This window comes from Chitinophaga fulva (assembly GCF_012927205.1).
GTDB lineage: Bacteria > Bacteroidota > Bacteroidia > Chitinophagales > Chitinophagaceae > Chitinophaga > Chitinophaga fulva.
The window spans coordinates 2,813,852-2,929,194 of the sequence record NZ_JABBGC010000001.1; the positions used below are offsets into that span (position 1 = coordinate 2,813,852).

General features: G+C 49.6%; 54 protein-coding genes and 1 tRNA gene (2 of these 55 running past the window's edge). 43 read left to right on the plus strand and 12 right to left on the minus strand.

Translation table 11 applies throughout. The annotated features are described in order from the left end of the window. The 22 genes in view from HHL17_RS11655 to HHL17_RS11760 are tightly spaced (at most 57 nt apart) and all read left to right on the plus strand, a layout consistent with a single transcriptional unit that may run on beyond the window. On the plus strand, positions 1-1,689 hold the 3' portion of the coding sequence (locus HHL17_RS11655; protein ID WP_169224890.1) for a non-ribosomal peptide synthetase. 7,875 nt of this gene lie to the left of the window's left edge; only the last 1,689 of its 9,564 coding nucleotides appear in the window; its start codon lies beyond the left edge, outside the window; it ends in the stop codon at positions 1,687-1,689. 3 nt (positions 1,690-1,692) lie between these two features. Next, the gene (locus tag HHL17_RS11660; RefSeq protein ID WP_169224891.1) at positions 1,693-2,577 is read left to right on the plus strand and encodes a DUF6734 family protein; all 885 of its coding nucleotides are present in this window, start codon (positions 1,693-1,695) and stop codon (positions 2,575-2,577) included. Continuing rightward, a complete protein-coding gene (locus tag HHL17_RS11665) occupies positions 2,574-4,523 on the plus strand; it encodes a lanthionine synthetase LanC family protein (protein WP_169224892.1) in 1,950 nt (649 codons plus the stop codon). Before HHL17_RS11660 ends, HHL17_RS11665 begins: the two co-directional genes overlap by 4 nt. Positions 4,524-4,547: 24 nt before the next feature. Beyond that, on the plus strand, positions 4,548-20,378 hold the full coding sequence (locus HHL17_RS11670; RefSeq protein ID WP_169224893.1) for a non-ribosomal peptide synthetase: 15,831 nt from the start codon (positions 4,548-4,550) through the stop codon (positions 20,376-20,378). Beyond that, positions 20,365-24,780: a type I polyketide synthase gene (locus HHL17_RS11675; RefSeq protein ID WP_169224894.1), complete on the plus strand. Its 4,416-nt coding sequence runs from the start codon at positions 20,365-20,367 to the stop codon at positions 24,778-24,780. Before HHL17_RS11670 ends, HHL17_RS11675 begins: the two co-directional genes overlap by 14 nt. 25 nt (positions 24,781-24,805) lie before the next feature. Next, the gene (locus tag HHL17_RS11680) at positions 24,806-28,132 is read left to right on the plus strand and encodes a non-ribosomal peptide synthetase (RefSeq protein ID WP_169224895.1); all 3,327 of its coding nucleotides are present in this window, start codon (positions 24,806-24,808) and stop codon (positions 28,130-28,132) included. A gap of 39 nt (positions 28,133-28,171) precedes the next feature. Continuing rightward, positions 28,172-29,434 carry a diaminobutyrate--2-oxoglutarate transaminase gene (gene ectB / locus HHL17_RS11685; protein WP_169224896.1) on the plus strand — a complete coding sequence of 421 codons (1,263 nt, stop codon included), beginning with the start codon at positions 28,172-28,174 and terminating at the stop codon, positions 29,432-29,434. Between the two features lie 20 nt (positions 29,435-29,454). Next, on the plus strand, positions 29,455-35,538 hold the full coding sequence (locus HHL17_RS11690) for a non-ribosomal peptide synthetase (RefSeq protein WP_169224897.1): 6,084 nt from the start codon (positions 29,455-29,457) through the stop codon (positions 35,536-35,538). A 28-nt stretch (positions 35,539-35,566) separates the two neighbouring features. Then, positions 35,567-37,525: a MupA/Atu3671 family FMN-dependent luciferase-like monooxygenase gene (locus HHL17_RS11695; RefSeq protein WP_169224898.1), complete on the plus strand. Its 1,959-nt coding sequence runs from the start codon at positions 35,567-35,569 to the stop codon at positions 37,523-37,525. Positions 37,526-37,544: 19 nt separating this feature from the next. After that, positions 37,545-39,413 (plus strand): asparagine synthase (glutamine-hydrolyzing), encoded by a 1,869-nt coding sequence (asnB, locus tag HHL17_RS11700; protein ID WP_169224899.1) that lies wholly within the window; start codon positions 37,545-37,547, stop codon positions 39,411-39,413. A gap of 11 nt (positions 39,414-39,424) precedes the next feature. After that, positions 39,425-40,159 (plus strand): aspartate/glutamate racemase family protein, encoded by a 735-nt coding sequence (locus tag HHL17_RS11705; RefSeq protein ID WP_169224900.1) that lies wholly within the window; start codon positions 39,425-39,427, stop codon positions 40,157-40,159. A 6-nt stretch (positions 40,160-40,165) separates the two neighbouring features. Next, positions 40,166-54,175 carry a non-ribosomal peptide synthetase gene (locus tag HHL17_RS11710; protein ID WP_169224901.1) on the plus strand — a complete coding sequence of 4,670 codons (14,010 nt, stop codon included), beginning with the start codon at positions 40,166-40,168 and terminating at the stop codon, positions 54,173-54,175. A 4-nt stretch (positions 54,176-54,179) separates the two neighbouring features. Then, positions 54,180-64,655, plus strand: coding sequence for a non-ribosomal peptide synthetase (locus HHL17_RS11715; protein WP_169224902.1), 10,476 nt, complete (start codon positions 54,180-54,182; stop codon positions 64,653-64,655). Positions 64,656-64,686: 31 nt separating this feature from the next. Next, the gene (locus tag HHL17_RS11720) at positions 64,687-66,318 is read left to right on the plus strand and encodes an MBL fold metallo-hydrolase (protein ID WP_169224903.1); all 1,632 of its coding nucleotides are present in this window, start codon (positions 64,687-64,689) and stop codon (positions 66,316-66,318) included. 35 nt (positions 66,319-66,353) lie between these two features. Then, a complete protein-coding gene (locus HHL17_RS11725; RefSeq protein WP_169224904.1) occupies positions 66,354-68,003 on the plus strand; it encodes a cyclic peptide export ABC transporter in 1,650 nt (549 codons plus the stop codon). A 36-nt stretch (positions 68,004-68,039) separates the two neighbouring features. Further along, positions 68,040-68,810: an SDR family NAD(P)-dependent oxidoreductase gene (locus HHL17_RS11730; RefSeq protein ID WP_169224905.1), complete on the plus strand. Its 771-nt coding sequence runs from the start codon at positions 68,040-68,042 to the stop codon at positions 68,808-68,810. A gap of 57 nt (positions 68,811-68,867) precedes the next feature. Next, positions 68,868-73,184 (plus strand): thioester reductase domain-containing protein, encoded by a 4,317-nt coding sequence (locus HHL17_RS11735; RefSeq protein ID WP_169224906.1) that lies wholly within the window; start codon positions 68,868-68,870, stop codon positions 73,182-73,184. A gap of 36 nt (positions 73,185-73,220) precedes the next feature. Continuing rightward, on the plus strand, positions 73,221-73,415 hold the full coding sequence (locus HHL17_RS11740) for a hypothetical protein (RefSeq protein WP_169224907.1): 195 nt from the start codon (positions 73,221-73,223) through the stop codon (positions 73,413-73,415). A gap of 34 nt (positions 73,416-73,449) precedes the next feature. Further along, positions 73,450-74,364: a glycosyltransferase family 9 protein gene (locus HHL17_RS11745; RefSeq protein WP_169224908.1), complete on the plus strand. Its 915-nt coding sequence runs from the start codon at positions 73,450-73,452 to the stop codon at positions 74,362-74,364. Positions 74,365-74,420: 56 nt separating this feature from the next. Further along, positions 74,421-76,844: an ABC transporter permease gene (locus HHL17_RS11750; RefSeq protein WP_169224909.1), complete on the plus strand. Its 2,424-nt coding sequence runs from the start codon at positions 74,421-74,423 to the stop codon at positions 76,842-76,844. 33 nt (positions 76,845-76,877) lie between these two features. Continuing rightward, positions 76,878-77,939, plus strand: coding sequence for a TauD/TfdA family dioxygenase (locus HHL17_RS11755; RefSeq protein WP_169224910.1), 1,062 nt, complete (start codon positions 76,878-76,880; stop codon positions 77,937-77,939). A 40-nt stretch (positions 77,940-77,979) separates the two neighbouring features. Then, positions 77,980-78,810: a class I SAM-dependent methyltransferase gene (locus tag HHL17_RS11760; protein ID WP_169224911.1), complete on the plus strand. Its 831-nt coding sequence runs from the start codon at positions 77,980-77,982 to the stop codon at positions 78,808-78,810. A 149-nt stretch (positions 78,811-78,959) separates the two neighbouring features. Here HHL17_RS11760 and HHL17_RS11765 read toward each other — a convergent pair whose 3' ends face one another. Beyond that, the gene (locus tag HHL17_RS11765) at positions 78,960-80,078 is read right to left on the minus strand and encodes a type I restriction endonuclease (RefSeq protein ID WP_169224912.1); all 1,119 of its coding nucleotides are present in this window, start codon (positions 80,076-80,078) and stop codon (positions 78,960-78,962) included. A 458-nt stretch (positions 80,079-80,536) separates the two neighbouring features. Between HHL17_RS11765 and HHL17_RS11770 the strand changes: the two genes are divergently transcribed. The 3 genes from HHL17_RS11770 to HHL17_RS11780 all read left to right on the plus strand — a co-directional run bounded on the left by HHL17_RS11770 (position 80,537) and on the right by HHL17_RS11780 (position 84,418). After that, entirely contained in the window at positions 80,537-81,280 is a 744-nt protein-coding gene (locus HHL17_RS11770; RefSeq protein WP_169224913.1) for a helix-turn-helix domain-containing protein, read from the plus strand. A 10-nt stretch (positions 81,281-81,290) separates the two neighbouring features. Then, the gene (locus tag HHL17_RS11775; RefSeq protein ID WP_169224914.1) at positions 81,291-82,556 is read left to right on the plus strand and encodes an FAD-dependent oxidoreductase; all 1,266 of its coding nucleotides are present in this window, start codon (positions 81,291-81,293) and stop codon (positions 82,554-82,556) included. Between the two features lie 344 nt (positions 82,557-82,900). Further along, positions 82,901-84,418: a hypothetical protein gene (locus HHL17_RS11780; RefSeq protein ID WP_169224915.1), complete on the plus strand. Its 1,518-nt coding sequence runs from the start codon at positions 82,901-82,903 to the stop codon at positions 84,416-84,418. Between the two features lie 78 nt (positions 84,419-84,496). Here HHL17_RS11780 and HHL17_RS11785 read toward each other — a convergent pair whose 3' ends face one another. Further along, complete coding sequence (locus tag HHL17_RS11785; protein WP_206155965.1) at positions 84,497-85,000, minus strand: cupin domain-containing protein; 504 nt, start codon at positions 84,998-85,000, stop codon at positions 84,497-84,499. Between the two features lie 238 nt (positions 85,001-85,238). Next, a complete protein-coding gene (locus tag HHL17_RS11790) occupies positions 85,239-85,940 on the minus strand; it encodes a TIGR02117 family protein (protein WP_206155966.1) in 702 nt (233 codons plus the stop codon). Positions 85,941-86,047: 107 nt separating this feature from the next. On the opposite strand from HHL17_RS11790, the gene HHL17_RS11795 reads away from it, so the two are divergent. The 7 genes from HHL17_RS11795 (at position 86,048) to HHL17_RS11825 (ending at position 95,907) form a co-directional block, all read left to right on the plus strand. Then, positions 86,048-86,806, plus strand: a complete 759-nt coding sequence (locus HHL17_RS11795; protein WP_169224917.1) for an RNA polymerase sigma factor — start codon at positions 86,048-86,050, stop codon at positions 86,804-86,806. Positions 86,807-86,870: 64 nt separating this feature from the next. Then, positions 86,871-88,064 carry a FecR family protein gene (locus tag HHL17_RS11800; protein ID WP_169224918.1) on the plus strand — a complete coding sequence of 398 codons (1,194 nt, stop codon included), beginning with the start codon at positions 86,871-86,873 and terminating at the stop codon, positions 88,062-88,064. Positions 88,065-88,338: 274 nt separating this feature from the next. After that, positions 88,339-91,908 carry a SusC/RagA family TonB-linked outer membrane protein gene (locus tag HHL17_RS11805; RefSeq protein ID WP_169224919.1) on the plus strand — a complete coding sequence of 1,190 codons (3,570 nt, stop codon included), beginning with the start codon at positions 88,339-88,341 and terminating at the stop codon, positions 91,906-91,908. A 20-nt stretch (positions 91,909-91,928) separates the two neighbouring features. After that, positions 91,929-93,386 carry a RagB/SusD family nutrient uptake outer membrane protein gene (locus HHL17_RS11810; protein ID WP_169224920.1) on the plus strand — a complete coding sequence of 486 codons (1,458 nt, stop codon included), beginning with the start codon at positions 91,929-91,931 and terminating at the stop codon, positions 93,384-93,386. 11 nt (positions 93,387-93,397) lie between these two features. Continuing rightward, positions 93,398-94,636 (plus strand): TlpA disulfide reductase family protein, encoded by a 1,239-nt coding sequence (locus HHL17_RS11815; RefSeq protein WP_169224921.1) that lies wholly within the window; start codon positions 93,398-93,400, stop codon positions 94,634-94,636. Between the two features lie 338 nt (positions 94,637-94,974). Further along, positions 94,975-95,460 (plus strand): BON domain-containing protein, encoded by a 486-nt coding sequence (locus HHL17_RS11820; protein WP_169224922.1) that lies wholly within the window; start codon positions 94,975-94,977, stop codon positions 95,458-95,460. Positions 95,461-95,487: 27 nt separating this feature from the next. Continuing rightward, positions 95,488-95,907 (plus strand): SH3 domain-containing protein, encoded by a 420-nt coding sequence (locus tag HHL17_RS11825; protein ID WP_113613791.1) that lies wholly within the window; start codon positions 95,488-95,490, stop codon positions 95,905-95,907. Between the two features lie 119 nt (positions 95,908-96,026). Here the strand turns inward: HHL17_RS11825 and HHL17_RS11830 are convergent. Beyond that, a tRNA-Leu gene (locus HHL17_RS11830) sits at positions 96,027-96,110 on the minus strand. 134 nt (positions 96,111-96,244) lie between these two features. Between HHL17_RS11830 and HHL17_RS11835 the strand changes: the two genes are divergently transcribed. The 3 genes from HHL17_RS11835 to HHL17_RS11845 all read left to right on the plus strand — a co-directional run bounded on the left by HHL17_RS11835 (position 96,245) and on the right by HHL17_RS11845 (position 99,721). Beyond that, positions 96,245-96,790: a TetR/AcrR family transcriptional regulator gene (locus HHL17_RS11835; protein WP_169224923.1), complete on the plus strand. Its 546-nt coding sequence runs from the start codon at positions 96,245-96,247 to the stop codon at positions 96,788-96,790. Between the two features lie 11 nt (positions 96,791-96,801). Next, positions 96,802-98,043, plus strand: a complete 1,242-nt coding sequence (gene fabF / locus HHL17_RS11840) for a beta-ketoacyl-ACP synthase II (protein WP_169224924.1) — start codon at positions 96,802-96,804, stop codon at positions 98,041-98,043. 64 nt (positions 98,044-98,107) lie between these two features. Further along, entirely contained in the window at positions 98,108-99,721 is a 1,614-nt protein-coding gene (locus tag HHL17_RS11845) for a beta-N-acetylhexosaminidase (protein WP_169224925.1), read from the plus strand. A gap of 2 nt (positions 99,722-99,723) precedes the next feature. Here the strand turns inward: HHL17_RS11845 and HHL17_RS11850 are convergent, their stop codons facing one another. The 3 genes from HHL17_RS11850 to HHL17_RS11860 all read right to left on the minus strand — a co-directional run bounded on the left by HHL17_RS11850 (position 99,724) and on the right by HHL17_RS11860 (position 101,879). Then, entirely contained in the window at positions 99,724-100,344 is a 621-nt protein-coding gene (locus HHL17_RS11850) for a LysE family translocator (RefSeq protein ID WP_169224926.1), read from the minus strand. 124 nt (positions 100,345-100,468) lie between these two features. Next, a complete protein-coding gene (locus HHL17_RS11855) occupies positions 100,469-100,942 on the minus strand; it encodes an SgcJ/EcaC family oxidoreductase (protein WP_169224927.1) in 474 nt (157 codons plus the stop codon). A 115-nt stretch (positions 100,943-101,057) separates the two neighbouring features. Beyond that, complete coding sequence (locus tag HHL17_RS11860) at positions 101,058-101,879, minus strand: DUF3108 domain-containing protein (protein ID WP_169224928.1); 822 nt, start codon at positions 101,877-101,879, stop codon at positions 101,058-101,060. 257 nt (positions 101,880-102,136) lie between these two features. Here HHL17_RS11860 and HHL17_RS11865 point away from each other — a divergent pair, with 257 nt between their 5' ends. Beyond that, positions 102,137-103,141, plus strand: a complete 1,005-nt coding sequence (locus HHL17_RS11865) for a sensor histidine kinase (RefSeq protein ID WP_206155967.1) — start codon at positions 102,137-102,139, stop codon at positions 103,139-103,141. Next, positions 103,138-103,848 (plus strand): LytR/AlgR family response regulator transcription factor, encoded by a 711-nt coding sequence (locus HHL17_RS11870; protein ID WP_169224930.1) that lies wholly within the window; start codon positions 103,138-103,140, stop codon positions 103,846-103,848. Before HHL17_RS11865 ends, HHL17_RS11870 begins: the two co-directional genes overlap by 4 nt. On the opposite strand, the gene HHL17_RS11875 is transcribed toward HHL17_RS11870, so the two are convergent. The 3 genes from HHL17_RS11875 to HHL17_RS11885 form a co-directional block, all read right to left on the minus strand. Continuing rightward, positions 103,843-104,793 (minus strand): bifunctional helix-turn-helix transcriptional regulator/GNAT family N-acetyltransferase, encoded by a 951-nt coding sequence (locus tag HHL17_RS11875; RefSeq protein WP_169224931.1) that lies wholly within the window; start codon positions 104,791-104,793, stop codon positions 103,843-103,845. The two genes, HHL17_RS11870 and HHL17_RS11875, sit on opposite strands and share 6 nt — an antisense overlap. A gap of 107 nt (positions 104,794-104,900) precedes the next feature. Beyond that, positions 104,901-106,490, minus strand: coding sequence for a serine hydrolase domain-containing protein (locus HHL17_RS11880; RefSeq protein WP_169224932.1), 1,590 nt, complete (start codon positions 106,488-106,490; stop codon positions 104,901-104,903). 105 nt (positions 106,491-106,595) lie between these two features. Further along, positions 106,596-108,158 carry an MFS transporter gene (locus tag HHL17_RS11885; protein ID WP_169224933.1) on the minus strand — a complete coding sequence of 521 codons (1,563 nt, stop codon included), beginning with the start codon at positions 108,156-108,158 and terminating at the stop codon, positions 106,596-106,598. Between the two features lie 139 nt (positions 108,159-108,297). Between HHL17_RS11885 and HHL17_RS11890 the strand changes: the two genes are divergently transcribed. From HHL17_RS11890 to HHL17_RS11910, 5 genes are all read left to right on the plus strand, one after another. Then, positions 108,298-108,759: a hypothetical protein gene (locus HHL17_RS11890; RefSeq protein ID WP_169222781.1), complete on the plus strand. Its 462-nt coding sequence runs from the start codon at positions 108,298-108,300 to the stop codon at positions 108,757-108,759. Between the two features lie 30 nt (positions 108,760-108,789). Continuing rightward, complete coding sequence (locus tag HHL17_RS11895; RefSeq protein WP_240975146.1) at positions 108,790-109,386, plus strand: penicillin-binding protein activator LpoB; 597 nt, start codon at positions 108,790-108,792, stop codon at positions 109,384-109,386. A gap of 81 nt (positions 109,387-109,467) precedes the next feature. Next, on the plus strand, positions 109,468-110,883 hold the full coding sequence (locus tag HHL17_RS11900) for a COG3014 family protein (protein WP_169224934.1): 1,416 nt from the start codon (positions 109,468-109,470) through the stop codon (positions 110,881-110,883). A gap of 40 nt (positions 110,884-110,923) precedes the next feature. Then, complete coding sequence (locus tag HHL17_RS11905) at positions 110,924-111,907, plus strand: SUMF1/EgtB/PvdO family nonheme iron enzyme (RefSeq protein ID WP_169224935.1); 984 nt, start codon at positions 110,924-110,926, stop codon at positions 111,905-111,907. A 3-nt stretch (positions 111,908-111,910) separates the two neighbouring features. Next, entirely contained in the window at positions 111,911-112,534 is a 624-nt protein-coding gene (locus tag HHL17_RS11910; protein ID WP_169224936.1) for a hypothetical protein, read from the plus strand. Here the strand turns inward: HHL17_RS11910 and HHL17_RS11915 are convergent. Then, positions 112,461-113,201 (minus strand): hypothetical protein, encoded by a 741-nt coding sequence (locus tag HHL17_RS11915; RefSeq protein ID WP_169224937.1) that lies wholly within the window; start codon positions 113,199-113,201, stop codon positions 112,461-112,463. The two genes, HHL17_RS11910 and HHL17_RS11915, sit on opposite strands and share 74 nt — an antisense overlap. Before the next feature lie 96 nt (positions 113,202-113,297). After that, positions 113,298-114,701 (minus strand): tyrosine phenol-lyase, encoded by a 1,404-nt coding sequence (locus HHL17_RS11920; protein ID WP_169224938.1) that lies wholly within the window; start codon positions 114,699-114,701, stop codon positions 113,298-113,300. A 132-nt stretch (positions 114,702-114,833) separates the two neighbouring features. Here HHL17_RS11920 and HHL17_RS11925 point away from each other — a divergent pair, with 132 nt between their 5' ends. Continuing rightward, on the plus strand, positions 114,834-115,343 hold the 5' portion of the coding sequence (locus tag HHL17_RS11925) for a methyltransferase (RefSeq protein ID WP_169224939.1). 528 nt of this gene lie beyond the right edge of the window; 510 of the gene's 1,038 nt are visible here — the first part of the coding sequence; it begins with the start codon at positions 114,834-114,836; its stop codon lies off the right edge, out of view.

A 115,343-nucleotide genomic window follows, 5' to 3' on the forward strand; every position in this document is an offset into this window, starting at 1 on the left:
GGGACATCTCCGGAGCAGGCCGCCGTTCTCTGTGGTGAGCAACAGCTTAGCTATGGAGCATTGAATACAGCATCCGACCGCCTGGCTGTTTACCTGGACAAGGTTTATGGCATAAAACCTGGTGACAGGGTAGGCCTGAAGCTTGCGAGGAATAAAGAAATGGTTGTAGCATTGCTGGGAATCCTCAAGTCAGGGGCAACTTATGTGCCACTTGATCCGGCCTATCCTCAGCAACGTATTGACTACATCGAGGCAGACAGCAGTTGTGCCCTCGTGCTGGACGAAGCGGTGTTACGCCAATTCAATGCATGGCCGGAACACGTGATGGACGTGCCATTGCACAATCCACAACCGGAAGACGCTGCCTATATCATTTACACCTCAGGATCTACCGGCGCGCCCAAAGGGGTGGTCGTCGGCCATCATAGCCTTAACGCTTTTATTAACTGGTGCCATCTTGAATTTGACCAGGAAGATGCCGCTATCGTATATGCCGCCACATCGATTTGTTTTGACCTTTCTGTTTTTGAAATATTCTACACGCTGACAGCCGGGAAAACGATTCGTTTACTCGGTAGCCCGTTATCAATTCCGGATTTTTTGAAGCAGGACCGGAAGGTATTGCTCAATACCGTCCCAGGTGTGATGGGGTCGCTGTTGCAGGAGAATGTGGACCTGTCAGCCGTGAACGTTGTCAATATGGCGGGCGAGGCGCTGCCCTATTCCTACGCCGCCGCGCTGCTTTCAAAGGGCATCGTTGTCAGAAATCTTTACGGGCCTTCAGAAGACACCACGTACAGTACCTGTTTCCGGATGAAGCCGGGAGACGATGTACGGATTGGGGCGCCCATTGCCAACACACAGGCATATATCCTGGATGAGGCGCTGAAAATAAGGCCCATCGGTACCATCGGTGAAATATGCCTTGCCGGTGATGGACTGGCCCAGGGATATCTCAATCAACCGGTGCTCACCGCGGAGAAATTTGTTGCGCATCCTTTCCGCCAGGGCGAACGGCTTTACAGGACCGGTGATCTGGGCAGATGGACAGCGGATGGCCAGATCATTTTCGCAGGGAGGAAAGATGCACAGGTAAAACTACATGGGTACCGTATTGAACCAGGAGAGATTGAGCAGGTATTGGAACAGCATGCCGGTATCCGGCAGGCGGTGGTGCTGCTGATAACAGGCAACGGAGACGATCCATATCTCGCTGCTTATATACAAAGCGAAGAAGAAATTCCCGGCAGAGAACTGAAGTCATGGATAGGCGCACGTATTCCGGAATACATGGTACCTGCCCGGTTTATCCATATGAAAACTTTTCCCGTAGGCACTACCGGTAAAACAGACAGAAGCCGGTTACCTGTCCCCGCGTCGGATAAACATGCTGGCGGCGATTATGTGGCGCCTGCGACGGAAACTGAAAAACAATTGCAGCTGTTGTGGCAGGACCTGTTGCGGAAAGACAACATCAGTATCCGCGATAATTTCTTTGAAATAGGAGGACATAGCCTGAAGGCCGCACAGCTGATCATGCGGATCAACAATATCTACCAGGTAAACATCGACCTCCGGTATTTCCTGCTGGAAGCGACCATAGAAGAGCTGGCGGGGAAAATAACGTTTATCCTCGAGCAAAGGAAACAATTGACCAAAGGAGGAAATCTTGTTCAAATTGATATCTGATTTATGAAGATTGTACAGAGTTTATGGTCCAAGCCAGGACACAAGCGGATGGAATGGAACAAGTGTGGATGGCCGGACAGAAAATACAACTACTACAGCTGGACCTTAAGCGCATTGCAATTCAGGAAATTTTATGATGACGTAGAGCTGGTGACAGACCAGGCAGGTTATGAACTGCTGATAGATAAACTGAAGCTGCCTTATACCAGTGTAAAAGTAGAACTGGACCAGCTCAATGATTATCATGAGGACCTGTATGCCCTGGGAAAAGTATATGCCTATGGCCTGCAGGACGGTCCTTTTATTCACGCCGATGGCGACGTGTTCATTTGGAGACCGTTTGATGCTTCGCTGGAACAGGCAGCGCTGGTGTGTCAATGCAAAGAAGATGGAGAGGACTATAACCGGTGGTATGCGGGCGTGTTTATGGAGATCGCCCAGGCATTCAGCACCTACCCGCAGGTGCTGGACAGGACCGTTTCCCGGAACAACCGCTTAATAGCTGCGAATGCGGGTATTATTGGTGGCCGCGAAATGGGGTTCTTCCGCGAGTTCGTCCGGGAAGCTTTCGCTTTTATTGACAAAAACCTGGACTCGCTGCATAAAATAAATATTGACCTGTTCAATTCCATTTTTGAACAGCTGCTCTTTCATGCCATGTCTGAAGATGCAGGGCTTACAATCAACTATCTGCATCCGGATTTTGTACGTTTTGGCAATGATATCATCGATTTTACCGGTGTACCTGACCGGACAGGGTTCATACATACTATCGGCGCCCATAAGAAATCATGGTTCACGCTGGATGCGCTGGAATTCAGGCTGAAAAAGGACTACCCGGATTATTACAGGAATATTCACCATCTAATTAAAACGCACCAGGTATGATTAAAGTTCAATACTCCGAGATAGCCAGACCACAGGTGTTTGAAATAGCAAATTCTTTCGCTGATTATCTGCTGGACAACCGCACGGCTGCGGTGTGGAAGACAAAGGGAAAGAACCTGCACCAGCATATCGCCGGTATGAATCCGGAGAATATTGATACTGGTGTAAGCGGACAGCTTTTGTTGCTGATAGCGCTATATAAAAAAAAGAGGGAGGAACAGTACCTGTTGTTGATCAATGCGCTGGTAAGCGAGCTGGTACAATATTGCAGAGAGCACACTACAGACAATTATTCGTTATATACAGGAAGGGCCGGAGCGATATACGTGCTGATGGAAGCCTCCCAGCTGGCGGGACAGGAATCGCTGCTGGAAACATGCCTGGAGCTTATCCGGCCGGCGAATGGTCTGTACCTGCATGACGTACATACTACAGATTATCTGTATGAAGGAAGGGCTGGCACCCTGCTGGTATTGTATCACCTGTACCGGTTGACGGAAGCCGCCTTCCTGAAGGAATACGTTGACGCCTATACGCTGAAAATTGTTTCCAATGCGCACGAAGAGAAAGGTATGGTCTGGTGGCAGCAACCCGGAGAGATAAGGCCATACCCTTCCTGCAGCTTTGCCTACGGAAGTGCGGGAATCCGCTATGTACTGGAGCATCTTCAGGCGGCTGCGGCCAACGATGGTCTCGCCTACATCATAAAAGGCTGTACCGCGTTTGAACGGCTGTGTCATACGACAGGCATCAGGAACTGGTGGCATGCCCGCGATACGGCATCAGCATTGGTGCTGGACGGGAAGATGCTGGAGCGTTACGCGCAGAGTGGTATGAACACCTTCATCGCAAAGGATGATCATAGCTGGGCCAGCGGCGCTGTCGGCGTTATGCTGTCCGTTACCGGTGACAGCGTACCTCTTAAGCCACAGCTGAATGACCATCTCTTTAAAAGAGATGATCTGTTTGAAGGCGCCAGTGGATGGGGCATGTATTGTCTGCTGCATGAACGGGCATCACTCTCCGTTATTACCACCACACTGGCAGACCGGCTGAATGCCAGTAGCGTAAGTGACTGGCTGAACGATGGCTTGATGCATGGTAACATGGGCGTGCTGTATTTCCTGGTGCATGCCAGCGGAGGACCGGCTATTGCCGAAAATATCCTGTTGCCGTTTGCCGCCGCAGCTCCGATGCAGAAACCGTTGAAATTGTCTTTTGGATTATTGCAGGTAAGACGCTGGTTGCTGGACCACGAGTATCCACGCACGCTCGCTTTCATGGACCATATAGCACCGTCACTGTTCGCGGAATGCCTGTCTGTGGCCGACCTGCAGCTTTTTATCATCAATACTGCGCGGGCAGCACTTCAGCCAGCTCCCTATGAAAGGCTGCTGGATGTTTTTTCCCTGGAAGAACAAAAAATACAATGGCGCAGAAAAGAGAAAAGATCTTCACTGGAGCTTTCTCTCAACAGATGGTCGTACCAGGAGTCTTCCGCCTTGCAGCTGAATATGCCGGATGAATGGCTGCAAAAGCAGCAGGTGGTAGTATCGGACAGCGTCGGCCTTCTGCGGACGAAATGGGACTGGAGTTTTGCCAATGACCTGAATGGCATATCTGCCAGCCAGCAGAACAACCTGGCGCAACCCGCCTCCGGTTTTGAATACATCGTCCAATACCTGGGCGAATGGGGTGTACAGGAAATGCCTTTGAAAGAGGATACCTCCCTGTTGTTTTACCTGTTTCGACGCCCCAAACCAGTACACCTGGCACTCACTGAAATTAAAGGATATATCCAGGCCCAGCCAGCGGCCGTTTTACAGGCGCTTTTGTTCTCCCTTACCGGGTCCAGGAATGTGGAAAATTTTATGTCCAGGCTGGACCGCATCATCCTGGAGAGAATAAGGCAGTGGGTCTATCGGGGGATATTTGTTATCTGCTAGTGATAAAAATGAGGACAGCTAACTATGAAAGAGCTTTTACAGGATATCAGCAAACATAATATCGTACTGGAGGTAGTGGCCGGCGAGTTGAAGGTGTATGCCGGTCAGACTGATATTGATCCTGCCCTGATCGCTGAAATAAGAAAATATAAACCTCAGCTCATACAGCTGCTGCAGGGGGGGAACCCCTCTGAGGCGGAGCCATTGGTGCCGAAGTCGGCGTCAGCGGAATCATATCCCTTGTCCGCCGCCCAACAGGGCGTGTGGATGCTGAGCAGAACAGGAGAAGGCAGCGTAGCATATAACATGCCCGGCGTATTCCGTATTGAAGGCCCACTGGAAACATCCAGGCTGGAAGAAGCCTTTAACCGCGTGGTACAACAGTATGAGATTTTACGCACCGTTTTCCGGGAAGATAATAAAGGAGCGGTAAAGCAGTATGTGGCTGCTCCGGAGACATTGCTTTCCCTTATCCCCATCACAGACCTGCGGGAAGAACAGGATGCTGCAAGTGCCCTCACTGCCGGCGTGCAGCTGCTGGTAGATCATGAGTTTGATCTGGCTAAAGGGCCGCTTTTCCGTACCGGTCTTTTTCACCTGGCAACGGATAGCTGGGTGCTGGTCGTTGTGATGCATCACATCATCTGTGATGGCTGGTCGGTGGGCATACTGATGAAACAACTGATGTTGTTTTATGATGCATCTGTTGGGAATGTCAATGGCCCGGAACTGCAATACAGGGATTTTGCCATGCACCAGCGCCAACAGCTTTCTTCCGGCGCGATGGAAGAGCAACGGTTGTATTGGAGGCAACAGCTGGAGGGTATAACAGTAGCTGATCTCAGGGGAGATAAATTAAGGCCTCTATACAGAACTTACCATGGAGGCAGCATTAAAAGCCACATCAACAAAGAGACTTTCCGGGCGGTGAAGGACATCTGCCTGGAAAAGAAAACGACCGCCTTTATGGGGCTGGTAACGATCGTGAACATATTATTGTCCCGCTATACCGGAGAACAGGACCTGGTGCTTGGTGTCCCCGTTTCCGGTAGAAAGCAGGTGCAGCTGGAATCCCAGATAGGGCTGTTTGCACACGTATTGCCACTCAGGACGGTCATGGCGGACGACCAGGTTTTTGCTGACGTATTACAGGCCGTGGCCGGTGGTGTAATAGAAATGTACGCTCACCAGGATTATCCGCTGGAGTACATCATCGATGATTTGAATATTTCCTGGGAACGTAACCGGAATCCTTTATTTGATATCGTGGTAACGTTCCGGGATGAGGAGCTGTCGCAGCAACAGGATAGTGGCGCCTTACAGGTAAGTGCCTGCGATATCGCCATCGGTCAGCACCAGGTGAAGTTTGATCTGGTGTTTAACTTTCTTGAGAAAGATGGTGGGGTAGTACTTACCCTGGAATATAACAGTGACGTATATACTGCCACATTTGCGGAACAACTCTCAGGTCACTTTCAGCAGTTGCTGGGGAGCATCGCGCAAACACCGGCAGCGCCGGTAGCCCGGCTGGACATGATAGGAAAAGCGGAACAGCAGGAACTGCTGGAGGTATTCAACCAAACGGCCGCCCCATATGATATTGACAATACCGTTATAGCGCTTTTTGAAACACAGGTGGCACAATCGCCGGAAAATATACTGCTGGTAAACGATGGCCGGTCATTCACCTATGGAGAAGTGAACCGGCTTGCCAATCAGCTGGCATCTTACCTGAAAATACATCATCAACTACAGGAGGGCGATATTGCCGGCATTATGCTGGACAGAACGGAGTGGATGACCACAGCCGTCCTGAGCATACTAAAGACGGGCGCAGCTTATTTGCCCATAGATCCTGAATACCCCGAAGACCGGATACGGTATATGATAACAGACAGCCGGTGTAAAGTGGTCATAGACCATCATTTTATCCGGCAGTTTGAGGCAGGCATAACAAAATGCAGCGATACAAACCCCGTCAGGTCGTTGTCTTCCAATACCCCGGCTTATGTTATTTATACATCCGGTTCTACCGGAAAACCAAAAGGTGTGGTTGTAGGGCACAGAAGCCTGATGAACCTTTGTGCCTGGCATATCGGCACTTTTGCAGTGACAGCGCAGGACAAAGCCACCTTATATGCCAGTTTTTCTTTTGACGCCGCAGTCTGGGAGTTTTTTCCCTATATCATCAGTGGAGCTGCACTTCACCTGCTTGCCGGCGATATCCGGGTGAAAACAGCTGAACTATCGGAATACCTGTCTGCCCATCAGATCACTATCTGTTTCCTGCCAACAGGGGTAGGAGAGCAACTCATACAGCATCACAACCAACCGGCAGGCTTACGTTGTCTTTTACTGGGAGGTGATAAACTGAATCTTTTTGAGGCAAGGCCCTATCGTATCTTCAATAATTATGGTCCCACAGAATGTACGGTGGTGGCTACTTATACGGAAGTGCGGCAATATGAGCCCAATATTCCGATTGGCAAACCTGTGTTCAACACACGGATACTGATCCTGGACAAACATCATCAGTTATGCCCGGTAGGTGTAACGGGAGAAATTTGTATCACAGGAGATGCCCTCGCCATCGGGTATCTGTACCAGGAGGAACTGACATCGCAGAAATTTGTGCCGCACCCCTTTCATGCCGGAGAGCGGATGTACAAAACCGGCGACCTGGGCTGCTGGCGTCGCGACGGAAACATATTATTCCTCGGAAGGACAGGGCAACAGGTTAAAGTCCGCGGTTTCAGAATAGAGAAAGGGGAGATCGAACATGCATTGTTAAGCCACCCGTCTGTAACGGGGGGACATGTTTCGGTAAGGGAACAGGAACTGGTGGTCTATTTCACGGCTACGGAAATATTATCACCTGTCTCGTTGAAGGACTACCTGGAAAAGCTGTTGCCATTGTATATGTTACCGGCATACTATGTACAGCTGGATACATTCCCGCTCACCACGAACGGGAAAATTGACGAGCGCAGATTGCCGGAGCCTTCGCAGGTGGCTGCCGGCCATCAAAGAGAGATGATAGCGCCCCGGACGGAAAGTGAACAAACGCTGTTGGAGATATGGCAAAAAGTATTGAAACATGAAAATATAAGCGTTACAGACAACTTCTTCCTCACAGGAGGCCAGAGCCTCAAGGCTGCCCGGCTGATCAGCGAGGTACAGGAAAAGCTGGGCCTGCGGCTCAGTTTACAGGAAGTGTTTTCATATCCGGTATTGGAGCAACAGGCTGCTTTGCTAAATGGTAAACAACATGTGACAGCGGAGGAAAAAATTATACCTGTTACTGACCAGGAAAACTATCCGTTATCTTCTTCCCAGGAACGCATCTGGATGGCGAGCCGCACAGCAGCTGGCAGCGCGGCTTACCATGTGCCGGGCGTTTATCTGCTGGAAGGCATACCGGACCTGGCAGCGCTGCAAAGTGCTTTTGATACACTGGCGGCACGGCACGAAATACTACGTACTGTTTTTCGTAGTGATGAAACCGGCGATATAAGGCAGTGGGTAACGAGCGCGGATAATATATCCGTTCCCGTGGTATACCATGCTCAGTATGAAGGTGACGAGGCACAGTTAAAAGCGGCAATAGCGCTTGAACTGGCCCGCCCTTTTGATCTGGAAACAGGGCCCTTGCTGCGCGTAAATGTATTCCGGAAAAATGAAGCCGCACACATAGTTGTTTGTGTGATGCATCATATTATAGCCGATGGCTGGTCTGTAGCAGTCATGAACAGTGAAACGGGCATGTTGTACGAAGCCATGTTGAAAGGCAGGAGCGATTTCCGGCTGCCTCCCTTGCCGCTGCAGTACCGCGATTTCGCGGCCTGGCAGCAACGTAGCCTGGCTTCCGGTGCTATGGACGGGCACCGGCAATACTGGATGCAGCAGCTCGGCGGCGGCCAGGTTGTACTGGAACTTCCGGCAGACAGGCCCCGGCCACCCGAAAGGACTTATAACGGTGATGAACATACTTTTTATTTAGACGCTGTTGTGTACCGGCAGCTGTCGGAATTGTTACGCCAGCAGGAATGTACTTTGTTCATGGGTGTCCTGTCGGCCGTAGCGGTGCTGTTGTATCGTTACACCGGGCAGCCAGACATGGTGCTCGGCACGGTGACCTCCGGGAGGGAACTGGCCGGACTACAGGAACAACTAGGCTGTTATATCAACACGCTGGCCCTGAAAATCAGTTGTGGTGATGATATGGATTTCAATCAACTGCTGCAGCAGGTCAGGAATACCACCGTTGGGGCATATGAGCATCAGCAGTATCCGTTTGACCGGCTGGCAGATGACCTTCAGGTCCGTGTGGACAGAGGAAGGAATCCCTTGTTCGACGTGATGGTGATTCTTCAGGATACGGTGGCAGGTCCCCGCCTGCATGGCATGGGGGGAGATGTTGCCATCAGTCCGTATATGGAAGTGGCCAATGATGCCAGCAAAGTGGACCTGTCTTTTATCTGCATAGAAAAAGACCAGGCACTTGAAATAGCGCTGAAGTACAATACAGATATTTTTGACATTAGCACGATAAACGGTTTTGCCCGGCATCTTACGCATTTGTTACAGCAGATGGTCAGTCATCCGGCCACGCTGTTACATCAGTACGACCTTTTGCCTCCGGCAGAAAAAGACCGGCTGATGACTGCCTTTAACAAACCCGTAAAGCGTGACCAGCCGGAAGATAGCGTTATCCGGATGTTTGAACGGCAGGCAGATTTGACCCCCGGCGCTTCGGCACTTGTTTTTGAAGACAAGCATTATACCTATAAAGAACTAAACGAACTGGCCAACCGGTTAGCGCATTTTCTGATCAGGGAACACCGCGTGGAACCAGGAGATAAAGTAGCCATCATAGCAGAACGGAACGACTGGTCGATCATCAGCATTCTTGGCATCCTGAAAGCAGGAGCTGCCTATGTGCCGGTAGATACGGCTTTTCCGGCGCAACGGGTGGCGTTTATCGTGGAAGACAGCAGCAGTAGGGTATTGCTGGATGAAACCATACTGAATGATTTCAAAGAGCAGACGGCTTTCTATCCTGTCTCCAATCCTGACGTATCTGTTACGGCAGACAACCTGGTGTATGTGATTTATACGTCCGGTACTACCGGCAGGCCCAAAGGGGTGATGATCAGTAATGCGGCGTTGACGGACTATGCCCTGGGCATCAGGGATAAGACCAATGTTGCTGCTTGCAGGACTTTTGGTTTGGTGTCCACGATCGCAGCTGACCTTGGCAACACCGTTATCTATACTTCCCTGTTGCTGGGAGGAGCTTTGCATGTGTACACAGTGACCGCCGCTACAGACGCCGAGTTTATGCAACGGCAACAGCTGGATTGTCTGAAGATCACCCCCTCGCACTGGAAAGCATTGCAGGAAGGAGGCGTATTTGCGCCGGCCCGGTGCCTTATTTTTGGCGGAGAACCGCTGACAGTCGATATGTTGCAGTACCTGCAACAACATCATGCAGCCTGCGACGTATACAATCACTACGGCCCAACGGAAACGACTATAGGAAAACTGGTGCGTCGCTTCGATCTCAGCCAACCCATAGAAACGATCTCCCTGGGATGGCCAATTGGCGATAACCAGGTATATATACTGGACCGTTACCAGCAGCTGTTGCCGGAAGGGGCCATGGGCGAGATCTGCATTGCAGGCCGTGGACTGGCAGAAGGGTATATTCATCAACCGGCACTGACCGCCGGGAAATTTATAGACGTGGCCTGGTGCCCCCGAAAGCTGTACCGCACGGGAGACCAGGGCAGGCGCCTGCCTGATGGCAGCATCTCTTTCTCCGGAAGAAAAGACGAAATGTTGAAGATCAGGGGCTATAGTGTTGAACCGGAAGAAATCGCCAATACCTTACAGCAATGCCCCGGTATTACAAAAGCAGTCATCATCCCGGTAGATAATAGCCGACAGGAGAAAGAACTGATAGCGTATGTGATGGCCAGTGCACCTGTGACTGTAGGAGATATGCACGCTTTCCTCAAAGAAAGGCTTCCTGGCTACATGGTCCCTGCTGGTTTTGTCAGGATCGGCCATATCCCGTTAACACCCAACGGTAAAACAGATAAGGCCGCACTGCCGGCGCCCACTCATATTGAGCGCCTGTCAGAGGCTGCGTACATCGCACCCCGCAATGAAGCGGAAATACGCCTTGCAGGGATATGGGAGAAAATATTGTCTGCCGGCAATATTGGTGCTACCGACGATTTTTTCGCGCTCGGAGGCCACAGCCTGAGCATTAACAGGTTGTCTGCCGGCATTCATGAAGCCTTCCATGTAAAAGTGCCGCTAAAGGTGCTCTTTGAAAAAACAATACTGGAAGAACAAGCTGCATTTATTCAGCAATCAGCCCGTGGCAAGTTTGCACATATTCCTGTTCAGCAGAATAGCAGCAGGTATGAACTGTCTTCTCCGCAGCAACGTTTATGGCTGTTGACACAAACGGAAAATAGCGGCGCGGTGTACAATATGTCCAGAACGTGGAGACTGACGGGCAGGCTGGACACGGAGCTGCTTTCAAAAGCATTCTTACTGCTGCTGGAGCGGCATGAAATACTCAGGACTGTTTTTGTACATGATGCAGCAGAAGGCCGGGTACAACAGGAAGTGCGAAGCCCGGAAGCAACCGGCTTTAGTTTGCAGGTAACAGACCTGAGAACGGCTGCCATGCCGGCAGGAAACCTGCAACAGCTGATCAGTGATCAACAGCTGAAACCATTCGACCCCGCAACAGGGCCATTGCTCCGTGCCGCCGTATACCGGCTGGAAGAACAGCAATGGCTGTTTATATACACCATGCATCACATCATCAGTGATGGATGGTCCATGAATGTCCTGTTCAGTGAACTGCTCCTTTGCTACAATGCATTGTTGCAACAGCAAACGCCATCGCTGGTTCCTTTGCGCATACAATACAAAGACTACGCCATCTGGCAACAGCAGTTACTGCACAGTGGCGCTTTGCAGCAACAGCAAGATTACTGGCTGTCGCAATTGTCCGGCGGCTGGTTGCCGCTGGATATTCCGGCCGACAAGCCCCGGCCCCCTGTTAAAAGCTACAATGGCGGTACTATCAGTAAAACTATAACCCCCGGCGCCAGTCAGGCTTTCTCACAGTTATGCCAGGAAAAAGGCACTACGCTGTTTGCAGGATTGGTAACGGCATTGAATATATTATTATACAAATATTCGGGACAGGAAGATATCGTGATTGGCTCCCCGGTTGCCGGCAGGGAACACGTGGACCTCTCGGAACAGATTGGTTTTTATGTGAACACCCTGGCATTGCGTACCCGGCTTAATAAAGAAGATAGTTTTCTGTCTTTGCTGGAGAAGGTAAGCAGGGATACGGTGGCGGCAAATGAGCACCAGGCGTATCCTTTCGATGAACTGGTGAGAAAATTGAACCTGAAAAGAGAGCCTGGCAGAAGCCCGCTGTTTGATGTGATGATCACATTGCAACATCAGCAGGAGAAGTTGTTCAACGGCGTAACGGGATTGCAGATGTCGCCCTGGAACGATGATACCGCGATGGGCAGCAAATTTGACCTGACTTTTTATTTCACTGCAAGTCCGCATGGTATTGAACTGACGTTGGAGTATAACAGCGACCTGTTTTTGAAAAGCACTGCGGTGCGTATGGCAGGGCACCTGTCGCAATTACTGGAGACTGTCTGTGCCCGGCCTGAACTGGCTATTGCCGGGTTGGATTATTTGTCTGCCGGAGAAAAAGAGCAGCTGCTGACAGAATTTAATAAGCCCGCCGTGGATAATGCCGCCAATACTACGCTGGTAGCGCTGTTTGAAGAGCAGGTGCGGCAATGTCCCAACAGGGTGGCAGTTAAGTTTGAAGCGGAAGTTTTTTCTTTTGATGCGCTTAATACTGCCGCCAACCGCCTGGCACGCTGGCTGCGCGAAAATTATGATATCCGGCCCGACGACCTGGTTGCTGTGCAGTTAAAGAAAGGCCCGCAAATGATCATATCATTGTTGGGCGTGTTGAAATCGGGTGCAGCGTATATCCCTGTAGGTTATGATTATCCACAAGAGAGAGTGGACTATATACTGGAAAACAGTCAATGTAAAATACTGATAGATGAATCGCTCCTGGCCGGCATTGCAGAGGTACTAGCCACGATGGATGCCAACGATCTCCCACAGGTTAATTCACCCGAAGACCTGGCGTATGTCATTTATACATCCGGTTCTACCGGGCGCCCCAAAGGTTGTATGCTCGAACACCGGGGTGTGGTGAACCGGCTGGAGTGGATGTGGAAAGCATATCACTATCATCCGGATGACGTTATCTTACAAAAAACAACTTACACGTTTGACGTTTCTGTTTGGGAGATATTTATGCCACTTTGCTGGGGAGCCACCATGGTGCTTTGTGGAGAAGAGGATAACAGGGACCCTTATCGTATCCTGGAAATAGTGAAACAGCAGCAGGTTACCTGTATGCATTTTGTGCCGAGTATGCTCAGCAGTTTTATGGGCGTATTGGAAGCAGACCCCGAACAGCTCACCGCTTTGCGTTCCCTGCGTTTGCTGGTCACCAGCGGGGAGGCGTTGTTGCCGGAAACTGTCCGGAAATGGTATCGTTTGGCAGGTAGACCGCTGTATAACCTGTACGGCCCTACGGAAGCGTCTATAGACGTTACTGCCTATGCCACCACAGCAGCAGATACCCGTATCCCTATCGGGAAACCGGTGGATAATATACAGATTCATATACTGGATGAAGCAGGGCAGCTTGTGCCGGTGGGTATTGCCGGAGAAATATGTATTGCCGGCATTGGTGTGGCAAGAGGTTACTTAAATAACGAAACGCTTACAAGACGTAGCTTTTCAGATGATCCCTTTATACCAGGGAACCGTATGTACCACACCGGAGATATCGGCCGCTGGCTCGAAGATGGTAACATTGAATATATTGGAAGGAGGGACCACCAGGTGAAAATCCGCGGTTACCGTATAGAAACCGGAGAGATTGAAACCGCGTTACTGTCTTGCGAAGGCGTGGAATCCGTTTGTGTGACAGACCGTGTCAACTCGTCGGGAGAGAAAGAACTTTTGGCCTATGTAGTAGCCTCCCTGTCTGAGGCGGCCCTGAAACAATATCTTCACAAACTGTTGCCGGCATATATGATACCGGCACGTTTTATCCGGCTGGAACGGCTGCCGCTGACAGACAGCGGAAAAGTAAACAGACGTGCGCTTCCCCTGCCGGAGGACATCGCTGCTCCGGAAAATAACGCTGACTATGTTGCACCGGCTACTCAGACAGCTATTTTACTGGCGGCTATCTGGGAGAAATTGTTACAACGGGAACGGATAAGCGCAACAGCTAATTTCTTTGATATAGGCGGCAGTAGTTTGTCTGTTATCAGCCTCGGAGGACTTATACACAAAAATTTCCAGGTGAAAATATCACTCCGGGAATTGTTTGACACCCCGGTGCTGGAGGAACAAGCCCGGCTGATACAAACATCGGCCAGGGACAGCTTTGCTGGCCTGAGCCCTGTGGCTATACAGCCCGGTTATCCATTGTCTTCTGCACAAAGACGCTTATGGGTTTTAAGCCAGTTTGATGAAAGCAGCACTGCTTATCACATACCCGCCTGCTTTTATATCACCGGAGAGATAGATGTGCGTGCGCTGCAAGCCGCTTTTGAATACGTCATTGGCCGTCATGAAATTTTACGCACCGTTTTCCGGGAAGATGAAAATACCTCCGTACATCAGGTGGTGCTGCCATCACAGGATATTTCCTTCCAGGTGGCGCTGCCGGAGATGTGTGTCAGCGCTGATGAATTGGGACCACTTATTCACAACGGGATAAAACAACCTTTTGACTTACAAAGCGGGCCGTTGCTGAGAGCCAGCTTGTATCGCTTTACGGCGGGTGATGGCATACTTGTTTTTGTGATGCATCATATTATCAGTGATGGCTGGTCGGTGGATATCCTGCTGAACGAGTTGCTGGAAGCTTATCGTGGTATCCGGGAAGGTAAGGTGCTGCAAATGACAGCGCTCCCGGTCCAATATAAGGACTATGCCAGCTGGCAGCAGGAACAGCTTCACAACGGATTATTGGAGGTGTCCAAAAACTACTGGCTGGAGCGTTTCTCCGGGGAGTTGCCGGTATTGGAGCTGCCTGCGGCGAAAGAACGCCCGGTAGTAAAAACCTACCACGGATCGGTGGTGCGTCACGAGGTGCCGGGGCATGTGCTGGAAGCGTTGCGGGATAGTAACGGAAAAGGGTACACGCTATTTATGAAATTACTGGCGACGTTGTATGCGTTGTTGTATCGTTATACCGGACAGGAAGATATGGTGATAGGATGTCCGGTGGCCGGCAGGGGCCATGCCGACCTGGAAGATCAGATTGGCTTTTATGTGAATACCCTGGCGTTGCGTGCGCAGTTCAGCGGATCAAACGGATACCGGCAGCTACTGGAGCAGGTGAGGGAGATAACAATGGGAGCCTATGAACACAGCATTTATCCTTTTGATGAACTGGTAGATAGCCTGGACCTGCAACGGGACATGAGCCGCAGCCCGCTCTTCGATGTACTCATTATCCTGAACAAAGGTAACGCAGGAGGTTCGCTGCAGGTGCCCGGTGCGACTTTGACACCTTACAATAGTACTACACACGCCGCCAGCAAGTTTGACATGAGCTTTGTCTTCTCTGAAAAGGAAGATCAGCTGGAACTGTTGCTGGAATATAATACTGACATCTACAGCCATTCGCAGGCTGTGCAGATGTGCCATCACTGGGGATACCTGATGGAAGCGGTGGTAGCCCAACCGGATACGCCACTTGGGGTACTCGATTATCTTCCGGAAAAAGAAAAACAACAAATACTGGAAATGTGCGAAGGGCCTGTGGTGCCTTACCCGGCAGAAACGAACCTTGTCACGCTGTTCGAGCAACAGGTAGCGGCATCGCCGGACGAGACTGCGCTGATATTTGAAGAGACTGTTCTTACTTACCGTGCGCTGAATGATGCAGCAGAGGATATGTCGCGGTACCTGCATAGCCGGTTCCATATCCAGACAGGAGACAACATCGGCATTAAACTGGAACGCAGTGAGCAGGCAGTGATTGCGATGCTGGCCGTGCTCAAGGCAGGTGCAGGTTGTGTGCCGGTTGATCCCCGTTATCCTGAACAACGGGTGCGTTATATCCTGGAAGACAGCCGCTGCAAAGCGCTGATCGATGAAGATATATTGTCTGATTTCAGGCCCGGCATGCAGTATGTTGCCGGCCCGTCTTCACAAGGCAGTCAGTCATCAGACATCGCATATGTGGTATATACGTCGGGGTCTACCGGTAACCCTAAAGGTTGTATGCTCCAACACAAAGGCATTGTAAACCATCTTTGGCATAAGCTGGCTTTGCTGCAACCCCAGGCGGGGGAAGCACTCTGCCATTGTTCCGAACTGTATTTTGTAGGCGGCATCTGGCAGTTATGGGCGCCGCTGGTGACAGGCGGAAAAGTGGTGTTGTGTAATTATGAAGAGCTGCGGGATATGGAAAAGCTGTTGGAGATGACGAGGTTGCACCATTGCCGCATATTGGAATTAATTCCCTCGCAGGTGAGCGACTACCTGTCTTATGAGCCGGATATTGATTTACAGCACCTGCGTGTGTTGATACTCACTGGTGAAAAACTCAGCGTTCCGCTGGTGGAGAGGTGTTATGCCGGCCATCCCGACCTTCACATTTTTAATACATACGGACAGACAGAGTGTTCTGACGTGACTTCCTTTTACGAGGTGCCGCGGGGAGGACGGCGTATGTTGGTAGGGAAGCCGGTACAGCATACCAGGAACTACGTATTGTCCGCAGCAGGGCAGTTATGTCCGGTAGGAGTGAGCGGGGAAGTATGCACCAGCGGAGATGGCGTATGCCCCGGATATGCTGGTAATGCTGCATTGACAGCCAGCCGGTTTGTCCCTGATCCTTTCCGTCCCGGAAGAATGATGTATAAAACCGGCGACCTGGGAAGGTGGCTGCCCGATGGTAACCTGGAGGTACTCGGACGCCTGGACAATCAGGTTAAAATCCGCGGATATCGCATAGAGACCGGTGATATAGAACATGCTTTATGTGAATATGAAGGCATTAGTGAAGCCAAAGTGCTGCTGCTGGAAGGCGTCACAGGGGAAAAGTCCCTGGTGGCTTGCCTGGTCAGCAGAACGGCCGCAGATATTACTGATATACGCGCTTACCTTGAAAGACGGTTGCCTCTGTACATGGTGCCGGAACGTTATGTTCGCCTGGAGAGGATACCGCTGCTGTCCAATGGTAAAATAGATAAACGTGCATTGGCCGTTAGCGAAGGGTTGACAACAACCGGCACCGGTCCCGTTCGCCCGATGACTCCTGTGGAAACAGTATTGGCGAGGCTTTGGAAACAACTGTTAGGAGAATTGGCGTTACATCCGAAAAGTCATTTCTTCGGGTCTGGTGGCCATAGCCTGAGCGCGGTGCGGCTCATGCGCCTGATACATAAAACTTTCAGCGTAAAGCTGTCACTGAAAGAAATCTTTGAACATCCGCTATTGGAACAACAGGCTATCCTGGTACAGCGTGCAGGAAAAACAGTATATGCCGCATTGCGTCAGGCGCCTTTAGCAGAAAATTATCCTTTGTCTTCTGCCCAGCGGAGGATATGGGTACTCAGTCAGTTTGACAACGCCGGCGCTGCCTATAACATGCCGGGCGCCTATCATATTTCCGGTATGCTGGACACTTCCGCGCTGGAAGCAGCTTTCGGCGCACTCATAGAACGGCATGAGATACTGCATACCGTATTCAGGGAAACGCCGCAGGGGGAAGTAAGGCAGTATATTTTACCGGAGCCCCGTTTTGTATTATATCAGGAAGACCTGCGGGGCGCTACCGAAGCAGCTGTTGAGCAATTGGTGACAGCAGAGGCCCTTGCTCCGTTTGACCTGGCAACTGGCCCGCTGTTACGCGTGAAGTTGTACCGGTTGTCGGAACAGGAGTGGCTGCTCACCTGTACCTTACATCATATCATTACAGACGGATGGTCGATGGGCCTGCTGGTGAATGAACTTTGGGCTTTCTACAAAGCTTTCGTCACAGGCACGGATAATCCACTGACCACCCTGGAGCTCCAATACAAAGATTATGCTGTCTGGCAACAGGAGCAACTGGCGGAAGGTACACTGGCGGCTTCCCGTGCATACTGGATGCAGCGTTTGGGTGGTGAACTGCCTGTATTGACGTTGAAAGATAAACCGCGGCCGGTTGTGAAAACTTACCATGGCGCCGCGTTGGAAAAAGAAATACCGGCAGAGACATTGCAGGCGATGCTGCAGCTGGATAACGGTGAACAGTATACGCTTTTTATGAAATTGCTGGCCGCCTTCCATGCGCTGTTGTACCGTTATACCGGACAAACGGATATCATAACCGGAACACCTGTCGCAGGACGTGATCATAATGACCTGGAAGGGCAGATCGGTTTTTACGTCAATACCGTCGCTTTGCGCGCTGGAATCAGTGGTGCCTCCTGCTACCGCGAAATGCTGGAACATACCAGGCATATCACGACAGAAGCATTTGAGCACGCTGCCTATCCTTTCGATGAACTGGTGGACAACCTGCATGTTAGGAGAGATATGAGCCGCAGCCCGGTTTTTGATGTGATGATAGTCCTGCAAAACACAGATACCCGGCATGCTCCGCTACCTGATGATTTGCAGATAACATCCTTCGCACATACACCCTATCTGGTCAGCAAGTTTGATCTCACCCTGTTTTTTACAACGGTGGATGATAAATTGAAAATGTTGATAGAATATAACATAGACCTTTTCGGGGAAGATACGATCAACAGCCTGGGCAATCATTATATCAGCCTCTTGAATGGTATGCTGAGACTGCCTGACAGCCCGGTGCAGGATATTAACTACCTCAGTGAAGCAGAGGTGGTGCAACTGACACAGACATTCAATGATACAGCGAGTGACCATTTGGAGTACCGGTCAGTAACAGCACTGTTTGAAGAAAAGGCCCGCACTGTTCCGCAGCAAACCGCACTGCACTATGCCGGTAGGGAAATTACCTACGAAGTGCTGAACAATGAAGCCAATCTGCTGGCTGCCTGGATCACCCGTAAGTACCCGCTGAAAGGCAACGACCTGGTTGCCGTGTTGCTGGAACGCAGCGATCGCCTGGTAATAGCGATGCTGGCGATCCTTAAAACGGGCGCCGCTTATGTGCCCATGGATACGGCTTATCCTGCGGAGCGGATCAATTATATCCTCGAAGACAGCCAATGCAGCCTGTGTCTGGATGCCGCGTTGTTTGACCAGTTTGAGCAGGAGCGCAGCAACCTGCCCGTCGCTTCAGTGAGCATAGACCGCCAACCGGAGGAACTGGCCTATGTGATGTACACCTCCGGCTCCACAGGCCTGCCTAAAGGCTGCATGGTCACCAATGACAATTTGCAGCATTACGTGCGGTGGGCATCCGGCTATTATTTTAATGGCCAGGCGCCTCATTTCGGACTGTTTACTTCTCTCTCTTTTGATTTGACGGTTACCAGTATTTATTGCTCGCTGACAAGCGGTGGTAGCTTGTATATATACCCGGCAGAGGCGGACCTGACAACAATATTCCAGCATACTTTCAGTAAAGCGGGAGGAATCAATGCCATTAAACTTACACCAGCGCATATCGGCCTGCTGAAATATCTGACATTACCCGCTGAAGGTCCTCTTTGCGCTATTGTTGGCGGGGAAGAAGTGATCCCTGAACATATCGCCATTCTGAAGAACATCCGGCCGGAGATAAAAATCTATAATGAATATGGTCCTACAGAAACAACGGTAGGCTGTGTGGTAGAGGAGCTACGGGAAGGAGAACCGGTAAGGATCGGCAAACCGATCGACAATATGCGGATGTATGTGTTGGATGATAACCGGCAGCTTTGCGCGGTCAATGTCACCGGCGAACTGTATATCGGTGGCAAAGGTGTTGCCAGCGGTTACCTGCGTCGTCCGGAGCTAACAGCGGAGCGCTTTATGGCAGATCCCTTCCACGAAGGAGGGCGGATCTACAAGACGGGTGACCTGGGGCGGTGGTTGCAGGATGGCACACTGGATTTTGCCGGCCGGAAAGATGAACAAATGAAAGTACAGGGCTACAGGATAGAGCCCGGCGAAGTGGAAAATGCATTGCGGCGCTGTGAAGGTGTACTGGATGCCGCTGTATTGGCCAGCCCTGACAGCCAGGGAACGAAGGAACTGGCGGCATGGATCGTAACAACAGCGGTACCGGATATAGCTATGCTCCGGAGCAGCCTGGGAGAACACCTTCCGGCTTATATGATACCAACGGCCTATTACAGGATAGATCAGATACCACTCACGCCTAATGGCAAAGTAGACAGAAAACGGTTGCTGGCCGAAAGAAGCTGGCAAATAACACCGCCGCTGTCAACGGAATTGCCGGCCGATAAAATAGAAGAAATGTTGCTGGAAATCAGCCGTGAGATTTTTGCGAATACACAGATGAGCGTGAAAGATAACTTTTTTGACGCGGGCGCTAATTCTATTAAACTAATCAGGTTACTGAAGCAGATCAATACCCAATTCAATACTGCATTGACAGCAGTGGATATTTTCACCAGGCCCACAGTAAGCGGTCTGGCAACCCTCCTCAGGCGCGAAGAGGTGGATACAGCCGAAACTGTTCTGCAGGAAGCCAGGGAAGCCAGTGATATCCTGGAGGAAACCATGAGGCATTTAAATCTTTTCAACGATGATGAAAACTGATACCAGCACAGGATTGGAAATTGCCATTATCGGTATAGGGTGCCGTTTCCCAGATGCAGACAACTGGCGGGAGTATTGGCGTAACCTCTGCGAAGGGCACGAGTCGGTGCGCTTCGCAGAGGAGGTGCAGCCATCGGAGAATACTGCTGATGGAAAGCAGGTAAATGCGATGGTGACATTGCAGGGGAAAGACTTGTTCGATTACGCTTTTTTCGATTATAGCATTACGGAAGCAGCGCTTATCAACCCGTTGCACCGGGTTTTTCATCAATGCATATGGGAAGCACTGGAAGACGCGGGTTGCAACCCTGATAATACCAAAATGCCTGTTGGCTTATACGCGGGCGCCTGCGACGATACTAACTGGAAAGTATATACGTTGTTGGAACGAGATGCCCGGCGCGTGGATGACTTCACCTTATCTGTTATTAACAACAGGGATTATCTCAGCACGCTGTTAGCCTACAAACTGAATCTCAAAGGACCTGCTATCAACATTAATACAGCCTGTTCTACTTCATTGGTGGCAGTTAACATGGCCTGTAAAGCCCTCCTGACGGGGGAAACGAGGATCGCGATAGCAGGTGGCGTGTCTATGTCTTCCAGGATAAGGGATGGCTATGTTTACCAGCAGGGCATGATTTATTCGGAAGACGGTCATTGCAGGGCATTCGATAAAGATGCCAGCGGCACTATTGTGGGTGAAGGAGCAGGAGCTGTTGTATTAAAACGCTTAAAAGATGCGCAGGCAGATGGTGATCATATTTATGCCGTCATCAAGGGAAGTGCTGTCAATAACGACGGTAACAGGAAAGTGGGGTTCACAGCACCCAGCGTGGAAGGACAGATGGAATGCATCCGGAAAGCACAGGTGATGGCCCGTGTAGAGCCTGATAGCATTGGTTTTGTAGAGGCGCATGGAACAGGTACCCGGCTGGGAGATCCGATAGAAGTCGCTGCGCTGAACAAGGCATTTAATAGCAGTACCAGCTTCCGTTGCGCCCTGGGAGCGGTAAAGCCGAATATTGGCCACCTGGACACTGCAGCAGGAATAGCCGGTCTTATCAAAGCAGCATTGACTTTAAAATTCAGACAGATACCTCCCACTATCAATTATAAAGAACCCAACCCGGAAATCAACTTCAAGGACGGGCCGTTTTATGTGAATACCCGTCTTGAAAAATGGGAGTCACCGGATAATAAGCCAAGGCGGGCCGCAGTAAGCTCTTTCGGTATTGGCGGCACCAATGCCCATGTGGTATTGGAAGAGGCACCGGTACGCGTGGCAGATAAAGAGGAGACGGAAAATTGTCACCTGCTGACACTTTCCGCCCGTTCGGAAAAAACGCTGCAACAGTACATGAAACAGTTGAGCGATTTTCTGCGGATACAATCGGACATCAACCCGGCGGACCTGGCCTATACTTTTCAAACGGGACGCCGCCATTTCGCTTTCAGAAAAACCATGACTTTCCCGGATATATCCGGACTGTCGGACAACCTGCGGGGATCAACCGGCAATACGGTTCCGCTGACAGCAAAACCGAAAGCCATCGTTTTCATGTTCCCCGGTCAGGGTGCGCAATACCTGCAAATGGGCAAAACGTTATATGACAGCCTGCCCGTGTTCAGAGAGTGGATGGACAAAGGTTTTGAGATCATCTCAACGGCAACAGGCAGAGAGCTGCGGGCTGTACTGTGGTCATCCGGAACAGATACCAACGCGTTACATGAAACATCCAACACACAGCCTTTGCTTTTCCTGGTGGAATATGCATTGGCTAAATACCTCATGTCTATCGGTATCCGGCCGGATTATATGATAGGGCATAGCCTGGGAGAATGGGTGGCAGCATCTCTCAGCGGGGTATTCTCTTTTGAGGATGCATTGAAACTCATCGTGGAAAGAGGACGCCTGATGGGATCAACGGCGCCCGGCACTATGCTGGGGACGGCGCTCAGCCGGGAGGAGGCAGTACCGTATTTGTCCGATGTTGTTTCACTGGCAGCAGTGAATGCCCCGGCACAAACTGTATTTTCCGGTGCAACAGATGCGCTTTCCGCATTGGAGGCCATCCTGAAAGAGAAAGGAGTTCCCTGTGTAAGGTTACGTACTTCACATGCCTTTCATTCATACCTGCAGGAACCAGTCCTCCCCGTGTTCAGACAACACCTGGAACAGGTGACCATGAACAAACCAGTCATACCTTTTATTGCCAATACAACAGGAGATTTTATTACAGATGATATGGCCGTTTCCCCGGATTACTGGGCGGGCCAGCTGGTGCGTCCGGTGTTGTTTGCGTCCGGTGTTGAACAAATACTGGCACGGCAGCCGGACACGCAGTTTATCGAAACCGGCCCCGGGCAATCGCTTTGCGGAATGCTGAAAACCATGGGCGTAACGGCGCACCGTATGGTAAACATGATGAAGCAGACGAGAGATACTACCGGTGACCTGGAAGTAATGATGCAGGGGATAGGCCGCCTGTGGGAACAGGGCGTGGAAGCTGATTGGGAACACTTCTATCTGAAAAAGAGAAATAAAGTATGCCTGCCTACTTATCCTTTTGATGCCATCAGTTTCCCTGCTGAGGTAGACACCTATGGCATGTTGTCTGATAACCGCGACCTGCAACCGGATGCCAGAAGCAATGCTACAGCAGACTGGTGTTACCAAATACAGTGGAGGCAATCACAGGGAAGCGCGGCAGCCCGTATCTCCATGGAAGAAGACACGGTTGTTTTATGCAGTAACAACGATGAACTGGATGAAAGGATACTACAGTCATTCCGCAGTAAGGGCGCTACTTGTATACCGGTCATGCAGACTGCTGCTGAAGACACACATAAGGCGGTTTTTGTGGTAGACCCGCTTAGGGAAGATACTTACCGTCAGTTGTTTGGCAGCCTCGACTACTCCGGCGAAGCGTGTACGCGGGTGATATATCGCTGGGATAAAATACCCGTCGATACCCCATACCAGGCCAGGGCGGTATATGCCGCTTTGTTAAACCTCGTAAGAGGATTTGTAGCGGTATATCCTGCCGCAGAGATGAAGCTGGACGTGGTGGTGAATGGAATGTTCAATGTTTCAGGATACGAGGCAGTATGCCCTGACAAGGCTACCATAGCGGGGGCGCTGCGTGTCATATCACTGGAGTTTTCGAATATCACCTGCAGGTTGATTGATATGGCGGAAAGTAGTACTGATACAATGGATGGCGTGCTGAAAGAGCTGTTGCGTCCTGTTACCGAAAGGGAAGTCGCCATCCGGGGAATACGGAGGTATGTAAAGTCATTTGAAAAAATAGTGCCGGAGCAGCAGTTGGCTGCCTTCAAAAAAGGGGGTACTTACCTGGTTACCGGCGCCGCCGGTGGCATGGGACAGTTGCTGTCTGTTTTCCTGGCGGAAAAATATAGTGCCAACCTGGTATTGGTGAGCAGAAAAGCGTTGCCCGATACAAACATCCGGCAGCTTGAACTGGCTGGCGCGCAGGTATACAACCTGGTGGCCGATGTTACAGCGGAAATAACAATGCAGCAGGGATGGCAGGCGGCAGTCAGCCGGTTTGGCGGCATACATGGAATATTGCATACGGCAGGTATACCAGATAAAGGAGGGGTCATACTTCGCAGAAATGACATGGATGACCAGCAGGTCTTTGCCGCAAAAATTACCGGTACGCAGGTGTTGTTGCGGATAAGCCAGGGGCACCCAATGAATTTCCTGGTTTGTTTCTCTTCGATATCAGCCATTACAGGATCTTTTGGAGAAGCGGGCTATGTGGCGGCTAACGCCTGGATGGACGCATTGGCGGAAACTAACGGACATGGATATCCTGTAATCAGTTTACAGTGGACTGCCCTGAAAGAGACAGGTATGGCCGTAAACAGCCTGGAACATTTGCTGCCCGAAGAAAAACAGGCCCGGTTGGCAAATGCCATTACCAACCAGGAGTTTATTACCGTATTGCAGCAGGCGATATCTACCGGATTATCCGCTGTGGTCATCTCTCCCTATAACGTCAACCGCATTGTGGAAAAACGCGCGCTGCCACCTGTGCGGGAAGCGGTGGCTGCGGCCCGCCTGGTGCGCGACCGGCCATTGCTGTCTACTCCCTATACTGCACCGGAAACAGCCACAGAGAAAAAAATGACAATAGTGCTGAGTGCCTTTACCGGTATTGAAAACATCGGGTCGGAGGATAGTTTCCTGGACCTGGGCATCGATTCACTTAAAAGCATGATGCTCATGAAGGAGCTGAAAAGCACCTTCAACGTTGACTTTACACTGAAACAACTTTTGGAATATCATACTGTCAGCAAACTCAGTTCGCTGATAGATGAGATCACCTTTATCACTAACAAAACTGAAAGAACTTCCAAACTGACAATTTAAAATGGAGATAATAGGTTTTTTAAAAATGTTGAAAGAACGTGGGATAGACATTGCCCTGCAGGGCAACGAGCTGGAGATATCCTATGACGGTGACCAGCTTCCGGCAGATGTACTGGAAGCTATCCGCACCCGGAAATCCCTGATCACGGACTTTCTAAAACAATGGCAGGAAAAAGAACGGATTCCTGTTGCCACAGGAGACGACTATCCCCTCACGTTGGCCCAAAAAGGGTTGTGGCTGTTGTGCCAGGACCCCGAAGGCAATGCGGCTTACAACATGACCAACCTGCTGCAGCTGGAAGGTCCGGTCGTACCGGAAGAATTGGAACAGGCTTTCAGGACACTGATCGACAGGCATGAGGCCCTGCGGACATTTTTCAGGGGAGATGACCCTGACTTCGTCCGGCAGTGCATATTGCCTGCGGAGCGTACCGGTTTCATGATGCAATACGAGGACTGGTCTGACAAACCCGCACTGAACGAAGCCGTGCAACGGGAACTCGATAAACCCTTCGATCTTGAGCAGGCCCCGCTCTTACGGGTATGCCTGTACCGTACAGGAACAGAAAAATGGTTGCTGCTGTATATCATACATCATATCATCGGTGACCGGTGGTCGATGGACGTGCTGACCAAAGAACTGTTGCAATTATACCAGGCCCGTATAAGCGGGAGCGCTGTAACACTGGCGCCGCTACGGATACAGTATAAAGACTATGCCACCTGGCAGGAGGAAAAACTGAAATCAGGACATGGCGATAAATGCAGGCAATACTGGCAGGAGCAGTTCTCCGGCGAATTGCCGGTGTTGCAACTGTGGGGTGGTAAAAGCAGGCCGCCTGTAAAGACTTACAACGGCGCATTGCTCAATCATACCATTAAGGGCACTATCACCGGAAAGTTCAGGACTCTCCTGAACGGTGGCGGCTATACGTTATTTATGGGATTGCTGGCTGCCGTAAAAACGCTGCTGTATAAATATACCGGACAGGAAGACCTGGTGATAGGGACCTCGCTGGCCAACAGGGAGGATGCAGACCTGGAGCACCAGGTAGGCCTGTACCTGAATACGCTGGCGTTGCGTACCCGTTTCTCCGGAAATGACAGCTTCCTGCAACTGTTGGAGAAGGTCAGGCAAACCACATTGAATGCCTATGAATACAGCGATTACCCGTTTAACGAGCTGATACTGGATATCAATCCTCCCAGAGACATTAGCAGAAGTCCTTTGTTTGATGTAATGGTAAGCGTATACAATACGGGGTTGAATAATACAGCGCAGCAACGGGGGGGTAGCGTCGGGGTGTCTGTTCCTGAAATAGCGCTTGAAGCGGTCAGTAAATTTGATATCACTTTTGATTTTTTTGATACAACGCAGGATATACGACTGTGTATCGAATATAACAGAGACGTATATACGAAAGAAATGATCAGCCAGCTGTGCATCCATTTGGAGCAACTGCTGGATGCATTGACTCTGGCCCCGGAAATACGGGTGTCGCGGTTGCAGTATTTGCCGGAAGCAGCGCAACAACAGCTGGTGTCAGGCTTTGGCGCATGTTGGACAACAGAAGACAATGGGCAGACATTTGTAGAAGCCTTTGAGCACAATGTCAGGCAATACCCCGACAAAGTAGCCGTGGTTTATGAAACACAGCGGTTGACTTACAGGCAACTCAATGAACAAGCCAACAGGCTGGCGCACTACCTGCGGCAGCAATACCAGGTAGGGGCAGATAGTATTGTTGGTGTGAGGCTGGACAGAAGCGAACGGATGGTGATTGCCGTGTTGGGCATTTTGAAAGCCGGTGCGGCCTACATGCCGCTTGATCCGGACTATCCGGAAGAAAGGGTGCGCTATATGCTGGAAGATGCCGGCGCCCGTACACTGGTAGACGAAGCATGGTTGCGTCATTTCAGTACGGTGGCAGCGGAATATGACGACCGAAACCCGGTGATTATTCATAACGGGCAACATCTGGCCTATATCATCTATACCTCCGGTTCTACCGGTAAGCCCAAAGGCGCGATGGTAGAACACCTGGGCACGATGAACCATTTTGTGGCCATGGCGGAAGGTCTCGGCATGGATGCCAACAGTAACCTGGCCCAAACAGCCGTGTTTACATTCGATATATCCGTATGGCAGTTGCTGACCGCCCTCATAACGGGAGGTACTACCACCATCTATCCCCAGGACGTTATCCTCGACCCGGCGTTGTTTGCCGCGCAGATCACCCGCGATGGCATCACGGTGCTGCAACTGGTACCCAGCTATCTGAAAGTATTACTGGACAGTATCGATGCTACGCCTGGAACATACCTGCAGTCACTCCGCACGCTCATTGTGACAGCCGAGTCATCCACCCACCAACTGATCGGAAGATGGTTCAGCATGTACCCGGCAACGCGCGTGTTGAATGCATACGGCCCGGCGGAAGCAGCTGATGATGTTACCCTGCACGTGATGCATGGCCCTCCTCCGGAAGGCAATGTGGCCATTGGAAAACCCATCAGGAATATCCGCATTTATATACTGGACCCTTCCGGTAACATATGCCCGCCGGGCGTGACCGGCGAAATATATGTAGCAGGTATCGGTGTCGGAAGAGGGTATATCAATGATCCGGAAAAAACTGCGGCTGCTTTTTCTATAGACCCCTTCTACGGTGATGGCCGGGAGAAGATGTACAAAACGGGGGATATGGGCAGATGGTCATTCCGGCAAGAGCTGGAATTCCTGGGCAGAAGAGACAACCAGATAAAATTATATGGCTACCGCATTGAGCTGGGAGAGATAGAAAACTGCCTGCAGGCTTGCCCCGGTGTAGACGCCGCGGCTGTACTGGTAAAGGAAAATAATAACGGGGACAAAATACTGGTAGCCTATGCCACCGGTAAAGAACTGCCGGAAAACAGCCTGCTGGAATCCTTCCTGGCAGATCGCTTGCCAGCTTATATGATCCCTCACCTTTTCATCAGGCTGGACCGCATGCCGCAGCACAACAATAAAATTGACCGGAAGCAGCTGCCCTCACCGGCAGCATACGGCCTGGGAGAAAACAGTACCTATACAGCCCCTGTCAGCGCCATGGAAAAAGAACTGGTCAGCATCTGGGAGGAAATATTGCAACGCAGCCCCATCGGCACCAGGGACAACTTTTTCCGGATAGGCGGACACAGCTTGTTGTGTATCCGCGTTATCTCCAGGATACATGCCACGTTTAACGTGAAAATAAAAATGAGCTACTTCTTTCAATACCCCAGAATTGAATCGCTGGCATTATACATTGATGCTATGCAGCAACAGGAAAATATAAATTCCGGCATGGAGGAATCGCTTATCATCTGACAACCTAACATCTTTTAACCCGAATCAACTTTTTGTTTTATGCTGAACGAATCCAACGTGAACAGCTATGGGAAGGCTTTTCCTACTGTCTTCGAAACTGCTGAAGGCGAAATACTGACAGACCATCGCGGCCAGCAATATATCGATTTCTTTAGTGGCGCAGGAGCGCTCAATTATGGACATAACCATCCCAAACTGAAACAGGATATACTTTCTTTCCTCCAGAAGAACCATGTGGTGCATTGCCTCGATATGGACAGCGCCATTAAAAAGCAGTTCCTCGAAATGTTTGATGCCGTGATATTGAAACCGAGGTCGTTGCCTTATAAAGTACAGTTTTGCGGCCCCACAGGGACTAACGCGGTGGAAGCTGCTGTCAGGCTTTCCAGGAAGGTGACGGGCCGTAAAAAGGTAGTGGCCTTTACCCGTTCATTCCATGGTATGACGGCCACTTCACTGGCACTGTCGGCCTGTTGCCTGGAAAGCCAAAAAGTAAATCCTCCCCAGGAGGTGCTCTTTTTCCCGTATGACGGATTCCTGGGAGAGGACGTCAATACCTGCGCATTCCTGGAAAAGATGCTTACCGCCAGCGGGTCTGGCTTTGAACTGCCTGCTGCCGTTATCGTGGAAACAGTACAGGGAGAAGGTGGTGTCAACGTTGCCGGCATTCAGTGGTTACAACAGCTGCGCGACTTCACTGCACGGGCCGGCATCATGCTGATAGTAGATGAAATTCAAACAGGATGCGGCCGTACGGGTACATTCTTCAGCTTTGAAAGGGCTGGTATTGTACCGGACCTGGTACTGCTGTCAAAATCGATCAGCGGATTCGGGCTGCCTTTGTCCCTGGTACTGATAAGGCCGGAGCTGGACATCTGGAAATCAGGCGAACATAATGGCACCTTCAGGGCCAATAATCTCTCCCTGTGCACCGCCATCGGCGCGCTGGATTTCTGGAAAACAGGCGCGCTGGAAGCCGCTACCGTGGCTAATGGCGCATTTATCCAGGAAAAAATGCTGGCCCTCGCGGCCAAAGTGCCGGCTATTAAATCCGTGAGGGGCATCGGCATGATATGGGGCATTGAAATGGAAACAACTACGGCAGCTAAACAGCTGTCTGCCGAATGTTTCAAAAAAGGACTGATCGTGGAAGTATGCGGGCCTGATGATACCGTGTTGAAGATCCTGCCGGCACTGACGATCTCCCGTCAATCCCTTGAACAGGGACTGCGGCTTATCGCTGAAACAGCATTGCAGTATGCTCCCCACAACGTGGAGAAAAGAGAAGCATTGGCTATATGATTTAAAGTGATGAGAAACTTATGCACAGGTCAGTATTGAATATTATTGCCACACTGGGAAAAAAGAATATCTCGGTGAAGGCACAGGCCGGCCAGCTGAAGGTTACAGGTAATCTCGCCGCATTGGAAGACGGCGAGAAGGAGCAATTGCGCCTGTTCAAACAACAAATACTGGAATTACTGGATGATGACAGCACGGCGGGAGATGGTCATTTCAGACATATCCCGCCTGCGCCGGAGAGCTATGCTTATCCGTTGTCATCTTCCCAGAAAAGATTGTGGGTGCTGGGACAGTCCCCGGAAACAAACGTAGCTTATAATATCCCTGCTGTATTGTCTTTTAGCGGTCATCTTGATGTCGCGCTGTTATCTGCTTGTTTTGAGACCATTATCCGGCGCCATGAAATATTGCGGACCACATTCCGGGAAGATGATACCGGAACAGTGAAACAATTTATTCTTTCCCCGGAGGCAGCACAGCTTCATGTCGGCTATGAGGACTGCAGAGAGGCCTTGCGCCCGGCTGACAAGGTTGATGAGGTGATCATGCAGCAGTTTGCTGCGCCATTTGATTTTTCGGCGTGGCCGCTTATCCGTACCGGTGTTTGTCACCAGGAAGATGACCGGTGGATATTCTACTGTGTGCTGCCGCATATCATCGGTGATGCCTGGTCTATGCGTGTGCTGATCGCGGAGATGGCACAACTTTATCAGTGCCTTGCTGCCGGTGAAACACCGCAATGGCCACCCTTGCCGGTTCAGTATAAAGACTATGCATGGTGGCAACAGCAACAACTAAACGAAGGAGCGCTCCTCGTGAGTAAAAAATACTGGCAATCCAGAATGGAGGGCGTATTGCCTTTGCTGGAACTGCCTGCCAACCGCCCGCGGCCGGCGGTCCGTTCCTATCAGGGACATGCCGTACACCTGCTGTTAGGCAATACGCTGACTGGTCAGTTGAAATCCTTCGCCGATGACGGGGGAAGCACGCTCTTTATGGGCTTACTGTCGGGCGTTGCAGCATTGCTGGCGCGGTACACTGCGCAACAGGATATGATCATCGGTACGCCCGCTGCCGGCAGGAATCATGTTGACCTCGAAAAACAGATCGGCTGTTACATCAATACACTACCGCTCCGCGTCCGGATTGACGGGCATGACAGCTTCCGGTCGTTACTGGAAAAAGTAAGGGATATAACGCTGGGCGCTTTTGAACATCAGCAGTATCCGCTGGATGCACTGCTGGAAGATCTGCAAGTAGCGCGCGAAGCAGGCCGGAACCCGCTCTTCGATGTGATGATGGTGCTGCAGAACAATGAAACATTGCAATCGCAAAATACTTCACTGGCCAACGGGCTGGAGGTAGGCAGCTATGAAGGCGAAACGTTCGCTGTGAGTAAACTGGACCTCACATTTTACTTTCATGAATCACCAGACGGTATTGCACTGAAGCTGGAATATAATACGGACATATTTGACCGGGAATTTATTCAGCAACTGGCAACGCATTTCACCACCCTGCTGGCCAATCTGCTGGTTCGCCCGGATACACCCCTGGCAGAGGTGCCCTATTTGCCGGAAGAAGAAAAACAACGTCTGGCGTCATTCAATAATACTGAGGCATGGTTTCCCTCAGAAAAGACCATCACGTCACTGTTTGAAGAACAGGCGCGCCTGTTGCCGGATGCTACTGCACTCGTGGCCACAGATACCACCCTCTCTTTTGGTGTACTGAACGAAAAGGCCAACCGGTTAAGCCATTACCTGCAAAGCAGGTATGCTGTTGGACCTGGAGATATTGTGGCCGTGAGGCTGCAAAGCAGCGAATGGATGATCATCAGCCTGCTGGCGGTGCTAAAAGCCCGTGCTGCGTACCTGCCTGTTGATCCGGCATTTCCGGCGGAAAGAGTTGACTACCTGGTGGCAGACAGTAATTGCCGGTTGGTGATTACAGACGATGTACTGGCAGCCTTCAGTAGGGAGGAGAAGGACCATAGCCCGGAAAACACCACCAGCGGGAACCCTGACGACCTGGTGTATGTGATCTATACCTCCGGTTCTACCGGACATCCCAAAGGATGTATGTTGCAACATCGCGCGGTGGTCAACAGGATATACTGGATGTGGAAACATTATGCCTTCTCTTCGGAAGATATCATTTTACAGAAAACCACTTTCACTTTTGATGTGTCAGTATGGGAGATATTTATGCCGCTGTGTTTTGGGGCACGGCTGGTATTATGTCCCCGGGAAGATGCCGGTTCTCCGGAAAAAATAGTAGCGCTGATTGAAAAAAACAGGGTCACCTGCCTGCATTTTGTGCCTCCCATGATGAATGCCTTTATCGGACAATTACATCACCAGGAGCAGGTACCCGGCCGGCTCAGCAGCCTCCGTATGGTAGTGACCAGTGGAGAGGCATTGCAGCCGGCAACGGCGCATAACTGGTACGCCCTGTTGAATGTGCCGGTACACAATTTATACGGTCCCACGGAAGCAGCCGTGGATGTCACCTTTTATCCTGTATCCTCAAACGATCAGGTCATTCCCATCGGAAGGCCCATCTGGAATACGGAGATGTATGTACTGGACAATCACCAGGCACTGCTGCCCGTGGGCGTCTATGGAGAACTGTATATAGGTGGCACGGGGCTGGCAAAAGGATACTTGAACAAGGAACAACTGACCGCTGAAAAATTTATAGTCCATCCTTTCAAAAAAGGAGAACGATTATACCGCACTGGTGATATAGGCCGCTGGTTGCCGACAGGAGATATTGAATTCAGTGGACGGGCAGACGACCAGGTAAAAATCAGGGGATACCGGATTGAAACAGGAGAAATATCACACGCGGTGCAATCATACCCCGGGGTAACAGCCGCGCTGGTAAAGGCATGGAAAAGAACGCCGGGTGATGAAAATGAGCTGGTCGCATACCTGAGTGGCAACAACATTCAGATCGGCGCGCTCAGGGCCTTCCTGGAAACAAAATTGCCGGCATATATGGTGCCTCATCATTTTGTAGTGCTGCCGGCATTGCCACTGACCAGCAACGGTAAAGTGGACAGGAAAGCATTACCTGCGCCGGACACATTGAAGTCGCCTGACAACGGTTGTTTCCAGGCTGCACGAAATGATGTGGAAGTCCACCTGGTAGCCGTTTATGGCGATGTGCTTAAAAAACATCCTATCAGCATCAACGATGATTTCTTTTTGCTGGGAGGCGACTCTATCAAATCCATACAGATCGTTTCCCGGATGAAACAGCGGGGATATGTCCTAACGATACAGGATGTGATGAGATATCCGTCAATCGCGGAACTATCCACGCATGTAAGCATACAGGAAAGGGAAGCTGAACAGGGCCTGGTGACCGGCATTGTCCGTTTAGGCGCTGTACAGCAATGGTTACTGCAAAGTGGCGGAGAGCATCCCCATCACTTTAATCAATCCGTTCTGCTGGAAAGCAGGGAAAGGCTGATAACCGGGGTGTTGGAAACGGTGCTGACAAAAATCTTCCTGCATCATGATGCATTACGCCTGGTCTTTCATCATACAGAAACGGGGTGGATACAGGAAAGTAAAGGAGAAGAGCTAAAAGCGCACGTTGAAGAAATAACATGGGATAGCGAAGCAGCGTTTGCGTTGCATTGTGAACGGTTGCAGGCTGCGGCAGACCTTGACCGCGGGCCGCTGTTCCGGGCAGCCTTGTTCCACGGGCCTACCGGCGACCGGCTGCTGCTGATCGCACATCATCTGGTGATAGATGCGGTGTCCTGGCGTATCCTGCTGGAAGATCTGTCAGACTTATATGCACAATGCCTGGCAGGAGAGCCGTTGACGTTACCACAAAAAACGGATTCCTTCGCCTACTGGCAACAACAACTGCAACAGCATCTCCGCGACGGAAAGCTGAAAGCACAGGAAGCATACTGGCAGGACATCGATAATGCTTCGCCGGAAAGACTGCCGATGGACAGCCCTGAGGGGCAAAATCTTATCGGTACAACGGCTGCTCATGCTTTTACCCTGAATGAAGAAAATACAACATGGCTGTTGACCCGCACGCATCAGGTTTACCGGACAAATATGAATGACGTGCTGTTAGCTGCCCTCAGTCTTGCCATGCATGAAGTGATGGGTGTTGCTACCGTTGCGGTGGAACTGGAAGGGCATGGCAGGGAAGACAGCTGGGGCGATATGGACGTCAGCCGTACAGTAGGATGGTTTACTACTATGTATCCGGTCATACTCCGGACGGACCATGCAGCAGATCCGCTTTATCACCTGGTGACAGTGAAGGAGAACCTGCATCGGGTACCGGACAAAGGCATCGGATATGGATTGCTTCGGTATGCGGGTCATCATGACTTTCAGATGAAGCCGTTGATACGTTTTAACTACCTGGGTGATTTTGGAGACGGAAGAAACAACAGTGAGGACAGGTTCTCCATGTCCGGTGTTGCCCATGGTGCAGATGTATACAATGGCAGAACACGCGACATTATACTGGAGATTACCGGGATGACCGCCAATGGCAGGTTACAGCTGTCTGTAGAATACAGTGCGCAACAATACCACCAGGAAACCATCACCAGGCTGATGGATGCATACCGCAAACAACTGGAAGTACTTGTCGGCCTGTTGTCAGCAACAACGGAGAATAGGCTTACGCCGGTAGACCTTACCTGCCGGGACCTTGGCATTGACCAAGTCATGCAGTTGGGAAAGAAAATACCCCTGGAAGATGTATATCCGCTTAGTCCATTGCAGGAAGGGCTGTACTTTCACTGGGTCTCCAATCCATCGTCCCCGATGTATTTTGAACAGGTCAGCTACCGCCTCAAAGGTAAACTGGAACCCGCTTTGCTGGAGCAAAGCTATTACATGCTGGTAGCGCGGCATGCGGTATTGAGAACTCATTTTTCCCAACGTTTCGGTCAGCGGATGTTACAGGTGGTGGCACGTACTGTCAGTGAAGGGTTTACCTGTGAAAAAGTGGACAGCAATGTGCAGCATTATGTTGAACAGCGCAAACGCAACGACAGGGCGCAGGGGTTTGATCTGAACAGCGGTTCCCAGATGCGGCTGACAGTGCTGGAAGTAGACAATGACGTTTGGGAATTTATCTGGAGCCACCATCATATCATCATGGATGGATGGTGTATTGGTATACTGGTAAAGGAGTTTTTCCACCTGTACGACAGCTTGCTGGAAGGCACAGCACCGATGCTGGGACCAGTGCAGCCCTACTCGGCATATATACAATGGTTGGAGACCATCGACCGGGGCGATATGCTACACTACTGGCGGAATTATCTTGCCGGCTATGATGCAGCGGGCACGTTGCCGCGTAAACCGGTTGTGTCCAGGAAACAAACCATTATCAAACGGTACACATTTACGGTCGAAGAAACATTACGGCAACAGATCACCACCTTCTGCGCGACACTCCGCATCACGGAAAATATTTTCGTCCAGGCTGTCTGGGGCATATTGCTCTCTTGTTATACGGCCAGCCAAGATGCCGTCTTCGGCGCTGTTGTTTCCGGCAGGGCCGGACATCTGGATGGTATTGAAGACATGGTGGGCTTTTTTATCAATACCATTCCCGTCCGTATCCGGTATGATACACTGCTGACATCGCAGTCACTGCTACTGAAGATAAAAGAAGACCTGGTGAACGGGGAGAACTATCACTATGCCCAACTGGTGGATATACAGGAAGGAAGAGGAGGACAATTGTTTGATACCATTCTCGTATTTGAAAATTACCCCGTACAGAAAATAATGAAGCAGGACCCCAAACGGAAAGCTGTCTGGGAAAGCCTGTCTTTCGCCTCGAGTGGAGGCTATGAACAAACCAGTTTCGATATGGTAGTGGTGGTAAGCCCGGGCGCGGCATTAACCGTTGACTTCTGTTATAATGCCGGGACGTATGACGAATCTTTGATAGAAAGGCTCCGGCAACAATGGATGCATATTACCCGGTCTATCCTGGAATCCCCTGACAAACCAGTGGGATCTATCAATTTCCTGAAAGATGTTCCCGGCGATGCAAAGCTGGAAACCGATTTTAGCGCTTCCATCAGCAACGATTTCTAACCCGTTTCACACACCCGCTTTTATAGATATGATCAGCAATAAAGAAGATGATGCAGTCATCATCTACCATAATGCCACTTTTACAATGAATGGCCTGCAGGTGAAAGCTGGCAGCATACATCACCAGTTGCAGCAATTGGACCTGCAGAAGAATGACACTGTTGTGCTGTACCTCGCTGCTGCGGAAGACCTGCTTCCGGCGGTTTGGGCGCTGGAGGCCAGGCAGCTCGCCTGGGTCCTGGCAGACCCTTTGACTGACAGGAGCGGAGCCGATGCTGTGGCAGTACGCTACGGCGCGCAGGCAGTTATTACTACACATCTCCATCAGCAGCAGCTGCCGGTTGTTCCGGTAGTTTTTGCAGATGGTCCCGAAACAGAGGCGCCGTTCGCAGAGGGGGAACCTGTTTGTCATCCCTGTTTGTGGAAGGACGCAACTGCTTTTGCTGACGAAATGGGTAAGCTCGTGGGAAAAGGGCAAGGGGTGGCGTTGCCTGCGAATATGCCGGCAGACCAGCTGCTGCCTTTGGTACTGTGGGCTTCAGCCAATGGAGTTCCGGTTATCATTAACAATCAGGAAGACAAATCGTTTCTGAAAAAATACCTGGGTGAAAAGCCTCCTTTCACGATGGAGTTTAGCCTGTTTCATTTTGGAAGCTACGTGGAAGATTCGGCTGATGGCAAATATGAACTGTTGATGGACGCTGCCGCTTTCGGTGATGCAAATGGTTTTACAGCGATATGGACACCAGAACGGCATTTCAACGAATTTGGCGGACTGTATCCCAATCCTTCTGTATTGAGCGCCGCCATCGCTGCAAAAACCAAACATATCGGGATACGCAGCGGCAGTCTCGTATCGCCGCTCCATCATGCTGTAAGGATCGCAGAAGACTGGGCATTGATTGACAACCTATCCAACGGTCGTGCCGGGATATCCTTTGCCTCCGGATGGCAATGCGACGACTTCATCTTCTTCCCCGAAAATTATGCTGACCGGCATCAGCACATGATGAAACAGATTGCGGCAGTAAGGGAGCTATGGGGAGGCGGTACTGTACCGGCAGTCAACGGTCTTGGGAAAGAAATTCAGGTGAGGATATTTCCCCGGCCGGTGCAACAGGAACTGCCGATGTGGATTACTGTTTCAGGAAAAATTGAAACATTTATCGATGCGGGCAGAATTGGCGCCAATATCCTGACGCACTTATTATGGCAGAATACAGAAGAACTGATAGACAAGATAGCCGCTTACCGTGCCGCATTACAGGAGAGCGGTTTTGATCCACGTTCCCGTAAGGTGACAGTCATGGTGCACACTTATCTCGGAGAAAGCGATGAGGAAGTCCGCCAGCTGGTGCGGGAGCCGCTTAAAAGCTACATCCGCTCCTCCACACAGCTGATACAGGCCATGGCCGGCAGCAACTCCGGTGCTGGCAATGCAAAAGAAGTGGCGGGACGTTATGGCGGCGTCAATGATCAACTGCCGGAATCACTCCTGCAGGAATTGACGGAGCTGGCTTTTGAGCGCTTCTTTGAACAGGCAGGGCTGCTGGGTTCTGTCACAAAAGCAGAAAAATTATTACACCGGCTCAAATCCTATGATGTGAATGAAGTTGCCTGCCTGATTGATTTCGGGCTGGGCCGGGATGATATACGCAAAGGGTTTGCCTATTTAAACCAACTGCGTACGCTGTATGCCGGCGGTAGCAATACTGCTGTTCCGGTACAGACGTTGTATTGCCCCATCGCCGCATTGCGGATGTTGGAAGATGACCCCGAACTGATGCGGTATTTATCAACTGCAAAATATATCCTCACGGAAGATGGCGACCTGTCAGACCTGCCGGCAGTGGTGGCGGCCAAAGTGAAAGTAATGCGAACAGCTATCACCATCAACGGAACAATGCAATGTACGCTGGAAGATTACTCCGGCGGGTTTGCCAATAAAGAGACAGCTTTTACCGGTCAGGTAAGCGATGAATTTTAGGGATTAACTCACAATAACTATGTGCGGAATTACGGGCATTTATGGTGTACATGGACCAGTACGGATTACCGAAGCAGTGCTGGAGAAGATGACCGGCATGCTTCATCACAGAGGGCCGGATGACGTGTCTTACTACTATGGCAACGGCGTCGGATTGGGCTTCAAAAGACTGAGTATTATTGACGTGCATCACGGGCGTCAGCCTTTCATCAGCGAAGACAAACAGGTGGCGCTTATCTGTAACGGTGAAATATACAATCACCGGGAACTGCGCCGGGAACTGGAACAAAAGGGATACCGGTTTACCACGCATTGCGACGTAGAGGTGATACTATACCTATACCTGCAATACGGACATGATTTTATTGACAGGTTGAACGGCCAGTTCGCTTTCTGCATCTTCGATGGCAGGAACAGAAGTGTCTTTCTCGCAAGAGACCAGTTTGGTATCTGCCCCCTGTTCTACACACAAGTGAAAGACACCTTCGTCTTCGGGTCAGAAATAAAAGCGATACTGCAACACCCGGAAGTAAAAAGAGATGTGAACCTGGAAGGGCTGGACCAGGTATTCAGTTTCCCCGGCCTGGTAAGCCCGGCCACTATGTTTAAAGATATTTGCAGTCTCCCGCCGGGCCACTATCTGCTGATAGAAGACGGGAAGACAAGCATTACACAATACTGGGACCTCATATACCCGGAACAGCAAGCTACGACGCATGCCAGTGAATCCTATTACCGGGAAAAGCTGGAAGAGCTGCTTATCCGTGCTGTCAAATACAGAATGAACGCAGATGTGCCGATTGGTTTTTATCTCAGTGGCGGCCTGGATTCTTCGCTGGTAGGAGGCATCATGAAAGCGGTTGCCCCCGACGGCGGATATCCTGCGTTCTCTATCGGATTCCCGGGGAATAATGACATGAATGAAAGCACCTATCAGCAGCAGGTGGCAAAACACCTGGGCGTGACGATGCATGAGATCCTGTTTGACCCGTCGGAAGTAGAATCAAGACTTAAATCGGCTGTCTGGTCGTCAGAATGTGCGCTAAAGGAATCCTACAATACCTGTTCCCTCGCATTGTCCCAGGCGGTAAATCAAAAAGGGATCAGGGTGGTGCTCTCCGGAGAAGGCGCCGATGAACTCTTTGGCGGCTATGTGGGGTATAAATTTGATAAACAACGGGTCATCAACACAGGAAACAAAGAGCTGGAAGAACAGCTGGAAGATGAATACCGTTTTAAGTTGTGGGGCGACAAGGATTTTTTCTATGAGAAAAACTATTATGAATTTAGTGATACAAAACGTAACATCTACTCCCGTACATTAAGAGAGCGCTTCAGGAGCTTTGATGCTGTCAGTACCCTGCAGTTCAATAAAGAACGGGTCCGCAACCGGCATGTACTGCATAAACGTTCCTACATAGATCTCAAGCTCCGTTTGTCTGACCACCTCATTGCGGATCATTGTGATCGTATGACCTATGCGAACTCCGTTGAAGGCCGGTTCCCATTCCTCGATATCGATCTCGTGGAATTTGCCCGGACAATTCCGCCAGACCTGAAACTGAACGGACTAAATGAAAAATATATACTGAAGGAGATCGCACGGAAATACATACCCGGACAGATCATCGACCGCCAGAAATTCGGGTTTATCGCGCCCGGCAGTCCGGACCTGATCAGGCAACGGATTGAATGGATTGATGACATGCTCTCTTATGAGCGTATTAAAAAACAAGGATACTTTGATCCTGATACCGTAGAAGCGCTTCGCAAAATTTACAGCGCAAGTGATTTCCGGCTAAACCTGCCTTATGAGAGTGACTTACTGATAGTAGTGCTCACCTTTAATATTCTGCTCGAACTTTTTGACTTACCTAACATACATTAATTGTTCTTCCGATGAATCAACCAAAAAAGATGGGAATAGTAGGAGGAATGGGGGCCAGAGCCGGCGCGCTCTTTCTGCAAAAGATCATTGATTACTCTCCCGCCATATCGGACCAGGATTTTCCGGAGATTATCTTCCATAACAACGCAGGGGTACCTGACAGAACGAAGGCCATTCTTCATAATGGCCCCTCTTCCCTGAATGCGCTCCTGAAATCCATTGATCTGTTTAACCAACAGGATGTGGAGCTGATCGCCCTAGCCTGTGTTACCTCTTATTATTACTATGAACAGCTCCGAAGACATACCAATGCCTGTATCATGAATCCCCTGCACCTGGTGGCGGAGGCTGTTCGTGAAAAATCGCCGGGCAATGCTCCGCGAGTGGGACTGCTGGCTACCAGCGGCACCATCAGTGCCGGTTTGTTTCATGAGGCACTGGGCAGGGAAGGTATTGAAGTTGTTACCCTTAACAGAACTGATCAGGAAGAGGTGTTCATGCGTGCAGTGTATATGGAAAACGGGTTTAAGTCCAATCATATATCCACAGAGGCCCGCAGGCTAATGGCCCTGGCGTTTGAAAAGATACAGAACAATGGTGTGGACGTGGTGATCGGAGGATGTACAGAAATATCCCTGGACGCATCGCCCGCCTCTGCTGACTACCGGTTTATTGATGTGCTGGACCTGCTCGCGAAAAAGACTGCAGCATATTGTTATTACTCCAATTATATAACCATCGAATAGTTTCATATGGACAAGAAAGTGATCCACAGCGTTTTTGAAGAAGTAGTAAAAAATAATCCTTCACGCATCGCTATAGAAACCGTTACCGGGAAAATATCCTATGCAGGACTCAATATATATGCCAACAGGATAGCTGCTTTGCTGAAACATATCGGTTGTAAAAAAGGAACTATTGTGAACGTGTTGGGCCAGTCGTCTATACAGCTGGTAGCGGCCATGTTGGGCGTTTTTAAAAGTGGGGGTATCTATCTGCCGGTAGATGCACAGTTTTCCACAAAACGGCTGGCTCAGATATTCGAAGAGACTTTTGATGGGATTATTATTGTGGATGCAGTTCTGCAGGAGGTGGTCCCGGTAGTGATGGAATCACTGTCCATCCCCTTCGCATGCTATATTGTGGCAGATCAGGAAGGCAACATGAGCTTGTATGAGTGGAAAGATGGCCACTCCACGCCGGTTGATTTCAAAGAAGAAGCAGGCTGGCAGGAGAACCCGCCGCTCCTGGCTGATGGCCGGAGCAGTAACTATATTTTTTATACTTCCGGCTCTACAGGAAAAGCAAAAGCGATAGAAGGGGCACATGCCGGGTTGAGCCATTTTATACACTGGGAACTCAAAGAATTTAATATAGCCGACAACGTTAGGGTGAGCCAGATTACCCAATTTACTTTTGATGCTTCGCTGCGTGATGTTTTTGTAGGATTGATCGCCGGTGGCACTGTCTGTATCCCCGACGCAGATACGAAGGCCAATCCGGCTGCTTTGTTGCAATGGCTGGCAGACAACCGGATTACACTGATACATTGTGTGCCGTCCTTGTTCCGGGTGCTGGTAAAGGAAATGGAATGGTCTGACCGGCAATACGACCTGAGTGCCTTACAATACCTGATGATGGCCGGGGAGATGCTGTATACCAGGGATATCAGCGAATGGAGGAAACTGGCCGGCGACCACGTGCAAATAGTAAACTTGTACGGCCCTACGGAAACAACCATGGTGAAATCTTTCTTCCGGATAGGAACGCTGTCAGACAGCCCTTCACAATCCATCCCGGTGGGCATTCCCATCAGCAATACCAATATTGCCGTTATTAAAGACGGATATATCTGTAGTGCTGGTGAGATAGGCGAAATCTATATTAAGACTCCCTTTGCCACCAAAGGATATTATAAAAATGAAACGCTTACCAAAGAATTTTTTGTGCAAAATCCGCTTAGTAATGATGCGGAAGATATAGTTTATAAAACCGGCGATCTGGGCAGGTATTTGTCTGATGGCAATATTGAAGTGCTCGGGCGCCTCGACAGCCAGGTAAAGGTAAACGGTGTCCGGGTGGAACTGATAGAGGTAGAGAGGGCACTGCTGGCGTTGGACGGTATTCATCAAACAGTTGTGAAAGCCCACCGCACTGATGATAACCTGACATCCCTGATAGCCTACTATACAGGGATGGAAAGGGATGTGGAAACTTTCCGCAGCCAGTTGGAACAAAGCCTGAATACGCAGTTGATACCTTCTTATTTTATTCACCTGGAAGCATTTCCACTGAATGTAAATGGAAAAATTGACAGGAGGGCACTGCCCGTTCCGGAAGAAGTGGTCATGGGAGGCGCCAGCTTTGAAGCTCCATCAGGGACCGTGGAAGAAAAATTGGAAACGTTCTGGAAGGAAATATTAGGATATAACAGGATCAGCAGGAACATCTCTTTTTTCAGTATAGGCGGACATTCGCTGCGGGCTATACAACTGGTGTCCAGGATACAGCATGAATTTAATGTCGTTATCCGTATCGCGGATGTCTTCACGGAAAATACTATCCGTAAGCAGGCGGCGTTTATTGCTGCCGGGCTGTCCGCCGGTGCTGTAGCCATTCAGCCAACAGCGCCCCAGCCCCACTATGCCCTGTCTTCCGCGCAAAGGCGCCTCTGGGTATTGTGCCAGTTTGAAGATGGCAGCATGGCGTACAATATGCCGGGCGCTTATGTCATAGAAGGTTCACTGAACGTGGCCCTGCTGAAGGCCGCCTTTGACGGCATGATTGCCCGTCATGAAATATTGAGAACAGTTTTTGGAGAATCGCAGGCAGGGGAGATAAGGCAATTTATTCTCTCCCCGGAAGAAATAGCCTTCGATATTCCCTATGAGGATATAAGAAATCTGGCAGATCAGGAACAGCGGATCAGCAGTTTCCTCGATGCTGAAAGCCGGTACCGTTTCCAGCTCGCTAAAGGCCCGTTGCTGCGGGCTACATTGTTCCGGGTAGAGGATGAACGCTGGGTGCTTTCCTATATGATGCATCACATTATCAGTGATGACTGGTCCATGCAGGTATTGCTGCGGGAACTGTTTGCCATTTATCATGCCGCTATCACCGGTAATGAAGCCGGTTTACCGCCCTTGCCTGTCCAATATAAAGACTATGCTGCATGGCAGCAGGAACAGCTGCGGGAAGATGCATTGACCACCCACCGTACCTATTGGATGGAGCAATTCTCTGGTGAATTGCCGGTGTTACAGTTACCGGCGGACCATCCCAGGCCGGCGGTGAAAACCTATCATGGAGATATTATTTACAGCGTAATCGATAAGGACCTGTCAGAGCGCTTAAAAACTTTTCTGCAGGAAAGGGGGGATACCCTGTTTATGGGCCTGATGACGGTTATCAACGTATTGCTGCACCGCTACACAGGACAACGTGATATCGTTATTGGCAGCCCGGTGGCTGCCAGGGCTCACCTGGCATTGGAGGACCAGATAGGTTTTTATACCAATATCCTCCCGCTCAGAACGCGTTTCAGTAGTGATATCACTTTTGTGGAACTGCTGGAAGAAGTAAGACAACTGACATTGGCTGCCTTCCGGCATGAAGTATTCCCGTTTGATCAACTGATCGATGAGCTGAAACTAAAGCGGGATATGAGCCGTGCGCCCTTGTTCGATGTATTTGTGGACCTTCACGACAGGATGGCCACCGCAGATATTGCTGCCGGCATTGAAAATGCAGGGCTGCGCATCAAACCCCTCGAAGATGGCCAGCACCATGTCAGCAAATTTGATCTGACCTGGATGTTCACCAATACGGACAAGGAAATATACATGTCCCTTGAATACAATACAGACATATATACCGGGGAAACTGCCCGGCGTTATTGCAGCCATTTCCTGCAGCTGCTGGAAGCACTGATCACGGAGCCATTTGTGCCGGTGGCGCAGGCGGATTACCTCCATGCGGATGAAAAACAACTGCTCCTCGAAACATTCAATAGAGACCGTGCGGCAGTACCTGCTTTTCGTGCTATCCCGGCACTGCTGGCGGCGCAAGTGACCGTTGCTCCGGAAGCCGCTGCCATTGTTTTCGATAACCAGCCATTCAGCTACCAGCAGGTGAACGAAGCTGCTAACAGGTTGGCAGCATACCTTGCAGGCGAATGTGCGGTGCGCCGGGGCGACCGTGTGGGAATTATGCTGGACAGGTCGGAGAAAATGATTGTGGCGATGTTGGGCATATTAAAAGCCGGAGCCGTGTATGTGCCGGTAGACCCGGCCTATCCGGAGATACGCAAGGCGGCTATTGTTGAAGATGCCGCTTTGAAAGTATTGATTACACAGACGAATTATCTTTTTGATATCACCTATTTCAATGGGCCACTCTTCGCCATAGACGTACAGCTGGATACCCTCGCCGGAGTTGCCTGGGAAGACGTGCCTGTGATGCCGGAAGAACCGGCTTATGTACTATACACCTCCGGCTCTACAGGCAATCCCAAAGGCTGCGAGATCACACACGGTAGTCTGTCACACTATGTGCAATGGGCCTGTGAATATTATGTGTCCGGCAAGGCGGTACGTGGCAATTTCCCACTGTTTACTTCCTTGTCCTTCGACCTGACAGTGACAAGTATCTTTTGCCCGCTGATAAGTGGTGCTACGGTATATGTTTACGGCCAGGAAAAAGAACTGCCGGATATACTGCAACATTGCCTTGGCATTGATAGTGGGGTGGACTGCATCAAATTAACGCCCTCGCATGTACGGTTGCTGGAAGCGCTGGAAATCGGCGCCAGTGGCATAGGTTGCGCTATTTTGGGTGGAGAAGCGGTGATGGTGGAACATGTGGCGGCATTAAAACAGCTGAATAACCACATGCGGGTGTATAACGAATACGGCCCTACGGAAACAACAGTGGGCTGCGTGGTAAAAGAGCTGGAGGCCTCAGGGCCTGTATTGATCGGCAAACCGGTCAGTGGTGCGGAAATCTGTATCCTGGATGCTTTCGGGCAACTGGTGCCGGTAGGTGTCTATGGAGAAATATGCATAGGAGGGGCAGGGCTGGCACGTGGTTACCTGAACCGGGCGGACCTTACGGAGGAGAAATTTATTGCCCACCCTTACCGTGAAGGCAAACGTTTATACCGCAGCGGTGACAGTGGCCGTTGGCAGGCGAATGGAGAACTGGCTTGTCAGGGCCGTATAGACGACCAGGTAAAAGTACGGGGCTACAGGATAGAACCAGGGGAGATAGAACATGCGCTGAGCGCTTGTCCCGGCATTACAGCCTGTGCGGTGAAAGCGTGGCCGCAGGCAGACGGGGAAGTACTGTTGGCAGGCTACCTGGAAGGAGACAGCCATGACACGGAGCGGGTACGGGCCTTCCTGAGTACGCGCCTGCCTGCTTATATGCTGCCGCAGCAGCTGATCTCCGTACCGGTTTTCCCACTGACTGTAAATGGTAAAACAGACCGTCATGCACTGCCTGCGCCCCAAGCGGACGACCGGTCATCCGGTAAGACATATGTTGCCGCCCGTAATGAAACGGAAACTGTTTTGATAGCCGTATTTGAAGAGGTGTTGAAGAAACAGGGCATTGGCGTATTGGATGACTTCTTCATGCTGGGCGGTGATTCCATCAAATCGATACAGATAGTGGCCCGCCTGAAACAACGCGGTTATACGCTTACTATCCAGGAAGTATTGCAGTATACTACTATTTCGGTGCTGGCTGATTATGTGAAAGTGCTGGTCCGTGAAGCGGACCAGTCGCCGGTGAGCGGCATGATTCCTCTGAGCCCTATTCAGCACTGGTTTTTTGAGGTGGACCCGGAGCATGTTTCGCATTTCAATCAATCCGTGTTGCTGGAAAGCCAGGAACCACTGTCTGAACTGGCGCTGAAAGCTACGCTGGACAGGCTGGTGCAGCATCACGACGCGCTGCGGATGGTATTCCGTGAAACCGCGTCCGGCTGGGAACAGGAAAATAAAAACGAACATCAGGGCTGTAGCCTGGAAATATTGACATGGGGAGATGAAGCCGCTTTCACTGCTGATTGTGAGCGTATACAATCTTCTGTAGATCTTTCCACAGGGCCATTGTTGCGCGCGGGCCTGTTCCGCGGAGCAGGCAAAGACCGTTTGCTGCTGGTAGTCCATCACCTGGTGATGGACGCTGTGTCCTGGCGTATCCTGCTGGAAGACTTGTCTTCTGTTTATCAGGCATTGTCGATGGGCATCTCTGCCCACTTGCCGGCGAAGACGGATTCTTTCCTTTACTGGCAGCAACAACAGCTGGCCTATGCGGTGAGTGATGCCCTGCAACAGGAAACACTTTATTGGGATGCCATTGAAAACCGCGCAGTGGCCGGCCTTGTGCCGGACCATGCGGGAGGCAGTAACCTGATGCAGGATATTGAAACGGTGGGCGTACAGTTATCAGCCGCCACAACGGAATGTTTGCTGACGCGCTGCTACCAGGCTTACGGAACAGAGATCAATGATATTTTACTGGCGGCCCTGGGGCTGGCAGTACAGGAAGTGTTTGGCAGTACAGAAATATTGGTGCGACTGGAAGGTCACGGGCGCGAATATATTGGCAGTGATGTGGACGTCACGCGGACCGTCGGTTGGTTCACTACGATGTACCCTGTATTGCTGGACCTTACCTATGCCCGTGATCCGGTACGGCAGCTGATAGCGGTGAAGGAAAGCCTTCACCGGGTACCGGGCAAAGGTATCGGTTACGGTATCCTTCGTTATTTGTGTGGCCGTCCTTATCAGCTACAGCCACAGATAGGTTTCAATTATCTGGGCGACTTCGGAACGGTCTTACAATCAGAAGCATCGCCTTCAGCCTTTACCTTCTCCGGTGCCCACCGTGGCAGGGAGATGCCCGGCACCCGGCAGCGGGACCTGCTGCTGGAAGTCAGCGGTATGGTGGCAGACGACGTATTGCGTTTAAGCATCGATTATAGCCGTGAACAATTTGAGGCGGCTACGATAAACCGTCTGTCGGCAGCGCTGCAACGTCACCTGGAATGGTTGGCGGACCGGTTGTCGGGTACCACGCGCCGGCAACTGACACCGGTAGACCTGAGTTATACATCGCTGACAGTAGATCAGGTGATGGGGCTGCAGCAGGAGAAAGCAGTGGAAGATATATACCCGTTGAGCCCTTTCCAGGAAGGATTGTACTACCACTGGTTGTCTTCTCCCGGTTCTCCGCTGTACTTCGAACAGATGAGTTACCGTCTGAAAGGGCTGCTGGACCTGTCTTTGCTGGAGCAAAGCTATTATACGCTGGTGTCCCGACATGCAGTGCTGCGGACGCATTTTACGCAACATTACGGAGAGCGCCTGTTACAGGTAGTGTGTACTGATATCCGGGAAGGTTTTTCCGTGTACCGTCCATCAGGTGAAAGTGAAGCCGCTGTAAGCTTGTACCGTGAACAGGACCGGCTGCGGGGCTTCGACCTGCATAAAGGTTCCCAGATGAGACTGGCGGTGATCGCATTGGAAGAGGATGTTTATGAGTTTGTGTGGAGTCATCATCATATCATCATGGATGGTTGGTGTGTGAGCCTCCTGGTGAAAGAATTTTTCCAGATCTACGAGAGCCTGAAGGTTGGCCGTCCTGCCGGGTTGGGGCGTGTATATCCTTACTCAGGCTATATACAATGGCTGGAAGGGCTGGACCGTAACCATACGCGGGAATACTGGCGGCATTACCTGGAAGGATATGATACCGTAAGTACAATACCCCGAATGAAAGCACCCGGAAGGACGTTCCGTGGCAACCAGCAAACGCTGTTACTGGACGGAGCACTTAGGACTTCCATCCGCAGTGTATGCACAACAGCCGGCGTAACGGAGAGTACCTTCATCCAGGCTGTCTGGGGTATATTGTTGGGTAAGTACAATGACAGGGAAGATGTTGTTTTCGGTACAGTAGTATCAGGACGCCCGGCGCAGCTGGAGGGAATGGAAGAAATGATCGGCCTGTTCAGTAATGCGATACCGGTACGTATCCGGCCGGAGAAAAACTTGACAGTCCGCAGCTTACTGAAAACAGTACAGCGGATGTGGATCGGCAGTGCAGACCATCACTATATGCAGTTGGCGGAAATACAGGCGGCCAGTACACTTGGGCGTAACCTGATGGACCATATGCTGGTCTTTGAAAATTATCCCGTGGTAGAAGCGGTGGAAGAAACCATGGAAAATGTCAGGAACATCGCCGTATTAGGAAATAGTGTTTTTGGTCAGGCCAACTATGACCTCATGATCACCGTCATTGCGAGGGACAGCATTGTAATTAAGTTCGACTATAACGAAAGCATATACGAAAACGATCAGGTTGAACGCATGATATCCCATTTGAAAGGAATTATCCATGCAATGATTGAAAACATAGATGAAAACATAGGTACTATCAATTATATCAGCCAGGAAGAACACCGGTTGTTGCTGGAAACATTTAATGACACCACTGTTGCTTATCCTTCTGAAGGTACGCTGGTAAGCCTTTTCCGCGAACAGGTACAGTCCTGTCCGGATGCGCCGGCGCTGGTATTCATGGAAGAGACGCTCAGTTACGCCGTATTGGACGAACGGTCCGACAGGCTGGCGGATTATCTGTTGCAGGCGCACCAGTTGAAACACGGAGAGCGGGTAGGGATTTTAATGGGCCGCTCCGACCGGCTGATAGTGGCCATCCTGGGTATTTTGAAAGCAGGTGGCTGCTTTGTGCCGATAGATCCTGAATACCCGGAACAGCGCCGTTCCTTTATTATCCGCGATGCGGGCATACAGGTGCTGATCACGGAGGCAGACCACATCTTTAACCTGGAACACTACAGCGGTGCGCTGATCGCGCTGGACCTGCAACTGGATACGATGCCGGCAGCAGGACAGCTGCCGGAAGTAAGCGCCACCACGGCAGCTTATGTGATCTACACTTCCGGTTCTACCGGTACGCCTAAAGGTGTGGTGATTGAACATCATGCAATCGTCAATACTATCCGTGCGCAACGTGCGGCCTTTGAGCTTGATGGTCACGAAAGAGGATTGCAGTTTGCATCTCCCTCTTTTGACGCTTCCGTCTGGGAGATATTCATGATGTTAGCAACAGGAGGCACCCTGTATGTAGTGGATGAAGAAAGCCGGAAGACCCCTGAACTACTGGAAGCATACATCCATCAGCATGAAATAGATATAGCGACCCTTCCTCCGGCTTACCTGAAACTGCTGGATGCCTCCCGGCTTGGCCTCAGGAAGCTGATCACAGCGGGAGAAGCGGCTATCATGGGAGATGCGATGGCGTTTTCGTCCCATGGCACTTACTATAATGCCTATGGCCCTGCTGAGTCCAGTATCTGCGCCACCATTTTCCGGGTGGAACAGGGTAGTGGTATTCCTTATAGCAGTGTGCCTGTTGGTAAACCGATTGCCAATACGCAGGTCTACATTTTGAACAAAGACCAGCAGCTGATGCCGGTGGGGGTTTATGGTGAGATATGCCTTGGAGGAGCAGGGCTGGCACAGGGTTACCTGGACCGTCCCGATCTTACATCGGAGCGTTTCATTGCCCATCCCTACCAGGCAGGGGAACGTTTGTACCGTACAGGAGACGTTGGGCGCTGGCTGTCCGACGGGAACGTGGAATTCGGCGGACGTATGGACGCGCAGGTGAAACTACACGGTTACCGTATAGAAACCGGTGAGATAGAACATGTGCTGGAATCGTATGAAGGTATCAGCGGCGCAGTGGTGAAACTGTGGACCAGCGCAGGCGGCGACGCAGCGCTGGTGGCTTACCTGGAAGGCGCGGACCACGATGTACGCGCTGTCCGCGACTACCTGTCTTCCCGTTTGCCGACCTATATGGTGCCGCATCATTTTATATCGCTGGCTTCCTTCCCGGTAACGGTGAATGGAAAAACAGACCGTCAGGCGCTGCCTTCGCCGGAATCGGTACTGCACACGTCGGACGTGGCTTATGTATCCGGCCGTAATGATAAAGAGATACAGCTGATCGCTGTGTTTGAAGAGGTGTTGAAGAAAAGCCCGCTGGGTATTTATGATGACTTCTTCCTGTTGGGAGGAGACTCCATTAAGTCGATACAGATCGTGTCCCGATTGAAACAGCGGGGATATATGCTGGGCATCCAGGATGTGATGCGCAGCCCTGTGATCGCGGAGCTGGCCGGCAGTATGCAGCCGCTTACGCGGGAGGCAGACCAGTCCACCGTTACAGGGCAGACAGGACTAGGTCCTGTACAACAGTGGTTTTTGCAGACCTCCTCCGAATGGGGCCACTACAACCAGTCTGTGTTGCTGGAAAGCCGGGAGCGTTTGTCAGAACCCAGCTTGCGTGCATCGCTGGACCATTTGTTGTTGCATCATGATGCGCTGCGGATGGTATACCATCACAAGGCCGGAGTATGGGAACAGGAGAACCTGGGCAGTGAGCAGGGCTGTTTACTGGAAGTACATGACTGGACAGACGACACTTCATTTGGCGTCATCTGTGACCGCATACAGTCCACTATCGACCTGGAGAATGGCCCGTTGTTCCGGGCGGCCCTGTTCCGCGGAACAGACAAGGACCGTTTGCTGCTGGTGGCGCATCACCTGGTGATAGATGGCGTTTCCTGGCGCATCCTGTTCGATGACCTTGCGGCGTTGTATGAGCAATACCGCAGCGGTGTAACAACGGCGCTGCCCTTAAAGACAGACTCCTTCCGTGACTGGCAACAGCAGCTGTACCGCTATGCAGACAGCACTGCCCTGGCGGAGGAAGCAGCTTACTGGTCGGCAGTGGAAGCAACCGCAGTGACACCGCTTCCGGTAGATCATCCTGACGGTTCCAATAAAGTACAGGACATGACGGAATGTGCTTTTACCCTGGACACAAAGCTTACTAATGATTTACTGACACGCTGTTATAAAGCCTACAATACGGAAATCAATGATATCCTGCTGACAGCATTAGGATTGGCGATGCAGGAAGTGTTTAATACATCAACCGTCTTGCTGCAACTGGAAGGCCATGGCCGTGAGTATATAGGAGAAGAGATGGACGTTACCCGGACAGTAGGCTGGTTTACCAGCATTTATCCGGTAGTGCTGGACATGCGTTATACCACCGATGTGGTACAGCAGTTGATAGCGGTGAAAGAAATGCTGCAGGGTATACCAGGAAAAGGAATAGGCTATGGTATCCTTCGTTATGTTACGGGACATCCTTACAAACTGGCGCCGGAAATCAGTTTCAACTACCTGGGAGACTTTGGCTCGGGTGCAGGCACGGCACAGGACGGAGCGTCACTGTTCAGCTTCAGCGGCGCCTATCATGGACAGGAGACGCCGGCGGACCGGCAGCGGGATACTTTGCTGGACGTCACCGGAATCGTGGTGGCAGGAAATATGGAACTTTCTGTGCGTTACAGCCAACAACAATATGATGCCGCTACAATAGCATCACTGGTAGAGAGCTACCGCCGTCATCTCGAAATGCTTATTCATACTTTGTCAGTACATACAGATACGCTGCTTACACCATCGGACCTCACCTGGAAGGAATTGTCTGTTCAGGAAGTAATGACACTGCAAAAAGAAGTGGCGCTGGAAGATGTATATCCGCTAAGTCCGTTACAGGAAGGCTTGTATTATCATTGGGCGGCTTCACCTGCTTCACCGGTGTATTTTGAACAGATGAGCTACCGCATGAAGGCGGATCTTGATATACAGGTGCTGGAGAAAAGCTACTACGCGCTGATATCACGGCATGCCGTATTACGCACGCATTTTTCACAACATTTTGGAGAGCGCACATTACAGATTGTAGTGCGTGAAATCAAGGAAGGCTTTTCAGCTATCCGGGCTACCGGAGATACAGAAGACTTTATACGTTGTTTTAAGGAAGATGACCGGATGAGTGGCTTCAATCTCAGTAAAGGATCACAAATGCGGTTGACGGTTATCGATTTGGGTGCGGAAATGTATGAATTTGTCTGGAGCCATCATCACATCATCATGGATGGGTGGTGTGTCAGTGTATTGGTGAAGGATTTCTTTACCATATATGACAGCCTGTTGGCAGGAGGCCGTCCGTTGTTACCGGAAGTGCATCCATATGCTACCTATATACAGCTGTTGAGTAATGTGAACAGGGAAGAAGCGTTGTCTTACTGGAGCAACTATCTGAATGTATATGATACGCCTGCTACATTGCCCCGTATGAAAGCGAGGGAGGAGGACCATCGTGGATGCCGGGAGGTACTGCAACTGGACGCCACATTGATGGCTTCCGTGAGAAATATATGCCAGACAACAGGAATTACTGAAAGTACTTTTATCCAGGCCGCATGGGGAATATTGCTGAATAGGTATAATAACACCGATGACGCGGTGTTCGGTGCTGTAGTATCAGGAAGACCGGCAGAGCTGAAAGGTATAGAAGAAATGATCGGTCTCTTCAGCAATACGGTACCGGTGAGGGTCCGTCTTTCTGAAGATGAAACGGTACTGGCGCTGCTGAAGAAAATGCAACAGGCGGCGACCATGGGCAGCCACTATCACTACGTACAACTGGCCGAGGTACAGGCGGCCACTACATTAGGGAGAAACCTGTTTGACCACATCCTGGTATTTGAAAATTTCCCGGTAACGGCTATCGTAAAAGATAACGTGGAAAGGAAAAGTGCTGCCAGTAACTGGACGTTTATAGCTGCTGACGGATTTGACAGGTCTAACTATGACATGACAATCACTATCCATCCGGGTACGGCCACGGAACTGTTGTTCAGTTATAACGGTGCCGTATATACGGAACAGTTGATGTTACAGGTGAAACAGCACCTGCTGCAGATTGTCCGGCAGATGGCAGCTGATGTTGATATCAGGACCGGGGATATTGACATCCTTTCTTCCGGCGAAAAAATACTGTTGACTGCCGGGTTTAATGATACCGCAACAACGTTTCCTTATCTGACAGTCATGGAGATGTTTGAAGCCTGTGTGGCAGCAACACCGGACCAGACAGCACTGACATTTGAGGGCGGCCTGCTGTCCTACCACGAGCTGAATGAGCAGGCTATCGCACTGGCTGCTTACCTGACAGCAAAACACAGCGTAAAAGCGGGCGACCTGGTAGGAATAAAACTGCCACGTAATGAATGGCTGATCGTTTCTATACTGGGGATACTGAAAGCCGGCGCTGCTTACCTGCCCATCGATATCACCTACCCGGAACAACGGATACAATACCTCACCAGGGATGGAAACTGCCGGCTGGTAATCGATGAGGAAGAGATACAACATTTCCGGGGCGACAATATACCGGTGCTGCGGACATCCCATACTGCAACGCCTGACAGTACAGCTTATATTATTTATACTTCCGGTTCCACCGGCCAGCCAAAGGGATGTATGATTTCACATGCCAGTCTGGCGAATTATATCCAGTGGGCCAATAGCTACTATTTTAAAGATGGGTGTAGTGCGGATTTTGGCCTGTTTACATCTGTTTCTTTCGACCTGACGGTTACCAGTATTTTTTGCTCCCTTACCACCGGGCGTACTTTACATATCTACGGACAGGAAGAGGACCTGCTACAGGTACTGGCACACAGCTTCAGTAGTGAAAGCGGTATACAGAGCATTAAGCTGACACCTGCCCATATTAATATCCTGAAAGACCTGCCGGTATCTTCTTCTGCCATGAAATGTGCCATTGTAGGAGGTGAAGAGGTAAAGAGTGAACACGTAAGGATACTGAAAAATATCAGTCCCGGAATAAAGGTATATAACGAGTACGGGCCTACGGAAACGACCGTGGGCTGCGTGGTGAAAGAGCTGAATGGAGAAGGACCGGTGCTGATAGGAAAACCTGTGGCGAATACCCGCATTTTGATCTGCGATCATGCGTTGCGGTTATGTCCTCCGGGAGTCCGTGGGGAAATCTACATTGGCGGTGCAGGAGTGGCGAAGGGATATCGTAATCAACCCGCCATTACTGCGGCGAAGTTTGTGCCTGATCCCCGGGTACCGGGAGAGCGCCTGTATAAAACCGGAGATGCCGGCTGCTGGCAGGCGGATGGGGAAATCGTTTTCCTCGGCCGCATGGATGACCAGATCAAGATCAGGGGATACCGTGTGGAACCGGGTGAAATAGAAACCCTGTTGCAGGACAGGCCTGAAATAGATGCGGCGGTGGTAATAGCTGCCGGAGACGCCGGTAGCAAATACCTGGTAGCATATGTGACCGGCAAAAAAACAATCGACCCCGAGGCACTGAAATTATACCTGGCTGCTCTCGTGCCTGAATTTATGGTCCCGTCCCATGTGCTGCAGTTGCCTGCCATACCTATGACTGTTAATGGAAAAACAGATAAAGAGCGTTTACTGGCCTACTATCTGGCGGACCAGTCACCGGAAAAAACCTATGTGCCACCTGGAACACCTTTGGAAGAAAGAGTATTGCAGATCTGGCGGGAATTATTGGGTATCGAAAAAATCAGCGTGGAAGATAACTTCTTTACACTGGGCGGTCATAGCCTCAATGCCATGAAGTTACTGGCCCAACTGCATAAAGAATTCAACGTGATCATTAAAGTGAAAGAGTTCTTCGGGAAAGCTACCATCCGGGAAATCGGAAAAGAGATACAACGGACGGAATGGTTGCGGAACAAACAGGGAGAACCAGAGGATAATCTTATTTCAGAGAAAAATTTCACACTCTAGCACTATGATAACTGAATTAATTGACAGGCTGATACAAAGCAATATTGTTATTGAACTTGCGGAAGAAGATAAACTGAAAGTTCATGCAGATCTCAACAGCATCCCTCAACAATTGTTGCAGGAGATAAGAGGACGGAAGCAGGAGCTGATTGCTTATCTGAAGGAACGTTCGGCGGATGCGGATTATGAAATGATCCCGCACCTGCCGCAGCAGGAGAGTTACGTGGTGTCTTCTTCGCAGCGGCGCCTTTGGGTGCTGGGGCAACTGGAAGGTGGAGACAGCGCCTATAATATCACCAATGGATTTGTGATCAATGGTCAACTGGACATTGAGGTGATGACGCAAACATTGAACCGTGTTATCGAAAGACACGAGGTGCTGAGAACCGTTTTCCGGATGGATGATAGTGGGGAACTGCGGCAATTTGTGCTGACACAGGAAGAACTTGGCTTTGAAGTAATTTATAGAGATCTGACCGGTATCGCGGACCTGCAGGAGGAGATCAGAAGAATTGCAGAATGGGAAACTACTTTCCGGTTCGACTTTTCCAGGGGACCGCTGGTACGGGCCGTACTGTTGAAAACAGACGGCGACAAATGGGTGCTCGTTTATACAATGGCCCATATTATCAGCGATGCCTGGTCTATGGATGTCCTGATGAAGGAAGTGTTGTCATTGTACAATGGAGCAGTGCAGGGACAACCGGTGGAATTACCGCCACTACGAATACAGTACAGGGATTATGCGGCGTGGCAACAGGAATGCCTGGATACCCACGGGATGAAAGAACACAGGGACTATTGGATGCAACAGTTCCGCAGCGGGATACCAGTGATATTGTTACCTGGCGACAATGCACGTCCTGCTGTGAAAACCTATAGAGGAAGTCTTGTAAGAAGAGAGATATCGCCTGTTGTGATGGACGGTATGAAACGGCTGATGCAGAAAGAAGGAACAACCTTGTTCATGGGGCTCCTGGCAACGGTGAATCTATTGCTGTACAAATATACCGCGCAACAGGATATTGTTATTGGTACGCCTGTTGCCGGAAGGGAGCATGCTGATCTTAAAGACCAGATCGGTTTTTATGTCAATACCCTGCCGCTGCGGTTACAGTTCGATCCTGCCGGCAGTTTCCACGAGCTGTTGCAATTGGTAAAGACAACCACTTTGGAGGCGTACAGTCATCAGGCTTTTCCGTTTGATAAGCTGGTAGAGGAGCTGGAGCTCCATCGCGATATGAGCCGCAATTCATTGTTTGATGTGATGCTTTCCTTGCAGCAAACGGCCGCCGCACAGCCGGCTGGAAAATTTGACTCGCTGGAGGTGAATGCTTATGATGACACAACACATGTTATCAGCAAATTTGATCTCACCTTCAATATGGAGGCGATGGGTAACGGAATGTTGTTAAGCCTGGAGTATAGCCTGGACATTTTCAACCGGGATACAATAGAGCGGATGGCTGATCATTTCGTCCGGCTGTTGGAAGGGGTTGTTGCGGCGCCACAGCTTCCTGTTGCCCGGCAGGCGATGTTAGACAAACAGGAAGAAAAACAGTTGCTGGATATCTTTAACACGTTAGATCATCATTGGTCATCCACTGATACGGTAGTATCCTTGTTTGAAAAAACAGTAAAGGCATCCCCGGACGCTATCGCTGTTATATTCGGTGAAAAACAATTGACCTACCAGGAACTGGACCAGCAGGCCAGCCGTTTCGCTGCCTGGCTGCAAGTGCATTATGCACTGCAGAATGGCGACCTGGCCGGAATTATGTTGCCCCGCAGTGAATGGCAGATTATTACCATACTGGGTATTCTGAAATCTGGCGCTGCCTATTTACCTATAGACCCGGAATATCCGGCAGAGAGGATTAACTACATCCGGCAGGGCAGCAACTGCAAGGTACTGGTAGATGAACAGATAATCGAAGCATTCAGGCATCAGTCGAATGATGTGGGCGCTGTTAAACCATTGGAAACAGTTACTGCCACGCAGCTGGCTTATGTATTATATACTTCAGGATCCACGGGCAACCCCAAAGGCTGTGAGATCACACACGGCAGCCTGTCGCATTATGTGCAATGGGCTTGCGATTATTACGTGTCCGGGCAGGCTGTCCGTGGCAATTTTCCGCTGTTTACTTCCTTGTCCTTCGACCTGACAGTGACAAGTATCTTTTGCCCGCTGATCAGCGGGGCTACGGTATATGTTTACGGCCAGGAAAAAGAGCTGCCGGATATACTGCAACATTGCCTTGGCATTGACAGCGGGGTGGACTGCATCAAACTAACGCCCTCGCATGTACGGCTGTTGGAATCGCTGGATGTAGGCCCCAGCGGTATAGGTTGTGCGATACTGGGAGGAGAATCGGTGATGGTGGAACATGTGGCGGCATTAAAACGGCTGAACAACCACATGCGGGTATATAACGAGTACGGCCCTACGGAGACAACAGTGGGCTGCGTGGTAAAAGAGCTGGAGGCCTCAGGGCCTGTATTGATCGGCAAACCGGTCAGTGGTGCGGAAATCTGTATCCTGGATGCTTTCGGGCAACTGGTGCCGGTAGGTGTCTATGGAGAAATATGCATAGGAGGGGCTGGGCTGGCACGTGGTTACTTGAACCGGGTGGACCTTACGGAGGAGAAATTTATTGCCCATCCTTACCGTGAAGGCAAACGTTTATACCGCAGCGGTGACAGTGGCCGTTGGCAGGCGAATGGAGAACTGGCTTGTCAGGGCCGTATAGACGATCAGGTAAAAGTACGGGGCTACAGGATAGAACCAGGGGAGATAGAACATGCGCTGAGCGCTTGTCCCGGCGTTACAGCCTGTGCGGTGAAAGCGTGGCCGCAGGCAGACGGGGAAGTGTTGCTGGTAGGCTACCTGGAAGGAGACAGTCATGACACAGAGCAGGTACGGGCCTTCCTGAGTACACGCCTGCCTGCTTATATGCTGCCGCAGCAGCTGATCTCCGTACCGGTCTTCCCACTGACCGTAAATGGTAAAACAGACCGTCATGCGCTGCCTGCGCCCCAAACGGACGACCGGTCATCCGGTAAGACATATGTTGCCGCCCGTAATGAAACGGAAACTGTTTTGATAGCTGTATTTGAAGAAGTGCTGAAGAAACAGGGCATTGGCATATTGGACAACTTCTTTATGTTGGGTGGTGACTCCATCAAATCTATTCAAATCATACTTCGGTTAAAACAACGGGGTATGGGACTGACGGTAAAGGATATCATGAAACGCCCTGTCATCGCTGAGTTGGCAGGTTGTGTGAAAGTGCTGGACCATCAGGTGGACCAGTCGCCGGTGAGTGGCATGATTCCTCTGAGCCCTGTTCAACACTGGTTTTTTGCAGTAGACCCGGAACAGGTGGCCCATTATAATCAATCCGTATTGCTGGAATGCCGGGAACCGCTGTCTGAACTGGTACTGAAAGCTACGCTGGACAGGCTGGTGCAGCATCATGACGCGCTGCGGATGGTATTCCGTGAAACCGCGTCCGGCTGGGAACAGGAAAACAAAAACGAACATCAGGGCTGTAGCCTGGAAATATTGACATGGGAGGATGAAGCAGCTTTCTCTGCCGATTGTGAGCGTATACAATCTTCTGTAGATCTTTCCACAGGGCCATTGTTGCGTGCAGGGCTGTTCCGTGGAGCAGGCAAAGACCGTTTGCTGCTGGTGGTCCATCACCTGGTGATGGACGCTGTGTCCTGGCGTATCCTGTTGGAAGACCTGTCTTCCGTTTATCAGTCATTGTCAATGGGCGCTTCCGCCAACTTGCCGGCGAAGACAGATTCTTTCCTTTACTGGCAGCAGCAACAGCAGGCCTATGCGGCGAGCGATGCCCTGCAACAGGAAACGCTTTATTGGGATGCCATTGAAAACCGTGCAGTGGCCGGCCTTGTACCGGACCATGCAGGAGGCAGTAACCTGATGCAGGATATTGAAACGGTGGGCGTGCGGTTATCAGCTGCCACAACGGAATGTTTGCTGACGCGCTGCTACCAGGCTTACGGAACAGAGATCAATGATATTTTACTGGCGGCCCTGGGGCTGGCAGTACAGGAAGTGTTTGGCAGTACAGAAATACTGGTGCGGCTGGAAGGTCACGGACGTGAATATATTGGCAGTGACGTGGACGTCACGCGGACCGTGGGTTGGTTCACTACGATGTACCCTGTATTGCTGGACCTTGCCTATGCCGGTGATCCGGTACGGCAGCTGATAGCGGTGAAGGAAAGCCTTCACCGGGTACCGGGCAAAGGTATCGGTTACGGTATCCTTCGTTACTTGTGTGGCCGTCCTTATCAGCTACAGCCGCAGATAGGTTTCAATTATCTGGGCGACTTCGGAACAGTCTCACAATCGGAAGCATCGCCTTCTGCCTTTACCTTCTCCGGTGCCCACCGTGGCAGGGAGATGCCTGGCACCCGGCAGCGGGACCTGCTGCTGGAAGTCAGCGGTATGGTGGCAGACGACGTATTGCGTTTAAGCATCGATTATAGCCGTGAACAATTTGAGGCGGCTACGATAAGCCGTCTGTCGGCAGCGCTGCAACGTCACCTGGAATGGCTGGCGGACCGGTTGTCGGGTACCACGCGCCGGCAACTGACACCGGTAGACCTGAGTTATACATCGCTGACAGTAGATCAGGTGATGGGGCTGCAGCAGGAGAAAGCAGTGGAAGACATATACCCGTTGAGCCCTTTCCAGGAAGGATTGTACTACCATTGGTTGTCATCTCCCGGTTCTCCGCTGTACTTCGAACAGATGAGCTACCGTCTGAAAGGGCTGCTGGACCTGTCTTTGCTGGAGCAAAGCTATTATACGCTGGTGTCCCGGCATGCCGTGCTGCGGACACATTTTACGCAACATTACGGAGAGCGCCTGTTACAGGTAGTGTGTACTGATATCCGGGAAGGTTTTTCCGTGTATCATCCATCGGGAGAAAGTGAGGCGGCTGTAAGCTTGTACCGTGAACAGGACCGGCTGCGGGGCTTCGACCTGCATAAAGGTTCCCAGATGAGACTGACGGTGATCGCATTGGAAGAGGATGTTTATGAGTTTGTGTGGAGTCATCATCATATCATCATGGATGGTTGGTGTGTGAGCATCCTGGTGAAAGAGTTTTTCCAGATCTACGAGAGCCTGAAGGTTGGCCGTCCTGCTGGGTTGGGGCGTGTATATCCTTACTCAGGCTATATACAATGGCTGGAAGGGTTGGACCGTAACCATACGCGGGAATACTGGCGGCATTACCTGGAAGGATATGATACCGTGAGTACATTGCCTAAAGCGGCATTGCGTGGGGAAGGGTACCGTAACCTGCATAAGATGCTGGTATTGGAGGGCAACAGAAGAGAGGCTATCCGGCAGCTGTGTATCGCAGAGGGTATTACAGAGAGTACCTTCATCCAGGCTGCCTGGGGTATATTACTGGGTAAGTACAATGACAGGGAGGATGTTGTCTTCGGTACAGTGGTATCAGGACGTCCGGCGCAATTGGAAGGGGTAGAGGAAATGATCGGCCTGTTCAGTAACGGGATACCGGTACGTATCCAGCCGGGAAAAACCCTGACAGTGCGTAACCTACTGAAAACGGTGCAACAGATGTGGATCGATAGCGCAGACCATCACTACATGCAGTTGGCGGAAATACAGGCAGCCAGTACACTTGGGCGTAACCTGATGGACCATATGCTGGTCTTCGAAAACTTCCCCGTAGTAGAAGCTATAGAAGAACGCATCGATAGTTTTAAGGGTTTGTCGGTGATGTCCGGAGGTGCTTTTGGACGGGCGAATTATGACCTCATGCTAACGATTTCCCATCACCGGAATATTGAAATAAAGTTTGATTACAACACCGCTGTTTATGAGAGCGCGCAGATAGATCGCCTGATGATGCATCTGACCACACTCATTGATGGCATACTGGAAGATATAGATACTGCCGTGATTTCCCTTGAATATATAGGGAAAGAAGAACGCCGGCTATTGCTGGAAACATTTAATGCCACCACTGTTGCTTATCCCCGGGGAGATACGCTGGTAAGCCTTTTTCGCGAACAGGTACAGTCCCGTCCGGATGCGCCGGCGCTGGTATTCATGGAAGAGACGCTCAGTTACGCCGTATTGGATGAACGGTCCGACCGGCTGGCGGATTATCTGTTGCAAGCGCACCAGTTGAAACGCGGAGAGCGGGTAGGGATTTTAATGGGCCGCTCCGACCGGCTGATAGTGGCCATCCTGGGTATTTTGAAAGCAGGTGGTTGCTTTGTGCCGATAGATCCTGAATACCCGGAACAGCGCCGTTCCTTTATTATCCGCGATGCGGGCATACAAGTGCTGATCACGGAGGCAGACCACATCTTTAACCTGGAACACTACAGCGGTGCGCTGATCGCGCTGGACCTGCAACTGGATACGATGCCGGCAGCAGGACGGCTGCCGGAAGTAAGCGCCACCACGGCTGCTTATGTGATCTATACTTCTGGTTCTACCGGTACGCCTAAAGGTGTGGTGATAGAACATCATGCGATCGTCAACACTATCCACGCGCAACGTGCGGCCTTTGGTATCAGTCATTATGAAAAAGGATTACAGTTTGCATCTCCCTCATTTGATGCTGCTGTTTCTGAGATATTTATCATCATCCTGGCAGGTGGTACCTTACACTTGATAGATGAAGAAAGACGGAAGACCCCTGAATTACTGGAAGCATACATCCATCAGCATGAAATAGATATAGCGACCCTTCCTCCGGCTTACCTGAAACTGCTGGATGCCTCCCGGCTTGGCCTCAGGAAGCTGATCACAGCGGGAGAAGCGGCCATCATGGGAGATGCGATGGCGTTTTCGTCCCATGGCACTTACTATAATGCCTATGGCCCTGCTGAGTCCAGTATCTGCGCCACCATTTTCCGGGTGGAACAGGGTAGTGGTATTCCTTATAGCAGTGTGCCTGTTGGTAAACCGATTGCCAATACGCAGGTCTACATTTTGAACAAAGACCAGCAGCTGATGCCGGTAGGGGTTTATGGTGAGATATGCCTTGGAGGAGCAGGGCTGGCACAGGGTTACCTGAACCGCCCCGATCTTACGTCGGAGCGTTTCATTGCCCATCCCTACCAGGCAGGGGAACGTTTGTACCGTACAGGAGACGTTGGGCGCTGGCTGTCCGACGGGAACGTGGAATTCGGCGGACGTATGGACGCGCAGGTGAAACTACACGGTTACCGTATAGAAACCGGTGAGATAGAACATGTGCTGGAATCGTATGAAGGTATCAGCGGCGCAGTGGTGAAACTGTGGACCAGCGCAGGCGGCGACGCAGCGCTGGTGGCTTACCTGGAAGGCACTGGCCACGATGTACGCGCTGTCCGCGACTATCTGTCTTCCCGTTTGCCGTCCTATATGGTGCCGCATCATTTTATATCGCTGGCTTCCTTCCCGGTAACGGTGAATGGAAAAACAGACCGTCAGGCGCTGCCTTCGCCGGAATCGGTACTGCACACGTCGGACGTGGCTTATGTATCCGGCCGTAATGATAAAGAGATACAGCTGATCGCTGTGTTTGAAGAGGTGTTGAAGAAAAGCCCGCTGGGTATTTATGATGACTTCTTCCTGTTGGGAGGAGACTCCATCAAGTCGATACAGATCGTGTCCCGATTGAAACAGCGGGGATACATGCTGGGCATCCAGGATGTGATGCGCAGCCCTGTGATCGCGGAGCTGGCCTGCAGTATGCAGCCGCTTACGCGGGAGGCAGACCAGTCCACCGTTACAGGGCAGACAGGACTAGGTCCTGTACAACAGTGGTTTTTGCAGACCTCCTCCGAATGGGGCCACTACAACCAGTCTGTGTTGCTGGAAAGCCGGGAGCGTTTGTCAGAACCCAGCTTGCGTGCATCGCTGGACCGTTTGTTGCTGCATCATGATACGCTGCGGATGGTATACCGTCACAAGGCCGGGGTATGGGAACAGGAGAACCTGGGCGGTGAGCAGGGCTGTTTACTGGAAGTACATGACTGGACAGACGACACTTCATTTGGCGCCATCTGTGACCGCATGCAGTCCACTATCGACCTGGAGAATGGCCCGTTGTTCCGGGCGGCCCTGTTCCGCGGAACAGACAAGGACCGTTTGCTGCTGGTGGCGCATCACCTGGTGATAGATGGCGTTTCCTGGCGCATCCTGTTCGATGACCTTGCGGCGTTGTATGAGCAATACCGCAGCGGTGTAACAACGGCGCTGCCCTTAAAGACAGACTCCTTCCGTGACTGGCAACAGCAGCTGTACCGCTATGCAGACAGCACTGCCCTGGCGGAGGAAGCAGCTTACTGGTCGGCAGTGGAAGCAACCGCAGTGACACCGCTTCCGGTAGATCATCCTGACGGTTCCAATAAAGTACAGGACATGACAGCCTGCTCCTTCGTGCTGGACACAAAGCTTACAAATGACTTACTGACACGCTGTTATAAAGCCTACCATACAGCAACCAATGATATCCTGCTGACGGCATTGGGATTGGCGATGCAGGAAGTGTTTAATACATCAACCGTCTTGCTGCAACTGGAAGGCCATGGCCGTGAATATATAGGAGAAGAGATGGACGTTACCCGGACAGTAGGCTGGTTTACCAGCATTTATCCGGTAGTGCTGGACATGCGTTATGCCACCGATATGGTGCAGCAGCTGATAGCGGTGAAAGAAATGCTGCAGGGCATACCAGGAAAAGGAATAGGCTATGGTATCCTTCGTTATGTTACGGGACATCCTTACAAACTGGCGCCGGAAATCAGTTTCAACTACCTGGGAGACTTTGGCTCGGGTGCAGGCACGGCACAGGACGGAGCGTCACTGTTCAGCTTCAGCGGCGCCTATCATGGACAGGAGACGCCGGCGGACCGGCAGCGGGATACTTTGCTGGACGTCACCGGAATCGTGGTGGCAGGAAATATGGAACTTTCTGTGCGTTACAGTCAACAACAATATGATGCCGCTACAATAGCATCGCTGGTGGAGAGCTACCGCCGTCATCTCGAAATGCTTATTCATACTTTGTCGGCAGAACAGCGGGAGATTGCGGCTGTGGCGGGATTGCCAGTAGTGACCACAGTAGAAAGAGGCACACTGTTGAACGCTTCCTATAACCAACTGTTTTTCTTTTCTGAGTGGGAGGTAAAGGTAGATGCGGTAGTGTCCTGCTATGAGACGCCGCAACTTGATATACCGGCTTTTCACAAAGCGCTGGAAAAAATTACAGAAAGGCATGAAGTGCTTCGTACCGGTTTTGTCCGGACAGCCGCAGGTGTCCGGCAATGGATATTGCCGGCAGAAGAAGCTTCTCACCCATATCCACAGGTGAAGGTGCTGGAAGATGATGCAGCCAGGGCTGCTGTCATTAGCCAGGCGCATCATAAAAAGTTCGACATGGGTAAACCACCACTCTTTGAGTCGCAGGTGTACCAATTGCCAGGTGGTAGTTTTCTGGTAGTGCTCATATTGCATCATGCCATTACAGATGGTTATTCCGATGGTATCCTGCTGCGGGAATTGTCTTCTCTGTATGAACAGGAACTGCAGCATGGCGGATCAGCATTACCGCCGCTGCCCTGCCAGTACCAGGACTTTACAAAATGGCAAAAACATTTTGTTGACTCAGCGGAAGGCCGCCGGCAAAAAGACTATTGGACCAAAAAACTGGCAGGATTTAACCCATATCTGGATCTTTCTGCTGTAGGCTTCGAAAAAGCGGTAGCAACAGAAACGGATATACGTACAATCTTTACCATCGATGGACAGCTGTACACTGATATGTGCGGATTCAACAGGGAAAATAACCTCACACCGGCCGGTTTGTTGATGGGGGCTCTCTCGCTGCTGTTGTACCGGTTTACAGGAAAGGAAGACGGTACTTTTGCCATGCCCGTTTCATCCAGGAATGCAGGGCAGTTCGGAACGCTGGATATCAGCAGCCTGATAGGTTATTTTGTAAATGTGATATTCATCAGAACGCAGACAGACAACAATTTGCCGCTGCTGGAATATGTACGCAAGATACAACAGGGGTTCATGGAAGACCTGAGCAACAGTTTGTATCCCTTCCGCAAACTGATAGATGAACTACCCGGTATTATTCCTTCAGATGATTTTATGAATGACCATGTTTTCTTTAACTACCACAATTATGACTATATGAAAACATTGGAAGCCAATAGGACGGCAGAGCAGGACGATGACAGGGAAGAAGCAGTGGACATGCGTGCGGTGTTGGGTATCAATGTCAATGAATACAAGGGTTGTACCGAAGTGCAATTTATATTTAACCCGGCTGTTTTTGATAGCAGCATGCGCAGAAAGCTGAAAGCTATGTATATCGCTATGCTTCATAGTATCGTGTATGATCCGCAGCTACCTGTAAAAGCTATCCCGGACAACATGACCGTCAATCATTATTAACATCAAAATCGTCACTATTAATTTGTTTGTTATGAATACAGATCTGTATTATCTCAGGCCCAATGTTGTATTTGAACCACTGATAGGAAGATGGTATGCATGGTCTCATTTGATTTCCCCTGCTACAGCTGCCATGAATGTGCAGGGAAGGCATCTGAAGATTATGAACTCATACATCCAGGCGCCGCAAATACATGCTGCGGCTGTATTGAATCCCAAAATGCTCGGAGGCCCGTTCATGGATTACAAAGAATCCAAAGTAGAAGAAATCAAGGCGTTAAAGGAAAACACCATAAAGGAACAGGCGCCATTGCTCCGGCTGGCGGAAGCTATCCGCGAGCTGAACAGTATGCTGGAAAAAGAGGCGAAAGGTCATTCACTGGAAAGTCTGTATGAAAAAGTACCGGAAATATTGAAAGGATATGTGGAGCTGACCTATGATCTCAATAACAAGCCTTCTTTTCGTTTCTTTGAACCATTATTGTATAAAAGCGAATTTTACGATCAGCGGTCGCAAAGCCTGGCACTTTGGGTGACCGAAAATGACGAGCGGCCTTTTTGCCTGAGTACACCACGGATCGATGCGCCTGGCGTATTACACCTGGATATTCCTTTTGATCATCCGGGTATAGATGCCCTGAGCCGGATGAAAAGAATTCCGGGACCGATTGATGAGGTGGCGGCATTATTGGGTGTGACAGCTGCTGACAGAAAACTGTTTGATACCTTCTTTACAAAGGAAGAACATCCACCCTATCGACCCTATGAAGGGCCGGCGGTAAGGATGCGTTATTTCGGACATGCCTGTATCCTGATAGAAACACAAGGTGTGAGTATACTGGTGGACCCACTCATCAGCTATTATGGATATGAGTCCAGCGTATCCCATTTTTCTGATGTAGATATTCCTGACACAATTGATTATGTACTGATAACTCACAATCACCAGGACCATATTTTGTTTGAAACCCTGCTCTCCCTGCGGCACCGTATTAAAAATATTGTTGTTCCCAGAACGACTACCGGCGCACTGCAGGACCCTAACCTGAAGCTGGTGTTTAATGCCGCCGGCTTTCACCAGGTGATAGAGCTTGATGACATGGAAACGGTCCGTTTAGGCGATTGCGTAATTACCGGTATTCCTTTTACCGGTGAACACAGCGATCTGAACATACAGGCCAAAACCTGCTACCATGTTGAGATAAACGATTACTCATTTCTGTTTGCCGCAGATTCCAGGGTACTGGAATCCAGGTTGTATCAACATGTACACCGCCTTACCGGAGACATTGATGTGATTTTCCTCGGCATGGAGTGCGACGGTGCCCCGCTTTCCTGGCTATATGGCCCGCTGATGCCGGAAGAACTAGCCCGTGATAAAGACCAGTCCAGGCGTTTGGCCGGTTCAGACTTTGGGAAAGGGATACATCTCGTCGACACTTTCCGTCCGAAAGAAGTATATGTCTATGCCATGGGCATGGAGCCGTGGCTGGAATTTATCAGTACCGTGAGGTATACGGCTGCGTCTAATCCTATTGTTCAGTCCAATATGCTGGTGGAGGAATGCCGGAACAGGGGCGTTATTGCGGAACGTTTGTATGGAGAAAAGGAAATATTGTATGCCAAAAGCCCGGCAGCAGTGACGGAAGAGGTGAATGGATAATACGCTCATTAATTCAGGATTTTTTAAGTAGATGCATGAAAAAGTTACTTGAAATAATATTACCGGTTATTGGAAGGTTACGACTTGTTAAATACATCGTCTGGGGAATACTTTCCGGGTTGTTTAATTTTTTATTTATCAACTTTATCACCAAGGTTATTTCCCGTTTGATTGCAGGCGACTTTGAGGAGTCCCGTGCAGGTTATATTGCCATATTTGCGGCCGTCATCTTATTGTACATATGGATCAGGAGAGCGCTTTCGCTGGCGATTATCAACCTGGCGCAGTCAGTGTTCTGGAGCCTGCGCAAAGAGATATTTACGCTGGCGCTGAAGGCTGGCTATCACCAGATCATCCGGCGTAAGCCGGAGATACATACTGCTATCCTGGGAGATGTGCAGGTATTGACAGATGCTTCCCTCAATATTATCGGATTCTTTTCTTCTTCCATATTGGCATTGTCCTGTTTTGTATACCTGTCTTCCATTTCCCTGCTCCTGTTCCTGATCACGCTGGTGGTGGCAGCGGTCGGTGTCACAGTGTATTACCTGAGCGCCAGGAGGAATGTCCGGCACTTCAACCGGTCCCGGGAGCTGGAGAACAGGTTTGAGGAAAGTGTTAATGCAGTACTGTATGGTTTCAAGGAGATTTTTGTGGAACCGGTAAAAGGCAATGAAATATATCACCAGAACGTAATCCCTGTCGCACAGGAGTCTTACGATAGTAATATGAAAGCTTTCTCCGGTTTTATCAACAACCAGATGACCGGTCAGGTACTTTTCTATATTCTGATTGCTGCGGTATTGCTTTTCTTTAGCCTGATACTGCATATCAGTGCGGGTAATACGGTAAGTTTTGTGTTTACCCTGTTTTACCTGTTAGGGTCTCTCGAAACGATCATGGTGCTGCTGCCGGGGATTGCCCGTGCTGGCGTAGCGGCAAAACATCTCACCACACTGAAGCAGGAATTGGAAAGTGTGCAACAGCAGGACCCCGAAGAGGTGGTTGGTTTCAGAAAAGAAGATTTCCAGTCTATTGTTGTCCGCAACCTGGAATTTCAATATGGGGATAAAGATCGCTTTTTCGCACTGGGGCCGGTTGATCTGGAGGTGTCCAGGGGAGAAGTCATTTTTATCTACGGCAGTAATGGTAGCGGAAAGTCTACTTTCCTGAACACATTACTGGGGTTATATCAGCATGTGGCAGGGGAAATAATGCTGAACGGTGTACAGGTGACAGATGGTTATCATACAGCCTACCGCGGCCTTTTTTCGGTGGTATTCAGTGATTTTTATCTGTTCAATGAACTGTATGGCGTAGCGGATTTTGATCAGCAGCAATGGGAGTACTATTTATCACTGTTTGAACTGGAAGGGAAAGTAACGCTGAAGGGAAGGCGGCTTTCCACAACGGACCTTTCTACCGGGCAACGAAAGCGCCTGGCATTGATTGTTGCCCTGATGGAAAATAAGCCTATCCTGGTAATGGATGAATGGGCGGCGGACCAGGACCCGTACTTCAGAAAAAAATTCTATACCGAGATCATCCCCGTATTGAAAGGGATAGGTTATACTATCATTGCTATTACGCACGATGACAAATATTACTACTGTGCAGACAGGTTGTTCAGAATGGATTATGGCAAGCTGTGTCCTGAAACGGTAGAAATGCCTGCTGTCAGGTGAGGTCTTGGATTCCTTAAAGTTTTAAATGAAATGTCAATGAATGATCGCATCGCTATCATAACGGGTGCCAGTTCCGGCGTGGGCCGGGCTGTTGCACAGGACCTGAGCCGAAAGGGCGTGAAATTGCTGCTGAATGCAAGGAACGCTGCTAAATTAGAGGCCTTATGCCAGGATATTAACAACGTTGTTCCCGGTACTGCTGTATGCGTGCCCGGAGATGTGGCGGACAAAACGTTGATGGAACAGTGCAGGGACAAATGTTTGGAGGCATATGGTGCACTGCCTGATATTTTCGTCGCCAGTGCCGGAAGAGGACTGCCTGGCACTGTTCTGAATGCGGACGAAGGGGAGTGGGGCAGCCTGATAGATACCAACTTCAGCGGACTATTGTATCAGCTGAAGGGAGCCGGCCAAATGATGAAAGAACAGCTGTCATCCGGCAGAAACCCTGTCGGGCAACCGCTGGACATTATCGTGCTGGGCTCCAATATAGGCAGGAACGTGTCACCCTTTAACTCTGTATATGGCGCTACCAAATTTGCTGCAAGAGGGCTTACCACCGCTATGCAGCGCGAGCTGGGGCCGCTGGGTATCCGCGTTACGTTGCTGGAACCAGGGATGATCGCCACATCTTTTCAACAGACCGCTGGTTATGATGCGGAATGGTTTGAGCGGTATAGCCAGGAAATAGGCCCTATTCTCCAGCCGCATGATATTGCTGCAATCATCGGCTTCCTGGTCAGCCTGCCGGGAAATGTGAACCTTGATATCGTCTCGGTAAGACCAACACGTCAGGCATATCCCTGACAATGCAGCTGTGTCACGTCGGGATGGTTTTAATTATGTTAACTATTGTGAAAAGAGATGTCAGTACCTCATTTAAATTTAGTTTCCCTCTTCACCAGCACCTGTATCAAATGGCCGGACACGATAGCTGTCCGGGATGCCGCGCGTTCGCTGACCTATCAGCAAACATGGCTGTATGCGCAGGACCTGGCAATCAGGCTCAGGAAGCATGGCATATCTGTTGGGGACAGGGTTGCCTGTGTCAGCAGAAAAGATGTGGAGAGCATTGTTGGCTTCTGGGGGATTTTGCTGTGTGGCGCCATACCGGTGATGTTGGATGAAGAAGACGGAACAGGTGTCAATATTACCAAGATGATGGAGGTACAGGCAGCGGCCGTTCTGCTTGATCTGAGCCGGTATCCTGCCCCGGAGCCCTGGGGCAACATACCGCTGCTGGACCTCGCCGCCTGCTGTAACCATATGCCCTCAGGAACGCAACCGGAAATGTCCGCTGTGCCAACGGTGCCTGATACCTGCTACATCCTGCTTACCAGCGGCACTACGGGTAAACCCAAAGCTGTACAGATACGCCATAGCAATGTCCTGCATTATGCTGAAGCTATCTATGAGCTGCTGGGCCGCCCGGAATATGTAGTGGCTGCACATGTTTCTACCTTCGCGGCAGACCTGGGCCTGACTAATCTGCTGGTTGCCCTGATGGCAGGAGGCACACTACGCCTCATGAACAAGACCGAAGCAACAGATCCTGCTGTGTTCAGACATATTATTGAAACGGAAGGCGTCTCCGTGCTGAAAATAACCCCCTCTCATTTATTGTCGCTGATCAATCATCAGCAGCATTATGAAAAACCAGTCAGCCACCTGGTCCTGGGAGGTGAAAAGCTCAGCTGGGACATGGTAGGCATTATCATGGGAACGGCCATATGTCAGCGGCTATATAACCATTACGGACCTACGGAGACAACCATTGGCGCCCTCGCATTTCCTGTCCCCGCAGATGCCTCCCGCATTGCAGGTACGGGATCGGTACCCCTTGGCATGCCATTGGGCAGCGGAATTTGTTTCCTGGAAAATAAACAGGATGATACCGGCGAACTTTATATCGGAGGCCCTGGCGTCAGCGCCGGATATCTCAATAATGAAGCTGAAAATGAAAAGAGGTTCCACGTCCGGGAAATAGCAGGAGAAAAAATCCGTTGTTACAAAACGGGTGATATCTGCAAACAACTGGATGATGGCAGCTTTGAATTCCTATACAGGAAAGACCGCCAGGTGAAAATTATGGGACATCGGGTGGAACTGGGGGAGATTGAACTGGCCATCTATGCCCGGCCGGAAGTAGCCAATGTTATTGCAGATATCTCCACACACCCCGGACATCCTGTTGTGGAAGCATATGTTCAGCTACATGACCATGCCCGGCTCACATCGGCCACCCTGAAACGATGGCTGCAGGAGCGGTTGCCGAAATACAAAATACCAGCCGTTTTTAACTTCTATACAACGGCGCCTTACAATGCCAACGGAAAGGTCGATTTCCCCAAATTAAAGGCCTCTTTTAAGAAAGAAAATAAAAGCACAATAACAACGCCGGAGCAGGTGGGGGAAATACCCTGGAAGGAGCTGGTGGGTCAGACCTGGTCTAAAATACTGGGACGTAATGCAACATCTCCTGACGAAAACTTCTTCGAAGCAGGCGGCGATTCCCTGCTGGCGATACAGCTGATAGGCCGGCTGCAACGCTCAGGCTTTAAAATAAGTATATCCGATATTATCGGGAATCCGGAATATGGAAAGTTCCTGGAGCTGGAGCCGGTAAAGGAGTTACCAGGCAGTACTCCGGTGATGCCGGTGAAAACAACGTTCCCGCTGACAGTGTCACAGGCCGGCTTATTGGAACAGAAACACCTCGACGTCAAAAGTTATTGCCAGGGAATATTATTGCAGGCTACCGGAAAAGTTGCCGTCCGTGAACTATCCATAGCACTGAAATGCCTGACAGAAGGGCATCCACAGTTGACCAGCTCCTTTTACGGACTCAAAGCGCGTTACGGTGGCCTGGAAAGCCCGCAGGGCCACGTGCACCTGCGCACCACCGTACTGGACCCCGAAAGGCCGGTCGTATTACAGGTACAGGAGGTGGCTGCGCTCTTAACAGAAGAAGTGGCTGCCGGAAACAGGCTGTTTGTTGTTCACTTGTTTATCGATGATAACGGGAAAGACTATATTTATTTTCTTGCCCATCACCTATTGGTAGATGTAGTATCCTGGCATATTATCCTCAATGAATTGCTGGATTGTTATGAACAGCTGCTGACCGGAAGCCGGCCGGTCATGCCGGCGGAAGATGCGCTGGAACGCTTTTTTAGCCAGGCAGCCGATAAGAAGACGGACAAGTTCCCGGTGCCTGGCGCAATTCCTTCGCTGCCTGTCTACAGATTGCCGGTACACCACATCGGGCATACGGACCAGCCTTTGGTGGAAGTGCTGTATGTGTCGTTGCCGGAAGATATATCCGCTGCGCTCATGCACTTCGATCAGCAGGGTGATGCCTCCGGACTTACAGGACTTTTGCTGTATGCATTTACCGGTGCATTGCTCGATACATATGCTGTACCGATATTGACCATCGATACAGAATACCACGGCAGGCCGCGGCATGACGACCTCCCGGACCTGAGCCGGTCTGTAGCATGGTGGGCTACCACCTGGCCCGTTACGGTGAAACGCTCCAGACTGTCTGTCCACTACTGCGCGGAAATGGTCCGGGAAAACGCAGCAATAGCCAATAACTATAATCTTTTCTGGGCGATAGCCGGGAAGAAAGGCAGGGAAAAAGCGCCGGATGTGAGGCTTAACTACCTGGGACATTTCCCGGAATCGTTTAGTAACCAGGCCCTGACCCTGGTGCCGGCCGACTTTAACCCCGGTTCTCCCCGTAGTGTCCTTGCCCAGCAGGAATACCGGATAGCGCTAACGGCCCGGTTTATCGGAACGCGGCTGGTGGCAGATATCCAATATCAACCGCATTACTGCCCTGCCGACATGGCACGGGCGATAGCAGCTAATTTTTTTGACAGGCTTAAAAGCGCGTTGAAGAAACAACAGTATGTATTCCGTGATACAACACTGCCCTTTATGAAGAGTAATATACCTTCCGTAGGACAGCCATTGTACAACCTCTCACCAGCAATATTGCCGCCGGAAAAAAAATGTGTTTTCCTGACAGGTGCTACCGGTTTTTTGGGTGTCTACCTGCTGGAGCAATTGCTGGAACAAGGCACGGGCCGTATCTATTGCCTGGTAAGGGATTCAGAACAGTTGCCGGCAGCAGGGCGATTGAAAAATGCCTATGAGTATTACTTTGGGCACGTGCCCCGCAACTGGGACCAGCGGGTGGGTGTATTGCCCGGAGATCTGTCAGAACATCATTTCGGCCTTTCAGAACAAGACTATCGCATGTTGTCCGAAGAGGCGGACGTAATTCTGCATGCCGGCGCCGACGTGAACCTGTTGCGGGAATATAACCGCCTTACTAAAACAAATATATGCGGTACCCGTCAGGTGATTACACTGGCTGCTACCGGCAAACAGAAAAAGATTCACTTTGTGTCCACACTGGCGGTCAGTGGTATGCCTGCGACAGGTGGAAAAAAGCGCTTCGGGGAAGATGACTTCGACTACGGACAGACTTTTATTTCCAACTACGAAAGGACCAAGTTCGAGGCGGAAAAATTAATCCGTGAATACATGGCAGGAGGCGGGCAGGTTTGTATATACAGGGTAAGCCATATTGCAGCCGACTCCCGCTCTGGCAGGTTCCAGCAAAACAATAGAGAAAACCGCATCTTTCAGGTATTGAAAGGAATCCTGCTGCTTCAGCAGGCACCCGATAATTACCGGGAAGAGGTCTCTTTTTCCCATGTGGATATCATTGCACAGGCTATTGTTGCTTTTAGCCTTGATAAGATTGCTCCCGATGGCCCCTGTATGCACCTTGAAAATCCGCAGTGTTTTTCCATGACAGCTATCGTACAGCTGCTACGACAGATGGGATACCGGATAGCCATTGTTGATGCCGCCGCTTTCAACAGGAAGCTGGCCAGCTATGAAGGCCCCGCCGGTAACCGAAAAGAAGTGGAGCTGATGAACATCTGGATGCAGCGGTCGCTGCAAACACCCCGGCAAATCATCTACGATAGCAAAAAGTCTATAGACCTGCTGGCAAAGTACGGTATCTACTTCCCTAAAATGGATATGCAATGGTTTACCGCCATGATGCAGGAAAATATCCGCTCCGGCTACTTCGATCTGCCTGCCGGTCACCATATTATCAGCAACATTACAGACGCACTGAGAGAAATCCAGCAATAGCCTGGCATATGATCTCCCTTATCACAAACATCTTTTATGAAAACAAAACAGGAAATTCTGGAAAGGATCAGCGCTATCAAAGAAGATGCACAGCTGATCGAAGAAAAGCTTACACAAGAATTCAGCAAACTGCATCCCGACAGGGATTTTATGCTGCTGAAGTTTCTTCACAAAGAAAAATGCTGCTGGGAAAGCGCTATCCGGGAGCTCGAATGGGCGCTCAATGACTAATCAAACTTTGTTTGCCATCTATTAATGTCTGTTTATGAAAAGGAAAACTATCCGCGTTATTTCATGGGGAGGGCTGGGAGACGTGCTGCTGACCACGCCATCTTTTGAAGCACTCAAAAAACAGGACCCTTCCTGTAAAATCATCATCTATTGCACATCGAAGTCACACATGGAGGTATATCGCCATAATCCGCATATCGACGATGTCAGGTCAAATAAGTTTTGGCCTAATATCAAGGCCTACTTTTTATCCTATTTTAAACTGGCGCCTTTCCTGATCCCCAACTATGGTCAGATTTTTCCCAGCCTCTTCCTGCGTAAACATGCTACGGAGATAATAGCGGAAGAAATATTCCGGGTGAAACTGGATACCAACAAAGTACAGGTGTACCTTACGGCCGAAGAAGATGAATGGGCGAAACAAAAGCTCGCAGCCTACAAAAAACCGGTGGCCATACACATCACCTCTATTACGTCCAAAAACCAAATGTGGCCGCTGGAATACTGGGAAGAGCTGGTAGCCTCCATGCCGGACCATACTTTCCTGCAGCTGGGGCTACCCTCCGAACAACAGGTGAAAGGCGCTGTTGACCTGAGAGGGGCGACTACCTTCCGGCAAGGCATGGGCATCCTGAAACATGCCCATAGCTTTATCGGTGTGGTGTCTTCTTTCCTGCATGCCAGCAGCGCATTCGATACACCAGGTGTCGGACTGTACGGATCTTCGTCTGATATTATATGGGGACATGCCAACAATATTAATTTGAATAAAAAATTGCATTGTGCCCCCTGTATTGATTATATTTGGAGAAGCCCGTGTCCCTACTCAAGCCGTTGCATGACCGGTATTACTGTGGCAGAAGTGAAGGAAGCCCTTGAACAACAACTAAGACACCGGCAGGTCATTCCACAGGACAACAGGAAAATATTACAGATATCCGGGGTGTAACCCAATAACCGTTACCGTTATATAAGCTAACTTATTTGTGTTGTTAATCGATGTTTATGTTTAGGAACTATCTAAAATTTGCCCTCAGGAACCTGGCCAGGAACAAAACTTTCAGCTTTATCAATATTATTGGGCTGTCTGCCGGTACATTATGTTGCCTGTATATCATCCTCTATATACAAAGCATGTTCAGTTACGACAGGTATCACCAGCACGCGGAAAATATCTATCGTGTTACCAGTACGCTGGGCCCGGACGGCGACCAGGTAAAACTGGGCACGACCTCTCCTCCGGTGGCGCCGGCATTGAAGGCTGATTTTGCGGAAGTGCAGCAGTTCACCCGTTTGGTAGGTACCAGGGATGTCAAAGAATACCTGCTCGCTTACCAGGAGAATGCGTACTATGTAAAAGATGTGGTATATGCAGACTCTACGTTTTTTGATATCTTCAACTACCACTTCATCAGTGGTAATGCCATGTCCGCATTGAAAGAGCCTAATACGATCGTATTACTGAAAGATGTTGCCGACAAAATATTCCGTGGCGAGCCGGCAATAGGGAAGGTAATACAAATAGAGAATGCGGAAGGACGGCAGAGCTATCGCGTCAGCGGTGTGGTAGATGAAAGCCTGGGGCAATCCCATATCCGTGGCAACGTCTTTATCACCCTCAACAGCGGGGGGATAGGAGGGGATGTACGGACAGACAACGACTGGGCCGGACATAACTTCGTGCATACATACGTGAGATTGGCTCCGGGGACAAACGTTTCTGCACTGGAAGCGAAAATACCAGACTTCTTAAAAAAATACGGTGGCAACAGGCTGGAACAACTGGGGATGAAAAAACAATTACATCTCCAGTGGCTGGGCAATATTCATACTACCACCGGATATGAAAACGAAATGAAACAGCCGGTCAGCCGTACATTTTTATACCTGCTCCTGCTGGTGGCCATTCTCATTCAGTTGATCGCCTGTATCAATTTTATGAACCTCTCTACTGCCTTCGCTTCCCGGCGGGCCAAAGAGGTAGGTGTGCGAAAGGTAATGGGTGCAGTCAAGCAGGACTTCATCCGGCAGTTCCTCAGTGAATCCACCATTATGACGCTCCTGAGTATATTGCTGGCACTGGCGTTGCTGATGCTGGCGATGCCCTATCTTAACCGGCTTACAGGGGCGGCTATCAGCTGGACAATCATATTGAACTACCGTATCTGGCTGTTGTTATTGTTGATCCTGGTATTTACCGGTTTCCTGGCGGGCAGTTATCCGGCTTTCTACCTGTCTGCTTTTCAGGCTATCAAAGTGATCAGGGGAGATTTCAGTAACCGGATGTCAGCTGCCGGGCTGAGGCGGTTGTTGATCATATTCCAGTTTTCGATGTCTATCATGCTGATCATCGGAATTGTGATCATCTACAGCCAGTTGAATTATATTAAGAACAAAGACCTGGGATACGATAAAAAACAAAAACTGGTCCTCACGTTTCACACCAATAACAATCGTGCCCGGATGTCCGCTATCAAGTCCGACCTGCAACAGCAATCAGAGGTGTTGTCGGTGGCCCGCGCCAATAGCTATCCAAGCCAGCAGGTTACCAATGACTGGCCTTTCTTTACCCGTGGCGGAGACCCTACTGCCGCCAAAGATGCGCAGTTTATTATCACTGATGAAAATTATCTGAAGGCCACAGGTATCAGGCTGTTGGCTGGGAGGGACTTCAGGCAATCTGATTCTCTGACGGTATTACTGAATGAAACAATGGCCCGTAAAATGGGATGGACCGCCACCACAGCTGTAGGCCAGCGTATCTATTCCCAGCAAAGTGATTCGCTGCCGCTGGAATTTGAAGTGGTGGGGGTGATGAAAGACTTCAATTATAATTCCCTGCATGGCGATATATATCCGTTCATATTGATGCACGATCCGGAAAACAGTGATATCGGTCATCTTATCGTTAGCCTGAAAAGCAACAACTATCTGGCCACGCTCCGGAAAATTGAAGAGATCTGGCACAATAACCTGCCGGATACTCCCTTCGATTATGCCTTTCTTGACAGTGAGGTGGCGAGGCAATATGAAGCTGAAGTGACTTTGTCCCGCATTATCCAGACGTTTGCGATCATGGCCATTGTCATTTCGTCGTTGGGGCTTTTCGGCTTGTCCGCCTTCAGTGCAGAACAACGCAGAAAAGAAATCGGTATCCGGAAAATTTTGGGTGCCAGTGTCGCCAGCGTGATGATCCTGCTCTCAAAAGATTTTATAAGGCTGGTATTGATTGCCTTTGTGATTGCCTCTCCCATTGCCTGGTGGGCAATGAACAAATGGCTCAACGACTTCGCCTATCGTATCAGTATCAGTTGGTGGATGTTTGCGGTGGCTGGTATTGTTGCCACCTTTATCACTTTGTTCACGGTCAGCTTCCAGTCTGCCAAAGCCGCCTCTACCCGGCCTCTGGATAGTCTCAGAAACAAATAGCTTTTCCATCACGATTTAAACACAAACTGGTCCATGGAAGACATTCTTTTAAATGATCTGCCTTATCCTGCGGATAGGGCAGGAAACCCTGCTGTGCCTGCCACAAGGCAGGAACCACTGCATAGCGGGCAGCTGATGCCACTGGTGATTACGTCTGCGGAACCTGACGGAGATCTGGTAAAATGGATACAGGCCAACCGGAGGGCCTTTGAGGCAGACCTGGTAATACATGGCGGTGTATTGTTCAGAGGATTTAATCTCAAAACAGCTGCTGATTTTAAAGCATTCATGAGCTGTTTTAACACGGACCCACTGCCTTACCTTTTTCGTTCTTCTCCGCGAAAGGAGCTGTCCGCCGCGATTAAAAATATTTATCTGTCTACCACCTATCCGCAGGACAGATCTATCAATATGCATAACGAATCTTCGTATAGCCGGGTATGGGGACAAAAAATTGTTTTCTGCTGTCTCACTCCGGCTGAAAAAGGAGGCGAAACACCTTTGGCCGATTCCCGTCGTGTGCTAAAAGATATAGACCCCGGATTGTTGCAAAAATTCCGGGAGACTGGCGTGAAATATCGCAGGAATCTTTTTGAGGGCATCGGAATGCCCTGGCAGGAGGTGTTTCAGACCAGTGACAGGCAACAGGTACTGGAAATCTGCAGGAAAAATGAAATCAATTGCATTTTCAGGGATGAAGAGGATGCTGTCATTGAATGGGTTAAACCAGCTATTTACAGCCACCCTGTGTCGGGAGAAGAGATGTGGTTCAATCATGCGTTATTCTTTAACAAATATGCCCGGTATGAAGAACTGGGATTGGGCGAAGGCGATTTTCTGCCGGAAGATTATCTCAGCTCCGATACGTTTTTCGGGGACGGAACAGCGATCAGCTATGAACAATATCAGAACCTGCGGCAGGCATATGAAAAAAACAAGGTGATATTCCCTTATCAGCAGGGCGACGTGGTTTTTCTCGATAACATGCTGACTTCGCATGGCCGGAACCCCTACAGCGGGGAACGGGTGATCGCTACTGCCATCATTGAAGCTACCTACGATAAAGGTTTTTCTGCCACTTCTTTCAATAGTTGACAATTAATATCATGTTCTGAATAAAATTATCTGACAGTATATGAAAAGTCTGCAATTCCTCAAACCATTATCGCTCAAAAACAAAGTGCGCCTCGGGCCCAATAAAGACAGCGGCTATATTGTTTATGGCCCTGCCCTGAAAGAAACAGATGTATTGCTTACCTACGGCGTTGGGTGGGAAGTCTCATTCGAAGTAGATTTTAATGCCCGTACAGGCGCCAAAGTAATTATGTTTGATCCCAGCATGTTTGGAAAATATATGCTGAATTTCAAATACATGGGCTCGATGTTCATCACGTTCCGGTGGAAACGGCTTTTTACCTATCTCTATCTGATTGGGTATGCCTGGATAAAACGGCGAGCAATGGAAAAGAAAAAAATCTTCTTTGTCAATGAAGGGGTGGATGCCGTTCCTGCTGACCGCTACAATACGATGCAGCATCACTATGAACGTTTCGGTCTCTCTGATAAACAGGTACTGCTGAAGATGGATATTGAAGGTACAGAGTACCGCATCTGGGAACAGGATGCCACCTATGGTCTACTCGGTAATGTAAACCAGATTCTCATTGAATTCCATGATGTGAAAAATCTCTTCCGGAGATTTAAAAAAATAGTCGAGAAGTTGAGAGAGAACTATGAACTGGTGCATATACATGGTAATAACTGGGGGCCTACTTTCTGTCTTTATGATTTGCCGGACGGCAAGGAAGACTGGGTGATACCCGATACGCTTGAGTTGACATTTGTCCGCAAAGATAAAATAGCTGCTGAAGATGTAATGGAGCCGGTAGCCTATCCGATTGAAGGACTGGATTTTCCGAATAATCCACGTCAACCTGATTATAGGCTGGATTTTATCGGTTCATAACATATTCTCGTATTAATTGCCAACGGGCTCCGTAAATGGAGCCCGTTTTTTTATGCAACTATTTACCGGATAGTTGCTGTTTGACAGAAAAAAGGCCTGTAAGTCATACTTACAGGCCTTTTTGTCCGGAGGTATTAATTAGAAAGCGATTAATTACTGCTGCTTTGTTCTATTTCTGAATCTGTTGAGATTTTCTTGCTGTCATAAGTTCTTACAGTATCCAGTAAAGCTCTGGAATGGGTGTATAAATCGTCAAGGCTAAGAATTTCTACTTTGGATTCTTTTTTATTACTATCAAATAAGCCGACCTGCTTTTTTGCGCCATTGAAATAAAGCCGGCAGATTGTTTTTCGATTATTGTCATCCAAAAGAATAGAAAAATAAGACTGGGCATCCCTATAAACAATCCGGTTTACTGGGATGATTTGTCTCAAAATGGATTTTACTATTAAGAATCCATCAATTTCTTCCTGAGTTGTAAATATCTTCGGTTCATCTTCTGGCAGGGGGCTCTCATTTTCAACAGCTGTTGTCTCCATCTTTTGGTTTTCAGCCTCTTTGCTCAAAGCTGATTTGAGCCGGTCAGTGATAATGTCATTGATGTACTGGGTGAATGATTTTTTTGTAAGCTCGGTAAACTGGTCCAGAATCTTTTGGGTAACGACACCGGGATAAATTTGCCTTGCAAAATACTTTACAAAATCGGGTGATGGATTATTCAACTCCTGGGCAATGAGTAGTTTTAACTCATTTGTATATTTTAATTCACTGGCAGTATTTACAATTTTGGTGAAATCAAAGTTCGTCTTGTGAAACTTCTTTAACTCCTCAATCTGAGTATCCTTCATTTCAGAGATGTCAAAAACAAAGAAAGGTTTCTCATCCATTCTGTTGGGTTCAACAAGATCGGTGTAAAATCTATATTCTATCCCATTGGTCAAAATTGAGAATTTGGCTTTGGTTGCATGAAAATACCTGAAGAGTTGAGATGCGTTGTGTACATTGAGTGGGCCTGTGTGGCATTTGCATTCTATCAGAATAATTGGGGAGCCATCCTTTATGATAGCATAATCAATTTTTTCTCCCTGCTTTATTCCTATATCCGCCACAAATTCAGGGATGACTTCAAGTGGATTAAAAACATCATAGCCTAGCTCCTTGATAAAGGGCATGATAAAAGCATTTTTAGTGGCTTCTTCAGTAAGCACTTGCGACTTCAGTTTGATCACTCTGTCACCAAGCTGTTTGATTGCATCTTTAAAATCCATAGTTATAGTTTTTGAGATTTGATTTTGGTTTTGTTTAATGGAGTGGAATTATGTACTGGTAGTTATTTTGAAATTGCATTTAATTAACAACGAAAATTCACTTGATGGTAGGTTATGAACTTGATGCAGGGTGTGTCTATAATTACAGTTTATGCTAAAGAAATAGGATTTTTAATGTTTCTATGTGCTTCGTTACCGATTTGGCTAGTTCCACTCGATAAGTTTCATGTAAATCAGCTGTTGACCATGGCCGCTAAAGGCAAAAAATATTGATTTTCTATTGTTTAAAATAGTAAATATTTATACGATCAACAAAAAATAGAACAAAACAAAATGACTTCACCGGGGTTGGGGGGCTATAATAGGCCATAAAATGGGGAGAATTCAGGATGCCAATGTCTGCCAAAGTTGCTCCCGGAAATAAAAACGTAATTTTATATATGTAATCATAAAGCGGCATGGAACTAAAAAGCATACAGCCCGTTAAAAACCTTACCGATTTTGTTGAAAGCTTTTGGATGATCCGGAATGATTCGGCAGAAGAGAAGGAAATTATTGTACTGCCGGATGGCCGATTCGACATTATTTTTTCTGTTGCGGCTGATAAGGATTTTCATGCTACCCTTCGGGGCCTGGACACGCGTCCTGAGCAGGGGGCCATTCCAGGGCACATCGTTATGTTCGCGGTTAGTTTTAAATTACTCGCCATCGAATATTTACTCGATATTAAAATGGCAGCGATGTTAAATGAAGGGCAACGGCTACCGGATGGGTTTTGGAATATCGGGCCTGATGATCTGGAAGACTTTGAGGTTTTTTGTACAAAAATATCCGGGACAATGCTTGGTCTTGTCAAACCTGGCATCGACAATCGTAAGAAAGAACTATTTGACCTGATTTACGCCTCTAATGGTTCGCTGACAGTGCAGGAGCTGGCGGACCGTGTAGCCTGGAGCAGGAGGCAGATCAACCGGTATTTTAATGAGCAGTTCGGTATTTCTCTAAAAGCCTACTGCAATATTTTTCGATTCAAAGTATCCCTGCAGCAGATTAAAGAGGGGCGGCTCTTCCCTGAGTTGAATTTTGCTGATCAAACCCATTTTATCAAGGAAGTCAAAAGGTTTTCCGGAGTATCCCCGAAAGAACTGGCTAAAAATACAAACGGCCGATTTATACTATTATCCGACATGTCGCAGCAATAATTTTGCTGTCATGAAGATTCAAGACAAAAAAATCGCTATCGTGGGCGGTGGCCCCGGGGGCCTGACTTTAGCAAGACTCTTACAGCTAAAAGGCGCCAATGTAAAAGTATATGAGCGGGATATCAATAAAGATGTCAGGGTGCAGGGCGGTGCATTGGACCTGCATACCGAATCAGGTTTGGCAGCACTGGCCAAAGCCGGATTAATGGAAGAATTTAAAGCACATTATCGGCCGGCAGCAGGGTTGATGCGGGTGGTGGATGACCAGCTGACAATTCATTTTGACGAACATCAGACAGGGAAAAAGGAAAAGTTTGGGGATAATAACCATCGGCCGGAGATTGACCGGGGACCACTAAGGCAAATTCTTTTGAATTCGCTGGAGGCTGATACTGTAGTGTGGGATAGCCATATTCTATCCATTGAAAGAATACAGGACACCTGGAAACTGGTTTTTCAGAATGGAAATACTGCTACTGCAGATCTGATCATCGGTGCGGATGGAGCCAATTCCAAAATCAGGCCCTTTGTTACAGGAATCAAACCTTACTGGACAGGTATTACCATGCTGGAAGGATCGCTGAAAGACGGCGCCAAAACAGCCCCTGTTATCCATGCGTTACTAAAGGGAGGAAAGTTGTTTGGTTATGGCAAAGAAAAGACACTGATCGTCAGTTCAAAGGGCGATGGCAGTTTTGGGTTTGCCGCCAGTTTTAAATCCAATGAACACTGGGCTAAGGAAAGCGGTATTGACTTCAAAGATCATCAGCAGGTACTTTCCTGGTTCAAAAAAGAATTTTCCGCATGGAGCCCGGCCTGGAGGGAGCTCTTCGAAAGTCCGGATACCATTTTCATTCCGCGGCCACAATATTGCATGCCCCTGGACCAGCACTGGGAGGCTAACGCTGATATCACGCTGCTGGGCGATGCTGCCCACTGGATGCCGCCTTTTGCAGGAGAGGGGGTGAATATGGCCATGCTGGATGCGCTGCACCTTAGTGAAGCGCTTACCAGCCCGGTATTTAGTGATGCTAAACAGGCGATTGCCAGCTATGAAAAGCAGCTATTTGCCAGGTTCGCCAAAATAGGCCAGGCTACCTTGTTCAATACAGAATGGATGCACCGGCCTAATGCACTCAACGATATGCTGGCCATGTTCAGCAAGAACAAATTGAAACAGGGTTTATTCATCATCCGGTATGTTATACAGACCAGCATTATCCCTTTTGCCCGGAAAGTTATGGGGTTAGTGCCCGCACGGAAGGTATTCCGTTGATGGTCTTCCGGTCAGTTATCCTGAAAATAATTTTTTCAGTTCCCTTTTTTTATATACCTTAAATCATTATTCCGCTAATAGGAAGGACTGCTATCTATATTAAAAGACTCAATGATAGGGATTCATTATTACTGTGCATTCATTTCCTCATGATAACCGATTAACCTCTTGCCCATCAGGTGCCTTCAGGTGCACCTCTTTCATGTGATGTAAAACAATACATTTTATTATCACTATAACTTCTCACATTACAACAGGCAAAGACGGACTGCTGGTGCTGATTAGGCATCCAGGAGCCATTGCAATAAATCAGGTACAATCCTTCTCACCCTCAATTAATAATCATGAAAAAGTATGTTTTCATTATGGTAATATTGTTTGCAGGTATTGTAAGCATATTGTTGATGCGAAGAAAGTCGGCAGCAACGGAGGAATCCAAACCTGCCTTTACTGAAAAAGACGTGAATCAAACATTTCCCATTACCATTTCATCTGATGTGCCTCACGATGTTGCTGGTCAGGCAACGCCACAAAACCTTTGCACTTTTGCCTGGGATGAATTTTTTGCGCTGAATTGGAAATCCGACTATGAGCAATCAGGTACCAGAGGAACGGCGGATACGAAATGGAGGTACGAAACTGATAAGAACCCTTATCCACCGCTGTTTGTTTGGGAGACGTATAAACACAGAACAGAATTAAGGCCGGCGACCAATGTGATGAACAAATTCGATACTGTGCCATACTATACTTATTACAATTGGACGCAGCCGGCTAAAGGTGCAGATACCACAGTATTTAATAACCTGGATGAAAACAATGAAATAGGCTCCTGTATCGTGTTTGGGCAGTCCGTTACAAACGATAAACAATATCAGGTGTTGTACCAGGCAAAGGTGAATCGCGATGAGTATAACTATATCCGGACACACTTTGGCACCAAAGAAAAGCTCTATCAGGGTAATATTAACAATAAAGACAGCATCGAAGCGGATTCTGCTTATTTTAAAGGTTCCACTTCTACCTGCGAAAGCGATACCTTCTCAGCGCAGGGAAAAGGGATAGGAAGGGTAATTTGCCTGCCCTGTGGAAGTAATCAGCGGTCAACTGAAGGCGCTATTGAAGTAAAGACAGCGTGGCGCAGACTTAAGCCCAATGAAGATAGCACCAGGTATGTCATGCGGACGGTGCTTACCTACGAGAACGTCAATGGTGTGTTCAGGGCCGTTAATGAACGTTATGCACTGATTGGTATACACATTATCCATAAAACCACCACCTTCCCGAATTTTGTATTTGCTACATTCGAACAGGTCGATGTACAAAACAGTCTGGCTGGCAGGGGACATATCACTGATATGGGCTATATAAGACTCGACAGCAACGGGAATCCTACAGGCCCTTTCGTCAAGAACTATCCACGCTATCACCCAATACCGCAGGTAGTGCAGAACTCAACTACTGCGGCGCATAGTTTAATACTGCAGAGAAATCCCAAATCAATATGGCAATATTACCGGCTGGTGGGAGTGCAGGCTGCCACCACTAATGATTCTACCAGCTTTAGCTACTTCCTGGCCAATTATGTGATAGAATCGGATGATACGCTGGCCAAATTCAGAGGCAGTTCTATAGATAACCCTTTGGATAATAAAGTGAATGTTATTTATGGCGGCAAAGGCTATGTGATGGGCGGGTGCCAGGGATGTCACGGTGCGTCCCAGGTAAGATTGGGAACTGATTGCTCTTTCCTGCTGGATACAGTGGATAAACCGGTGCATCATCCGGATACAGGCTTTACCAGTTCGAAGTTGCAGCGATATCTAAACGCATTCCGGCATGTCCGTGAGGAGCGAAAATAAATAGTGCCCTGAAAAAAGCAGCGTATTTTTGAATCAATTTTCAAAAATACGCTGTTAGTATTATAAGCGCGCTATCTTCTATAAAAAGTCCACTCCGAAAAGCTTTACCAGGTCTTTCCATTTCTTCATTTCTTCCGGCGTCTGAGGCTGTGGAGTTAATGTTTTTTCTGTACCACATGGAGCAGACAGGTACCAGAAGTATTGATCAAATGCACCAGGTGTCATCACGATCAGGTTTTTCACGTAGTCACTTTTTACCACAAAATGATGTGGCACTTTCCTGGGGGCAAATACTACATCGCCAGCTTTGGCGTGTATAACCTGGTCGCCAATGTAAAAATCCATTTCCCCTTCTTTGATAATAAATGTTTCGTCTTCATGTTCGTGTACATGCCTGGGAGGTTCGCTGCCTTTCACGGCAGTACCATCCAAAATGGAGAGGGCATTATTGGTTTCCTTTGAGGTCAGCAGGAAGTTAACAACCGCCGTACTGCCGCGGTATACTCTGCGCCTGTCCGCAGGAGTAAGCGTATCTGGCATTGGGTTATTAGCCAGAAGTGCTTTTAATTCTTCTGTGATCATTGCTGTATTAATAATTATTATGGCATAGTTACCTGTATCAACTCCCGAAAGCAATCGTAGTTGCGTAGTTGTATTTCGAGTAGCAAAACAATTACATTTTAATTAAAACTAAAAGCTGCAGAACAGATTTCTTACAAGAATCAGTATAAATACGCATCTATGAGTAGAAACTCGTATGGCAATAGTGATACCACAAAAGGCCACCTCAATGGTCGGCGTGTAGCTTTTAATGCCAGGTTTATTTCCTGTAGTGATAAAATATTCCCGTGTCAAAGATGGTCCAGCGGCAGGCCTTTTGTCCGCAGCTTTTTAACCCGTCGTTAGCCCAGGTATTGCAGGTATAAAACAGGTTATATCTCCCCCTGGCTTCGTAAAAAGCGTCGCTATTACCGTAATTGGCATTTGTATTTATCCTGATGGGCATGCCATCTGTGCCGGGTTTAAGGCTATTGCTGATAAATTGGCTTAATCTTCCATACTGGGATTTATTGATCATGATCTTGCGGCAACTTTCATTTTCCTGCAATTGGCGATAATAGGTAGCATGGATAGCGGCAGTACTTAAGGCGAAAGCTGCCTTGAATGCTGTACTGAATTTAAGATCTGACCAGTTGGGTGTTTGCAGGTAAAAGCCCTTATCTCCCCAGCCGAAAGCCAGTAGCTGAGCACTGCTATCATTGGCAATAGTATTACCAAAAGGAATGTGGGTACTCCAATCGATCTGCGCCGTGCGTACAGGCACCACCAGGTCCGTATGTACACCGTTAGTGAGTATGTAAATAGGAATATCAGCATCTGCGACCTGTTCTTTTGGCGTACTCATACGGGAAAGAATATACGCCGATGAAAGGTATAGGCCAACAAGCAGGCAAAAGATCAATAGCGTGTAGGAAACAATTTTAAGGACTTTCTTCAAGAAGTTTGGTTTTTGAGCTGGCAAAATAGAGAATTCTGTTTATTATAAGCTTCTTTGTTACATGCGTTAAGTTTAATTTTCTCTCATTATGTCTGTTTGGTGCAGGCGGGATACTAACAAAATGGAGTGTCATGGTGAGGGTATTTCGTGCAAAAACCACGAAAGCCAACTACTATAATTCACGTTCAGCGCCTATGCCAGTGCTGCAGCGGTTGATCAGACAGGCAGGCCGGAAAAATCAGGAGGATAAACTAAACTCCTTATATTTGCCGGGGCTAAAGACAGATACTTCCAAATTGGGGAATACACTAAATAATGAGGATGTTTTACTCGGACAGGTAGCCGGTGGCGACCATGAGTCTTTTAAAATTATTTTCACTCACTACTGGCGCGATATCTACCTGTTCTCCCTGAAATTGACCAAATCGCCGGACCAGGCCAAAGATCTCTCGCAGGATATATTTGCCCGCTTATGGGACATGCGGCAACACTTGCCCGAAGTGCGTAACTTCAAGGCGTTCCTCTACACCATTTCGCGTAACCTGATTCTCGATCACCTGCGGAAAAAAGTATTCAGTCCGGCCAATGAGGAATACCTGGTCGATTACTTCGACGAGTCCCGGTATTCGCCACATCTGCTCACCACCTACAAGGAACTGGAAAATACCGTACAAGCAGCTATTAAACAGTTGCCTCCCCAACTTTACCAGGTATACTACCTGAGCCGGATAGAGGGGCTTACCCATGAAGAGATAGCGAAAAGAATGAATATTACCCGCATGACATCCAAGAATTACATGGTAAGGGCCCTGCAGGCCATCCGTAAATATATGGCCGAACATGGCCATGATATGGGACTTTACCTGATTTCCTACATTTTTCTGAAATAATTTTGAAGCGAATGCTCTCCTTCCCCCGGTTCATCCGTCTTATTGCTGATATGCGCATCATGATATGGAAAATACTGCTTTAAAGTCATTACTGCATAGTTACCAATATGATCTGCCAATGACCGGGGATGATATCAAACAACTCCGGCAACTGTTGATGGATCCGGAAAATGCAGCACAGGTGGATACCTGGCTAATGGAACAATTTATGGCCACACATAAGGAGTATATTTCGGAAGATGCCGATACAACGGCGTTATTCAATGAACTGAGGCCCAGGCTGGGACTCGCTCCTGTCGCTGCCGTGAATAAAAAGTCCCGTGTTTTCCGCCTGCCCGGATGGACACGTGCCGCTGCAGCTATACTGGTGATCATGACGCTGTCTTTTCTATGGCGCAAGCTTTCCCATACTCCCGTGAAGAGCCCTATAACGGCCGCACCATCCGAAGTATTACCGCCCACAGAAGGCGCTATCCTGACACTTGGCGACGGCAGTACCATAGCGCTCGATCATCTCCGCGACAGCACCATAAAAGACCGGGACGGCAATACCCTGCATGCAGAGAAAGGCCAGCTGGTGTACAACGCGGGGAACGCCCGCCCGGAAACCACCCTGTTCAATACGCTGACCACTCCCCGCGGAAGGCTGTACCATCTCATCCTGGAAGATGGGTCCGCCGTATGGCTGAATACCGCCTCTTCCCTCCGGTATCCGTCCCGCTTCGGCTCCGCTTCCAGGGAAGTGACATTATCGGGAGAAGCTTATTTCGAAATTGCCCCCGACGCACATAAACCTTTCAGAGTGGTCCTTGATAAACATATATCTGTTCAGGTGTTAGGTACCCGGTTTAACATTAAAGCTTATGGAGAAGAAGCAGGGATACAAACCACTCTCCTGGATGGCGCTGTAAATGTTACTTCCGGGCAACAGCAACTACGCCTCGCTCCAGGCCAGCAGGCACAGGTGAATACCACCAATGGAGCCATCCATTTTGTTCCCGGTGCAGATACGGAACATGCAATGGCATGGAAAAATGGCATATTCCGGTTTGAAAAAGCCAGTATGCACAGCGTTATGCAGGAATTATCGCGGTGGTACGATGTGAATATTATATATGAGAAAGGCGCTCCGCTCCACAAAACATTTTCCGGAGAACTACAGCGTGATCTCAACTTATCCCAGGTGCTGAAAGGATTGTCCACCATGGGGATACATTACAGGATTGAAAACAATAGCACCGTAGTTATTTTACCATAATCAACAGCATGTTCATGAACGACACTTAATGTGAATGCAGATCAACCGGATAAAAAACGGGAGTGCGCTAACACTCCCGTCTGTAGTTCGGATAGATCAATTGTAAAGTCTTTGCACGACAATTCTTTTTTACCAACCAAACCGTTACGAAAGTATGCAATTTGAGGCACTTTGTAACCGGCCTGCTATTCCCATGCCTCTCCGTGAGGTATTGATCCGGGGAATCGGATGTATCAATAAAAGCAGCCGGTTATCAACCAAAACGCTGCGTGTTATGAAGCTAACCGCTACTTTAATGTTGTTTTTCTGCCTGCACATCAGTGCACGCGGATGGTCGCAAACAGTTACCTGTTCAGTGGAAAACATTCCTTTAAAAGATGCTTTTTCCATTGTCAAAAAACAAACGGACTATCTTATTTTTTATGAACCGGATATGCTGAAAAATGCCGCCCCGGTAACTATTAATGCCCGCAACATGCCGTTGCAGCGCTTCCTTCAGACGCTACTGGAAGGCAGGCAGCTGGATTATTCCATCGAGAATAAAACCATTTTTATCAGGCAGCAGACAGTAAAGCCTGTTCAGTCAACACAACCGGTAAGTGGTAAAGTAAAAGGCACGGGCGGCGTCCCCATTGGAGGTGCTACGGTACGGCTGAAACCCGGTAATAGGGGCACTACTACCAATACTGCCGGAGATTTCAATTTCCCGGATGTTGTTCCCGGCTACTATCAACTGGATATATCCTATATCGGTTACCAGCCCATCAGCCGCTATATTGCCGTAAACGCAGGGAAACCCCTGGTGCTGGATTCCCTGGTCCTTTCCACATCAGTCAGCGCGTTGCAAAGCATAACCGTTTACAATACCGGCTATCAGACGCTGTCGAAAGACAGGAGCGCCGGCAGCTTCGCCAGGGCCGATATGAATATAGTGGCCAACCGGAGCACCAGCATGGATATTGTACAACGGCTTGACGGACTTGTTCCCGGTCTGGTGTTGAACAATGCTCCTACAGGATTCAGTACTTCAGGCCCCACATCAGGTAACAATATTCTTATCAGAGGCCTTTCATCCATTAATGCCGGAAAAGCGCCGTTGTACGTACTGGACGGCATCGCCATCGCCGACCTCTCCGCTGTAAACCCCAACGATGTACAGGATATAGTAGTGCTCAAAGATGCGACTGCGGCCTCTATCTGGGGTAGTAAGGCCTCTAATGGGGTTATTGTGATCACCACCAAAAAGGGCAATAGGAATGAAGCATTGAAAATGGAATACGACGGCTTCATCAGTTTCCGCGGCAAACCTGACCTGGATTACCAGCCGTATATGCGAAGCAACCAATACGTATCCACCATTCGCGAAATTTTTGATCCTTTAGCCAACCCCTACAATGTACAGATCTCGCCCGTGAATGGCCAGGCCGTTATCACTCCTGCGGAAAAAATATTGTACGACCAATACAGAGGACTGATACCCGCAGCTGTAGCCAATGCGCAGCTCGACAGCCTCGCCGCTACCGACAACCGCAGGCAGATAAAAGACCTCCTGTATCAAAATGCCTGGCTTAGCAACCATACATTGTCGCTACGGGGAGGTACGAACAATTACAACTTTTACGGTTCCTTTGCCTACACAGGCAACAAGGGCAATACTCCCGGCAATATGACCAATACCTACAAGGTAAACGTTCGCCAGGATATCACATTTAACAAACGGATCAGCGCTTTTCTTATCACCAATCTGATCAATAATGTTTCAACCGGCAAACGCATGCTGAATGTCACTAACCAGTTTGTTCCCTACCAGTTGTTCCGGGATGCACAGGGCAACAACATCTCCATGCCCTGGCTGTACCGCACTGATTCCCTCACCAGCCGCTACCAGGCCCTCAGTGGTGTAAACCTCGACTATAATCCGTTGAATGAGATGAATGCGGGTTATACCCGTCAGAATAGCCTGACGGCCATGCTTACCTCCGGGGTGACCGTAAAGCTGCTGCGGGGACTCCGCTTCGAAGGAGTTTATGGTTTTACCCGTGGAGCAGGCAAGACTACCACCCTGGCTGACCAATCATCGTTTGAGGTACGCAATGAACTGGTTGGTTTCACGGTGCCTCCCGCGACTTCTTCCGGCGTACCTAAGTATTACCTGCCCTCCAGAGGTGGCAAACTCACTACAGCCAGCGCCAATCAGCAAAACTGGACAGTACGCAACCAACTGGTGTATGATATGGAAACAGCCGACCTGCGCCACCAGCTCGTCCTGCTAGGCGGACAGGAAGCTACTGCGAACCGATTGAATATCGTTACTACCACCGTGAGAGGATACGATCCGGATATGCTGATAGCGCAACCGGTGGACTACAGCATGCTGACTAATGGTCTTACTAATACGGTTTTTACAAACAGTTACGGAAGAAGCGTGCTGGGCTATGATGGCTACAATGAAATTGAACCGGAAGCAAGAACTACTTCCTGGTATGGCAATGCGGCTTATACCTATAACAGGAAATATACCATGAATGCCAGTCTCCGGAACGACCAGTCCAACCTGTTTGGCAATGACCGGTCCGTTCAGAATAAACCTATCTGGAGTACGGGTTTAGCCTGGATGCTGCACCGGGAGCCATTTGCAGAACATTTCACCTGGCTGGACAGGTTCGCCCTTCGTGCCACTTATGGCCTTACCGGCAACCAGCCGCTCCCTGGTACCGCCGCATCGTTTGATATCCTGAGCGGTACCTCCAGCACCGCCTATCCCGGCGGAACGGGATTGCTCATCTCTTCCTACGCCAATCGTAAATTAAGTTGGGAAAGCACCAAAAACCTTAACCTCGGGATAGATTATGCTTTTCTCCGGAACCGTATCAGCGGTAACATTGATGTTTATTTCCGGCATACCAGCAATCTGATTGGAAGTATACCGGTAAATATTTTCTCGGGCGCTACCACCATTATCGGTAACCTCGGCGATATCAAAAACAAAGGAATTGAATTCAGTTTGACCAGCATTAACCTGGAATACCGGGATTTCAGCTGGACTACAACTTTAACAGGAGCCTGGAACCATAACCGTATTACAAAACTGAACCTGCAATACCCCGTTACCACCGGCAGTACACTCATCAATACCAAATTTATGGAAGACTATCCCGCCTTTGCGCAATTTGCCTACCGCTTCGCAGGACTGGATAATCTTGGCGATCCTCAGATTTACCTGGACGATAAAGGTGTTACCAAAACCGTGGGAGTTGCTTTGGTAAAAGACATGCGGTATATGGGTTCTTACCAGCCCACTGTAACCGGAGGCCTCACCAACGCATTCCGGTACCGTAACCTTTGGCTCACCATGAATATGGTTTATAGTTTCGGCGCAATGCTACGGCGCGATGTACCAGGTACAGGACAACTGACAGGTCCGCTCTACGGCAGGATAATGCCCAACCCAGGCCAGTTCCAGGGAAACATGTACACCGACTTTGCCTACCGCTGGAAAAAACCGGGTGATGAAGCTTTCACCAATATCCCCTCCTACATCAGCAGCAGCGCAGAGAACTACAACAGGCGCGACATTAATTATTACACCTATGGGGATATCAATTTTTTCAGAGGAGACTATATAAAAATAAGGGACATCAACCTTTCCTATAGTTTGCCGGCCGCACTGGTGGCCAGGATCAATACTTCCGATATCACGCTCCGTGCCGGTATTTCCAACGTCATGTTATGGAAGGCAAACCGCTATGGTATTGACCCGGAATTCCATGACGTTATTCTCGGCACCAGAAGCGTACCTGTTAACCAGCACAGCTTTTCCATAGGCGCACATGTAAAATTCTGAGCAGTTAAAAAGATGTAGTCATGAAAATTACTTTAAAGAAAATAATCCATATCATCCTGTTACCAGCCGTATTGTTGCCATATTCCTGCAATAAGGACTTTCTGGATATACGGCCGAAAGGAAAGCTGATCGCTGCCAATACCGGCGACTACGACCAGCTGTTTAATAATGTTTCGCTCATTACGAGAAACAATGAAGTGACTGTTCCCCTGGGAGATGAAGTGCTTGCTGTGGACAATATGTTCCTGACGACCACCCTGCGGGCACAACGGCTTTTCCGCTGGGAAGATGTCATATATCAGAACGACGAACAGGCTCCGGAACTGGACTTCTCGGATATTTACATCTACAACAAGATCATTAATGAAACGGGTAATTCTACCGGGGGGACCGAACAGCAGAAACAATCGCTTATAGCGGAAGCTAAAGCTATGCGGGCCTGGAGTTATTTTCAGTTGATCAATTATTATGGCAAACCCTATAATAAATCAACGGCAGCTGGTGATCCGGGGGTACCATTGGTAACAGTTGCAGATGTGACTCAAAATAAATTTATCCGGGCTTCCGTACAGGAAGTATATGACTTCATGATCAAAGATCTCCGTGATGCCATTCCGCTCCTGCCAGTGAAGATCATATCAAGGATACGTATGGGACGTGCCGCTGCGCAAGCTTTGCTGGGTAAGATATACCTTTTCATGAACAATCCGGAGGCTGCCTTGCCATTGCTGGAAGACGCCATGAACAATGTATCGCTCACAGATGCCGGCACACCCGCCACTACCATGGAATTGTACGATCTGAATATAACAATGGCTGCGAACGGGCCATGGGGATATAACCCTGTGTATCCTCCCTTTTCATTTGGTATTCCCAGCGTTTCCAATAATACAGAAAACCTGTTTGCCAGGCAGTTTATTAATTACTGGACAGCCTTCAGCACCGAATTTGCACTTACTCCGCAAACAGTACAAAGCTATTCTTCCACCGATCAACGCCTGAAATTTCTAAGAGCCAATTCATCTTCCTCCCTGCCTTATCCTGTTCCCGGAAGTATGGGTAAGTATGGTATAGCCGGGTGCAACAATGGCGTTACATTGCCCGATCTATACCTGCTACGGGCCGAGTGCAGAGCGCGCCTTAATAACCTGGCCGGCGCCCGGACTGATATAGAGGCATTACGTGTAAAAAGAATGAGCGCAACGGAAGCGGTGCTTCCCCCTGGCCTGAATCAGGAGGATATGATCAGGTTTATCATAACAGAACGTATCCGTGAGTTTGCGTTGCAGGGATACCGCTGGTTCGACATGCGCCGGCTGTCTACAGATCCTCTTTTTGCCGCTGATACCTATCAACACTTCTATTACGATGCAACTGGCAAATTAAAAGGTACCTACACACTGAAACCGGAACGGCTCACTTTAAGATTACCACAGATAGTGATAAACCAGAATCCCGGAATGATCAATAACCCGTAACAAATTTTAATATGAAAAAGATACTTATTATACCAACTTTTCTCTTTACTTTTTACGTAACTAACGTACACGCACAAACGGATACCATACGGCAAGCGCTCAATAAGGCTTTTTTTACCGAACAGGACCCTGATAAAAAAGCAATCCTTCTCGAGCAGATAAAACAACGGGACCCTTCCGGAAATACTGGTTTACTGGAAGGCAGTATAGCCCGGGAGTATGCCGCAGCCGGAAATATGGATAAATCCATGCGTTGGCTGAACGGGATTATCCATCCGGACGAGAAGCTCCTTGCCACAGAAAATGTAGCCACCGTCATGCATCAAAAAGGGAACTATGCCGATGTTGTAAAACTCCTGCAACCCGCCGCCGATAGTATCTTCCCTTTGTTTATAAAAAATAAGGAAGATGAAATATCAATACGTATTTACAATCAGCTGCTGTCAGTATTAGGGAAAGCGCTTTATGCCAGCAATCAGCCGGCGAAAGCAGTGGCATACCTTAGCCCGTTATACGCAGTGTCCGGCAGTTTTTTCCCGATGGACCCGGAAGAAAAATTCCTTATAAAGATCACCCGTGGCGGTTACAACATTGCGACGGATAACCTTACCTATACCTATGCCTGTGCACTGGAGGCCACCGGTCAGAAGAAAGAGGCATTGAAAGTACTTGCCGGCATGCAGTTGTCGGGCATAGAACAGGATAGTTTGTTATCTTCTCATTTACGCGGGCTATGCGAAACAGTACCCGGCGGCAGCGCGTTATATAAGCAATGGGAAAAAGATGCCATTCAGGAAAATACCCGCCTGGTAAACAGGCTGATAGCTGCTAAAAAACAACCTGATGGTAAAATGATAACAGGGGATGTATGGCAGGGAAAGTACCTGCTGATCGACTTCTGGGGAAGCTGGTGCGGCCCATGCAGGGCCAGTCATCCTCACCTGAAGGAGCTATACGAAAAATACCATTCACAGGGACTTACCATTATTGGTATTGCCGAAGAGAGAGCCAAAGATAGCCTGCTGCAACGAAAAGCATGGCTGCAGGCTATTATGAAGGACCAACTGCCCTGGTACCAGTTACTGAATAATGAGCAACGAAAGAAATTTGATGCGGTAACGGCATTCGGTGTAAACGCATTCCCTACAAAAATCCTGTTGAACAGAAAAGGAAATATAGTGGGCCGGTACATCGGTAACGGAGATGCAGCTGGTGAACTGACTCAGCAACTGGAACAACTTTTCAAATGATCTGTAATAGAATCCCCGCAGCCGGTAGCTGTGGGGATTTATTGTCTTTTATCCGCAGGGAAAACTGATATGCTTTTTTCGATGAAATGGAGATGTGTGCTGGTGCCGGCACAAGAATCTGGGGTGTCATTTGGTGTGTCAAATTTGTGTCGGGAATGGTGGGAGAAAGCGGTGAAACCGTGTATTGATATATATCCCTCGTGTATAGTTAACAGTTAGCCCGTTATTCATAGCGTTTTTAATATTAAATCATAAGTAATTGACCGCGATTTTATTGCAGGATAAAAAAAGATACTTATCTTTTGGTGGAATTTATCACTTTTAAAACATTAGAAACTATGAAACTCAGGCATCTGACGACTTCCATCATGGCCATTGGGCTATTTTTCATGGTTGCTTGTAAGAGCAAACCGAAAGATTCGGAAATCATGACCACAGTTAGTACAGCAGTTCAATCTACTCCCGGAGTAACTGCCAATGTAAAAGAAGGGGTAGTAACATTGTCTGGTACAGTAAGTACTGAGGAAGAGAAAACATCTGCTGAAAAAGCAGCTAAGTCTGTAAAAGATGTTAAGAGCGTGGTTAATAACATCACAGTTACGCCTCCTCCTCCACCTGCACCTGTAGCGGTAACAGCAGATGATTCACTCAAAACTGCGGTAGCTGATGTGGTGAAAGATTTCCCTGGCGTAAAAGTAGACGTAAAAGATGGTGTATTAACAGTTACCGGCGAAGAGAAAGCAGATCGTTGGAAAACCTTAAAGATGGCATTAGATGCATTACATCCTAAAAAGGTAGATGCAAAAGGTTTGAAAGTAAAATAAGTCAGTCCATTTTAAACTAAAACATTTATGGCATTACAGGACAAATACAAAGATTTGCTGGATACAGCGACAGCATCTGGTGTTTCAGATCTGCAAGTTGCGGAACAGGATGGAGTATTGCATATTAATGGCACTGCTCCCAGCGGGGATGTTAAAGATAAGCTTTGGAATATTTATGGGCAGATAGATCCAAATTTTCTTAGCGGAGATGTTGTAATGGATATTCAGGTAGCTACCGCAGTAACCGGGGCTAAATTGACAGTAGTCACTGAATCAACCAATCTTAATATTCGTAAAGGGCCGGGAACGGATCAGCCAATCGTTGGAAAGGCTGCACATGGTGAAATTGTTACACTAATCAGTAAAATGAATGAGCAATGGTGGCTCATTCGTACAGATGATGGTGCTGAGGGGTATTCTTATGCACAATATTTACAACCTGCCTGATTACTATTATCGAACCATTGAGCCTAACCCTATATTGGAGCTGATCGCCTTGCCAGTAAAGGATTGGGAAGTACTTAAAAAAGGAAAGGTCGGAGATATCTCCGACCTTTCCTTTTTAGTGCCCAGAACTGGATTCGAACCAGCACACCCTTGCAGGCGCTGCGACCTGAACACAGTGCGTCTACCAATTTCGCCATCTGGGCAACTGATATTGTGATCAGGGGTTGCAAAGGTAAGCATTGATTTGAATTTACCAAATTTTTTTTAAAAATATTTGCTTACTTACTAGTAAGTAAGTATTTTGCAGGCGCTTTAATGCAGGGATGATATGACGCTCATGAAAGATAAAATAGTGTCGCTGGCGGATAAACTGATCCGCGTAAAAGGGTTCAACGCCTTTAGCTATAAAGACATTGCCGACCCGCTGTCGGTAAAAAACGCTGCGGTACATTATCACTTCCCATCCAAGGCCGACCTGGGCATTGCCGTGGTAATGGGAGAGATGCAACGTTTTCAACATAACACACGGTTGTGGCGGCAGCTGCCGGAAGACGAACAACTCGCCCATTTATTCGACGTGTTCCGCAGGCATTGTCATGCGGGCAACGTATGCCTGATGGGATCGCTGGCGCCTGACTATGAAACACTGACGCCACCCATGCAAGAAAAAATCAATGAAATGGCAGAAGCCATCGTGGAATGGGTAACAGCCGTACTGGAAAACGGCCGTAAAAACAAACGCCTGCACTTCAAAGGCGCAGCGGGCGACAGGGCCCTGCTGGTCATCTCCAATCTTCAATCTTCCCTGCTGCTGGCCAGGGTCATGGGCACTGACACATTCGACAGGATCAGCCGGCAACTGCTGGAAGACTTACGTTCATAAAATCATATACTATGAAAAGAGTTGTTATTACCGGTATGGGTGCGATCACTCCTTTGGGAAACAATGTGGCCACCTTCTGGAACAACCTCGTGGCAGGAACCAGCGGTGCTGCCACTATTACCCGCTTCGACGCCTCCCGCTTCCGGACAAAATTTGCCTGTGAGCTGAAAGGGTATGACCCCGCAACGGCGCTCGACAAGGCAGAAATACGGAAGACAGACCCCTTCACACAATACGCACTCTCCGCCGCAGCGGAAGCCATCAGTGACGCAGGGCTCAACTTCTCCGCCATGGACCCGTTTGATACCGGCGTGATCTGGGGCTCCGGCCAGGGCGGCATGCAGACATTCGAAGAGCAGGTAACAGAATACGTGACGGGCGATTATAACCCGCGCTTCAGTCCCTACTTCGTGCCACGGCTCATCACCAATATGGCTTCGGGTATGATCTCCATCAAATACGGCCTCATGGGCATCAACTATACCACGGTGTCTGCCTGTGCGACTTCCAATACGGCCATTATGGACGCACTTAACTATATCCGTCTGGGTAAAGCCAAAGTGATGATCACCGGCGGTTCTGAAGCACCCATCACCCCCGCTTCGGTAGGTGGTTTCTGCGCCATGAAAGCGATGTCTGTCAGGAATGACGATCCCACGGCAGCTTCCCGTCCTTTTGATACGGACCGCGACGGCTTCGTCATGGGCGAAGGTGCCGCGGCACTGGTACTGGAAGAATACGAACATGCCAAAGCCCGTGGCGCCCATATTTACGCGGAAGTGGCCGGCGCAGCGATGACGGCAGACGCGTACCACATGACCGCCACACACCCGGAAGGCCTCGGCGCATTACAGGCCATGAAAAGCGCCTTACAAGAGGCGGAACTGGCCCCTCAACAAGTCGACTATCTCAATGCCCACGCTACGTCCACACCGGTGGGCGACCTCAGCGAAATAGCGGCGATTACGCGACTGTTCGGCGCTACGCCTGACCATCTGCACATCAGCGCCACCAAATCCATGACAGGTCACCTGCTGGGCGCTGCGGGCGCTATTGAAGCCATCGCCTGCATCAAAAGCATCACGGATGGCATCATACCGCCTACGATCAATACTACAACGCTGGACCCGGCCATCCCTGCCGGATTACAGATTGTCTTAAAAACAGCCATCGAAAAAGAGGTGAAAGTGGCTGTCAGCAATACTTTTGGCTTCGGTGGCCACAATGGTATTGTAGTATTCAGAAAAATATAGGCAAAACTGTATCTTGTGTGTTGGTCATTTCCGAAACTATCAACCTGAAATTATCAACTGAACAATGAAGCCAATTTTCTTAAGTATGCTCCTGTGGGTCTGTTGCCAGCAATCATATGCGCAACAGGCCTGCCCTGTTATTCCGCTGCCGGCACAGTCTTCCCGGGCCAACGGTGATATGATACTCAACGATGAAGTAGTGATCGCGGCGAAAGACAACAGCCTGCGTCCGCTGGCCGACTATCTCAGTAAAGAACTGGAACGCCGGTTTAATATCAGCCATGGGGATAAAGGCAAATCATCCGGCAAGGCAACGGTGATCACCCTGGAACGCAGTAAGACAGGTGGTAACCCTGACGCCTACACGCTCCGGATGAACAAGGCTGGCGCGGTGATCGCTGCGACCCGTCCGGAAGGCATTTTCAACGGCATCAGCACATTATTGCAGCTGGCGGAAACAACTGTGCCTACCGGTACCTCCCGGCATGTGGCCTGCTGGAACATTACCGACGCGCCCCGCTATGCATGGCGTGGCTTTATGCTCGATGAATCCCGCTTCTTCTTTGGGAAAGAGAAAGTGAAATCCATTCTCGACTGGATGGCTTTCTTCAAGTTAAACCGCTTTCACTGGCACCTGACAGATGCGCCAGGCTGGCGGCTGGAAATCAAAAAGTATCCGCTGCTCACTACTGTCGGTGGCATCGGCAACCATCACGATCCTAAAGCGCCGGCTGCTTTCTATACCCAGGACGATATCCGCGAGATCGTGGCGTATGCAAAGGAACGTTTTATTGAAGTGGTCCCGGAAATAGACATGCCCGGCCATGCCAGCGCGGCCAACAGGGCTTATCCTGCCTTCGATGGCGGTGGCACGGAGAAATACCCCTCTTTTACCTTTAACCCGGGCAAAGAAGGTACTTACCCGTACCTGGCGGATATCCTGAAGGAAACAGCTTCGCTTTTCCCTTCCGGCATGATCCACCTCGGCGGCGATGAGGTGTCCTTCGGCAACAAAGCATGGGATACCGATACCGGCGTGATCAGCCTGATGAAAGCCAAAGGTTTCGTTAACCGCAAACAGGTGGAGGATTACTTCTTTCAGCGTATGGCCGATACCGTATTCAGTCTGCATAACAAGGTGATGGCCTGGGATGAAATTGCCACGGCCAGCCTGCCGGCCAATAAAACCATTGTTTGCTGGTGGAGACAGGAAAAACCGGAGAACCTGAAAATGGCGCTGGACAAAGGTTATAGCGTAGTGATCTGCCCGCGCCTGCCTTTTTATTTCGACTTTGTACAGGACAGTGCCCATAAAATAGGCCGCAGATGGAAAGTAGGGGAGTACAACAACCTGAAGACGGTGTATGATTTTTCTGTTGCCAGTCTCCCTGCGGTGAGCGGGCATGAAAAGCAGGTGCTGGGCGTACAGGCATGCCTGTGGTCAGAGACCATCTCCAATCCGAAAAGGCTGGATTTCCTGCTGTTCCCCCGTATCACGGCGTTTGCAGAAGCAGCCTGGACACAGCCGGCGTCAAGGAATTTCGATCAATACATCGAACGACTGAAGCCGCAGATGGAACTGTTTGAACAGGCCCATCTTTACTACTACGACTACTTTGCGCCGTCCCGCCATGTGGAGACGGGCAAACCAACTGATCAGAAGAGTTTTATCGATTAAGGTTATTTGCCTTTATCAAGCGCCATTTTCAGTGCCAGTCCTGCAAAGACGCTGCCCATGAGCCATTTCTGGGCGCGTACCCAGCCGGGATTGGCGCTGAACCAGCGCGTTACCCGCGCGGCAGAGAAGATGATCAGGCTGTTGACCGTGAAACTGATCATCAGCTGGATAAACCCAAGCGTGAGGCTCTGCATCAATACAGGCCCATATTCCGGCTTAATGAACTGGGGAAAAAGAGAGAGATAAAATACAGCGATCTTGGGATTCAGGATGCTGGTAAACAATCCCATACTGAACAAACGCAGGGGCGTATCGTTTTTAAGTTGACCGGTATTTTCAAATACCGCCCGCCCACCGGGCTTCACCGCCTGCCACGCCATATACAGCAAATACATCACACCAATTGTTTTCAGGGTAGTATACGCATAAGGGATGGCCATCAGGATGCTGGTAAGGCCAAAAGAAACCAGTGTGATATGGAAGAGTAATCCGGCGGCAACCCCCAACAATGAGATCATGGCGGCTTTCCTGCCCTGTGTCACCGAACGGGTGACGAGGTAAATCATGTTCGGGCCCGGTGTGAGCACCATGATCAAAGCGGCGAAGGCAAAAAGTAACAGCATGGCACAAAGAATTTACTGACTCTCCTGATATGCGAAAAGACCTGTAAAAGTAACAATTTGCCACATTAATTCAGTTCCGTTTCCGCACATCAGGGGAATCAGTAGTAATCATGGCCATCACAGTTTAGTTTCGTTTTCGCACATCAGGAGAATCAGTAGTAATCATGGCCATCACAGTTTTCATGAGCCAGCCGGGCTTCTTTATCCGGCAGTTATGAAAAGCGGCCATTTGCCACTGGTCTTCGTTGTTTTTGATCCACAGGGTGGTATTGATGGAATGGCGGCTTTGAGGAGCTTTTTTCTGCCAGCGGAAACGGATAGCACCACGGGCAATCACTACCGCGGTACGGTCGTTCAGAAACCGCATCTGGTCAATTTCCCCTTCCAGTTTGGCGCCACGGAACATAAAATTGTTCATCAGCTGTTCGTGGGAAGTGATGTATTCCTGCCGTCCCTTCAGGTGCATGCCATTAAAAGTAATGTAGTCGCAGTCTTCCGTCAGATGGACGGCCGCGCCTTTGAAATCCAGCGTTTCAAACGACCGGTAAATTTCTTCGTTGACCTGCCGGATAGCTTTCATTTCAGTTACTTTGTTCATAATACCTGTTTTTGATGATACAAAACTAGGCCAGACCATGGCGCCAGAACAGGCTTTTTCAGTTGAATGCATCACCTCTTCGGTGAAAACAGGATTTTTATCGGTGAAAGGAAATCTATTGTTTTTTTGCCGTCACCTGGCGCACGACTTCCGGCAAGTTAGGTGTAAAGCCCGGCAATTTTATCTTGTAGCGGAACATGCCATTGTAGCTGTCGGCTTCTTTCAGCAGCTCATGACCGGATTTGCTGATCCAGAAGGATTGTTCATAAGGCCAGCCTTGTGGCGTGGTACCGCCGGTATGTAGTATCCAGCAGTCCACCTGCCTGTTGTCCAGGGTGGTCAGCATTTCACTGCCGGTAACGGTATACTTTACGTAGGCCGGTGGATCCAGGCCTGCGTCATAAAACAGGATGTAGAATGTTTTGCCGGCGGCCAGCGGCAGCATCTCAAACGTTTCGATATCGAGGTGCCAGTTGTAGTTAGGGCTGTTAAAATCAAGCGTATAGCCGGCAGCTTTATTGTCTGCCACAGAATCGGCGCCTTTGATACCAGTGGCCGACCAGTTATAGGCCTTTGTCCCGGTGGCTGCGGTTGCTGAGTGGTACAGTGGTGAGAAGTCCTTTTCACTGTTGATGGAATAGAAGCTTCTGTAATAGTTACTGTCTGTGTTGTACCAACTTTGTTTAACTTCAATTACTGGTTGATGATGGTACTGGCTTTTGCTGACCTCGCGCATCCACAGGGAGAAGGACAGCATTTTAGGTTTGTCGGGAAACTGAAAGTATACAAGATACTGCCGTAGCCCGGGTTGCAGCCAGCGGGTATTCAGGGCATGATGGCGGGGGCTGATCGTGTCTGCCTGTGCAGACGCCTGTTGCAGGGCAAACAACAGGATAACGAAGGCCCATAAAGAACGGCGGGAGGAGAACATTGTCATAACAGTATCTACATTTTGTTGATATAACAAATGTTGATCATCCGCGTAAGCGGATCAACTTAATTCAATCATCACCGGAATAAATTCAACAAGCGGCCTTCATCTCCCATATGATCCGGTTGATTAAAAAAGAAGGGGGGATGGTTGAGCAAAACAGGGCAACCATTGAAAAAAACGGTCAATAGCAGATGTGATCTGGTACCTTTGAAGAACAGTCTAAACCTTTGTATTTTTCAGCCATGGGAATTTTTAAAGCGATGCCAGTCACTATGCGGCTGCAATGGGGGTTATGGATATTACTCCTGCTGCTGCTGTTTTTTACGCTGTTGCCGGAAGACGGCTTTGTACAGTCAGGCGCCTATGCCATACTGAATACAGGGTTTTATGCGCTGGTAGTATATGGCAATATCAGTTTTTTATATCCCCGCCTGTTCCTGAAAAACAGGAAGGTCCTGTATATCCTCGCGGCGGTGGCGGGCCTGCTGGTTGCCAGCCTGCTCCGGACTTACAGCATGATGTGGATATACAATACCTTTTTTAACATGAAACCACATCCGGAGCTGGTGACTACCATGATCTTTGTACGTAATGTATCTGGTTTGCTGACTATCTTTCTGCTTAGTTTCATTCTACGGATTTTTATTGCCTATTTTGTGTTGAAACGCAAGGCAGAAGAAATGCAGCAACAACATGCGCAAACAGAGCTGGAGCTGCTGAAATCGCAGGTACAGCCGCATTTCCTGTTTAACACGCTGAACAATATTTATTATGAAGCCTTCCGGGAGGCGCCGCATACCGCACTGCTGATAGAAAGGCTCTCAGAGATCATGCGTTATTTTGTGGATGAAAGCCCGAAGGACAAAGTCAATTTATCTACTGAAATAAATTTCCTTGAAAACTATATAGCACTCGAAAAAATACGCATCCGGCATGAAATTGGCTTAACATTCACCAGGGATATCGATGATGACTATCGTATACCTCCCATGCTACTGATGACGTTCGTGGAGAACATTTTCAAGCATGGCATTGATAAGACCAGTACACATAACCAGATAGCTATCACCTTATTATGCCGAAACAATCACCTCATTTTTAATACCCGTAATGAATTGCCCCTGCATCCTGTTGCCTCCGGCCAGCGAGGATCGGGGATAGATAACCTGCGTAAGCGCCTGTTGTTGTTGTATGGAGATAACTTTGAATTAAAGACCGAAAGATCAGATAACCATTTTAACGCCTCTTTAACCGTTCCCTTATGAGTTTGAATTGCCTGATCGTGGATGATGAGCCCAATGCAGTGAAACTGCTGGAACTGCATATTCAGCAGACGACCAACTGGCATATAGTGGGCGTATGTTATAATGCGCTGGAAGCGCTGGAGTGCCTGAAGCACCACAAGGCTGATGTGGTGTTCCTCGATATCAATATGCCTCGTCTCAATGGGATGGAGCTGGCGGGCCTGTTGCCCAGCCATGTCAAAATAGTGTTTACTACTGCCTATTCTGAATTTGCAGCGGCCAGTTATAATTATCAGACGTTGGACTACCTGTTGAAGCCCATCACGCTGACGCGTTTCCTGGCTGCCCGCCAGAAAGTGGAAGCTGCCTTCCGCCTGTCAGCACCGGCAGACAAAGCGGAAGAGCAGGACCAACAGGATTACTTCTTTGTGAAGTCGGGTAAAACGCTGCAGCGCATCCGGTTGCAGGACCTTCTCTACTTTGAAGGAGAAAAAGAATATGTGCGGGTAGTTACCAGCAAAGAAGAAGTGCTGGTGTATAAGCGTCTTAAAGAGATTGCGGAGCAGCTCGGGCCGCCCTTTATCCGCGTGCATAATTCCTATATCGTTAATACCAGCCAGATAGAGCGGATACTGGACAATCATATACACATAGCAGACAAACGTATACCGCTAAGCGAAAAGTTCCGTCCTGATTTTATGGCGTTGATACAGCAACGTTTCCTATAACACCAGCTCCATCTGGATATTGGCGCGTTCATACGGCGACATCCTGGCGGCCACTTTCTGAAAGCCCATCTTGTGATACAGGTTGATGGCTGGTTTCAGTATGGTATTGCTTTCGAGGTACAGTTTGGATGCGCCCAGTTCGCGCGCTTTTTCTATGCATGCTTTGCCCAGCAGCCAGCCAATGCTTTTACCCTGTGCGCGGGGAGACACCGCCATTTTGGCCAGTTCGAAGTCGTAGTCCGGGTCCTTCATGGGAATCAGCGCGCATACACCCACTGGTTCGCCATTGTAGAGCGCTACAAAAATATGACCGCCCTTTTTGAGGATATGTCCTTCCGGGTCATCGAGGGCTTTGTAATCAGACGCCTCCATTTTAAAATACGTGGAAATCCATTCCTCATTGAGGTCGTGAAACGCTTGCTGGTATTCAGGTTGATAGGGTACTATCTTCACCTGGCTGCTCTCGCGTAATTTCTGCTGCTCCTGTACACGGCGCAACAGTGATTTCTGTTCGAGCAGGAATTCCCATTCCTCCATGGCTTTCCACAGATCATGTTTGGTCTGGGCTGACAGCTCCTCGATGGCATTGTTCACATCAATATACTGCGCCGCAATTTTTTCATTGACCTCCATGCCTTTGGCAGAGAGGCCTACCACCGTTTTGCGCCCGTCTGTTTTGTCTTTTTTTTCTTTGATGAATCCCTTTTGTACCATCTCCCGGACGATCTTGCTTACAGACACATGTGAGTGCCCTATCTCCCGGGCTATCTCCGTGATGGTCTTATTCTCCCCACGGGACAGTGCGTAAAACACAGGGAACCATTTAGGCTGCATGTCGATGCCGTACATGCCATAAACCTGGGCTGCATCCTCTGTTATCTTATCGGTCAGCAGCCGTAACCTGCTGCCTATGGCCATTTTACCGATGGTGTCGAAAAAGCCCATAGCTATTTTTTTATTTGGGTATTTAAGTATTTGTTTATTTAGTTTCGTAACTGGTTACGTAAATGTATAAGAGAATTTTGGATTGACCAAAAAAATGTGTTGGGTGCTTACTGAAGTAATGCTGGCAACAGATATTGTTGCAGCATGGTATTCACCTGTGGATGAGCATAAGGAAGGTTATAGGCTTCTGCCGTGATCACAATGACCAGCGGCGTATGACGGAACACCAGGATGTAATTGCCGCCATTACCGGAGCAGTAGTAGGCTTCGTAATCTTTGCTGTTGACACGGAATGTTTTGTTCCAGAACAGATAACCGTAATATTCATGCTCCCGGCCGGGAATAGTCCTGTGGTGGGTAAAGGTTTCCTGCACCCAGCGGGCGGGCAGTAACTGTTTGCCCTGCCAGCGGCCCTGCTGCTGGTATAGCAAGCCGAATTTGGCAAAGTCCAGTGTGTTCATGCGGATACCACCGGCGGTACTGGCCACGCCCTGCGGCGTATGCTGCCACTGATAATGGCTGATACCCAAAGGACGGAAAAGCTGTTGGTCTGCATACTGTTCCAGTCCGCCGGGTACGCGCTGATGCAGTACATCGCCCAGCACTACCACGCCTGCGGTGAAATAATGCCACTCCCCGGGTTGACGGCTACGGTTGAAAGGCAGGTCCAGCGCAAACTTCACCCAGTTGTCGGTCGGATACATGTTTTCTTCATTGCCGGGAGACTGCTCATCGCTATCATCGCCATCGAGGCTGCTGCTCATGGTCAGCAGTGCTTTCAGGGATGTCTGTGCTTTATCTGCCGAATAGTTGCTGAATTGTCGAAGGTCATAGAAATCCGACAACGGCTGATCCTCGCTTTTCAGGTAACCGTCGCGTAGCGCTATACCGGTAACGGCGCCGGTGAAAGACTTCCCGACAGAACGTACATCATGTGTGGAGTCCCGGCCGGAGCCGTTGAAATACTCTTCAATGATCAGTTGACCGTTGCGGATTACCGCGATGCTGGTGATCTTCTGAAACACGCCCTCTTCAATATTCCCTTTCAACATCTTGATGGTATTACGGTCAAAGCCGCCACGGGAAACAGGCAGACCGGGATAAGGTGCCGGGGTGTTTAATACCACCTTTGCCGTATCGATGACAGGCTTCCTTTTGACGATCAGCGGTAATTCGCCACTGGCTATCAGTCCGCCGGTTTTCACTCCCTTCGCCGGATCATTGAAATAAGGCCTTATCTCCATGCTTAACAGGTGCGGCCCTTCCGTGAGAGCACTGTCACCGCCGTTGTTCAGAAACCGCATCCAGTAGTATTCGCTCCACATGGGGGATGCCGCTTTATGGTTGATCAGCGGTTTGCTGAGAAGGGTATCATTAATTTTCGATTGGGCAGAAGGTGCACCGGGGTGCAGATTGCTTTGATAACACAAATGTTTATCTACGTATAGGCTGAACTGATAGTTGCCTTGTTGTAGCAGCGTTTCCTGGCTGACTTCAGGCGCCAGCGTGTGGAGATAACGTACCAGCGGGCTGTCCAGGTGTACGGTGAAAAACAGATCGCTTTTAGGCGTGAGCGTGTAAGGCGTGGGGATGGCTGCTCCGGGAGCAGGCTGACTGGTAAAGATGATCTTTCCGGGAGTTTGGGAAAGAGCGGGGAGGCATGTGATCAGGTAGAGGGTGAATAGGAAATATCGCATAGATGCAATTTTAAGTTGAGCTTATCTGTATACGATGAGACAGCTAAAATAAGAGATGTCCAGGGTATTGGAAAGTAATTGTAGCGATTAATCTATGTTGATAAGTTAGCGGTTGCCTGTATTTTGATGTTTATCCTTTGTTACTGTGGGTCGGACAAATATAAAAGCCATGATACTTCCCAGCCATCCTAACAATCCACACATCGCCATGATTTTGCCATAGGTCTGGATAAAATGCTGATGGTAAATATGGATGATCTGGGTCTGTAAATTGAGCGGCAGTCCTTCTGGAACAGCCGCATTGCCGAGGTTGGCCGTTTGCGCCATGATGGCTGCTTTCTGCGCAGCCGTCAGTGGCATATCTTGCAGCGAAGGCTGAATAGACCCTGAGAAAAACAGTACCGCCAATGCGCCGAAAACCGCCACGGCAAATACACCGGCAATCCTGGTAATGGCGTTGTTGACACCGGAAGCGGTACCGGCAAGCTGGCTGCCTACACAGCCCATCACGGTGGCGGTAAGGGGCGCTACGGTGATGGTCATGCCTATCCCCAACACAAAAATGCCGGGAAAGAAGGTTGTCCAATAAGTGGAAGGCCCGTTTGTTTGCTGCACGAGGGATAACAACACCATGCCGGTGCCTGCGAGAAAGGGGCCGATGATCAGGAACCACCGCGGTCCGTACTTGTCGGCCAGCGTGCCAGCCAGCCGCGCCAGGAACACCATCAGCAGTGTGAAAGGTAGAAAGGACAAGCCAGATTCCAGCTGGCTGTAGCCCTGTACCTGCACCATGTTCAACGAGAGAAACACCATACTGCCGCTAAGGCCTGCATACAGGAAAAAGGTGAGCAGGTTGGTGCCGGTGAAAGTCCGGTTGTTAAAGAGGTATAGCGGCAACATCGGGTGTTTGCTGCGCTGCTCTGTGATAACAAACGCGATGAGCAGCGTACCTCCCACGATGATGCTGCCATAAGCCGTCAGGCTGCTGAATCCGGATACCGGCACCCGCAGAAAGCCAAAAGTCAGCAGTGCCAGTCCGCATACGATGAGCACCGCGCCGGGATAGTCCTGTGCGGGCACATCTGCGGGCACTTCCTGTTCCGGCACTTTCCACCACAGGCACAACAGGGTAATAACGCCAATGGGTATATTGATGAAGAAGATATACCGCCACAGGCCGGCATCGGCCAGTGCGCCGCCGAGGACCGGTCCACCGATGGTCACCAGCGTGGTGACGGACGACCAAGTGCCGATGGCTTTGCCTCTTTCTGCTTCATCGATGGCGGAAGAGATCAGTGACAGGCTGCCGGGGATCATCAGGGCGCCACCGATGCCCTGTATCATCCGGTAGATGATCAGCATGGTGACAGTGCCTGACAGTCCGCACGCTGCGGAGCCGGCTATGAAAATGAGAATACCGATCATGAAAATACGGCGGCGTCCCAGCCGGTCGCCCAATGTGCCGCCCAGCAGGATAAGGGCGGCCAGCATCAGCATATAGGCATTCAATACCCAGAAAAGATCGGTGCCCGATGCATGCAGGCTACGCTGGAGGGAGGGCAGGGCCACGTTCAGCGCCGTGCCATCTATGAAAGCCATGGCGGAAGCCAGGATGGAGGAGGTGACCACCCATCGGCCGGCAGTGCTGCGGAGTGATACGGTCGACATAATACAGCCCGTTTTGCTTTGCATAACGCTGATGCGCTGTAAAATGTTCCGTAAAAACACCTTAACGGATTTTTAACAACCTGCACGGTAGGGGGAAAAGACTCCGGGATGCGTCACTTTAGTGAACACAACGAATTTTATGAGGTACTGTATCCGCTATCATCACTTCGCGGCAGGTATTGTAGCCTGTCTGCTTATCATGGCCACGCCTGCGATGGCGCAACAGCAACTGCTGCCCGACCAGAACCCCCGTTATCAGGAAAGTATGGCGCTGTACCTGATCAATGAAGATTCATTGACAGCCCGTGAAGGAGAGACCGTGCAGAAAACCTATAAGGCGTATCAATTTATGGAAGCCAAAAGAGAGTGGCGTGAACAAAAGCGTCAGGCCCGCCTTGAACGCCGCGCCCGGGGCTGGGATACATGGGGATACCCTGGCTACTCCTACGGATACGGCTATCCGGGATATAGTTTCGGATATGGCTATCCTGCCTATGGCTTCGACCATTACAGGCATCATTACGGCCGTTCCTCTTTCGATTGGCACGACCTGGCTACGGCCACCACGCTGGCCATGGGTGCTTACTGGCTCTTCCGATAGTAAAATCATCGTTTAAAAAATTTCAACCTGATGTTTAAAATGAATGCTCCCGCATTGATCGGGATACTTATGTCCGCTGCTGTAATACAAGGATGCGCTCCCCGCAAGGTTACCAGGGTAGACGAAAAACAGCAGATCGATATCAGCGGCCGCTGGAATAATACCGACTCCCGGCTCACCGCAGAGGAAATGATCGCCAGCGCCCTCGGTGAAAACTGGTTGTCTGAATTCTCCCAACAGCATGGTGGTAAAAAACCGGTCGTAATTGTAGGCATGGTCACCAATAAAAGCCATGAACACATCGACGCGGAAACTTTCGTCAAAGACATGGAACGCACTTTTGTTACCACCCAGAAAGTAAGACTGGTACAGGGCGGCGCCAAAAGAGAGGAACTGCGCGGCGAAAGAGCAGACCAGCAGAAAAATGCTTCTGTGTCTACCATGAAAAAATGGGGACTGGAAGTAGGAGCAGATTACATACTTCAGGGTAGCATCAACTCTATCGTTGATTCACATAAAAGACAAATGGTGGTGTACTATCAGGTAGACCTGGAACTGACCGACCTGCAAAGCAACGAAGTAAAATGGATTGGCAATAAGAAGATCGCCAAATATGTGAAGAATTAACCTACATACTCGTTACCACTGTGGTGACCGTGCGCCGGTTGTCTGTGTTGCCGGCGCACATTTTTATCTCAAAAGCGTATCATGTTTATCTCTGTTCGTCAATGGAAGCGGTGGCTGCCGCTGGCATTGGCTGTGCCCTTATTTTTGTCATGCCGTACTTATAACCACGCGGTAGCGCCCTATTACGAGGCGGTATCGCAGGGCCGCTTCGAGGAAGCATCCGCGGAGCTGGACAAAGCGCGCTTTTTCCGGTATGGGCGCAACAAGCTGCTGTTTAACATGGAAAAAGGGAAAACAGCTTTCCTACAGGGACGCTACCACGAAAGCAACCTGTATTTCAACGCGGCAGACTCCATCCTGTCGGGCCACCGCGGCAGCAGGGTACTGGACCAGACACTGGGACTGGTGATCAATCCTGCCATGCAGATTTATCAGGGAGAAGACTTCGAACGATTACTGATCCACTATTATAAATCCATCAACTACCTGAAGCTGCATCAGCTGGAAGATGCAGAAGTAGAAGCCCGTCGTATATCACTAGGTACCTATGCACTCAACGACCGGAAGAAAAACAACGATAAAAAATACAGCAACGACGCCTTTTCACTGATCGTACAAGGCATCGTATATGAAAGTGCCGGTGATGTCAACAACGCTTTTATCTCCTATCGCAATGCAGCTGATATTTTCCTGAAGGCGCCCGACCGCCGCTATTATGGCGTAGACCTGCCTGCACAGTTGCAGGTAGACCTGCTGCGTACGGCCGATCAGCTGGGCTTTCAGCAGGAAGTGCAATATTATGAACAACAGTTTGGTCGTGTGTACCAGCGACCCGCCGACAACGACGGCGGCTCAGTACTGGTGATCTGGGAAAACGGACTGGCGCCGGTGAAAGCAGAAAGCAATTTCTTCTTCACCCTCACCGAAAGAGGACCGGGTAATTTTGTCTTTACAGACCCCAACACCCAGCTCTTCATTCCTTTCGATTTCAATCTTTTCCCACGGGACTCCTGTCACCGCCTGCGGCGACACCTGGAAGCCTTCCGGGTGGCCTTCCCCAGCTATGTGGAGCAGCCACTCTATTACACCACCGCCGACATTCAACGTGACAGCACTTTCTCCACCACACTGGAAAAAGTGGAAGACGTGAACCAGCTGGCTTTCCGCACTTTACAGGAACGGTTCCTGAAGGAGATGGGACTGGCGCTCACGCGACTGGCCATCAAAAAACTGGCAGAATATGAGATCCGGAAAAATGATGAAGTAGCCGGAGAACTGTTTAATCTGCTCTCTACATTGGCCGAAAAAGCGGACACCCGCAACTGGCAAAGCCTGCCGCATTCTATTTATTATTCGCGCATCCCCCTTAAAAAAGGGGAAAATAAAATCACCCTTACGCTCAAAGGAAAAGATAACGCTCAACAGAAAGTGGAATTTAATATCGTGGGAAATGGCCGCCTGCAAACACTGCACTATGCCTCGTTGTTGAAATCATGAAAGTTTAGCTACATTAGCTGCCGGAATTATCCTGATTTTTATGAGCGTAACCCACATATATGACCGTCAGGCGTGGAATGCATTGCCCCGCCCGGAAGCAGAAGCTATTTTGCAGCAGTTGATACAAACACAGTTCCCGGAGTTTACCATCCAACGTTTTGAGACATTTGAAAAATTCGGTCAGCATACTTTCACTGCTGTCCTGGACCAAGCCGGAACGGAATTCGTTTTTGTGCCTGGTGATACCGTGGTGCTGGGCCTGGACTCCTGGAACATGGCCCCCGAAAATCGTGGGAAAATGGCAGCAATGTTTGATAATAATGTGGGGGAGATGGATGACTACATCCGTGAGCGGTTGTCGCCGGTGCGCACCGCTACCATCAGTCCTATGATCGTAGAGCGGTCCTATCGTGCCACAGGATACTTCCCCGTGGCATTAACAGATGAACGCCTGACCTCCGACGAGTACTTTGAGAAAACATATGCAGAAGTAAAAGCCTCTCCCCGCGAACACTGGAACTACACCGTGAATGATTCTTTTCGCCTGGTAAAAGACGGTGACAATATTCAGGCATGGCTGTATAAGGGCACTTCCCGGGAGGAACTGACGCAGGAAATACAGGATGCCGGTTTCCGGCTGCCTACGGAAGATGAGTGGGAATACCTCTGTGGTGGCGGCTCCCGTACGCTATACCCATGGGGCGACGCCATGGACTACAACAAAAACTATCGCTATTTCAAAAGAGAAGACAACGACGAAGAGAATTACCTGGAAAGCCCCAATCAGTTCGGGTTGGTGATCGCCCATAACCCTTATCACTGTGAAGTGATGATGGACAGTGAGTGGTTCCTCAAAGGCGGCGATGGCGGTTGTAATCTCTGTGGCGGTGGTGGGTTAGACCTCGGATACCTGAGCGTAGGCACCTATTTCCGCGACCCGGGCATCTTTGACGAGTACATGAACTATGACGAAGAGATCACTGGTGACTATACCTTCGTGAGACGGATAAAGAGAATACCCTAACCAATGGCAAGCCAACTACTATTCGAAAACAAAGGTATCCGTACAGCGGAATGGTATATTCCGCCATTGATATTACGGGAAGGTGAGTTGGTGTTGCTAAACCTGAAGAACCCGGTATACGCCATAGCCGTGCAGAACCGTTTCGTGGATATCGTCACCGGTAAAACGAAATGCGCGGAGGTGAAAGTCTATCATCCGCTGACATACATCCCCCCTTTCAGGCAATCCTGGTTCCGCCGGCGCTTTAACCCCATGTCGGTCGGAGAATACGTAAAGAAAAACATGGACCCCGCCAGTGAATATGCCGGTATCATTTATCAATATCGTGATGTCTGTGAACAGAAGCAAAACATCGACCGCCATACCAAAGTGGATATGTTAATGGGTGGCCCCAAACGCTTGTTAACGCTCTGTGCTGCGATGAGCCGTTATCGTTATATTGTATATGACATGCAGGCTGTAGGGCCGGAAGCGGTAAGTTTTATTCATGAGCTGGTAAAAAAGCATGTAAGTCAGGGTGGTGCAGCGTTGCTGCTGGACCGGTATGATGAGCTCAGGAATGATTGTAGCCGGTATGCGGAGGTGGAGTGGAGTGTGAGAGTAACAACGCCAGCCTCACCGCAATAAACGCCGCATCTTTCTGCTGCTGCAGCATCTCTTCCATACTTTCCCGCGTAATACCCTGCCGCTGTGCTACCGTCAGCAACGTCACGCAGGTGGCGATGGTTTCCGGTTCTATCGGATTGATCGTTCCTTCCAGGCTATGCCAGCGGCGCGTATCTTTACTGAGCAATCGTGGACGTGTATGCATACGCGTGAGTAGCGGCTTCCAGGCGGCGGGCAGGTCTGCTGCCTGTACAGCTTCTTCCGTAGATTCGAAGGCTTCCATATAAAGACGGATCGGGACCTGTAACCGTCCGACCGGCTCCTGGTAAGCGGTGATGTCGACCGGTACATCTTTAAAATAACTGCACAGCAACTGATAAAACTGAAGGTCCGGTGTAGGAGAGGGGCCTGCTTCCATATCGGGGGCTTGATGACAGCAGATAGCGGCAATGATACCGTAGGTGTCTGCCGCGCGGGTATAATAATCCCTGGCCCGGGAGAACCATTCCCTAGCGGCAGCCTGATCATAGAACATGACATAGCCGGCAGCCTTCATGTAACTGCCTGCGATTGTTTGCAGGTCATCGGACTGCCCCTCGTCAAGGTAGGTGGCGTAGCTGCTGTAAGCATTGACCAGCGTGGTCAGCACTTCCTTGTCGAGCTGAAGTAAAGAAGAAAAATCGGTCATCACCCTGCAACTTACAACTTTATCCCGGGGCAGGCAATGGAAAGAAAAAGCCCTTCCTGTGGGAAGGGCTGCAGGTATAAAGATGATGGAGGTTGATCAATGAGCTGCCAGCGTTTGTGCTGGCGCCAGTTGCTTAAACCGTGCCTGGAAGAACCGCAGGTATTTGGGTTCCAGGGTAAATTCGAGGCCTGGTATGCTGAACCTGTTTTCATAGGCTTCTATGATTGCGTCAGCTACCACGTCCATATGAGAGAGGGTATACACTCTTCTCGGGATGGCCAGGCGCACCAGTTCCAGCGATGGGTAATGGTGATCACCGGTTTCTTTATTACGGCCGGCAGACACGATACCTCTTTCTACAGTCCGTACGCCGCCTGCTTCATACAGCGCTACTGTTAATGCCTGCGCCGGGAAACTGGTTTGCGGGAGATGTGGCAGAAACGAGCGTGCGTTGAGAAATACGCCATGGGTGCCGATAGGGTTCAATACGGGGATACCGGCTTCCTTCAGCAGGTTGCCCAGGTAGTGCACCTGGTACACACGGGCTGCAATATGGGCTTCTCCCACAGATTCGGTGATACCGATGGCCATAGCTTCCATGTCGCGCCCGGCGAGGCCGCCATAGGTATGCATTCCTTCGTATACGATCACCAGGTTTTTGGCTTCTTCATACAGTCCTTCATCGTTCAGTGCAAGGAAGCCGCCGATATTTACCAGCGCATCTTTTTTCCCGCTCATCACGGCGCCGTCTGTCAGGGAACAGATTTCTTTTACGATAGAAGCGACTGTCCTGTCTGCATAGCCGGGCTCGTGCTGCTGTATCATAAATGCATTTTCAGCTACCCGCGCCATATCGTGGATGATGCGGATACCATGCTGCTGCGTGAGTTTCCGTACCTGTTTCATGTTTTCCAGCGATATTGGTTGCCCTCCGGCCATGTTCACGGTGGTGGCTAAACTGAGATAGGCGATATTAGCCGCGCCTGTCTCGCGGATGATGGCTTCCAGCTTCTGCAGGTCAATATTTCCCTTGAAGGGGAAACCGGAGTCAGGGTCGTGGGCTTCATCAGTAATGACATCAATGAAATTACCGCCTGCCAGTTCCTGGTGCAGCCGGGTAGTGGTGAAGTACATATTGCCGGGGACATACATACCTGGCCGTATCAGTAAGCGGGAAATCAGGTGTTCTGCGCCTCTGCCCTGATGTGTGGGCACCACATACTTGTATCCGTAATATTCCTGTACCACCCCTTCCAGGTGATAGAAGTTACGGCTGCCGGAATAGGCTTCATCGCCCATCATCATGCCTGCCCATTGACGGTCGCTCATAGCGCTGGTACCGCTGTCTGTCAACAGGTCGATGTACACATCTTCTGACTTTAACTGGAAGGTGTTATATCCGGCGTCTTCAATCAGTTTTTTGCGTTCTTCGCGGGAGGTTTTTCGGAGCGGCTCTACCATTTTGATTTTGTAGGGCTCTGCCCAGTGCGATTTTTTCATAAGATTGTTGAGATTGTTTGGGTGTGGGTTATAGATCTATCTGACCTGAAAATAAAGACTGCCACTGCGATGAGGGGGGCAGGGAGTATCGTTAAATTTAAGATACACCATATTTTTTAAAAAAACTATCCTATGCGCGTTAACTTATCCGGCTTACATGCCACCGCTGAACATACTGGCAATATTCTTCGCCATATTACCAATCACTGGGTTTCCTGTTGTGTATATACCGCCGCCAGGCTGAACATCGCAGAAATACTTTCCTCCGGCCCCCTGGATATCACGACACTGGCTGCTGAAACCGGAACACATGCCCCTTCGCTTCATCGCATGCTGAAGCTGCTGGCTGCCAACGGGGTTTTTGCAGAACAGACACTAGGCGTATTCGTGAATACTCCTGATTCCATTGCATTGATCGGCGATATTGAAGGTAGTATGAAAGCCTTTCTGCTGGCGGAAATGGGAGAGTTTTATACCCCATGGGGCAATTTAATAGATAGTGTCAGGACCGGGAAAACGGCATTTGACGAGCACTATGGAATGAACCTATGGGATTTTTATAAGAAGAATGCCGGTGAAGGGCAGAATTTTATGAAGGCGATGACTGCATTGACCAGCTTTCTGAGCCCTGCCATTATCGAC

Bases quoted from the DNA above. Each gene is read 5' to 3' on its own strand.
- HHL17_RS11740 (WP_169224907.1), top strand. From the start codon at position 73,221: ATGAAAACAAAACAGGAAATTCTGGAAAGGATCAGCGCTATCAAAGAA.
- HHL17_RS11890 (WP_169222781.1), top strand. From the start codon at position 108,298: ATGAGGTACTGTATCCGCTATCATCACTTCGCGGCAGGTATTGTAGCC.
- asnB (WP_169224899.1), top strand. From the start codon at position 37,545: ATGTGCGGAATTACGGGCATTTATGGTGTACATGGACCAGTACGGATT.
- HHL17_RS11780 (WP_169224915.1), top strand. From the start codon at position 82,901: ATGAAAAAGTATGTTTTCATTATGGTAATATTGTTTGCAGGTATTGTA.
- HHL17_RS11850 (WP_169224926.1), bottom strand. From the start codon at position 100,344: ATGCTGTTACTTTTTGCCTTCGCCGCTTTGATCATGGTGCTCACACCG.
- HHL17_RS11755 (WP_169224910.1), top strand. From the start codon at position 76,878: ATGGAAGACATTCTTTTAAATGATCTGCCTTATCCTGCGGATAGGGCA.
- HHL17_RS11785 (WP_206155965.1), bottom strand. From the start codon at position 85,000: ATGATCACAGAAGAATTAAAAGCACTTCTGGCTAATAACCCAATGCCA.
- HHL17_RS11690 (WP_169224897.1), top strand. From the start codon at position 29,455: ATGCACAGGTCAGTATTGAATATTATTGCCACACTGGGAAAAAAGAAT.
- HHL17_RS11910 (WP_169224936.1), top strand. From the start codon at position 111,911: ATGGCAAGCCAACTACTATTCGAAAACAAAGGTATCCGTACAGCGGAA.
- HHL17_RS11885 (WP_169224933.1), bottom strand. From the start codon at position 108,158: ATGTCGACCGTATCACTCCGCAGCACTGCCGGCCGATGGGTGGTCACC.
- HHL17_RS11805 (WP_169224919.1), top strand. From the start codon at position 88,339: ATGAAGCTAACCGCTACTTTAATGTTGTTTTTCTGCCTGCACATCAGT.
- HHL17_RS11795 (WP_169224917.1), top strand. From the start codon at position 86,048: ATGGTGAGGGTATTTCGTGCAAAAACCACGAAAGCCAACTACTATAAT.
- HHL17_RS11680 (WP_169224895.1), top strand. From the start codon at position 24,806: ATGTTGAAAGAACGTGGGATAGACATTGCCCTGCAGGGCAACGAGCTG.
- HHL17_RS11765 (WP_169224912.1), bottom strand. From the start codon at position 80,078: ATGGATTTTAAAGATGCAATCAAACAGCTTGGTGACAGAGTGATCAAA.
- HHL17_RS11710 (WP_169224901.1), top strand. From the start codon at position 40,166: ATGGACAAGAAAGTGATCCACAGCGTTTTTGAAGAAGTAGTAAAAAAT.
- HHL17_RS11855 (WP_169224927.1), bottom strand. From the start codon at position 100,942: ATGAACAAAGTAACTGAAATGAAAGCTATCCGGCAGGTCAACGAAGAA.
- HHL17_RS11775 (WP_169224914.1), top strand. From the start codon at position 81,291: ATGAAGATTCAAGACAAAAAAATCGCTATCGTGGGCGGTGGCCCCGGG.
- HHL17_RS11810 (WP_169224920.1), top strand. From the start codon at position 91,929: ATGAAAATTACTTTAAAGAAAATAATCCATATCATCCTGTTACCAGCC.
- HHL17_RS11915 (WP_169224937.1), bottom strand. From the start codon at position 113,201: ATGACCGATTTTTCTTCTTTACTTCAGCTCGACAAGGAAGTGCTGACC.
- HHL17_RS11695 (WP_169224898.1), top strand. From the start codon at position 35,567: ATGATCAGCAATAAAGAAGATGATGCAGTCATCATCTACCATAATGCC.
- HHL17_RS11870 (WP_169224930.1), top strand. From the start codon at position 103,138: ATGAGTTTGAATTGCCTGATCGTGGATGATGAGCCCAATGCAGTGAAA.
- HHL17_RS11875 (WP_169224931.1), bottom strand. From the start codon at position 104,793: ATGGGCTTTTTCGACACCATCGGTAAAATGGCCATAGGCAGCAGGTTA.
- HHL17_RS11860 (WP_169224928.1), bottom strand. From the start codon at position 101,879: ATGACAATGTTCTCCTCCCGCCGTTCTTTATGGGCCTTCGTTATCCTG.
- HHL17_RS11770 (WP_169224913.1), top strand. From the start codon at position 80,537: ATGGAACTAAAAAGCATACAGCCCGTTAAAAACCTTACCGATTTTGTT.
- HHL17_RS11725 (WP_169224904.1), top strand. From the start codon at position 66,354: ATGAAAAAGTTACTTGAAATAATATTACCGGTTATTGGAAGGTTACGA.
- HHL17_RS11715 (WP_169224902.1), top strand. From the start codon at position 54,180: ATGATAACTGAATTAATTGACAGGCTGATACAAAGCAATATTGTTATT.
- HHL17_RS11815 (WP_169224921.1), top strand. From the start codon at position 93,398: ATGAAAAAGATACTTATTATACCAACTTTTCTCTTTACTTTTTACGTA.
- HHL17_RS11825 (WP_113613791.1), top strand. From the start codon at position 95,488: ATGGCATTACAGGACAAATACAAAGATTTGCTGGATACAGCGACAGCA.
- HHL17_RS11760 (WP_169224911.1), top strand. From the start codon at position 77,980: ATGAAAAGTCTGCAATTCCTCAAACCATTATCGCTCAAAAACAAAGTG.
- HHL17_RS11905 (WP_169224935.1), top strand. From the start codon at position 110,924: ATGAGCGTAACCCACATATATGACCGTCAGGCGTGGAATGCATTGCCC.
- HHL17_RS11845 (WP_169224925.1), top strand. From the start codon at position 98,108: ATGAAGCCAATTTTCTTAAGTATGCTCCTGTGGGTCTGTTGCCAGCAA.
- HHL17_RS11660 (WP_169224891.1), top strand. From the start codon at position 1,693: ATGAAGATTGTACAGAGTTTATGGTCCAAGCCAGGACACAAGCGGATG.
- HHL17_RS11820 (WP_169224922.1), top strand. From the start codon at position 94,975: ATGAAACTCAGGCATCTGACGACTTCCATCATGGCCATTGGGCTATTT.
- ectB (WP_169224896.1), top strand. From the start codon at position 28,172: ATGCTGAACGAATCCAACGTGAACAGCTATGGGAAGGCTTTTCCTACT.
- HHL17_RS11900 (WP_169224934.1), top strand. From the start codon at position 109,468: ATGTTTATCTCTGTTCGTCAATGGAAGCGGTGGCTGCCGCTGGCATTG.
- HHL17_RS11880 (WP_169224932.1), bottom strand. From the start codon at position 106,490: ATGCGATATTTCCTATTCACCCTCTACCTGATCACATGCCTCCCCGCT.
- HHL17_RS11750 (WP_169224909.1), top strand. From the start codon at position 74,421: ATGTTTAGGAACTATCTAAAATTTGCCCTCAGGAACCTGGCCAGGAAC.
- HHL17_RS11895 (WP_240975146.1), top strand. From the start codon at position 108,790: ATGTTTAAAATGAATGCTCCCGCATTGATCGGGATACTTATGTCCGCT.
- HHL17_RS11720 (WP_169224903.1), top strand. From the start codon at position 64,687: ATGAATACAGATCTGTATTATCTCAGGCCCAATGTTGTATTTGAACCA.
- HHL17_RS11665 (WP_169224892.1), top strand. From the start codon at position 2,574: ATGATTAAAGTTCAATACTCCGAGATAGCCAGACCACAGGTGTTTGAA.
- HHL17_RS11920 (WP_169224938.1), bottom strand. From the start codon at position 114,701: ATGAAAAAATCGCACTGGGCAGAGCCCTACAAAATCAAAATGGTAGAG.
- HHL17_RS11675 (WP_169224894.1), top strand. From the start codon at position 20,365: ATGATGAAAACTGATACCAGCACAGGATTGGAAATTGCCATTATCGGT.
- fabF (WP_169224924.1), top strand. From the start codon at position 96,802: ATGAAAAGAGTTGTTATTACCGGTATGGGTGCGATCACTCCTTTGGGA.
- HHL17_RS11745 (WP_169224908.1), top strand. From the start codon at position 73,450: ATGAAAAGGAAAACTATCCGCGTTATTTCATGGGGAGGGCTGGGAGAC.
- HHL17_RS11865 (WP_206155967.1), top strand. From the start codon at position 102,137: ATGCCAGTCACTATGCGGCTGCAATGGGGGTTATGGATATTACTCCTG.
- HHL17_RS11705 (WP_169224900.1), top strand. From the start codon at position 39,425: ATGAATCAACCAAAAAAGATGGGAATAGTAGGAGGAATGGGGGCCAGA.
- HHL17_RS11730 (WP_169224905.1), top strand. From the start codon at position 68,040: ATGAATGATCGCATCGCTATCATAACGGGTGCCAGTTCCGGCGTGGGC.
- HHL17_RS11735 (WP_169224906.1), top strand. From the start codon at position 68,868: ATGTCAGTACCTCATTTAAATTTAGTTTCCCTCTTCACCAGCACCTGT.
- HHL17_RS11835 (WP_169224923.1), top strand. From the start codon at position 96,245: ATGAAAGATAAAATAGTGTCGCTGGCGGATAAACTGATCCGCGTAAAA.
- HHL17_RS11670 (WP_169224893.1), top strand. From the start codon at position 4,548: ATGAAAGAGCTTTTACAGGATATCAGCAAACATAATATCGTACTGGAG.
- HHL17_RS11800 (WP_169224918.1), top strand. From the start codon at position 86,871: ATGGAAAATACTGCTTTAAAGTCATTACTGCATAGTTACCAATATGAT.